The organism is Capnocytophaga granulosa ATCC 51502 (genome assembly GCF_000411115.1).
Classification (GTDB): Bacteria; Bacteroidota; Bacteroidia; order Flavobacteriales; family Flavobacteriaceae; genus Capnocytophaga; species Capnocytophaga granulosa.
This window is the reverse complement of the sequence record NZ_KE150253.1, coordinates 173015-287681: the sequence shown is the minus strand read 5'-3', so window position 1 is coordinate 287681 and position 114667 is coordinate 173015. Positions and strand designations below refer to the sequence as shown.

Annotated in this window: 117 protein-coding genes and 1 tRNA gene (2 of these 118 cut by a window edge); 50 read left to right on the top strand and 68 right to left on the bottom strand. The window is 41.2% G+C overall.

Going from position 1 to position 114667, the window contains the following annotated elements; all coding sequences use genetic code 11:
• Window positions 1–279: the 3' portion of a nuclear transport factor 2 family protein gene (locus HMPREF9331_RS06320; protein ID WP_016420170.1), read on the top strand. The gene continues 138 nt to the left of window position 1, outside the view; the window shows 279 of its 417 coding nt (coding positions 139–417); its start codon lies beyond the left edge, outside the window; the stop codon is at window positions 277–279.
• 41 nt (window positions 280–320) lie between these two features.
• Here HMPREF9331_RS06320 and HMPREF9331_RS06315 read toward each other — a convergent pair whose 3' ends face one another.
• The 6 genes from HMPREF9331_RS06315 to HMPREF9331_RS06290 all read right to left on the bottom strand — a co-directional run bounded on the left by HMPREF9331_RS06315 (window position 321) and on the right by HMPREF9331_RS06290 (window position 5496).
• On the bottom strand, window positions 321–1001 hold the full coding sequence (locus HMPREF9331_RS06315) for a hypothetical protein (protein ID WP_016420169.1): 681 nt from the start codon (window positions 999–1001) through the stop codon (window positions 321–323).
• The gene (locus HMPREF9331_RS06310) at window positions 1001–1957 is read right to left on the bottom strand and encodes a hypothetical protein (RefSeq protein WP_016420168.1); all 957 of its coding nucleotides are present in this window, start codon (window positions 1955–1957) and stop codon (window positions 1001–1003) included. Before HMPREF9331_RS06310 ends, HMPREF9331_RS06315 begins: the two co-directional genes overlap by 1 nt.
• Window positions 1899–3935 (bottom strand): HsdM family class I SAM-dependent methyltransferase, encoded by a 2037-nt coding sequence (locus HMPREF9331_RS06305; protein ID WP_155848677.1) that lies wholly within the window; start codon window positions 3933–3935, stop codon window positions 1899–1901. The genes HMPREF9331_RS06310 and HMPREF9331_RS06305 overlap by 59 nt, the downstream gene beginning before the upstream one ends.
• A 19-nt stretch (window positions 3936–3954) precedes the next feature.
• Window positions 3955–4839: a hypothetical protein gene (locus tag HMPREF9331_RS06300; RefSeq protein ID WP_016420166.1), complete on the bottom strand. Its 885-nt coding sequence runs from the start codon at window positions 4837–4839 to the stop codon at window positions 3955–3957.
• A gap of 3 nt (window positions 4840–4842) precedes the next feature.
• Window positions 4843–5193, bottom strand: coding sequence for a hypothetical protein (locus HMPREF9331_RS06295; protein ID WP_016420165.1), 351 nt, complete (start codon window positions 5191–5193; stop codon window positions 4843–4845).
• Between the two features lie 69 nt (window positions 5194–5262).
• On the bottom strand, window positions 5263–5496 hold the full coding sequence (locus HMPREF9331_RS06290) for a hypothetical protein (RefSeq protein ID WP_016420164.1): 234 nt from the start codon (window positions 5494–5496) through the stop codon (window positions 5263–5265).
• A 116-nt stretch (window positions 5497–5612) separates the two neighbouring features.
• Here HMPREF9331_RS06290 and HMPREF9331_RS06285 point away from each other — a divergent pair, with 116 nt between their 5' ends.
• Both HMPREF9331_RS06285 and HMPREF9331_RS06280 read left to right on the top strand, forming a co-directional pair.
• Complete coding sequence (locus HMPREF9331_RS06285; RefSeq protein ID WP_016420163.1) at window positions 5613–6587, top strand: hypothetical protein; 975 nt, start codon at window positions 5613–5615, stop codon at window positions 6585–6587.
• 149 nt (window positions 6588–6736) lie between these two features.
• Entirely contained in the window at window positions 6737–7234 is a 498-nt protein-coding gene (locus HMPREF9331_RS06280) for a 3'-5' exonuclease (protein WP_016420162.1), read from the top strand.
• A gap of 115 nt (window positions 7235–7349) precedes the next feature.
• Here the strand turns inward: HMPREF9331_RS06280 and HMPREF9331_RS06275 are convergent, their stop codons facing one another.
• The 5 genes from HMPREF9331_RS06275 to gldB all read right to left on the bottom strand — a co-directional run bounded on the left by HMPREF9331_RS06275 (window position 7350) and on the right by gldB (window position 11390).
• Window positions 7350–7931, bottom strand: coding sequence for a hypothetical protein (locus HMPREF9331_RS06275; RefSeq protein WP_016420161.1), 582 nt, complete (start codon window positions 7929–7931; stop codon window positions 7350–7352).
• On the bottom strand, window positions 7931–9025 hold the full coding sequence (locus HMPREF9331_RS06270) for a hypothetical protein (RefSeq protein WP_016420160.1): 1095 nt from the start codon (window positions 9023–9025) through the stop codon (window positions 7931–7933). The genes HMPREF9331_RS06275 and HMPREF9331_RS06270 overlap by 1 nt, the downstream gene beginning before the upstream one ends.
• A gap of 66 nt (window positions 9026–9091) precedes the next feature.
• On the bottom strand, window positions 9092–10087 hold the full coding sequence (locus tag HMPREF9331_RS06265; protein WP_016420159.1) for a Gfo/Idh/MocA family oxidoreductase: 996 nt from the start codon (window positions 10085–10087) through the stop codon (window positions 9092–9094).
• Between the two features lie 10 nt (window positions 10088–10097).
• The gene (gene gldC, locus HMPREF9331_RS06260; protein ID WP_009640835.1) at window positions 10098–10430 is read right to left on the bottom strand and encodes a gliding motility protein GldC; all 333 of its coding nucleotides are present in this window, start codon (window positions 10428–10430) and stop codon (window positions 10098–10100) included.
• Window positions 10431–10433: 3 nt separating this feature from the next.
• On the bottom strand, window positions 10434–11390 hold the full coding sequence (gene gldB, locus HMPREF9331_RS06255; protein ID WP_040357143.1) for a gliding motility lipoprotein GldB: 957 nt from the start codon (window positions 11388–11390) through the stop codon (window positions 10434–10436).
• A gap of 207 nt (window positions 11391–11597) precedes the next feature.
• Between gldB and menC the strand changes: the two genes are divergently transcribed.
• Window positions 11598–12611, top strand: a complete 1014-nt coding sequence (gene menC / locus HMPREF9331_RS06250) for an o-succinylbenzoate synthase (protein ID WP_016420157.1) — start codon at window positions 11598–11600, stop codon at window positions 12609–12611.
• Window positions 12612–12646: 35 nt separating this feature from the next.
• Window positions 12647–14908: an inorganic phosphate transporter gene (locus HMPREF9331_RS06245; protein ID WP_016420156.1), complete on the top strand. Its 2262-nt coding sequence runs from the start codon at window positions 12647–12649 to the stop codon at window positions 14906–14908.
• Window positions 14909–15186: 278 nt separating this feature from the next.
• On the opposite strand, the gene HMPREF9331_RS06240 is transcribed toward HMPREF9331_RS06245, so the two are convergent.
• The 8 genes from HMPREF9331_RS06240 to HMPREF9331_RS06205 all read right to left on the bottom strand — a co-directional run bounded on the left by HMPREF9331_RS06240 (window position 15187) and on the right by HMPREF9331_RS06205 (window position 26421).
• Window positions 15187–15720 (bottom strand): OmpH/Skp family outer membrane protein, encoded by a 534-nt coding sequence (locus HMPREF9331_RS06240; RefSeq protein WP_009640850.1) that lies wholly within the window; start codon window positions 15718–15720, stop codon window positions 15187–15189.
• Between the two features lie 157 nt (window positions 15721–15877).
• Window positions 15878–16567 carry an OmpH/Skp family outer membrane protein gene (locus tag HMPREF9331_RS06235; protein WP_009640888.1) on the bottom strand — a complete coding sequence of 230 codons (690 nt, stop codon included), beginning with the start codon at window positions 16565–16567 and terminating at the stop codon, window positions 15878–15880.
• A gap of 113 nt (window positions 16568–16680) precedes the next feature.
• Entirely contained in the window at window positions 16681–17274 is a 594-nt protein-coding gene (locus HMPREF9331_RS06230) for a M15 family metallopeptidase (protein WP_115596325.1), read from the bottom strand.
• A gap of 110 nt (window positions 17275–17384) precedes the next feature.
• The gene (locus HMPREF9331_RS06225; RefSeq protein ID WP_016420154.1) at window positions 17385–18641 is read right to left on the bottom strand and encodes an ABC transporter permease; all 1257 of its coding nucleotides are present in this window, start codon (window positions 18639–18641) and stop codon (window positions 17385–17387) included.
• Window positions 18642–18672: 31 nt separating this feature from the next.
• Window positions 18673–19869 carry a THUMP-like domain-containing protein gene (locus tag HMPREF9331_RS06220; protein ID WP_016420153.1) on the bottom strand — a complete coding sequence of 399 codons (1197 nt, stop codon included), beginning with the start codon at window positions 19867–19869 and terminating at the stop codon, window positions 18673–18675.
• Between the two features lie 207 nt (window positions 19870–20076).
• Window positions 20077–21153, bottom strand: coding sequence for an AI-2E family transporter (locus HMPREF9331_RS06215; RefSeq protein ID WP_009640798.1), 1077 nt, complete (start codon window positions 21151–21153; stop codon window positions 20077–20079).
• 40 nt (window positions 21154–21193) lie between these two features.
• Window positions 21194–22042 carry a peptide chain release factor N(5)-glutamine methyltransferase gene (prmC, locus tag HMPREF9331_RS06210; RefSeq protein WP_016420152.1) on the bottom strand — a complete coding sequence of 283 codons (849 nt, stop codon included), beginning with the start codon at window positions 22040–22042 and terminating at the stop codon, window positions 21194–21196.
• The gene (locus tag HMPREF9331_RS06205) at window positions 22039–26421 is read right to left on the bottom strand and encodes a translocation/assembly module TamB domain-containing protein (protein WP_169450069.1); all 4383 of its coding nucleotides are present in this window, start codon (window positions 26419–26421) and stop codon (window positions 22039–22041) included. Before HMPREF9331_RS06205 ends, prmC begins: the two co-directional genes overlap by 4 nt.
• Before the next feature lie 159 nt (window positions 26422–26580).
• Between HMPREF9331_RS06205 and HMPREF9331_RS06200 the strand changes: the two genes are divergently transcribed.
• The 12 genes from HMPREF9331_RS06200 (at window position 26581) to HMPREF9331_RS06145 (ending at window position 37762) form a co-directional block, all read left to right on the top strand.
• Window positions 26581–27129 (top strand): hypothetical protein, encoded by a 549-nt coding sequence (locus HMPREF9331_RS06200; protein WP_016420150.1) that lies wholly within the window; start codon window positions 26581–26583, stop codon window positions 27127–27129.
• Window positions 27130–27173: 44 nt separating this feature from the next.
• Window positions 27174–28199 (top strand): tRNA (adenosine(37)-N6)-threonylcarbamoyltransferase complex transferase subunit TsaD, encoded by a 1026-nt coding sequence (gene tsaD / locus HMPREF9331_RS06195; RefSeq protein ID WP_016420149.1) that lies wholly within the window; start codon window positions 27174–27176, stop codon window positions 28197–28199.
• Window positions 28200–28252: 53 nt separating this feature from the next.
• Entirely contained in the window at window positions 28253–29377 is a 1125-nt protein-coding gene (gene bshA, locus HMPREF9331_RS06190; protein WP_016420148.1) for an N-acetyl-alpha-D-glucosaminyl L-malate synthase BshA, read from the top strand.
• A 95-nt stretch (window positions 29378–29472) separates the two neighbouring features.
• Window positions 29473–29883 (top strand): hypothetical protein, encoded by a 411-nt coding sequence (locus tag HMPREF9331_RS06185; RefSeq protein WP_016420147.1) that lies wholly within the window; start codon window positions 29473–29475, stop codon window positions 29881–29883.
• A 185-nt stretch (window positions 29884–30068) separates the two neighbouring features.
• Window positions 30069–30593, top strand: a complete 525-nt coding sequence (locus tag HMPREF9331_RS06180; protein ID WP_016420146.1) for a c-type cytochrome — start codon at window positions 30069–30071, stop codon at window positions 30591–30593.
• Between the two features lie 84 nt (window positions 30594–30677).
• Window positions 30678–32648 carry a Sec-dependent nitrous-oxide reductase gene (gene nosZ / locus HMPREF9331_RS06175; protein ID WP_016420145.1) on the top strand — a complete coding sequence of 657 codons (1971 nt, stop codon included), beginning with the start codon at window positions 30678–30680 and terminating at the stop codon, window positions 32646–32648.
• A 59-nt stretch (window positions 32649–32707) separates the two neighbouring features.
• The gene (locus HMPREF9331_RS06170) at window positions 32708–33325 is read left to right on the top strand and encodes a hypothetical protein (RefSeq protein ID WP_016420144.1); all 618 of its coding nucleotides are present in this window, start codon (window positions 32708–32710) and stop codon (window positions 33323–33325) included.
• 113 nt (window positions 33326–33438) lie between these two features.
• Complete coding sequence (locus HMPREF9331_RS06165; protein WP_016420143.1) at window positions 33439–33906, top strand: nitrous oxide reductase accessory protein NosL; 468 nt, start codon at window positions 33439–33441, stop codon at window positions 33904–33906.
• Window positions 33907–33927: 21 nt separating this feature from the next.
• Window positions 33928–35172, top strand: a complete 1245-nt coding sequence (locus tag HMPREF9331_RS06160; RefSeq protein ID WP_234945857.1) for a nitrous oxide reductase family maturation protein NosD — start codon at window positions 33928–33930, stop codon at window positions 35170–35172.
• A gap of 29 nt (window positions 35173–35201) precedes the next feature.
• Complete coding sequence (locus HMPREF9331_RS06155; RefSeq protein WP_016420141.1) at window positions 35202–35912, top strand: ABC transporter ATP-binding protein; 711 nt, start codon at window positions 35202–35204, stop codon at window positions 35910–35912.
• Window positions 35905–36687: an ABC transporter permease gene (locus HMPREF9331_RS06150; protein WP_009640825.1), complete on the top strand. Its 783-nt coding sequence runs from the start codon at window positions 35905–35907 to the stop codon at window positions 36685–36687. Before HMPREF9331_RS06155 ends, HMPREF9331_RS06150 begins: the two co-directional genes overlap by 8 nt.
• Before the next feature lie 106 nt (window positions 36688–36793).
• Complete coding sequence (locus tag HMPREF9331_RS06145) at window positions 36794–37762, top strand: hydrogen peroxide-inducible genes activator (protein WP_016420140.1); 969 nt, start codon at window positions 36794–36796, stop codon at window positions 37760–37762.
• A gap of 35 nt (window positions 37763–37797) precedes the next feature.
• Here the strand turns inward: HMPREF9331_RS06145 and HMPREF9331_RS06140 are convergent, their stop codons facing one another.
• Window positions 37798–38685 (bottom strand): Ppx/GppA phosphatase family protein, encoded by an 888-nt coding sequence (locus tag HMPREF9331_RS06140; protein ID WP_009640774.1) that lies wholly within the window; start codon window positions 38683–38685, stop codon window positions 37798–37800.
• 136 nt (window positions 38686–38821) lie between these two features.
• Window positions 38822–39808, bottom strand: coding sequence for a porphobilinogen synthase (gene hemB, locus HMPREF9331_RS06135; protein ID WP_016420139.1), 987 nt, complete (start codon window positions 39806–39808; stop codon window positions 38822–38824).
• Window positions 39809–40032: 224 nt separating this feature from the next.
• Here hemB and HMPREF9331_RS06130 point away from each other — a divergent pair, with 224 nt between their 5' ends.
• The 6 genes from HMPREF9331_RS06130 (at window position 40033) to HMPREF9331_RS06105 (ending at window position 46152) form a co-directional block, all read left to right on the top strand.
• Window positions 40033–40728, top strand: coding sequence for a porin family protein (locus tag HMPREF9331_RS06130; protein WP_016420138.1), 696 nt, complete (start codon window positions 40033–40035; stop codon window positions 40726–40728).
• A 64-nt stretch (window positions 40729–40792) separates the two neighbouring features.
• The gene (gene mscL / locus HMPREF9331_RS06125) at window positions 40793–41167 is read left to right on the top strand and encodes a large conductance mechanosensitive channel protein MscL (RefSeq protein WP_009640844.1); all 375 of its coding nucleotides are present in this window, start codon (window positions 40793–40795) and stop codon (window positions 41165–41167) included.
• A 208-nt stretch (window positions 41168–41375) separates the two neighbouring features.
• On the top strand, window positions 41376–42386 hold the full coding sequence (gene hemH / locus HMPREF9331_RS06120; protein ID WP_040357141.1) for a ferrochelatase: 1011 nt from the start codon (window positions 41376–41378) through the stop codon (window positions 42384–42386).
• Between the two features lie 306 nt (window positions 42387–42692).
• On the top strand, window positions 42693–44822 hold the full coding sequence (locus HMPREF9331_RS06115; protein WP_016420135.1) for a leucine-rich repeat domain-containing protein: 2130 nt from the start codon (window positions 42693–42695) through the stop codon (window positions 44820–44822).
• Window positions 44823–45047: 225 nt separating this feature from the next.
• Complete coding sequence (locus HMPREF9331_RS06110; protein WP_016420134.1) at window positions 45048–45335, top strand: DUF493 family protein; 288 nt, start codon at window positions 45048–45050, stop codon at window positions 45333–45335.
• Window positions 45336–45387: 52 nt separating this feature from the next.
• The gene (locus HMPREF9331_RS06105; protein WP_016420133.1) at window positions 45388–46152 is read left to right on the top strand and encodes an SH3 domain-containing protein; all 765 of its coding nucleotides are present in this window, start codon (window positions 45388–45390) and stop codon (window positions 46150–46152) included.
• Window positions 46153–46243: 91 nt separating this feature from the next.
• Here HMPREF9331_RS06105 and lpdA read toward each other — a convergent pair whose 3' ends face one another.
• Entirely contained in the window at window positions 46244–47641 is a 1398-nt protein-coding gene (gene lpdA, locus HMPREF9331_RS06100) for a dihydrolipoyl dehydrogenase (RefSeq protein ID WP_016420132.1), read from the bottom strand.
• Window positions 47642–48051: 410 nt separating this feature from the next.
• On the opposite strand from lpdA, the gene HMPREF9331_RS06095 reads away from it, so the two are divergent.
• From HMPREF9331_RS06095 to HMPREF9331_RS06075, 5 genes are read left to right on the top strand one after another with little or no spacing between them, the layout of a single operon-like run.
• Window positions 48052–49404, top strand: a complete 1353-nt coding sequence (locus HMPREF9331_RS06095) for an AAA family ATPase (RefSeq protein WP_016420130.1) — start codon at window positions 48052–48054, stop codon at window positions 49402–49404.
• Window positions 49385–50026 (top strand): RloB family protein, encoded by a 642-nt coding sequence (locus HMPREF9331_RS06090; protein ID WP_016420129.1) that lies wholly within the window; start codon window positions 49385–49387, stop codon window positions 50024–50026. Before HMPREF9331_RS06095 ends, HMPREF9331_RS06090 begins: the two co-directional genes overlap by 20 nt.
• A complete protein-coding gene (locus HMPREF9331_RS06085; RefSeq protein WP_016420128.1) occupies window positions 50023–51015 on the top strand; it encodes a hypothetical protein in 993 nt (330 codons plus the stop codon). Before HMPREF9331_RS06090 ends, HMPREF9331_RS06085 begins: the two co-directional genes overlap by 4 nt.
• Window positions 50984–53188, top strand: coding sequence for a hypothetical protein (locus tag HMPREF9331_RS06080; protein ID WP_016420127.1), 2205 nt, complete (start codon window positions 50984–50986; stop codon window positions 53186–53188). Before HMPREF9331_RS06085 ends, HMPREF9331_RS06080 begins: the two co-directional genes overlap by 32 nt.
• Window positions 53189–53202: 14 nt before the next feature.
• A complete protein-coding gene (locus HMPREF9331_RS06075) occupies window positions 53203–53880 on the top strand; it encodes an SIR2 family NAD-dependent protein deacylase (RefSeq protein ID WP_016420126.1) in 678 nt (225 codons plus the stop codon).
• Here HMPREF9331_RS06075 and hemE read toward each other — a convergent pair.
• Window positions 53870–54895: a uroporphyrinogen decarboxylase gene (gene hemE / locus HMPREF9331_RS06070; protein ID WP_016420125.1), complete on the bottom strand. Its 1026-nt coding sequence runs from the start codon at window positions 54893–54895 to the stop codon at window positions 53870–53872. The two genes, HMPREF9331_RS06075 and hemE, sit on opposite strands and share 11 nt — an antisense overlap.
• A gap of 12 nt (window positions 54896–54907) precedes the next feature.
• Window positions 54908–55570: a uroporphyrinogen-III synthase gene (locus tag HMPREF9331_RS06065; protein ID WP_016420124.1), complete on the bottom strand. Its 663-nt coding sequence runs from the start codon at window positions 55568–55570 to the stop codon at window positions 54908–54910.
• A 259-nt stretch (window positions 55571–55829) separates the two neighbouring features.
• Here HMPREF9331_RS06065 and HMPREF9331_RS06060 point away from each other — a divergent pair, with 259 nt between their 5' ends.
• The 3 genes from HMPREF9331_RS06060 to HMPREF9331_RS06050 all read left to right on the top strand — a co-directional run bounded on the left by HMPREF9331_RS06060 (window position 55830) and on the right by HMPREF9331_RS06050 (window position 58504).
• Entirely contained in the window at window positions 55830–56465 is a 636-nt protein-coding gene (locus tag HMPREF9331_RS06060) for a C40 family peptidase (protein ID WP_009640854.1), read from the top strand.
• Between the two features lie 83 nt (window positions 56466–56548).
• Window positions 56549–57820: a serine--tRNA ligase gene (gene serS, locus HMPREF9331_RS06055; protein WP_016420123.1), complete on the top strand. Its 1272-nt coding sequence runs from the start codon at window positions 56549–56551 to the stop codon at window positions 57818–57820.
• Window positions 57821–57910: 90 nt separating this feature from the next.
• Complete coding sequence (locus tag HMPREF9331_RS06050; protein WP_016420122.1) at window positions 57911–58504, top strand: Uma2 family endonuclease; 594 nt, start codon at window positions 57911–57913, stop codon at window positions 58502–58504.
• 55 nt (window positions 58505–58559) lie between these two features.
• Here HMPREF9331_RS06050 and gpmA read toward each other — a convergent pair whose 3' ends face one another.
• The 4 genes from gpmA to ychF all read right to left on the bottom strand — a co-directional run bounded on the left by gpmA (window position 58560) and on the right by ychF (window position 62940).
• Window positions 58560–59306: a 2,3-diphosphoglycerate-dependent phosphoglycerate mutase gene (gpmA, locus tag HMPREF9331_RS06045; protein WP_009640793.1), complete on the bottom strand. Its 747-nt coding sequence runs from the start codon at window positions 59304–59306 to the stop codon at window positions 58560–58562.
• 72 nt (window positions 59307–59378) lie between these two features.
• Window positions 59379–60668, bottom strand: coding sequence for a 4Fe-4S dicluster domain-containing protein (locus tag HMPREF9331_RS06040; protein ID WP_016420121.1), 1290 nt, complete (start codon window positions 60666–60668; stop codon window positions 59379–59381).
• 88 nt (window positions 60669–60756) lie between these two features.
• Window positions 60757–61722 carry an MlaD family protein gene (locus HMPREF9331_RS06035; protein ID WP_040357138.1) on the bottom strand — a complete coding sequence of 322 codons (966 nt, stop codon included), beginning with the start codon at window positions 61720–61722 and terminating at the stop codon, window positions 60757–60759.
• Between the two features lie 126 nt (window positions 61723–61848).
• Window positions 61849–62940 carry a redox-regulated ATPase YchF gene (gene ychF, locus HMPREF9331_RS06030; RefSeq protein ID WP_009640855.1) on the bottom strand — a complete coding sequence of 364 codons (1092 nt, stop codon included), beginning with the start codon at window positions 62938–62940 and terminating at the stop codon, window positions 61849–61851.
• A 203-nt stretch (window positions 62941–63143) separates the two neighbouring features.
• On the opposite strand from ychF, the gene HMPREF9331_RS06025 reads away from it, so the two are divergent.
• From HMPREF9331_RS06025 to HMPREF9331_RS06000, 6 genes are all read left to right on the top strand, one after another.
• Window positions 63144–63219: transfer RNA gene (locus tag HMPREF9331_RS06025), tRNA-His, on the top strand.
• Between the two features lie 146 nt (window positions 63220–63365).
• On the top strand, window positions 63366–63557 hold the full coding sequence (locus HMPREF9331_RS06020; RefSeq protein WP_009640574.1) for a hypothetical protein: 192 nt from the start codon (window positions 63366–63368) through the stop codon (window positions 63555–63557).
• Window positions 63558–63641: 84 nt separating this feature from the next.
• The gene (locus HMPREF9331_RS06015; protein ID WP_016420119.1) at window positions 63642–64592 is read left to right on the top strand and encodes a YihY/virulence factor BrkB family protein; all 951 of its coding nucleotides are present in this window, start codon (window positions 63642–63644) and stop codon (window positions 64590–64592) included.
• Window positions 64593–64686: 94 nt separating this feature from the next.
• Complete coding sequence (locus tag HMPREF9331_RS06010) at window positions 64687–65961, top strand: AAA family ATPase (RefSeq protein ID WP_016420118.1); 1275 nt, start codon at window positions 64687–64689, stop codon at window positions 65959–65961.
• Between the two features lie 3 nt (window positions 65962–65964).
• Window positions 65965–66654, top strand: coding sequence for an RloB family protein (locus HMPREF9331_RS06005; RefSeq protein ID WP_016420117.1), 690 nt, complete (start codon window positions 65965–65967; stop codon window positions 66652–66654).
• Between the two features lie 289 nt (window positions 66655–66943).
• Complete coding sequence (locus tag HMPREF9331_RS06000; RefSeq protein ID WP_009640582.1) at window positions 66944–67195, top strand: GlsB/YeaQ/YmgE family stress response membrane protein; 252 nt, start codon at window positions 66944–66946, stop codon at window positions 67193–67195.
• A gap of 122 nt (window positions 67196–67317) precedes the next feature.
• Here the strand turns inward: HMPREF9331_RS06000 and HMPREF9331_RS05995 are convergent, their stop codons facing one another.
• The 12 genes from HMPREF9331_RS05995 to HMPREF9331_RS05940 all read right to left on the bottom strand — a co-directional run bounded on the left by HMPREF9331_RS05995 (window position 67318) and on the right by HMPREF9331_RS05940 (window position 75360).
• A complete protein-coding gene (locus HMPREF9331_RS05995) occupies window positions 67318–67704 on the bottom strand; it encodes a hypothetical protein (protein WP_016420116.1) in 387 nt (128 codons plus the stop codon).
• A 32-nt stretch (window positions 67705–67736) separates the two neighbouring features.
• Window positions 67737–68054, bottom strand: coding sequence for a YtxH domain-containing protein (locus tag HMPREF9331_RS05990; RefSeq protein WP_009640522.1), 318 nt, complete (start codon window positions 68052–68054; stop codon window positions 67737–67739).
• A 230-nt stretch (window positions 68055–68284) separates the two neighbouring features.
• Entirely contained in the window at window positions 68285–69274 is a 990-nt protein-coding gene (locus HMPREF9331_RS05985; protein WP_016420114.1) for an AAA family ATPase, read from the bottom strand.
• Window positions 69275–69365: 91 nt separating this feature from the next.
• Window positions 69366–70286, bottom strand: coding sequence for a DUF6263 family protein (locus tag HMPREF9331_RS05980; RefSeq protein WP_234945858.1), 921 nt, complete (start codon window positions 70284–70286; stop codon window positions 69366–69368).
• 131 nt (window positions 70287–70417) lie between these two features.
• Complete coding sequence (locus tag HMPREF9331_RS05975) at window positions 70418–70915, bottom strand: hypothetical protein (protein ID WP_016420112.1); 498 nt, start codon at window positions 70913–70915, stop codon at window positions 70418–70420.
• 10 nt (window positions 70916–70925) lie between these two features.
• A complete protein-coding gene (locus HMPREF9331_RS05970; protein ID WP_016420111.1) occupies window positions 70926–71414 on the bottom strand; it encodes a glycoside hydrolase family 73 protein in 489 nt (162 codons plus the stop codon).
• A gap of 41 nt (window positions 71415–71455) precedes the next feature.
• A complete protein-coding gene (locus tag HMPREF9331_RS05965; RefSeq protein ID WP_009640545.1) occupies window positions 71456–71887 on the bottom strand; it encodes a hypothetical protein in 432 nt (143 codons plus the stop codon).
• Window positions 71888–71915: 28 nt separating this feature from the next.
• Window positions 71916–72269 carry a hypothetical protein gene (locus HMPREF9331_RS05960; protein ID WP_009640585.1) on the bottom strand — a complete coding sequence of 118 codons (354 nt, stop codon included), beginning with the start codon at window positions 72267–72269 and terminating at the stop codon, window positions 71916–71918.
• Between the two features lies 1 nt (window position 72270).
• The gene (locus tag HMPREF9331_RS05955; protein ID WP_016420110.1) at window positions 72271–72591 is read right to left on the bottom strand and encodes a DUF6706 family protein; all 321 of its coding nucleotides are present in this window, start codon (window positions 72589–72591) and stop codon (window positions 72271–72273) included.
• 65 nt (window positions 72592–72656) lie between these two features.
• The gene (locus HMPREF9331_RS05950) at window positions 72657–73757 is read right to left on the bottom strand and encodes a major capsid protein (RefSeq protein WP_232211946.1); all 1101 of its coding nucleotides are present in this window, start codon (window positions 73755–73757) and stop codon (window positions 72657–72659) included.
• A gap of 57 nt (window positions 73758–73814) precedes the next feature.
• Window positions 73815–74372: a hypothetical protein gene (locus HMPREF9331_RS05945; RefSeq protein ID WP_016420109.1), complete on the bottom strand. Its 558-nt coding sequence runs from the start codon at window positions 74370–74372 to the stop codon at window positions 73815–73817.
• A gap of 367 nt (window positions 74373–74739) precedes the next feature.
• Window positions 74740–75360 (bottom strand): hypothetical protein, encoded by a 621-nt coding sequence (locus HMPREF9331_RS05940; protein ID WP_016420108.1) that lies wholly within the window; start codon window positions 75358–75360, stop codon window positions 74740–74742.
• Window positions 75361–75604: 244 nt separating this feature from the next.
• Between HMPREF9331_RS05940 and HMPREF9331_RS05935 the strand changes: the two genes are divergently transcribed.
• From HMPREF9331_RS05935 to HMPREF9331_RS05915, 5 genes are all read left to right on the top strand, one after another.
• The gene (locus tag HMPREF9331_RS05935) at window positions 75605–76003 is read left to right on the top strand and encodes a carboxypeptidase-like regulatory domain-containing protein (RefSeq protein WP_016420107.1); all 399 of its coding nucleotides are present in this window, start codon (window positions 75605–75607) and stop codon (window positions 76001–76003) included.
• A 64-nt stretch (window positions 76004–76067) separates the two neighbouring features.
• Window positions 76068–77396: an alginate export family protein gene (locus tag HMPREF9331_RS05930; RefSeq protein WP_016420106.1), complete on the top strand. Its 1329-nt coding sequence runs from the start codon at window positions 76068–76070 to the stop codon at window positions 77394–77396.
• 453 nt (window positions 77397–77849) lie between these two features.
• Window positions 77850–78260: a helix-turn-helix domain-containing protein gene (locus HMPREF9331_RS05925; RefSeq protein ID WP_016420105.1), complete on the top strand. Its 411-nt coding sequence runs from the start codon at window positions 77850–77852 to the stop codon at window positions 78258–78260.
• Window positions 78261–78442: 182 nt separating this feature from the next.
• Complete coding sequence (locus HMPREF9331_RS05920; RefSeq protein ID WP_016420104.1) at window positions 78443–79051, top strand: TetR/AcrR family transcriptional regulator; 609 nt, start codon at window positions 78443–78445, stop codon at window positions 79049–79051.
• A gap of 128 nt (window positions 79052–79179) precedes the next feature.
• Complete coding sequence (locus tag HMPREF9331_RS05915) at window positions 79180–80535, top strand: TolC family protein (protein ID WP_016420103.1); 1356 nt, start codon at window positions 79180–79182, stop codon at window positions 80533–80535.
• On the opposite strand, the gene HMPREF9331_RS05910 is transcribed toward HMPREF9331_RS05915, so the two are convergent.
• The 6 genes from HMPREF9331_RS05910 to HMPREF9331_RS05885 all read right to left on the bottom strand — a co-directional run bounded on the left by HMPREF9331_RS05910 (window position 80532) and on the right by HMPREF9331_RS05885 (window position 88607).
• Window positions 80532–81374: a phosphatase PAP2 family protein gene (locus HMPREF9331_RS05910; RefSeq protein ID WP_016420102.1), complete on the bottom strand. Its 843-nt coding sequence runs from the start codon at window positions 81372–81374 to the stop codon at window positions 80532–80534. The two genes, HMPREF9331_RS05915 and HMPREF9331_RS05910, sit on opposite strands and share 4 nt — an antisense overlap.
• 93 nt (window positions 81375–81467) lie before the next feature.
• Window positions 81468–85277: a DNA-directed RNA polymerase subunit beta gene (gene rpoB, locus HMPREF9331_RS05905; RefSeq protein WP_009640538.1), complete on the bottom strand. Its 3810-nt coding sequence runs from the start codon at window positions 85275–85277 to the stop codon at window positions 81468–81470.
• Between the two features lie 273 nt (window positions 85278–85550).
• The gene (locus HMPREF9331_RS05900) at window positions 85551–86147 is read right to left on the bottom strand and encodes a Uma2 family endonuclease (RefSeq protein WP_016420101.1); all 597 of its coding nucleotides are present in this window, start codon (window positions 86145–86147) and stop codon (window positions 85551–85553) included.
• A gap of 77 nt (window positions 86148–86224) precedes the next feature.
• On the bottom strand, window positions 86225–87064 hold the full coding sequence (locus HMPREF9331_RS05895) for a proline and serine-rich protein 1 family protein (RefSeq protein WP_016420100.1): 840 nt from the start codon (window positions 87062–87064) through the stop codon (window positions 86225–86227).
• The gene (locus tag HMPREF9331_RS05890) at window positions 87051–87767 is read right to left on the bottom strand and encodes a CDP-alcohol phosphatidyltransferase family protein (RefSeq protein WP_009640592.1); all 717 of its coding nucleotides are present in this window, start codon (window positions 87765–87767) and stop codon (window positions 87051–87053) included. The genes HMPREF9331_RS05895 and HMPREF9331_RS05890 overlap by 14 nt, the downstream gene beginning before the upstream one ends.
• 33 nt (window positions 87768–87800) lie before the next feature.
• Window positions 87801–88607 carry an FKBP-type peptidyl-prolyl cis-trans isomerase gene (locus HMPREF9331_RS05885; protein WP_040357133.1) on the bottom strand — a complete coding sequence of 269 codons (807 nt, stop codon included), beginning with the start codon at window positions 88605–88607 and terminating at the stop codon, window positions 87801–87803.
• A gap of 110 nt (window positions 88608–88717) precedes the next feature.
• Between HMPREF9331_RS05885 and HMPREF9331_RS05880 the strand changes: the two genes are divergently transcribed.
• The 3 genes from HMPREF9331_RS05880 to HMPREF9331_RS05870 are packed head-to-tail and all read left to right on the top strand — an operon-like array spanning window position 88718 to window position 90334.
• Window positions 88718–89104 (top strand): RNA-binding S4 domain-containing protein, encoded by a 387-nt coding sequence (locus HMPREF9331_RS05880; RefSeq protein WP_009640591.1) that lies wholly within the window; start codon window positions 88718–88720, stop codon window positions 89102–89104.
• 54 nt (window positions 89105–89158) lie between these two features.
• Window positions 89159–89647: a phosphoribosyltransferase family protein gene (locus HMPREF9331_RS05875; protein WP_016420098.1), complete on the top strand. Its 489-nt coding sequence runs from the start codon at window positions 89159–89161 to the stop codon at window positions 89645–89647.
• Window positions 89648–89650: 3 nt separating this feature from the next.
• Entirely contained in the window at window positions 89651–90334 is a 684-nt protein-coding gene (locus HMPREF9331_RS05870; protein ID WP_016420097.1) for a hypothetical protein, read from the top strand.
• A 75-nt stretch (window positions 90335–90409) separates the two neighbouring features.
• On the opposite strand, the gene HMPREF9331_RS05865 is transcribed toward HMPREF9331_RS05870, so the two are convergent.
• From HMPREF9331_RS05865 to HMPREF9331_RS05830, 8 genes are all read right to left on the bottom strand, one after another.
• Window positions 90410–91279, bottom strand: coding sequence for a geranylgeranylglycerol-phosphate geranylgeranyltransferase (locus HMPREF9331_RS05865; protein ID WP_009640635.1), 870 nt, complete (start codon window positions 91277–91279; stop codon window positions 90410–90412).
• A gap of 64 nt (window positions 91280–91343) precedes the next feature.
• Entirely contained in the window at window positions 91344–92015 is a 672-nt protein-coding gene (locus HMPREF9331_RS05860; protein ID WP_016420096.1) for a M48 family metallopeptidase, read from the bottom strand.
• Window positions 92015–95218, bottom strand: coding sequence for a type I restriction endonuclease subunit R (locus tag HMPREF9331_RS05855; protein ID WP_016420095.1), 3204 nt, complete (start codon window positions 95216–95218; stop codon window positions 92015–92017). Before HMPREF9331_RS05855 ends, HMPREF9331_RS05860 begins: the two co-directional genes overlap by 1 nt.
• Window positions 95219–95234: 16 nt before the next feature.
• A complete protein-coding gene (locus HMPREF9331_RS05850; protein ID WP_016420094.1) occupies window positions 95235–96752 on the bottom strand; it encodes a hypothetical protein in 1518 nt (505 codons plus the stop codon).
• 7 nt (window positions 96753–96759) lie between these two features.
• The gene (locus HMPREF9331_RS12605) at window positions 96760–97938 is read right to left on the bottom strand and encodes a restriction endonuclease subunit S (protein WP_016420093.1); all 1179 of its coding nucleotides are present in this window, start codon (window positions 97936–97938) and stop codon (window positions 96760–96762) included.
• Entirely contained in the window at window positions 97935–99311 is a 1377-nt protein-coding gene (locus HMPREF9331_RS05840; RefSeq protein WP_016420092.1) for a Fic family protein, read from the bottom strand. The genes HMPREF9331_RS12605 and HMPREF9331_RS05840 overlap by 4 nt, the downstream gene beginning before the upstream one ends.
• A gap of 2 nt (window positions 99312–99313) precedes the next feature.
• Window positions 99314–100846, bottom strand: a complete 1533-nt coding sequence (locus HMPREF9331_RS05835) for a type I restriction-modification system subunit M (protein ID WP_016420091.1) — start codon at window positions 100844–100846, stop codon at window positions 99314–99316.
• A 4-nt stretch (window positions 100847–100850) separates the two neighbouring features.
• Entirely contained in the window at window positions 100851–101405 is a 555-nt protein-coding gene (locus HMPREF9331_RS05830) for a restriction endonuclease subunit S (protein WP_016420090.1), read from the bottom strand.
• Window positions 101406–101658: 253 nt separating this feature from the next.
• Between HMPREF9331_RS05830 and HMPREF9331_RS05825 the strand changes: the two genes are divergently transcribed.
• From HMPREF9331_RS05825 to rlmN, 4 genes are all read left to right on the top strand, one after another.
• Entirely contained in the window at window positions 101659–102537 is an 879-nt protein-coding gene (locus HMPREF9331_RS05825; RefSeq protein WP_016420089.1) for a cell division protein FtsX, read from the top strand.
• Between the two features lie 75 nt (window positions 102538–102612).
• Window positions 102613–102834 (top strand): DUF3098 domain-containing protein, encoded by a 222-nt coding sequence (locus tag HMPREF9331_RS05820; protein ID WP_016420088.1) that lies wholly within the window; start codon window positions 102613–102615, stop codon window positions 102832–102834.
• Window positions 102834–103643, top strand: a complete 810-nt coding sequence (locus HMPREF9331_RS05815) for an undecaprenyl-diphosphate phosphatase (RefSeq protein ID WP_016420087.1) — start codon at window positions 102834–102836, stop codon at window positions 103641–103643. Before HMPREF9331_RS05820 ends, HMPREF9331_RS05815 begins: the two co-directional genes overlap by 1 nt.
• Before the next feature lie 34 nt (window positions 103644–103677).
• Window positions 103678–104709, top strand: a complete 1032-nt coding sequence (gene rlmN, locus HMPREF9331_RS05810; RefSeq protein WP_016420086.1) for a dual-specificity RNA methyltransferase RlmN — start codon at window positions 103678–103680, stop codon at window positions 104707–104709.
• A 68-nt stretch (window positions 104710–104777) separates the two neighbouring features.
• On the opposite strand, the gene HMPREF9331_RS05805 is transcribed toward rlmN, so the two are convergent.
• The 14 genes from HMPREF9331_RS05805 to HMPREF9331_RS05740 form a co-directional block, all read right to left on the bottom strand.
• Window positions 104778–105500, bottom strand: coding sequence for an ATPase (locus tag HMPREF9331_RS05805; protein ID WP_234945859.1), 723 nt, complete (start codon window positions 105498–105500; stop codon window positions 104778–104780).
• Complete coding sequence (locus HMPREF9331_RS05800; RefSeq protein WP_016420084.1) at window positions 105497–105742, bottom strand: hypothetical protein; 246 nt, start codon at window positions 105740–105742, stop codon at window positions 105497–105499. The genes HMPREF9331_RS05805 and HMPREF9331_RS05800 overlap by 4 nt, the downstream gene beginning before the upstream one ends.
• A 135-nt stretch (window positions 105743–105877) precedes the next feature.
• Window positions 105878–107428 carry a hypothetical protein gene (locus HMPREF9331_RS05795; RefSeq protein ID WP_016420083.1) on the bottom strand — a complete coding sequence of 517 codons (1551 nt, stop codon included), beginning with the start codon at window positions 107426–107428 and terminating at the stop codon, window positions 105878–105880.
• 98 nt (window positions 107429–107526) lie between these two features.
• The gene (locus tag HMPREF9331_RS05790; protein WP_016420082.1) at window positions 107527–108120 is read right to left on the bottom strand and encodes a nitroreductase family protein; all 594 of its coding nucleotides are present in this window, start codon (window positions 108118–108120) and stop codon (window positions 107527–107529) included.
• 14 nt (window positions 108121–108134) lie between these two features.
• A complete protein-coding gene (locus HMPREF9331_RS05785; RefSeq protein WP_016420081.1) occupies window positions 108135–108557 on the bottom strand; it encodes an organic hydroperoxide resistance protein in 423 nt (140 codons plus the stop codon).
• 20 nt (window positions 108558–108577) lie between these two features.
• Complete coding sequence (locus HMPREF9331_RS05780; protein WP_016420080.1) at window positions 108578–109006, bottom strand: MarR family winged helix-turn-helix transcriptional regulator; 429 nt, start codon at window positions 109004–109006, stop codon at window positions 108578–108580.
• A 154-nt stretch (window positions 109007–109160) separates the two neighbouring features.
• Complete coding sequence (locus HMPREF9331_RS05775) at window positions 109161–109475, bottom strand: hypothetical protein (RefSeq protein WP_009640616.1); 315 nt, start codon at window positions 109473–109475, stop codon at window positions 109161–109163.
• Between the two features lie 216 nt (window positions 109476–109691).
• The gene (locus tag HMPREF9331_RS05770) at window positions 109692–110156 is read right to left on the bottom strand and encodes a DUF302 domain-containing protein (protein ID WP_016420079.1); all 465 of its coding nucleotides are present in this window, start codon (window positions 110154–110156) and stop codon (window positions 109692–109694) included.
• Window positions 110157–110171: 15 nt separating this feature from the next.
• Window positions 110172–111338: an alpha/beta hydrolase gene (locus tag HMPREF9331_RS05765; protein ID WP_016420078.1), complete on the bottom strand. Its 1167-nt coding sequence runs from the start codon at window positions 111336–111338 to the stop codon at window positions 110172–110174.
• A 337-nt stretch (window positions 111339–111675) separates the two neighbouring features.
• Window positions 111676–112896: an RNA polymerase sigma factor gene (locus HMPREF9331_RS05760; protein ID WP_016420077.1), complete on the bottom strand. Its 1221-nt coding sequence runs from the start codon at window positions 112894–112896 to the stop codon at window positions 111676–111678.
• Between the two features lies 1 nt (window position 112897).
• The gene (locus HMPREF9331_RS05755; RefSeq protein WP_016420076.1) at window positions 112898–113242 is read right to left on the bottom strand and encodes a YciI family protein; all 345 of its coding nucleotides are present in this window, start codon (window positions 113240–113242) and stop codon (window positions 112898–112900) included.
• Between the two features lie 106 nt (window positions 113243–113348).
• Window positions 113349–113582, bottom strand: coding sequence for a hypothetical protein (locus HMPREF9331_RS13310; RefSeq protein WP_040357129.1), 234 nt, complete (start codon window positions 113580–113582; stop codon window positions 113349–113351).
• Window positions 113579–113794: a hypothetical protein gene (locus HMPREF9331_RS13305; RefSeq protein ID WP_016420075.1), complete on the bottom strand. Its 216-nt coding sequence runs from the start codon at window positions 113792–113794 to the stop codon at window positions 113579–113581. The genes HMPREF9331_RS13310 and HMPREF9331_RS13305 overlap by 4 nt, the downstream gene beginning before the upstream one ends.
• 3 nt (window positions 113795–113797) lie before the next feature.
• Entirely contained in the window at window positions 113798–114262 is a 465-nt protein-coding gene (locus HMPREF9331_RS05740; protein ID WP_016420074.1) for a hypothetical protein, read from the bottom strand.
• Between the two features lie 67 nt (window positions 114263–114329).
• On the opposite strand from HMPREF9331_RS05740, the gene HMPREF9331_RS05735 reads away from it, so the two are divergent.
• Window positions 114330–114667: the 5' portion of a DUF488 domain-containing protein gene (locus tag HMPREF9331_RS05735; RefSeq protein WP_016420073.1), read on the top strand. 202 nt of this gene lie beyond the right edge of the window; the window shows 338 of its 540 coding nt (coding positions 1–338); it begins with the start codon at window positions 114330–114332; the stop codon falls past the right edge of the window.

Here is a 114667-nt window from a genome sequence, read left to right as displayed (position 1 = left end):
AAAGAGGCTGTATTCTCTCATTTAGGAAGAATGTCTGAGCTCAGTGGAGGCACTTTTGCTATTGACCAAATTGATTATATCACCGAAAACAATCATTTGGTAGCTGCTGCTGTTGCTTTTGAGGTATTTGCTTTTGACAAAAGTATACGAATGAGAGGCATCGACCTCTATCGAGTAGAGAACGAAAAAATACAAGAGGTTTGGTTATTCTCTGAACACATAGACGAAGAAGACGCTTTCTGGACAGAAGCCCTTAGGTTATCTAACCAACAAAAATAATATTTCCCCGCTTGTAGAGAATACTATGAGCGGGGATTTTGTTAATTATTCTTATAAACAGTGATCCACAAATGAGTAAGATTTAGTTTATTATTAGTTCTATGTACCTTTGATTTCAGTAGATAGTAGTCATTATGTGGTTCAGTAATATGCAGTTTTTCATCTTTATACCAATTGTTATCAGTGTTTGATAGAGCTTCTATCCACTCATTAATTTGAGAATGCCAATGTTCAAAAGTTTCATCTTCTACAAAGCCTAACAAGCCACATTCATTCAATCCTTTACCGTGTTTTTCATTTTTAAAACGTTCTATACCTCCATTGTTATTATTGCCTACTACATATTCCTTTTTTCTCTCTTTTTTAGTATGAGTATTTAGCATTTTTGACTCCCAAACTATTATAGGTTCATTATAAAAACCTTCCTCTATCTTATGGAAATAAAAATCAGGCACTCCTTTTGTATTGTAAAATACATCTGAATATTGGTTTTTCACCCCTATATTTGGGTATTGTCTTAAAAATACGTCTACTTGCTCTACAAATATCTGAGTATATTTATTTTCGTTTAAAGGCTTCTTTAAATCATCTTGTTCTAATACTATTTTTCTAAAAGGCAATATAGCTTCATTCATTGCTTTGTATATAAGCTGAAGTGTTTTTCCTTTTTGTACAGATAAAGTAGGCGTTTGTGTAAGTGGTGAATATTCGTTCGCTATCATTAGTATCCTGCATTTATTAAATCAGAAAAACATTTATCAGCATCTCGATAGGCAGTGAGTGATAGCCAATATCTGTATTGATTAGGTTTTACAAAAACAATCATATCCTTTTCAGGGTATAATTTTATAATTCTGTTAGCGGATAGATGTGCTGAGAGTTTTTCATTACTGAGTTCTTCAATATTTATAGCGTTTTCGTTTACAAACTCAACAGGATTTGTTAAGTTGTCATATTTAAAAACAGTAGCAATGAATGAGTTTTTAAGCTGTACTACTTGTTCGAGTCTAAATTGTCGTTCTTCATTTCCATAAATAGCATTTAAAGCTCTTGAAAACTCCATACCATAATGCAATAGTACCGTTTTCAATTCTTTCTTCACAATAGGTTGTAAAGCTTTAGAGTTTTCGCCATTTCGAAGCATTAATTGAAAATAGTTATTAACATCTGAAATGACATTCTTATCAAAATCAGAAAAATAGTCTTGTACATTTTCATTAATATATCGTAACTGCATATAATCTTTTTTTAGTAGAAAAGTATTACGATGAATAAGCAAATAACCACTAACTACAAACATATAGAACCTATAAAAATCACTATAAAGATTTATATTTGTTACTATATCTTTCATCAACTTCTTATCAGCTGCTTTAATCCCTACTATTTGATCTCTAAAACTAAAGTCAGTTTCATTATAGAATATAGGCAATCTTTTTTTTCCTATATTTTTCCATAAAATAATATTAGGTGCTTTAAAAATCTTTTCTGTTGGTAATTTATTTACTTTTTTCCATTGAAATGTAGTGAGTTTATCATAGATTATACTATCTTCATTGATAGCATCAGCAGGCAGAAAAGGTATATTTTGTAAATGAGTAGCTGTTTTTTTATGAGAATTAGCTACAATGAGACCTTCTTCTGCATAACATTCTTTTTCTTTTAAAAAAATCTTCAAAAAGAGGTAATTCTTGTACTTTCTCAATAAGCAACTTTATACGCCCCCCTCCTAATAAATTATTTTTCCATATAAAAGGATTAGCAATAGCTGTTTGTCGGTTTATAAAATGTAAATCGTAATCATCTATTTCAAAAACAATACGTTCTATGGTAGCTTTTGTTCTTCTAAAAGTGAGATGTAAGATGTTCTTTCGTATATCAGGAGCTTCATTTTTAGCAAATATAGCTACAGCAGCGACATCAGCATTTTCCCAAAGTGAATTATTCCGAGCTAAAGATGTAAAATCAAATAACTGGACAACATTATAGTTTTCAAATAAAGTCTTTCTAAAATCATTTGAAGTGTTATTATATAAAAGACCAGATGAATTAGTAATTAAGCATAAAAGCCCCCCTTCCTTTAAGTAATTAAAGGATTGTGTAAGAAAACCAAGGGCTATTTGCCCTTGTGGAATTTTAATCTTTTTATCATTAATCTTCCATTTTTCCTGCTTTTTATCTAATTTCCCTCTTACAAAGGGGGGATTACCAATAATTAAGTCGAATTTTTTGTTTTCTATTTCTTTGCAAGCAAAAAAATTAGAATGTATGAGGTTACTTCCTATTAAGTTATCAAATCGCAATTCATTCAATATGGTAATAGGGTTAAGCTCATTGCACAAAGCTAAACTCAAACTAAATGATGTTAGATATATTGCTTGTTGTTCCTTATCTACTCCATAAATATTTTTTAATAACAGTTTTAAGTCTGTTATAGTAGGAGTCTCCATATTGTGTTGTAACTTCCAAATTTGTACAAGGCGTTTAAAAACTACTACCAAAAATATTCCTGAGCCACAAGCAGGATCGAGTATTTTATAATTAGCTATATCAAAATCTTCATAGTTTTTCAGTGGCAAACATTCATCTACTAATAATTTAGCTAAATGTGATGGTGTATAGAACAATCCTTTTTCTTTTTTCTGTTCTCCTAAAAACTCTTCATATAATCTACTTATAAGTTCTACAGGAATAAAACTAAATTCAAAGTATCGCCAATTAGTAAATCCAAATTCAAGCTGTTGTGAAGATAAATCTTTTTTATCAGTATTTAGAAGTTGAGCAACAATAGATAAATCTAATCTTCTAAGCTCTTCTTGCTCTTCGTCTTTCCATTTAAAAACATTTCCATTAAAATGCTTATCTAAATCAGAAAGCAAATCAGCAAATTTTCCCTTTTGACGTAAAACTTCGTTAAAAGAAGTCGATCCATAAGGTTGAAAATATTTATCAGATAACAACTTATTTCCGTTGTTATCCATACGTTCTTCCAAATATTTTATAAGAATAGCTTGTATAATGATTTTATTAGCCAATTGAGGAATTGTATCAACAAACTGTTCTTTCAGTTTGTTGATAACAAAGTGAATATTTTGTATCAAAGTATCATAGGCAGAATTTCCAAATTTAAATTTATTTTTTAATTCTTTTTCTTCCCAAAAGATACCACTCTTGATTTTGATAGCAAATTGATTATTATATAATTGATGTGCTTTAGCTGTTAATGCTAAATGTTCTATAAGATATTGAGGTTTGTAATCTTCGGTAAGATGACGAGAACAATCAACTATTTTTATTTCTGTTTTGTAGAAGAAACAAGCTAATGGAGCCTCACCACTACTCCAAATTTTAGTTTGTATTTCTGATATATTCAGTTCTTTTTCTTCTGTAAAGGGGATATGAGTAAAATCAAATAAATATACTTGAGGTTTATAGCTACCATTAAGTTGTTTTCGTAGATATACAGCAGAGGCTGCAAATTCTTTAGCTTTCTCAATATGAAATTGAATTTGTAGATCAGGTAGAATAGTATAATTTTCAGTGGTTAAATACAAACAATCATCATCTATGACAAAACCAAGTTTTGCCATACTCTTCTGAAAATCTGTGTTTTTATTAGTTATTCCCACTCCTAATAATTTAAATATTTTTGGCAAAGGTACAAAATAAAAACAATTAAAATAATAAAAACTTCTTATTTTTTACCTTCCCTATCGTTTTCGTATAAAACGTAGTAATATTAAGTCCGTATTGGGTATAATCACCTTTTTCTATAAACTTTTCGCCTGAGAAATAGATTTCTTGGGTATAAGTGGCGTTGTTTTTGGGAGTTTGTTCCTCTATTTCGAAAACGAGCTTATCAGCATCTATATATTTTCTTTTCTTGTCAAGTGAAAAAGGTAATTGGGGTTCGTTAGTATCTACTCTTCCTAACATCTGAAGACCTTTATCATCGTATGCTGCATATAAAGTACTATAAACAGTGGTATCAGCTTCGTTGATGACAGTGCCTCCATACATTTTCAGGTTCTTTTTGTATTTGTCCTTAGTGCTTATCATAAATACTTCTGTATCTATAAAATAATCCCCTAATTGGTCGTCTAAAAAATCTAATATAGTAGCGATATCCCTCTTTTTGAATATTTTTTTATTTAAGAAAAGAGCATATTTATCACTTAGTAAATACTTATCTTTATTTACATATATAATATTAGGTTTTTCAAAGTGAAATAAAAAAATATCCGTACGATTTTTATTACCTATAAGGAGTTGTAGCTTATCGGTAGCTATTTTTTTCGTAGTGAGGAAGTAGGAAAAGGCAGCTTTTTGCGCTATATCCTTTGGGGTATCTTTTTGATTGACAAATAAAGTATCTTTTCTACGGTTGAAGCGCAGAAAGGTATAGTATTCACGGCTTTCCTTTCCGTCGGGGAGTAGTGAATCGGTTTCGTTGTCTATGGCATAGCTTTCGTATTGTGCTCTAAGTAATATTGCTTTTTGCGCCCATAGTATATTTTGCCCCCAAAGGAGGACTAATAATAAAGGGAGTAGTCTTTTCATTTGCTAATTTGCTATTTCCTCTTTCTTTATTTTCTCAATACGTTTGTTGAGTTTTTTCAATTTCTTTTTGATTTGTTTTTCTTGGCGTTTGGCACCTCGTTCGAGAGTCTTAGCAAACTTTCTTTGCTTTTTGCTGATATGCCTATTAAAAGCAAACGCTACATCTGCGTATTTACCTGTTAAAGAATTTTTTGCATTTTCTTTGTCTTCGAGGACTTTAGCGAATTTGGCTTCCAATCTTTCTTTTTCGGCTTGTAGCTCGGCAAGGGTTGAGGGTTGCTCTTGAGATTGTGCTGTGGCAATACCTCCTAAAAATAGCATGAATAGGGCTGCTATCAAAAATCTTTTCTTCATCTTTTTGTATGATATTTTTTAAAGAGTGCAAAGATAGTGATAATTTCATAATTGATAATTACCGATATTCTACTCTTCAATTTCCTCAAAATACCTATCCAAATGGTATCCTATTTCCATATCTTTATCGGAAGTATTTCGCAAGACCATAAATCGACAATTTTTCTCGGCATTAACGAATTCAAAATTTTGTTCACCGAAGTAAATTTGGTATCCTTCTCTTACTAACGACCAAACTTCGCCCGCTTTAAAGTTGAAAACATCATTTTTTACCCGATAGCTTTTACCTACTTGCAATTCCATAATAATATGTTTTTTTAAGGCACAAAGATAATAATAATTAGTTAATTTGCTAATGAGCTAATTAGCAAATTATTTACTACCTTTGCCGAGTGAATAGATAGAAAAAAGAAAAGGATATGAGCGATTTTAAACTAACACTTTTGAGAAAATGGGAATTTGACAATGAATTCTCATTTGTTTATGCTTCAATTTTACTACCCAATGGAACGGCAGTAATCCTAACTTCCGATCATACCGATTGGCATAAATATTACGCCCTTGTCCTTTCAACCGAAGGCGTCAAAAAGATTCCTATTGAATACAACCCAACATCCAACAGAGATTATCCTATGCTTTTCAGATATAAAGAAGGGTTTGTCATCATCATCTCTGCAAAAGAAGTGCGGTATTACTCAGAGGTACATTCGTCACCAGCACTTATTCCGATAAAAAATAAATCATTACTAAGGTATAACATTGTACCTGAGAGGGCTGAACAGAGGTATTTTCAAAATATATCCGACAGTCAAACGATTCCTGTTTGCTTTGAAAATGAAGTTTATTACGCTAATGCAAGATGTTTTGCCCTTTTAGAATTTGATGAGGTAGCAAAAACTGCCAAATGGAAATCTTTTTCAAAAATAGATAAAAAAGCATTTACGCATTGTGACCATAGAACCACCGATACTCCAAAAATAGACAGTCTTAAAATATCAGATAAAAAAATCTACGCCTTCATTCCGGGTGAAAGCGCTTCATCGGTCAATAAATGGGGAATGGATTATTATGCGCTCGCACAAATCTCTGCCGACGGGAAGGTCATCGAGAAGATTATCGAATCGGACAATTTGCATACTGATCATAAAAAACGTGGGGTCAATGGGTGCTTTACGGAATCTGAATATGTGATACTAACACCTGTCTTTAAAACTGATGATTGGAAGGGTAACCAAAAAGTCTTTTCGCTCACCACTCGCGAATATAGCAATATCATCTTACCTAAAGGAATGACAAAACACAAACTCCAAAATATCACAGGTAACCTCTGCTTAACTTCTCTTTTCGACAAAGGTTTAAAAGAAATATCCCTGTGTAATTACAATAACGCTTAAAACCTTTGGTCATTACCTTTTATGTTCCAAAAAATTGGTTTTTATAACTTAAGAATCCAGTATAGCTAATTTGCTTATTAGCTAATTATTCTTACCTTTGTACTCGAAAAACACCTCTTTCAGCAATAGAGGCTTTAACACAATACACCATGACTTCTTTCGTAGCTATAGACTTTGAAACCGCTAACCAGCACCGCAGTAGTGTATGCAGTATAGGACTTGTCTTTGTTGAAAATTCTAAAATTACCGAAACCTTTTACGAATTGATAAAGCCTTGCCCTAATTATTATTCTCCCTTCTGTACCCAGATACATGGCCTTTCGCAAAGTGACACCGAAAATGCACGTCTTTTCCCTGAGATATGGGCAGAGCTATTGCCTAAGATAAAAGATCTACCCTTTGTAGCCCATAACAGTGCATTTGATGAGAGCTGTTTGCGGGCAGTATTGGCTCATTATGAATTGCCCCCACATACCAATCCCTTCTTTTGTACCTATCGGTTAGCTCGCAGACAGCTCCCTAAGCTCGTCAATCACAAGCTAGACACCGTTTCAGCTTATCTAGGCTTTGATCTAAAACAACATCATCATGCCTTAGCCGATGCCGAGGCATGCGCACACATCGCTCTAGAGCTAACTAATGAGTGAATACAGTACGGGCTGTCAATTGGAGAGAGGTAAGGCTGAAGTGATACGCTCACTCTAGCCAGGAGGGTATGGAAAATAATCTGTCAATTAGCAGATTAGCTCATTGACACATGGGTTAAAAGTGAAAATTAATCTGGAGATTACCTATTTTTGCAAATCGGCTTTCCCACCAATGCGTTTGAGCTTCAGGGTCAAAACTCTTATAATCCTTACGGAAATTGTATTTTATAAAGAATCCTGGTTCCGTGGAAATAGAAAAATTGGGGCTTAACTGGTATTGTATTCCCAAAAAAGGATTTAGGGCAATACTGGTAAAGTGTTGTTTTCTGTTTTCATAATATAGGTAACGCCCCCATAGGTCTACCCCATAATAGAATTTCCACCTCTTGTAATCCCTAAATAATTTATCACCCCCTACTTTCAGAGCAAACTCATAAGTACTATCCTTATTACTTTCTGCACGGTAATCTCCCCCTATACGATAGGCTAAGACAGCATCTTTTAGGTAACGATATTCCAGCAAAAAGGTATTCGTATCGGAGGGAAAAGCAGAATTGACAAATCGAGAAATCCCTATACCTATCTGATGACGATAAGCAGGAGGAGCGCTAAGGCTATCTGTATGATTAAAAGACACATTGCCCTCTTGAGCGAGAGCAATGTGTGTAAGAAGTAAGATAAAAATATATTTTCTCATTAATTATTTTTTCTTTCAAAGCGTTTGAATATCTTAGTTACTCTATCTTCAAAATCACTCACATACTTTTCTGCTTTCTCTCTTGAACCATCGGAAAAGATAAAATAGATCACCCCTTTATCATTTTCTTCTTCATATTTTACATCAGCAATTTTGGAATTTCCTTTGAAGAGTTCTGCTTTTGCATAAGTATTTATCTGTTCTACAGAAAGCTTTGTTTCTCCTTTTGTTTTTTCATTGATACTCTTTACATCTATATTACCTTTTATCTGTAGATCTCCTTGAGTTGCAGTAATAGCTATTTTATCAATAGCTTCATTAAGGTTGGTTATATTTCCATAATCAGAAGTTGTCAATTTGATATCAGCATGTAGGCCTGTGGTACAACCTTGTGGGGAAGAAAAGGCAAAATCAAAGACAAAGTTTTCTGGATTCTGTCTGTTCCACTGGATAGTTGTTGTAAAAGGATTCGTATATATACTTATGTGAGCCGATAGTGGCATAGTAAAGTTTGTTTTCTTCTCGAAAGTAACATTTTTAACTGTTACTTCAAACACCTTTGTATTATCTACTGAAGCATAAAGGTGAGCTGCTGTAGGAAGATACACTTTATCATCCCTATAAGTGGTTTCAGTATCCTCATATTGGTCTATTACGAGTCTACCATTGTTGGTAGTTGCTTCCTTGGTAGCAGGGAAAATAAAAGTAACATTGTCATTGTTAGCGGTCTTCTCCCAAAGTGCTGTATTTTTGTTCCAAGTATAGGTTCCTTTCATTCGGTGATAGTTAAAACGATCTCCTTCTGTAAGTCCCTCTGCAAAATTCTGTTTGTCAAACTTTTCTCCTAAGAAGTTCCCCCAAGATTGAGTTTCCCCATCCTGATCTCTGACTGCTTCTTTGAAGAGAAGTTCATGAAAGAAGTTAGCAAAACCGCCGTCATTGAGGTTTTGCAGACAATTATAAAAATTGTCCATAGTACTGCGAACCACGGCTTTGGATTCTTCCGCTGTGTATTCTTTCTCGTCATCCTTTTTGGAACATGTGGCAAAAAGGAGTGCCCCTAAAAAGGCAATGGCAATGTTCTTTAGTTTCATTTAATATGGTTTTTTAGTTGGGTGCAAAGATACATATTTTTTTTAATCAACCAATGAATTACTGTACTAATTAGCTAATTGGCTAAGGTGCTCATTGACTAACGAGTTTATTTCTCTGGCTACGCGTAGTGCTTCAGTTCCTTGTAGGAAGGTCACCACTGGAGTAGTGTTATGTTCTATAGCATCGGCGAAAGTCTCGAGTTCGTCCAAAATAGCATTGGATGGCTGTACTTCTGGGTATTCAAAGTAGATTTGCTTGTGTTCGCCCTCAGCATTTTGGAGAATCATATCGTATTCGTTGGGGTGCTCTGGAGCATCTTTCATGCGTACCACTTCTACCTTTTTCTCCAAAAAATCTACCGAGATATAAGCATCTCTCTGGAAGAAGCGGCTTTTGCGCATATTTTTCATGGAGATACGGCTGGCGGTAAGATTGGCCACGCAACCGTTTTCAAACTCTATACGGGCATTGGTAATATCGGGCGACTTGCTAATGACGGCTACGCCACTGGCTTCTATATGCTTTACAGGCGAATGCACCACACTGAGTAGGACATCTATATCGTGGATCATCAGGTCAAGCACTACGGAGACATCCGTACCACGTGGATTGAACTCGGCCAAGCGGTGTACTTCAATAAACATAGGATTCTCTATGGAGGCCTTTGCCGCTAAGAAAGCAGGATTAAAGCGCTCCACATGCCCTACTTGCCCCTTGAGGTGGTTAGCCTCCAAGAGGCGATAGATCTCCTCGGCTTCTTCTACAGTACTGGTGATTGGCTTTTCTATAAAGATATGTCGCTTAGCTGCAATAGCTTTCTTGGCACACTCATAGTGAGAGAGGGTTGGGGTTACGATATCCACCACCTCTACTGCCTCAATAAGCTTATCCATATTATCAAAATAGGTATAGCCAAATTCGGCCACTACCTTCTGTGCTTGTTCTTGGTTAGGATCATAAAAACCAACTAATTCGTATTTTTCGGACTGATTCAAAAGTCTTAGATGTATTTTTCCTAGGTGTCCTGCGCCTAATACGCCTACTTTTAGTTTATTTTTCATTTTGTACAGCTTATTTTTTAGTAATATTCATTTTTTCAGCGAAATATTCACAGAAATCACGCATGGTATCGGTCATTTTCTGATCTTGAGTAGCCTTATAAAACGTATCGGCCATGGTCTGGAATGTCTGATAGTAGAAAACATTCATCTCCTCCAGGGGCATATCCTTAGTCCATAGGTCTATACGAAGTGCCTCTTTGGTCTTGTGATCCCATACAGAGAGAAACATGGCCTTAGCCTCCTGGTGAGCGATACCTCCATCGGGAGCCTCCCATGTGATGCGTTCAGGAATACGATTTTCATCCAATTCTACTTGCAATTTTATTTCAGAAGTATGATTCATTTGTTATTTTTTAGGTTTATAATTTGCTTTTTTAAAGAGTTCATCGTTGGAGACAGTGAGCAAGTCCCGCAAAGGGGTATTTTCAGGGAGCTTTTCCATATACTGTTCTACAATATTAAGACCTATATAGCGCCCTATCCCCCCAGGTGACTCGCTATCCAGCTCCAAATAGAACTTAGAGAAAGGGGCTATGTCTATAAATCGGTTAAGTACTTTCTTATCAGTACTATAGAGCAGTTGGTTTTCTACAAAGTAGCGCCATATCTGCGCCTGATTGGCCTCTGCCCATTGGTATTTCTCTTGGCTATACTTGAGCAAATCCCTCTGAGGAGTAGTGGGAAGAAAGCGCTGGGCTAAGTAGAGCACCTTTCCCTCATAGAGCATGGTATCCAAGAAAGTAGCATTGCGCGGAGGAGGGATAATAGCCTGTGCAAAAGCAAGAGCTACATCCGTGGGGAGATACTTTAGGTCTAACTCCTGAGCAATATAGCCATCCAAATCCACATAGAAACGGTGCTTGGCTCCCAAATAGTTATCTACTCCTATAAGCAATAAGCTATCAGCATAGATCACTCGAGAGGGATAATCCACATCGGAGATCAAGGTAACGATCTTAGGAGGGGTAAACTGGGGAAAATAGTACTTGACATGATCACAAATATGCTCAATTTGTTCTTTCTGTTGGGAGAAATTGCCTATGGTTTTGGTCGTCTCGGTAAAGAGTTCTCGCTCTAGTGTATCATGCTGCTTTTCTATCCATTGCTTATCGGAGGTAGCCTCTGGAAAGAAAAGCGGATATTTAGCCTTCAAACTAGGAAAATTCTCTGATGGCGTATTGAAAAAAATAGAATCCATTCGCAATACTTCCACTTTTACTGAAGGAGGTACAACGGGATACTTAGTTCTATTACAGCCAAGTATCAGTAATATAAGTACTAAAGGTAAGTATTTCAATCTCATGTTATTGGATAGTGAACAATGATTAGTGAATAGTGTTTTTCACTTTTCACTATTCACTTTTCACTAATATAAGTGCAAAGGTAATAAAAAAATATCTTATCCTAGATAGATTATACAGACAAATTTGTATGGTAGAAAATATTCCTCTGAGCAAAGCCCTGTTTTTACAAGAAAATCACTACTTTTGTAGCTGATTATACAGCTATCATGAAAGCAACTTTTCAGAAATACACCTTACAGTTCAAGCGGCCTGCGGGTACCTCACGCGGGGTACTGACTGAGAAACCTACATGGCTTCTTACCATAGAGCACAACGGACGATATGGCGTAGGCGAATGTAGTCCGTTGCCTGGCCTAAGCATAGATGACTTGTCCGATTACGAGCGTAGCAAACTCCTATGGACTTGCACTCATATCTCCTTAGGCAAAGAAGCCCTTTGGGAGCAGCTCAAGGGCTACCCCTCTATCCAGTTCGGAGTGGAACAGGCTTTCCTTTCCTTAGAGGCCGCACAAGAAGGAGTACTTTTCCCCTCTGCCTTTACCGAAGGGAAAGAGGCAATCCCTATCAATGGCCTTATATGGATGGGCGATAAGGACTATATGCAACAGCAAATACGAGAAAAACTCGCCCAAGGGTTCCACTGTATCAAGATGAAAATTGGCGCCATAGACTTTGATACAGAATATCAGTTACTTAAAAACATTCTCCAAGAATACGCTCCGTCGGATATAGAACTTAGGGTGGATGCCAATGGTGCTTTCTCTCCTCTTGAGGCCTTGGAAAAGCTCAAGCGATTGGCTGACTTACAGATACATTCCATAGAACAACCCATTCGCGCAGGGCAATACGAGCAGATGGCACGCCTCTGTGAGGCCTCTCCCCTACCCATCGCCTTGGACGAGGAACTCATAGGTATCACCTGCGAAAAACGAAAAGAGGAGATGCTCAAGATTATAAAACCTGCCTATATCATTCTAAAACCCTCACTTATAGGAGGCTACAAGGGCAGTGAAGAATGGATTACCTTAGCTCAGGAGCAAGGTGTGGGCTGGTGGATTACCTCTGCCCTTGAGGGGAATATAGGCCTTTCAGCCATAGCCCAATGGACTTATACGCTGGGAAATCCTATGCCACAAGGTCTAGGCACTGGCAGTCTCTATACAAATAATTTTCCTAGCTCCTTGGAGGTAAAAAATGGAGGTTTATGGTGGATAAAATAAAAAAAATGTAATATATTTGCACCAAAATACAAAAGATGGAACAGGTTTATATTTTTACCCTCTCAGCGCTCTTTCTCTTAGCCACTTTTGACCTTGTGGTAGGAGTTAGTAACGATGCGGTAAACTTCCTCAACTCGGCCTTTAGCTCTAGAGCTGCACGCCTTCGTACCATTATGATCGTAGCGAGTATAGGTGTAGGAATAGGGGCTATCTTCTCCAATGGGATGATGGAAATTGCCAAAAAGGGGATCTTCAACCCTGAGATGTTTTACTTTGAGGAGCTGATGGTAATCTTTGCTGCGGTAATGCTGGCCGATATTGTCCTTCTGGACTTCTTCAACAATATAGGACTACCTACCTCCACTACTATATCTATCGTCTTTGAGCTTTTAGGAGCCTCCGTAGGGGTGGCTTTTGTCAAGGAACTCAAGGAAAAAGATCGTCTACTACATGTGATAGATGGGGTTACGGAGTATATCAATACGGGCAAGGTAGGACAGGTTATTTCGGCTATCTTCGTCTCAGTGTTTATTGCCTTTGTAGTGGGGTCTTTTGTACAATTTATCACCCGTATCATCTTTACTTTTAATTTTGAGCGCCGTATGCGCTACTTTAGCGGTATCGTAGGGGGAATTGCCCTTAGCGCTTTAAGTTACTTTTTGGTTATCAAGGGCTTGAGTGGCCTTTCCTTTATGCACAAGGAGCAGCTGGACTGGATAGACCAACATACAGGTGTGCTCTTAGGGATTTTCTTTGTCATCTTTTTCCTCTTAGGACAGCTTCTTTATTGGTGTAAGGTGAGTATATGGCGGGTGGTGATTCTATCAGGTACCTTTGCCTTGGCCATGGCCTTTGCAGGCAACGACTTGGTCAACTTTATTGGAGTACCGGTAGCCGCTTGGGATTCCTTCCAGCTATGGGAAGCGGCAGGAACTCCTGTACAGTCCATGACCATGGAAGGGCTTAGAGAGAATGTACAAACTCCACAGATCTTCCTTATTATTGCAGGGACACTGATGATATTGACCATTTGGTTCTCCAAGAAAGCGCTCAATGTGATGCAAACCGAAATGAAGCTCTCCCAGCAGGGGGGCGGCAAAGAACGGTTCGAGGCTACAGGACTCTCTAGAGGTATTGTGCGCTTTAGCGTATGGGTTACCTCAATGGTGGAAGCTCTTATCCCTAAGCGTACCTTGGCATATATTGATAGTCGTTTCAAGAAACCTGAAGAAGATCCTAACGCCATAGATAAGCCTGCTTACGATGTGGTTCGTGCCGCGATCAATCTGGTGGTCTCCAGTAGCCTTATTGCAGTGGGTACCTCCTTGAAACTACCACTCTCCACTACCTATGTGAGTTTCATGGTAGCCATGGGTACCTCTCTGGCCGATAGGGCTTGGGGAAGAGAATCGGCCGTATTCCGCGTGGCTGGGGTGTTCAATGTCATTGGCGGCTGGTTCGTGACCGCTGCGGCAGCCTTTGTTATGGGACTTATCACGGCAGTAATCCTCTTCTATGGGGAAATCTATGGGCTAATCACAATGATCTTCTTAGTGGGTTACTTAGTGGTGCGCAATGCTATGGCCTATCGCAAAAAACAACGCAAGGAGAGAGAAGCCCAAAAGAAACGTTTCAATAAGGAAGACCTTATCACCATCAGTGGTATTATGAAGCTCAGCTCTCAGAATATCGCAAAAGCAGTACAGACGATAGATGAGCTCTATCGTGAGGTTATAGACAACCTTGCCGTAGAGAACCACAAAGGACTCAAAGCCTGCAAGAAACGCGCCAAAGCTCTTACCTCCGACATAGAAGACCTTAAAAGTGATATTTACTACTTTATCCGCTCCATTGACGATAGTTCGGTAACCTCCAGTAAGTTCTATATCCTTATACTGGACTACCTACACAGCATGTCCAACTCTATCAGCTTTATTGCTGATACAAGTTATACTCATGTGGATAACAATCACAAGAAACTCAAATACAACCACATACGCAATCTCAAGACTATTTCCGAGAAGATGCAACAACAGTTCCAAAAGATTCTTGAGATCCTCAATGTATCGATGTATTCGAACTCTACCACTCAGCTGATCAAGGATGTGAGTGCTATCAAAGATGAGATTTCCGAGCTAATAGAGAAACAAATACGCGACATACGTACCTCCGAATCCAGTCCTAAGAACACCAAACTCTATTTTAGTTTGCTCTTGGAAACTCGCGTACTAATCCGCTCTATCATCAACCTAATGACTCTCTTTAAGAACTTTAAAGACCAGTACAAGGAAATCTGAGATAATGACTAGTGACAAGTGACTAATGACAAGTGACTAATGACAAGTGACTAGTGATTAATGACTAATGATTAATGATTAAAAAATATAGTCTAATTGTTAAGGCATAATTTATCATCTCTTAGAACGTTTGCAGATAGTATTTCAAGGGTACAATGCTCTATAGCTTCTGGAGAATAGAACACTCTCTTTATAAAAAGAAAGACTCACAGGCTAGATGCTATGAGTCTTTCTTTTCCTAATTATTATCAACGTTACCAATTAACCATTGACAATTATTAGAATCCTAATTCTTTCTTTACATCATTGAAAAGGTCCTTACCATCGGCTACGATAACACCTGCACCAGTGGCTGAATCCAATACATATTGGAAACCTTGTGCTTTGGCTACTTTTTCTACAGCCTTTTTAGCTTTCTCCATAATAGGCTCTATGAGGGCTTGGCTTTTCTTTTGGTACTCCTCAGCAGCTGTCTGTTGTGCTTGGCGGATGTTATTTTGCATGGTTTCCAAAGCACGTTGCTCTTTTTCAAGTTCTGCTTGTTTTTCTTTAAGTTGTGCTTCGGTAAGGGCATTTACCTTTTGCTGGAAAACCTCCAATTTCTTCTGGTATTCCTTAATAGAGGCCTGAATGTCATTGGTGTAGGATTGTTCTACTTTTTGCAACTCTGCTTGTGCCTTTTTCATCTCAGGCATTTCTTTGAGGAGCTTTTGAGAATCAATATGCGCTATCTTTGCTTGCGCCATAGCTACAGTAGTACCACCCAAGATAAAGGCTGCTGTAATTACCCAATTTCTAATTTTTCTTATCATTTTTATATATTTAAAATAGTTCTTAGTTCTTAGTTGTCAGTGGTCAGTGATTAGTGATTAGTTGTCAGTGGTTAGTGGTTAGTAAACATATAAGTAGTACTTTTGATTTTTCACTATTCTCTTTTCATTTTTCACTCTTCACTTTTCACTTAATTAATTATCTTGTTCTTTCATTTCTTACTTTTCGTGCTTCAGTCTTTTTCTCCGTCTTTGCTTTTTCTTCCTTTATTTTTTCCTGTTTTCGTTGTTTTTCGGTTTTGTAGTCTACACCAAGATTTTCCTTCAGTAGGGTGCTGATCTCCTTATTTCGGTCTTCGGCATTATCCTTACGCTTAAGTAGTCGGAGAACTACCTTAGTAATATCATTTTTCTCATCGGCATAGATAGCAGCAGCATCTTCGGAAGTGAGTATATAGTCGAACTTACGAGTCTTGGCAATCTCCTGAGTGATATTGAAGACCTGATCCTGTATAGGCTGCACCAAGCGCCAACGCTGGGTGATATAGTCGCCCGTTTCGGCACCGAAACGTTTTTGCTTATAGTCTTCAAGGTTTTGGGTGAGTACCTGTATTTCCTCTTCCTTATCCTTGATTGTTTCAGGAGTGAGCAGCGGTTTTTCTGCTTCGAGTTTCTCCCGACGGGTATTGATTTCAGCTTGCTTCTGTGCGATCTCTTGTTCCCATTGGGCTACTTTCTGTGCCAATTGCTCACTGGCCACCTTGTATTCGTCCATATTCGCCAAGATATAATTCATATCCACATAGGCAATTCGGGTCGCTTTCTGTGCCAAGAGTGGCTGCAAGAAAGAGAGGAAGAACAGAGAGATAGAGAAAACTTTTATATTCATGATTTGGATATATAAAATATCGTGCCAAAATTAGGAATTTTTTCCCGAATAAAGACGATTTAAGTATTATTTATGCTTTTTGTGATGTTTTTAAATCTTTTCACTACTCATTATTAAGGACATTCCCAAGGGAGATCCTCCACAGAAGAGGCCATCTCAGGTCGGTATTCGTAGTGCCACCACTCGGAATAAATGGATTTGAAATTGTATTTGTCCATCACCTCCTTCAGTAACTTACGATTGTCCAATACTTCTTTAGGTAGCTGGGTATAGGTATGGTGCGCGCGGGGTGAAAAAGTATCAAAAGGAGTACCCATATCCAGTTCCTTGCCAGTGGCCAGATCTACCAATGTCAGATCCACTGCTGCTCCCCTATTGTGTTTGGAGCCTTTGGCAGGGTTGGCCACATAGTGGGTACCTGGGAGGATCTTCCACATCTTTTTCTGTACCGAAAGCGGACGATAGCAGTCAAATAGCTTAAGGGAGTAACCGCGCTTTACAAACTCTTTTTGGGCGGCTACCAAGGCCTCGGCGGTCGCCTTTCTTAGGTAACACTGTGGACAATCATATACGACTTGTTTTAAGAAATTGTCAGCCGTGGCATATTTTATATCCAAGATAATATCGCTTGAGAGGGTTTGTATATTGACAAATTCTTTCCTAAAGGCACGGCGCTGGTTCCATGTATGTAGTTCCTTTTGGGTCATGTGAGCGGGAGGTTCTCCCTCGGTCATCTGTGCATTTACAGCTAAGCTTCCCCAGAGAAATATAAGCCCATAATATATCCGAAACATTCTTTTTCTTACTTTTCCCATAATTAGTTAGGCATTCTCAGCCATTTGATTAGTTCCTTGTACGAAGGTTTCTTCCCATAGGAGAGGATTCCTATGCGATAGATACGAGCAGAGACCCATATAGCTAAGAAGAAAAAGCCATAGAGTAGCGCCAAAGAAAGGATAATCTCTCCCCATGACACCCCGAAAGGAATGCGCATGAGCATCACCACTGAAGAGGTTAGTGGAATATAAGAGAAAATCACAGATACAACACCGTGAGGATCTTCAATTACAGTAAAAAACCCTATGTAAATGGCCAAGATCAGCGGAAGCAGTACAGGAAAGAGAAACTGTTGGGTATCGGTTTCACTATCCACAGCTGCTCCTATGGTTGCATAGAAAGCACTATAGGAGAGATATCCACCTATGAAAAATAGGAAAAAGGATATCAATAGTTTAGCCAAAGGCAGGCTGTTAATTTCGCTTATGATATGAGTCAAAAGATGAGGATCGGCTGTAGGAGCAACCTGAGTGGCCGTAGGCGAAGAGAGAAAGGAAAGGAGAAAGCCTGCAATCACCACCCAGATAACAAACTGGGTTAGTCCCACCAGTGAGGTGCCTATGATCTTACCCAAGAGTAGGATACTTGGCCTTACCGAGGAGACAATCACCTCTACAATACGATTGACTTTTTCTTCTATGACACTACGCATGACCATATTGCCATAGACTACAATAAACATCATCAGCAGATAACCCGCAGTACCTCCAAAGGCGAGCTTGAGCCAACCCATGGTCTGGGAACTTTCATCTCCAGAGAAGTTAGCCAACGCGATAGAGACCCGCTGCTGTGCCTCATCGATCTGAGAAGGGGTGATAGAGGCTGCCTCTAGGTTATGACGGAAGAGCCCTTTTTCGAGCTTTCCTTGTAGGCTCTCTACAAAGGTAACACTGGGGGTTTCTTCACTAAAAAACTGGAACTGAGCGGCCTGCTTATCTATATAGAGCAGTCCATAGGAATTTTCAGCGCGCGCGGTCTGCTTGAGCTGCTCCAAATCGCCCTGCTTGTGATAGCTTACCGAGAGGTTGGGACTCTTTTGGAAAATCTCTTGGAAATACCCACTTTCGTCTAAGACCTCTATATGTCGCTGAGTGCTATTGTTCAACTGGGTAAGGTAGCCTATCAGTAGGGACAAGGCTACCACTGCCAATGGACTGAGGAAGGTCATTAGCAGAAAAGACTTATTGCGTATCCTTGTGAGGTATTCGCGAATGATGATCAGGCGTAATTGTTTCATAACTCGTGCAAAGTTACAACTTTATCGGCAATTATACAAACGGTTTGCGACAAATAATCATGAGTTTATTTCCTATCCCTCCGAGGGTGAAGAACAAATAACGATTTCCCCCTTCAGCTATGGAAAAGTGCTCGCGTATCTCGGCTACTTTCATAGGGAAATTGCGCACAGTGATATTGGCCTGATCTATCTTGCCGCTCTTGAGGAGTTTTCGGTCATAGGGGAGAATTTCGTCAATGAGAAAGACCCTTCCTGGAAAGTCTGGAATATAGTCCTCTCCCAAAAGCAATTGGGAGTCCTTATTCAGATAAGCCAGCCCATAAGCGCGTGCTATAGGAAAAAGTCCCTTCCCCTTGAGCAAAGCAGCATTGGGTTCGTAAAGGTAGCGACAGAGATGGCCGCGAGTCATAGGGACACCCTCACTACCTATTTCAGAGGGAAAGAAACTGAAAATATCAGTACGGGTAAGCAACATATTAATCGTCTTGATCGGCACCTGACCTATAAGTGGTGTTTTCTTTAGCAGGAAAAGCAGTTCCTTGACCTCTCCCTCCATCGCTACGATATGTACCTCATGCGTTTGGGGTAGCTGGGTGAGCGCACGGCTAATATCCAACATAGGAGATGCCTTGAGCAAAATCGTATCCGTATATTGCCAAAGAAAGTCAAGACTATGGGGCACATCGGGGGTGCAGTCCTCCAAGAAATAGACCTTTTGCTTGTGGCTGTCGCGGCGGGCAGGGTCTAGGTAAATCGTATCATAGTGCTTTCCCTCGCGAGCTAAGTAGGCATAGGAGTCCTCTGCCACACAATGTATATCAGCTCCTAATACAGCAAAGTTATGTGCTACTATCTCCGAGAGTGATTCCTGTAATTCACAGTGAGTTACCTCTTGGCAACGCTGGGCAAAAAAATAATCATCAACCCCAAAACCACCAGTAGCATCCAATAGGGTACCCTCCCCTACTAGTGACGCCTTATAATGCGCGGTAGCCTCGGAAGAGGCTTGCTCCAAAGAAAGCTTTTCAGGAAAATAAATCCCCTCAGTCGCTTGCCATAAAGGCAATTTGTCCTTGGCCTTCTGCCTACCCAATAGCTGTTGGGCGAGTTCGCTGGAGGTTACTCCCTCAAAGGGTGATTTCTTCAGGGCAAATTGAGCGGGGTCATCTTGCTTATGTGCGTGCAAATAAGCCTGTATTTCAGGGTCTAACAATCGGTGATTTAGCATGTTATTTCTTTTCTAAAATTTCTCCCTCGGATTTCACGGATTTCACAGATTTTCTATGTTTGTGTAATTGTATTGCTGCGATTTTCACGGATTATTATAAGGCCTTCGGCCTTATAATAATCCGTGAAAATTACAGAGTTACGCTTAGTTCTTGTATCATTCTTTCCGTGAAAATCCGTGAAAATCCGTGGGAGCTAATAGAATTTCTTATATCTTGGCGGTGAGTAACTGAATGAGTTTGTTCTTAGGGAAAACAGCCTTGAGGATTACCTTAAGCACCGTATAGGCAGGAATGGCTATGACCATACCTACTATCCCGAAGAGGGTTCCGCTAATAAGAGTAACAATAAATATCTCCAACGGACTGGACTTCATAGAGTTAGAAAATATAATAGGCTGACTAAAGACATTATCTATGAATTGAGTAATGAAAAAGCCCAATAATACATAAATAGTCTTAGGCAGGATCACACTTTGCAGATCGGCATCCATAAAATTGGATATGGTCAACACTGAAATTACTACCGCCCCTATCATAGGCCCTACATAGGGAATTACATTGAGCAAGGCACAGAGAAAGGCTATGATCAAGGCATCCTTCACTCCAAAAATAAGCAATACAATAGTGAGCAGGATAAAGACAACACTCAGTTGTAGGAACAACCCTAAGAAATAACGAGAAAGCAGGCGCTTGATATCCTCTATGGTCTTTCTCACTTGTGGCAAGCGCTCACGCTTTACCAAACTCAGAAAGCTATTAATGATAGCTGTACCATCTTTCATAAAGAAAAAGGTAATAAAGAGCACTGAGAAAAGCCCCACCCCTATATTGCTAATAACGTCTATAAAACCATTGAGCATCGTCGAGACATCCTGCATATTGAGCAGTTCAGGGATATTGCCCACTTGAGACTCCATCCTACCCATACCCAAGGAATGGAGTAGGTCGTCCAAGAAACGATGAATGTTGTCGTTCAGTGCCTGAAAATCAATAGACGCCAAGTTCTTTCCTTGAGAGATGAGCATAGGTACAAAAAGGCTGATAAGGCCTGCAAATGCCCCCAAGATAACCACGATAACCGTAATAGTCGCCCAAGTATTCCTGAACTTAAGGCGTTTCTTTAGAAATTTTATCATAGGCCTACCTATAAGGGCTAATATGGCAGCTAAAACAATATATATGATAATGTTCTGTAGCTTATATAGGCCTAAAACCAGTAGGACAATACCTACTATAATCCCCACTGCCTTGAGGATTCCTTGTGCAATAGTGTTTGAATTCATTTTTTAAAAAATAAAAAGTAAAAAGTAATGACCAATAGGTTCATCTGTCTGCCAGTTGACTCATTATCATTCTGTCATTTCCGTTAAGATCCTTTCTTAGTTCTGTGTAAAATCCTTTCTGCTGGAGCATTTGGCACATCGGATCACCTAAATATTGGTTGATTTCAAAGAACAACCTCCCTTGTGGAGCAAGGTTGTGGGTAGCTATAGTTGCTATTTTGTCATAGAATAACAAGGGATTATCATCGGGTACAAAAAGCGCTAAAGCGGGTTCATGTTCCAGCACATTGGGGTGTATCTCTCGCTTCTCTTGCTCTCGCACATAAGGAGGGTTGGAGACGATGATATCAAAGTAAGCTGCTAAGTCCCCCACCTGTAGTATGTCCTGCTGTATAAGCTCTATGACGGCTTTGTTACGCTTGGCATTGGTACGGGCTACCTGTAGGGCTTCCCCGCTTATGTCCATAGCTGTTACCTTGGCACGGGGCAGATGCTTCTTCAGCGCAATAGCGATAGCCCCACTACCTGTACCTATATCCAAGATACGCAGATTTTCTTGTCTGGCATAAGTGGTAAGAATCCAATCCACCAGCTCCTCGGTCTCTTGGCGAGGAATCAACACGCGCTCATCTACATAGAGATCTAAACCGAAGAAAGAGGCTTTCTGATAGATATATTGTATAGGAATATTACACGCAAGCTGCTCACATACGGCCTTGAGTTCAAGGGTTTTCTCATGAGGAATCTCTTGATCATTGTGCATCATGGCCGTGATGGCACTCACCCCTAAGGTCTCTTCTAGTATGATACGTAATAACCCTTCCCGCTCGGGCAAATCATAGTTGGAAATCTCCCTGATGAAGGACGCCCTAAAGTTGCCTATAGTCATTTCTTGTTTTTTGCTTTAGCGAAAATATCACGGATAAGCTCTCTGAAGGTATCAAAATCCACCTTATAGGTCAGTCCAACCCCTTGGGAATAGTCTATTTTGTCCATAAGGTACTGCTGGAGTTCGTTCTCGCGGTTAAAGATCTTAGCACTCAATCGGCCGTCCTTGGTCAAGAGGAACTGGAGTTCGAAGTCTCCTGCCACAGCCGTTTGGGTAACCCCACCGACGGGAATCCCCAATTTACCATTGAAGAAGATCCTATCGGTTACTTGAGTGGATACGGTAATTCCCAGGCGGTCGGAGCTATTGTATGCCCTATTGGGGGTAGCTGTACCACTCTCATAGCTTACCCCTAAGTTCAGTTTGTCATCATCACTGGAGAGCAATTGGTTAAAGATTCCTGCGGCTGTCTCCAGTACGTTATAAGAAAGCATCTTTTCCCCTGCAGTAGCGTCGCTCAAAAAGCTACCCTGTGCCAGTAGGGAGAAGGCCTGGAGCTGTTTCTTATCATTATCCTCCAAGTGGTAGTTCAATTCGGAAACCAAGCTCGGACTACTATCGGGGAACTTGATATCAAAGACCGTCTGAGGGTGCGCCAAGTCTCCCTGTAGGTTGATAAGCACTTGGGTCTGTATCTTTCGGTTAAGGTTGGTCTCCAAGAGCGTAGAGGGATTCACATAGAGATTATAAGCTGCCCTAAGGTTCTGCAAGGTAGCCCCCATAGGATCACCATTCCAAGAGATAGAGCCGTTAGGCAACACCTTGAATCTCTTATCTATCAGTCCTTCATACTTAAAGTTGTATTCGCCAGAGGTAGTGATAAAGTCCCCCCACATATTGAATTTTCCTGTAGTGTTAATCTCCAACAATAAGGTACCTGCCCCACGTCCTATAAGGCTAGAGTTGTTCTTAGGATCCACAATGATCTCCACCTCGGCCGAAGGAAGCACATCCACCTCAAAGTTCATTTCAAGCCCCTGATAAGTCTTGGTTATCAACTGTTTTTTGCGTTGTTTTTCCTTAGAAATAAAGGTGATAAAGGAATCATCGCCCACGGTCTGGGTATCACTCAGCGGGATTTTAAACTTCGTTCCCTCTCCTGTTACAGCTTTGACCCCTATGGTAAGGTCATCTAATGATCCCTTGATACTAGCCTTTCCTATAATAAATCCCGTACCATAGAAGAGATCATTGTCCTTAGGCCCTGTATTGAGTGCTAAGAAGCGCTTGCCTTTGGTGTCAAAATGAAGATCTATGTACCAGTCCGACAGACTACGATAACCCGCTCCTCCACTGAGATAGACCTTTGTCTTATAGGCCGTATCGGTAAGAGGAGTTTCCTTGATGGTAAATCGGTTATCCTTCAATCCTATATGCAACACATCGTCGGCTTCCAGATCTATATTTAGGTAAGGTACACCCACACCTGCTTTGGACAGGACGAAATCACCTTCTATCTGGGGTTTGGTCAAAAGGCCTGTTACCTTGGCCTGTCCTGTCAGTGCCCCATGTAGGTTAGAGAGTATATCCTGAGTAAAAGGTGCAAAAGGTGCCAAGTTCAGTTCAGTGATATAGCTCTGTAAGTCTAAATATGTCTTGTTATCCTTGAGAAAGATTTTCCCATAGAGCTGAAGCCCCTCACCTAAGAGGTTGAAGAACTCCAAACTGGCCTTGAAGGAAGAAAGACTCTCATCACCTACGATACTGGCCTGTAAATCTCCTAAGTCGTATTTGTTCAATACCAATTGCTTAAGGCTCAAGTCGGCTGTAGGATAGTACTTTTCCTTCTGCTGCACTAGGGACAAATGGCCGTTGAGCTGTCCACCCACACTGAGGTTGTCCATAGTGGGAATAATCTTATCAATATCCACCTTGTCAAAGACCAAATGTAGGTCTTTGTAGTTGTTTTCCTTTGCTATTCTTCCATTGACAGAGATGGATTCCTCTCCATGACGGAGGGAAATAGGACGTATTTGCAACGAATCCATCTTGCGGTTAATCACCACTTTGTTCTCCCTATCCTTGTCTATCTTCCACTCATTACCCTTGAAGAGGATATATGAAGAAGGCTTAATACCCACTTCCGACTCACGCTTTGGGTTAATGGTATGGTAGAACCTAAGGTTATAATCGTCCTCGGAGTTACGCCCTCCCTTGAATTCTGTCTGGAAAAAGAGCGTATCATTCACGGAAGTATTGACCATATTGAACTCCTCTATCTTGTAATAAGGGTTCTGGAGGCTGGATATTTGCACCAGCGACCTATAAGTTGGGTTCTTCTTGTCATACTCCAGATTGACCCCACGCAGCGAATAGTCTGAGATATTGATATAGGGCGAACGGAAATTGAGCTTAAAATCATGTTCGTCCCCTACCAATTTCCCTCGAATAAAGGTATTTGGAGCAAAAGAGAGTTCTGGTAAGAATAGTTCGATAATCTTGTTGTAGATCTTAAAATCAAAAGTCAAGTACTGTCCTTGCATCACCTTGAAAGGCTTATAGTTTTCAAATCCATAAGCAAGGGTATTGACCAAGACCTGACCTATTTGGGCAAACTTGAACTCTCCTTGTATTTTACCCGAAATAATATCGGTAGACTCTAGAGTAATGGTACGCAGGCTGGTAGTGTCCTTCTGTATATTGATCGCAAAATCGGCAAAGTTGTAGGTCTGGTCATTCTTTTGGTAAGATGCATTCTTGAGCAGTACTCGCCCCACCATATTGTCTAAGCTATTGCCTGTGATATCTAGGTCTATATTCCCCTTCACCTTGGCAATAGAGTCTTTTTGTATAAATCCCAAAGCCTTGAGGTCTATATACTTCATCTCTCCTGAGAGCGTATAATTGGAGCGCTGAGAAGAAGTAATATCGGCCATGCCTTTGAAATCCATCTGGAGATTATCGTCGCCTATGGAAGCGGTTGCCCTAATTTTCTTTTGGAAATATTCTGCATCGAGCTTTATATCCTTGTATAGATAGTTGTTATAGAGTGCCGAATGTACCTGTCCATGCAAGGAGAGCTTATCCAACTTATTAAAATCCAACCCCTTACCCACAAATTGCAGACTTGCCGAAATATCCCCTAGGTCTGTAATTTTAAAGAGTTCTCCCACCTTCAGCTGGTAGGTATCCAGCTTGCCCTTGTAAGTTGCCTCCGCTAGGTCTTTCAGGTTATAGAATGAGCCACTGAGGATAAAGTCGCCCCGCTGGGTAAAGACATCGGCATCTATAAGCAAGTCGCGGGTAGTGTAGGTCAGTTCCGCCTGCCCTTCAAAGAGTCCAAAGTAGCGCAAATCCTCTGGGAGGCTCTCCCCTAATACCTTGGGCATGAGTGCAGCAATATCCCCATAGGAAGAAGAAAAGTGCGGGAAATTCCCCCAAAAGACAAAGTCTTTTTCAGGAGAAAAAGCATTCTTAAGTAATATTCCTTCTCCCTCTATAGCCGTACTCTCATGATACAGATGTATATCCTTGATAGAAAGATTATTAAGTGTTCCCGAAAGCTCTCCTTCGGCCTCTAGAGTTTTTTCCATGGCAAAACCATTATAGAATCCATTGAGGTCATTGGTACTAATAAGCGAGTTTCTCAGGGTCGCCTTGAGCGTTACTTTGTTCAAGAAATCGGCATAACTTCCCTCATAGGGAGCAAAACTTAGGTCGGCATCTATGGTAGAAAAAGGTGTCTTAAGCAGTGTTTTATCTATAGAGATCAGTGTATCGGCATAGTGGAAATTAGTAGAAAAATCATCTACTTTGAGATGCTTGCCATAGAGCAGTGAGCCGTGCTTCATCTGTAGCTTGACATCGGAATCCACAATCTCGAAATCGGAGATTTGCCCGGCAATCCCCTCTACCTCGACTAGTATAGGACTTTCGCCTGCGATAGTATTGAAATCACACACACGGAAGTAACCATTTTTGAGCCTTATAGTATTGGCTCTCATGATAAAAGGCTCTTTACTGGGCGGCTCTCCACTATCAAAACGAGAGACAAACACGTCCAAGTTGGACAAGGTATCCCCCTTATAGGTCTTCATATCCATCATAAGTCCATCGGCCTCTATATTGGAGAAGATAAGATTGCCGTTCATCACCGCCTTGAGATCCAGCAAAGGGGTACGTATCTCATGCGCTGCAATAAGGGTATCCTGGTGGTGATCACGGATAAGCACTCCGTCCAATCCCACCATACCCGTAAGGCTTATAGATACACGCTCCACCTGAATATCTACCTTGTAATCCTCATTGATACGCTGCATTACCCAAGTGGCCAACTTAGTCTGTACCGCAGGTAACATCAGTAGTAAAAGTGTGAATATCAGTATATAAATAAAAGTCTTGAGAACTATCTTGACTATACGAAAGATTTTGTATGCCACCTTTTGCTCTTTTTTTGTCTTCTTCCTCTCTGGCAAGAAGATAGTACGAAATTTGGCACAAAAGTACAACAAAAAATGATTCATTTGTCTTTCAAAAAGAAAAAAATAACAATTATTTTTATTATCTTTGCCCCCATCAAAAACATAAACAATTATTTTATGAAGAAAATTTTGTTCTCCACTTTGGCGTTATGCTTAGGCCATATTGGCTTTGCCCAAAGGGGCATCTACCATGAGGATCAGTTGTCTTTTGGGAGTAACTTTCTAAAAAATGAATGGGCTATGCGACAAATCAACTTAGACTTGGGCATAGGCTATCGCTTTTCTGAGAAATTCCGCTTAGGCTTTATTGTAGAGTTTGGTCATATTGCTTTCCATGATGAGCGCAACGAGAAAGCACGCTCCTTTAGCACAGGCTTTGGACTTAATGGTAATTTCAGGTTTTATACCAGCGAGAAAATAGCCTTACATTCCCAAACCCACCTACTTATAGGCGGCCCCGATAAGGACGCCCTTGCCGATTGGGGCTTCTTCAGAGCAGGCACAGAGGTACAGACTTATTTCCTTTCCTTAGCCAGCGAGCGTACCAAGCCTTATATTTCTTTAGGGGTTAATGCCATCTATGGAAACTATGAAAAAGACAGAGTAGAGATTGAACGTACCTCCTTCATGCCTCATATCGGGATCGGGATTGTGACACTGTTCTAATTCTTATTTTTTGTACCTTCGCCTTCTGAAAACAAGCCTCTTTTATGCAGACAGATATACCTTATATATTGGCTATAGAATCCTCTTGCGATGACACCTCGGCAGCGGTTATGCTGGGCGATAAAGTCCTCTCCAATGTCATTGCCAGCCAAAAGATACACGAGGAATATGGTGGAGTAGTGCCTGAGTTGGCCTCCCGTGCCCACCAGCAGAACATCATTCCCGTGGTGCATCAAGCCTTGCAGCGCGCAGGAGTGGCTAAGGAGCAACTCTCGGCCATTGGCTTTACCCGTGGGCCAGGGCTACAAGGCTCCCTACTGGTGGGCGTATCTTTCGCTAAGTCCTTGGCGCTCTCTTTGGGGATTCCTCTAGTGGAAGTCAATCACTTGCAGGGGCATATCCTCTCCCACTTTATTGACGAAGGCCAGAGCAAACCCTCCTTCCCCTTTTTGGCCATGACCATAAGCGGCGGACATACCCAAATCCTTCGTGTGAATGATTACTTTTCTATGGAAGTGCTAGGGGAAACCCAAGATGATGCCACAGGAGAGGCCTTTGACAAGACAGCCAAGCTATTAGGACTCCCCTACCCAGGAGGCCCACTCATTGACCAATATGCCCAGCAGGGTAATCCACATGCCTTCCCCTTCCCTATTCCAAAGGTAGAGGGGCTGAATTTCAGTTTCTCAGGACTGAAAACGGCGGTGCTCTATTTTATCCAAAAACAGGAAAAGGACGATCCCAATTTTGTCCCAACGCACATGGCCGACATCTGTGCCTCGGTACAATATACCATTATTGAAATCCTTATGCGCAAGCTCAAGAAGGCAGTAACTGAGACAGGTATCCGCCAAGTGGCCATAGGTGGTGGCGTCTGTGCCAACTCTGGTCTGAGGAAAACGCTCCAGCAATACGCTCAAAAATACCACTGGGAGGTCTTCCTCCCCCAGTTCCAATACTGTACCGACAATGCCGCTATGATCGGTATTGCCGCCTATTTCAAATATTTACAAAAAGACTTTGCCGATATGCACGTAACGGCACAAGCCAGATACAGCTTTAGTGACTAATGACAAGTGACTAATGACAAGTGACTAATGACTAATGACTAACAACTATAAAAATGAACATCGCTATTGTTTGTTATTCCACTTTTGGTGGAAGTGGGGTGGTTGCCACTGAGTTGGGGGTCGCCCTTGCCCAAAAAGGCTATCAGATACACTTTATTACCTACGGACAGCCTGTAAGGCTCTCTGCTTTCCATAAGAATATCCACTTACATCAGGTGTATGTGGAGGAATACCCTTTGTTCCGTTATCAGCCCTACGAACTGGCTCTCTCAAGCAAGATGGTGGAGGTAGTAAGGGAGTACAATATAGATATTATCCACGCCCACTACGCCATTCCTCATGCTTATACAGCCTACATGGCCAAGCAAATCCTAGAAAAAGAAGGCTTGGACGTGAAGATTATCACCACCCTGCACGGCACCGATATTACCCTGGTGGGTAACCACCCTTATTACAAGACGGCTGTCAATTTCAGTATCAATGCCTCCGATGCCGTAACTGCTGTCTCATATAGCCTAAGGGAGATGACCTACGAACTCTTTGATGTGCAGAAACATATCAATGTCATTCCCAATTTTATCAATATAGAAAAGAAAAAGCAGCACCCAAAGACCTGCCACCGAGCCATGCTGGCCAACCCCGACGAGGTAATCCTCACCCATGTGAGCAACTTCCGCAAGGTCAAAAGAGCCTGCGATGTGGTGCGCGTCTTCCACAAAGTACTCCAGCACAAGAAAGCACGACTGATCATGGTTGGCGATGGCCCTGATAGGGAAAACGCCCAAGCCCTCGCCCACGACTTGGAAATACAGAACTATGTCAATTTCCTAGGTAACTACTTAGATGTCAATGATATTCTCTGTTCTAGCGACCTATTCCTGCTCCCTTCGGAGTCCGAGAGCTTTGGCCTAGCTGCCCTTGAGGCCATGGCCGAGGGGGTACCCGTTATCTCCAGCAATGCAGGGGGTATTCCTGAGGTGAATAAGCAGGGCGTATCAGGCTTTCTCAGCCCTGTGGGCAATATAGAGGACATGGCTCGCAATGCCCTTGTGATTCTACACGATAAGGAAACCCTTGCCAAGTTTAAGGCACAAGCCTTTGCGGAGGCCTCCCTCTTTGATGAGGCGAAGATCATACCTATGTACGAGGCAGTCTATAAATTAGTAATGAGTGAATAATAAATAATAAAAGTTAAAACAATATTAAACAAAACCAATTCTACGTATTTTATTCTTATATTTGCATTTGAATAATATCAAAAAAACCAATTCTTATGACAGGTATCGAAATACAACAAGCTCTCAATGACCTTTGTGAAGATGTGAAAAACAAATTATCAGGTTTTCGTTTTTGTGGTATCCTCAAATCTTCTGATAGTACCATTATAGCAAGGAGTTATTCATTTGATTCACAGTTAGAAACAGCCAACAACGTAGCTCCTCTCTTTGGTACTATTGTAGATCAAGTAAAGCATGTGGTTGCCTTATGTGCTGCTGCTGGAGTTACCGAAACCCATAGTATTCTTATAGAGACGAACAAAGCTACTTTTGTTGTTGGAATTTCTAACAAGGGAAAGTTTTTTATTGTGATTGTCTTGGAAAGAGACAAAGCCAATATAGGTATTGCCAGATCGCTCATAGAAAGAAGCCGTCCACTTGCTACAATATTGGACGAACAACTTTGAAAATCTCACAGAAGCTTTAGAGCACAGATTCAGCATAGCCTAATCTGTGCTTTTTGTTCTTTTTACCTCGTTCACAACTACATTGTACTGAGTTTTGACTACCACTATAAAAAAAAGGATTTTATTATGTGGTTTTAAAAAAAAATTCGTATCTTTGTGCCATAAAATACTAAATATAAATTTTAATGAAATCGCTAAAACTAACACTCTCTGTATTGGCTGTTACAGCACTTGTAAGCTGTAATGGTGGCTCAGGAAATGGACAAAACAACGCTTCTGATAATGCCACAACTTCCAATACAACAACTGAAGCTCCTGCTGCACCTGCTGAAACACCCGCTGCCCCTGCAGGCGGTGCCAATGTAGATTTAAGCAATAAGGGTATAGGACCTGTAAAGACAGTAAACCCTCCTCTTGCAGCTACTCCTGATCAAGCACTTGCTGAAAAAGGTAAAGAACTCTTCAAGCTCAACTGTACTGCTTGCCACAAGCCTACTAAGAAATTCATAGGCCCTGCACCTAAAGGTATCTTGGAAAGACGTGCTCCTGAATGGGTATTGAACATGATTCTTAACCCAGAAGGTATGATTGCCAATGACCCTATCGCTAAGCAACTCTTAGCTGAGGCCAACGGAGCTCCTATGGCGAACCAACACCTCACTGAAGAACAAGCCAGAGCTATCCTAGAGTACTTCCGTACGATAGAATAAGACCTAAAGACTGCTTAAGCAAAGCCTTAGGCAGTCTTTGTAATCCCTCAAGGATATATATATATTTTTAAATAAATTGTTTTTATGAAGACAAGCAAATTGTTATCTTTGGCAGTTGCTGGTGCTTTTCTTGCCAGTTGTGGAAATGGCAACAATAGCAATAGCAATAAGTCTGGAGCTATGGGAGCTTCAGATGCTGCCTCAAGGGTGTATGTAGCACCAGGAGAGTACGATGAGTATTATGCTTTCCTTTCAGGTGGTTTCAGTGGTCAGCTTGCCACTTACGGACTTCCTTCAGGACGACTCCTTAAAGTAATCCCTGTGTTCTCACAAGACCCAGAAAAGGCGTATGGTTACAGTGAAGAAACCAAACCCCTTTTGCAAACTACCCACGGATTCATTCCTTGGGATGACACTCACCACCCCGACCTTTCTCAAACTAACGGAGAAGTGGACGGCCGCTGGATCTTTATCAATGCGAATAACACCCCTCGTGTAGCGCGTATCAGCCTTAAGACTTTCGAAACAGAAGAAATCTTAGAGCTTCCTAACGCAGCAGGTAACCACTCTTCTACCTTTGTTACCGAAAATACTGAGTATATCGTAGGGGGAACTCGTTTCTCTGTGCCTATTCCTCAAGAAGACGTTGCTATTAAGGATTACAAAGGCAAATTCAAAGGGGTAATCTCTTTCGTAAAAATCAATCCTGATTCAGGTGCTATGAACCTTGAGTTCCAAATCCTTATGCCAGGGTTCAACTACGACTTAGCACACTCTGGTAAAGGTAAATCTCACGGATGGGTATTCTTCACCACTTATAACACTGAGGAAGCTAACACCCTCTTGGAAGTAGAAGCTTCTCAGAACGATTATGACTACATCGCTGCCATCAACTGGAAAGTAGCTGAGGACTATATCAAACAAGGTAAATTTACCGAAATGAAAGCTCCTCACTACCACAATACCTACAGTGATGAAACACACACAGGTAAGAGTGAAGTAGTAGAAACTGTAAAAATCCTTGATGCTTCTCAGCTCCCAGGACTCGTTTACCTACTTCCTACTCCAAAATCTCCTCACGGAGTGGATGTTGACCCAACTGGGGAATACATCATCGGTAATGGAAAACTTTCTTCTGACCTTACTGTACACTCTTTCTCTAAGATGCTAAAAGCTATTGAAAATAAAGCTTTTGATGGTGAAAAATATGGTATCCCAACTATCAAAATGGATGATGTAGTAGCTGGTGTAGTAAAGAGTACAGGTCTTGGCCCATTGCACACCGAGTTTGACGACAAAGGTAATGCCTATACTACTTTCTTTATCTCTTCTGAAGTTATCAAATGGAAAGTGGGTACTTGGGAAGTATTGGACAGAAAGCCAACTTACTATGCTCCTGGACACCTTATGATTCCTGGTGGAGACTCTCGTAAGCCTTTCGGTAAATATCTCGTTGCGATGAACAAGATTACCAAAGACCGCTTCCTCCCTACCGGTCCTGAGCTTTGCCAATCTGCACAGTTGTTCGATATCTCTGGTGACAAGATGGAACTCCTTCTTGACTTCCCAACTATCGGAGAGCCTCACTATGCACAAGGTATTCCAGCTTCAAAAATCAAAGATCAACAAGTTAAGATCTACTCACTTAAGGATAACCACCACCCTTACGTAACTCGTACCGATGCTGACGCTAAGGTGGTAAGAGAAGGTAACAACGTACACGTATATATGACTTGTATCCGTAGCCACTTCTCTCCTGACAACATAGAAGGTATCAAAGTAGGTGACACCGTATACTTCCACGTAACCAACGTAGAGCAAGACTGGGATATTCCTCACGGATTTGCTGTATTGGGTGCTCAAAATTCAGAACTACTTATCATGCCTGGACAAACAAAAACCCTCGTTTGGAAACCTACCGAAGTAGGGGTATGGCCATTCTACTGTACTGACTTCTGTTCTGCCCTTCACCAAGAAATGCAAGGATACATTCGCGTATCTGCTGCTAACGCCAACACTCCGCTTAAGTGGAGCCTTGGTGGTGATGAAGAATAATCTACAACCAAAAAAAGGCTGGTACTCGTATCAGCCTTTTTTACAAAATTTTAATTGAAATGAAAGCACGAATCTTAATGGTAGTAGCTTCCCTTTTGCTACTTTTCCTATTCTTTTTCCCTATCTGGCACATCAAACTTGATGCGCCTCAATATCCAGAAGGTATCAATATGTATATCTGGATCAACGACATTAATGGAAAGAGCAGCTTCTCTGCCCCAGAGAACGAACTTTCTATACACACTATTGAGAATGTGAACCTTCTCAACCACTATATAGGAATGAAACATATCCATGCTGAAGATTTTTGGGAGTTCAAGTACTTCCCTTGGATCATCGGTGGTATGCTTGTTCTTGGCTTACTTTTTGCCTTTGCTGGCAAAAAAATCCTCTACTTCGTTTGGGCTGCCATTATGGGAGTAGCTGGCGTATTGGGTATGTATGACTTCTATAAGTGGGAATATGACTATGGACATAACCTAAGCGACACCGCTCAGATCAAAATCCCAGGCATGGCTTACCAACCTCCTTTCTTTGGAGGTAAGGAGCTTTTGAACTTCTATGCAGAGTCCTATCCTGCAGGAGGTACTTATGCTATGGTTTTGGCGGCTGTGCTTGCCTTGGTTGCTTTCTTTGTTGCTAAAAAATGTAACAAATGCAATAAGTGTGCAGCATAATCATTCTAAAGAAAAATCATCTTGGCTTCAGGGTTACTCCTCTAAGCTAAGATGATTTTTACTTTTATAATCCTTTGATTTACAATATATTAACCTTGATTAATTTATCAAACATGAAAAAAGTATTCCTTTTTTTGAGCCTTGCATTCCTTATGATTGCTTGTGCTCCCAAGGCCGAGCCTATTGATTATGGCAAGGAAGAGTGTTCTTTTTGCAAGATGACCATCGTAAGCCCTCAGTTCGCCTCAGAAGTGGTTACCCAAAAGTCCAAAGCCTTCAAGTACGATGCTATAGAGTGCATGCTCCAAGCCCCTCAAGAGGATAAGGTAGCCCTATACCTTGTATGTGACTACTTACATGAGAACACCTTGATTGATGCTACTAAGGCCACTTATCTCATCTCCAAAGAGATACAAAGCCCTATGGGTGCCCACTTGGCTGCCTTTGCCTCAAAGGAAGATGCCCAAAAAATCCAAGCTGAAAAAGGAGGCGACCTCTACGACTGGCAAGGCATACAAGCTAAGTTCCAAGCGCATCAGCACCCTGCACATGAGGATCATGGTAACATGCACGACCATTAATAGACTATCGCTATCAAACCTATGCTAAAAAAACTAATACCCCTTATTATTATGTGCTTTCCTCTCTTAGGGAAAGCACAATCCCTACAAGTATGCCCTCAGTGTCCTATAAGTACGATTGCCCAAGCTGTTGCTATTGCTAAGAAAGGTGATACTATTGAGGTACAAAAGGGTACATATCCGGAGAATAATATACTCCTTGACAAGCCCCTAACCCTTATTGGAAAAGGTATGCCCGTGATCAATGGCCAGTTCAAGGGAAGTATTCTCAAAATACAGGCCGATAGCGTTACCATTAAGGGCTTCCGCCTGGCCAACGTTCCTTTCAAAGCTACAGAAGAACAAGCTGCTATACTCCTAGACAAATCCAAGAAATTCCTTATAGAGGATAATATCATGGATCAGGTATGCTTCGGTGTGCTTCTGAGAAAAGGACGTGATGGCATCATAAGAAACAACAAGATTTCCTCCAACGCCAAGGAGCAATACAACTCAGGAAATGCCATACACCTATGGAGCTGCAAAAATATAGAAATCATTGGTAATGAAGCGGCCAACTGCCGTGATGGTATCTATATACAATTCTCGTCCAAATCCTATATCGAGGGTAATTACTGCCATGGAAACCTCCGCTATGGGCTACACTTCATGTTCTCCGACGACAACGAATACCACCGCAACAAATTTGCTAAAAATGGGGCTGGTGCTGCCGTCATGTTCTCCAAACGGGTGAAAATGGTAGAAAACACCTTCCAAGACAACTGGGGACCTTCCTCCTATGGGTTATTGCTCAAGGAACTCTATGATTCCGAACTGGTAGGTAATACCTTCTATCGCAATACTATAGGTATCAATGGGGAAAATTGTACTCGTATGAAGTATAACGAAAATAACTTCACCGAAAACGGATGGGGGATTCGCATCCGTGGAGGGTGTTACCAAAATGATTTTTGGGATAATAATTTTTTCAACAATACCTTTGATGTAGCTTATGATAACAATGTGAATGACAACAAGTTTCGCAGCAACTACTGGAGCGACTATACAGGTTATGACCTGAATAAGGATGGAGTAGGCGATGTCCCTTACCGCCCTGTAAAGCTCTTTTCCTATATCAGCAACCGAACCCCTGAGAGTATTGTGCTGCTACGTAGTTTGTTCATTGATATTATGAACTTCTCCGAGAAAGTAGCCCCTGTATTCACCCCCGAAAACCTTATCGATGAGACTCCTCGTATGGAGCCTTTCAAGAGAACAAAACAATAATATTTACCCCAACTAATACCTCTTCAATAATGATTGAATTTAAAGATGTCCATAAGAAATATGGCAAGTTAGAAGTGCTCAAAGGCGTGAGTTTCACCATCAAGGATGGAGGTATCTTCGCTATCTTAGGCCCTAATGGCTCTGGGAAAACTACCTCCATGAAGAGCTTCCTCGGTATGGTCATACCCACCAAAGGAGACATCTTCTTCAATGGCAAATCTATCAAAAACCAATGGGCTTATAGGGAACAAATCTCCTACTTGCCCCAAATAGCGAACTTCCCCAGCAACCTGAAAGTCAAGGAGCTTATCGCCATGATCAAGAACATCAAGAAGCTACCTTGCCATGAACAAGAGCTCATAGAACTCTTCGGGCTACAAAAGCACCTAAATAAGTCCTTGGGCAACCTCTCCGGAGGTACCAAACAGAAAGTGAATCTGGTACTAACCTTCATGGTAGATGTGCCTGTACTGGTCTTGGATGAGCCTACCTCTGGGCTTGACCCAATCGCCATCTTAGCCCTGAAGAAGCTCATCCTTCGCGAGAAGGAGAAAGGAAAAACCATCCTTATTACCTCCCATATTCTCAGCTTCATAGAGGAACTCTCCGACGAGATTCTCTTTATCTTAGAAGGAAATATCTACTTCAGGGGTACCCCTCAGCAACTGCTAGAGACCACCCAAAAGAACAATTTCCAAGAAGCTATTGCCGAACTATTAAAAAACGAAAAATATGATTAAGATTATACGATATACTTTCTTTGACCTTATCCGTAGTAGCTGGACGTATTTCTACTTGGGTTTTTACCTAATTCTAAGTAGTATACTGCTGTTTCTCAACCACGATATTTCCAAGTCAGTCATTACCCTGATGAATGTGATTATCATTCTTATCCCCTTGATTTCCACTATTTTTGGAGTGATGTATTACTACAATGCGCGGGAGTTCATAGAGCTACTATTGGCGCAACCTATCCCTAGAAAGCACATCTTCTTAGGGCAGTACTTAGGGATTTCCCTCTCCCTCTCTCTGAGCCTTATCATAGGGCTGGGGGTACCTTTCTTACTCTATGGGCTGTTCCTCTCCCCGGATATATTCAACTTTATCATGCTGATTGTAACTGGGGTATTCCTTAGTTTTATCTTTGTAGGCTTTTCCTATCTCATTGGGCTTTATCATGAGAACAAGATCAAGGGCTTTAGCTTGGCCATCTTTATTTGGCTCTTTATGGCAGTGATTTTTGATGGTATCTTCCTGATTTCCTTTATGGTATTTCGCCAATATCCGCTAGACACCTTCTCCCTTGTGATGATCTTGGCCAATCCGATAGACCTCTCTCGTATCCTTATCCTCTTGAAGTTGGACATCTCCGCACTTATGGGCTACACCAGTGCCTTCTTTAAGTCCTTTTTCGGCTCTACCACAGGTATCGCTGCCTCTTTAGGCTCGCTCTGCCTATGGGTTTGTGCCATTATCTTTATGATACAGAGAAAGATAAAAAGGAAAGACTTTTAGTAGTGACAAGTGACAAATGACAAGAGACTAAATATTTATTATTTGTCACTTGTCATTTGTCACTAAATATTGTATTTTTGCCCTCTAATTCCAAATCACTTATCTTATGACTATTGTTCAGTTCCAGTACATTTTGGCCGTTGCTCAATATAAGAATTTCAGTGTGGCTGCTGAGAAATGCTTTGTTACCCAACCTACTCTGAGTATGCAGGTACAGCGATTGGAGGAAGAGTTGGACGTACTGATCTTTGACCGTTCCAAAAAGCCTATACGTGTGACGGAGGTAGGAGAGAAAATCCTAAAACAAGCCGAGAGCATTGTCAACGAATCTGAGCGTATCAAGAGCATCATCGCCCAGCATAAGGGCTTTATCGGAGGGCGCTTCCGCTTAGGGATTATCCCTACAGTAGCCCCTACCTTGCTGCCTATGTTCTTGAACAATTTCACCAAGAAATACCCCAAGGTAGAACTACATGTGGAGGAGATGACCACTCGCGAGTGTGTCCGTGAACTTAGTGAAGGGAGCCTGGATGTAGCTATTGTGGCTACTCCCTTAGGGGAAAAGAACCTCGTAGAACGCCCGTTATACGATGAGCCTTTTGTGGCTTATATCCCCAATGACCGATACCAACTCAAGGAAAAACAGAAAATAAAAGTCTCCGACCTCAGCCCCAAGGATATGCTCATGCTACAGGATGGGCACTGTTTCCGCGATAGCGTGCTGAATATCTGCCAAGAACTCAACAATCATGACAGACACAAGCAATCTATCCCTGTAGAGATCAAGAGTGGTAGCTTCGAGACCCTAATCCGCCTTTCCAACGAGGGTATGGGTATGACACTACTCCCCTACCTACATACACTCAATCTAGCTGAGAGCGAACAGAAGAACCTACACTACTTTGAGGAACCATCTCCAGCACGCGAAATCAGCCTGCTGTATCACAGAAATGAGCTAAAAATCAACATTATAAACGCTCTCTATGACGTCATCGCAGGCGTAGTCCGCGGGGCTATCACCTTTGATGACCTTAAGATCATAGACCCTATACTTAAGAGGAAAAGCAAAAAATAGTGGTCAGTAGTCAGTGGTCAGAAACTGACTTCTGACTACTGACTACTTAAATAGAGTTGCCTTACGATCCCGTCGGCCAGTCCCACTTTAGGGACGAGGATATGGTTGATTTTTGCCCATTTCATTGCCTTGATATAGATAGGCAGCGCCAAAGGAAGGATATCGGCACGGTCGGGGTTGAGTTCCAGATCACGGATACGCTGCTCATAGCTCATTTGGCTGATTTGCTCTAAGTAATTCTCCAAGAAGTGTCGGGTAAGCGGTTCATTCTTGAGCTTGCCTATGGATTTGGATATCTTATTGATATTTCCTCCTGAGCCTATGGCCTCCATTCCTTTAAGGTCTTTGGTATAGAGTCGAATCCAATCCTTGACCTTGTCCCATAGCTGTTGGTCTGCCTTGCCCTTGAGCAAGCGGACTCCCCCTATAGGGAATGATTTGGCCGCACGTACTGCCCCTTGTGTATATACGGTAAATTCTGTACTTCCCCCCCCTACATCTATATAGAGGTAGTTCTTATCATGCTGCAAGAGGCTGTGAAGGTCGGTGTTAGCAATAATAGCCGCCTCCTCTGCCCCATCTATTATCTCTATAACTACCCCCGTTTTTCGGGCTACTTCTTGGACAATCTCCGCCCCGTTGGTAGCCTCACGCATAGCTGAAGTAGCACAAGCACGGTAAGCCTCCACTCCTTGTACCTTCATCAGTAAGCGATAGGCCTCCATGGCATCGGCAAGGCGTAAAGCATTCTCTGGGCTGATCTTCCCCTGCTCGAATACATCTGCCCCCAATCGAATAGGTACCCGCACTAAGCTACCCTTGGAAAAAATAGGCTCTTTGCCCTCTTCCTCTAATACATTGGCAATAAGTAAGCGTACCCCATTGGAGCCAATGTCTATACCTGCAAATTTACGTATATTCATATCTGTATCGGGTTAGTTTTACCCTGCAAAACTACAAAGATAATCTTACAAAAACAACTAAAAGCAGAAAAAAACCTTCTGTGGCTTTCACCACAGAAGGACATCTAAAAAAAATTAAGTAGAATGAAAAAGAAATTTATAGAAGTTTGACAACATCTTTAGCAAAATAAGAAGCAATCAAGTCCGCTCCCGCACGCTTAATAGCATAAATCTGCTCAAGCATAATGGCATCATGGTCTAACCAACCGCGCTGTGCAGCGGCCTTGATCATCGCATATTCGCCTGATACTTGATATACAGAAACGGGTACTTGTACCGCATTTTTCACCTCGCGTACTATGTCTAGATATACAATCCCTGGTTTTACCATCACCATATCAGCACCTTCAGCCACATCCATAACTGCTTCCTTGAGCGCTTCTATACGGTTGGCATAATCCATTTGGTAAGTCTTCTTGTCCTTAGGAATATCCTCCATATCCACAGGGGCACTGTCCAAGGCATCGCGGAAAGGCCCATAGAGAGCAGAGGCATACTTGGCTGAATAGGCCATAATACCTGCATGCTTGAAGTTGTATTTGTCAAGGAACAAGCGAATTTCCTCTATACGGCCGTCCATCATATCGCTAGGGGCTACCCAATCGGCTCCTGCTTTTACATGCGAAAGACTCATTTGGGCAAGTACCGATACAGTCGCATCGTTCTCTACCACACCATTTTTGATAATCCCGTCATGTCCATAGATAGAATAAGGGTCAAGGGCGACATCGGTCATTACTAGCATCTGGGGAGTTGCGTCCTTTACGGTCTTTATAGCACGCTGCATCAGTCCATCTGGATTGAGCGCCTCCGTTCCTTGGTTATCCTTGAGGTTATCAGGCACCTTTACAAAAAGTAGTACGGACTTGATTCCTAAGCTCCATAGTTCTTTCACCTCTTTGGCCAATATATCCAAGCTATAGCGGTAATAATCAGGCATGGAAGGTATTTCTTCCTTTACCCCCTTACCTTCCACCACGAATAGCGGCACGATAAAGTCGTTAGGGGTTACTGTTGTTTCTCTCACTAAGGCACGTATGGTCTCATTGACACGTAGCCTACGATTTCTTCTAAGTATATTCACCTTTTTAATTGTTAATTATTAATTGTCAATGGTTAATGGTTTTTGATTAGTGATTAGTGATTAGTGGTTAGTCTATTAATTAAAACACTTTTCACTCTTCTCTTTTCACTTTTCACTTTTCACTCCTCTCTCTTCACTTCTACAAGTGCAAAGATACGTTTTTTCTGTTAAAAAAGAAACCTTATCTATTAGAAATTTGTACTTTTGCCTATAAAAAATAGCACATGCGGTTTTATATGCTTTGGATTGGTTGCCTGCTCTCTGTGGCAACCTATGCGCAAACGGACTCTCTAGAGGTTGCCAATGAGGTAGATACTCACTACCTTGAAGACCAATTTTACTTAGGGATAACCTATAACTGGCTCATTTCCAAACCCGATGATATCAAGCAACATAGTTTCTCACGAGGTCTTTTTGGAGGCTACCAGCGAGATATTCCCTTAAATAAAGCGCGGAATATAGGTTTGGCTGCTGGAGTCGGCCTTTCCTATCAGCTTACTTATATCAACCTCAAAGCCCAAGAAGGGAGTAATGGCTTATTGTATGACATCGTATCCATTGAGGACGAACATATCCAAAAGAATTATTACGAACAGTATGCCGTGGATTTCCCTATAGAGTTTCGCTGGCGTACCTCCACCCCCTATACCCATAAGTTCTGGCGTATCTATGCGGGATTGAAGCCCTCCCTCATCTTCTCCTCTGGCTATAAGCTCAGCAGCGAATCCCAAAGCTATACACTCCACCCCGAAGTGCTCAAGGGCTTCCAGTGCAGCTTATATGCCGCCATAGGGCACAATACGTGGAATATATATGTACAGTACGGCCTACGCCCCCTCTTTAGGGATACCTATACCCAAAGTGGAACCTCTTTGCAGAGTTATCTACTCAATATTGGACTTATTTTCTATATTTTGTAAATTTTCTTTGTTATATCAAATAAATATTCTATTTTTGCCGCAGAATTTAAACAAATTGTTATTTATGGGATTTTTAAAAGAATTCAAAGAGTTTGCTGTAAAAGGCAATGTAGTTGATTTGGCTATAGGGGTAATCATTGGGGCTGCTTTTGGTGCCATTGTATCTTCCTTAGTAGCCGATGTGATCACGCCTCTACTACTTACCCCTGCGCTGAAAGCTGCTCAGGTGGATAAGCTCGACGCCCTTATCTGGAATGGCGTAGCCTATGGAAAATTTTTAGCGGCAGTAATTAACTTCTTATTTGTAGCCTTTGCACTATTTTTATTGGTTAAAGGCATCAATAGATTTAAGAAAAAAGAAGAGGAAGCGCCTGCTGCACCTGCTGGCCCTACTCAAGAGGAACTTCTCACTGAGATCAGAGATTTGTTAAAAAAATAGTTTTCCATTTTATTTATTGCTGAATATTGCCTCCTGTTCTCTAGGGGGCAATTTCTTTTTGCTTATCCCCTGGTAGGTTTTCTTTTCTAACTTAACATAGGAATTATTTACAAGGCCTAAGGTAATAATTTTCACTATAGAAAAAATAAATAGAAGAAATAGGAAAAAATATAAAAAAGTACGTATATTTGTGGCAAATTTCAAACGAATGTCAAAAGGTGTTCTTTTGGTCAATTTGGGCTCACCTAATTCCACGGCTGTCAAGGACGTACGTGCCTATTTGGATGAGTTCCTGATGGATCCACGGGTGATAGATTTGCCTTACTTAAGCCGTGCTTTGCTAGTCAAAGGCATTATCTTACGTACCCGTCCTAAAAAATCAGCTGCTGCTTACCAGAAAGTATGGACTAAAGAGGGTTCGCCCCTTATTATCCATACCCGCAACCTTACTCAAAAAGTACAAACACAACTTACAATCCCTGTTGAGATGGCCATGCGTTATGGAAAACCCTCGATTGCTGAAGCAATCAAGGCGCTTTCTCAAAAGGGCGTAACAGAAATCCTATTGGTGCCCCTTTACCCACAATACGCTATGTCCACTACCGAGACCATTTCTGTATTAGCGCATAAAATCATCAAGAAAAAATATCCTCACATCACCCTTTCAGAGCTACCTCCTTTCTATAATAAGCCTGAGTATATCGAGGTATTGGCTACCTCTATCAAGCAGTACTATAAGGAGGGCGAATACCTACTTTTTTCCTACCATGGGATTCCCGAAAGGCATATCTATAAGTCCGATGTAACCCGTGAGCATTGCCAGATCAACGATATTTGCTGCAATACACTCTCTCCTGCGCATCAGTACTGTTATAGGCATCAGTGCTATGCGCTAACTCAATCCATTGCCAATACCTTACAACTGCCCCAAGGTAGCTATGGTACTTCCTTTCAGTCCCGCTTAGGGCGTGATCCTTGGTTACAACCCTATACCGATGCTACCTTAGAACAACTCGCCCAAAAAGGGGTGAAGAAATTAGCCATTGTAACACCTGCCTTTGTGGCCGACTGCCTGGAAACCCTTGAGGAGATTGCCATGGAAGGCAAAGAGACCTTCTTAGAGCACGGAGGGGAAAGTTATAACTGCATCCCTTGCCTAAATGACCGTGATGATTGGTCAGCGACCCTTGCTGATTGGATTAAAAAATGGCAAAAATAATAGGGTTATTAACAAAGAATCACCAATTGTGCATAATTTCTCTTGAAAGGGGGCTTTACCCCCTATTTTCTTAATAAAAGTCCATATATGTACAGCATAATAAACACTTCTTGTTAAAGAAATCTTTATATATACTTTATAAGACAGTTAATAACTTAGTTGATAAACCCATTTTTTAAAAACTTTTATGCTGATAGAGAGAGACTATTTGGTAGGTTATAAAAAAATTCTTATATTTGCCCCATGTAAAAAAACTAATTAAGACAAAAAAATGATTATTGTAATGTTAAGCAAAACTAATTAATTATGAGAAAAAAATTACACACACTATTAGCATTATCGTTACTCTCGGCAGCAACCCTTTCCGTAAGTTGTAACAAGGACAAAGAGGATCCTAGTTCTAATGGAGGCTCAGGTACAGGAGCAACTACTAATATAATAAGCCCCAATGCGCCTAAGGATAATGACATTTTATATTATTATGATGAGAATGCAGGAACACTTTACAAGCGGGCAGGGAAAAGTAGTTGGACTGTTATAGGTTCCTTAGTAGGTTTTAAGAAAGGAAATACAGTCTATTCGGGTAAGCGAGCACCTGAACGAAGTGATAAAGGAGAAGAAAAAGATTATTTTATCAATTCTACCAATGATAAAGTCTATCAGAAGATAAATGGCAACTGGCAGGAGATAGACATAGAAGGTGAAATTGTCATCAAAGATCCTAACTTCAAGGCTGCTTTACTTACTACTGGTAACAATAGAGGAAGTGTAGATACCAACGGAAATGGAAAAATAAGCGCCTCAGAAGCCAAAGCTGTACAAGCCCTTAGAGTATCCAGCGCTGATATTTCTTCCTTGGACGGGATAGAACATTTTACCAATGTAACTGTATTGGAAGCTAAAGGAAACAAACTCAAAACTGTATATTTGGACAAACTAGTTGCTCTTAAGCAGTTAGACCTGACAGGTAACCAACTTGAGGGAACAGTGGATCTCTCCAAATTGCCCAATTTGCAGAATGGGAAAGTAAATATTGTAGGGGGCGGTAACAATCCTCAGGTGGAGAAAATCATAGTTTCCGATGTACACAAGGCTACCGCCCTGAACACCTCTGAGCACACTAACAAATATACTGCTACAGGAGAGGTAGATCAGTATATAGAGTTTGACCCAGTAGTAAAGACGGCCATTATAGGAATGGGAAATACAGGCCCTGATAAGAATAGTGATGGTGGAATCAGTATTTCTGAAGCATTGGCCTATACAGGACGTATTGATATAGAATTAGCAGGCGTACAGTCACTAAAAGGTTTAGAGAAATTTGAGAATATTTCTGCCTTGCGTATCTTCCCTGGAAAAGATAAAACGAATACACTTACTAATGGTAAACTCTCTTTGACAAACTTCCCTAATTTGGAAACATTGGATATAACCAATACCACTTTAGAAGAGTTAGAAGTAAAGAGTTCCCTTAAACTTACCCGTATAAGTATAGTCAATGGTAACTTAAAGAATATTACCATCACAGAAGCTACTGCTCTTAAGGAACTTTCCTTGGAAAGGAATAACCTTACAGCACTTCCAGCAACTTTCTTTGATGGACTTACCGAACTTACTGCTATTAACCTTATGGGGAATAATATCGTAGGAGAGCTAAATCTCACCTCTATTAAAGGACTTGAAACCAATGCAGGTAAAGTCCAGATTATGAGAGTATGTGGAACTTGTAACCCTAAAGATAGAACAAATAAGAGAGTAACTAAGATCTATGTGAAAGATGAAGCTGTAAATGCTCTTAACGATGCTGAAGGTACTTCTGTATATGTCTCTATTTCAGGAGGGAGACCCCAAGATAATACAGTGGTCAATGTGCCAAATGAAAATCTAAGAAGATTAATATTTAGAAAACTCAAAGCTATAGATGGTACTACCTATCTAAATCGCACCTATAAAGATCCCTTTACTCAGTCTGATGTAGATAAAATAACAGATCTCATAGGAGAAGATTATTCTATAAGTAATGATGTGACAGATCTTACAGGATTAGAACGCTTTACTAAGCTAAAGAAACTAGACCTTTTCCCTCAGGGGGCTACTACCCTGGATCTTACAGGTATGTCTGAGCTTGAGGAAATTACCTTAGGAGGTACTATGGCTACCATTACAGGAGAAGGAACAAGTCTTGAGAAGGTAACTATCAAGGAAAATTATAATGTAAAGAAATTAGACCTACGCGGCTTTGCCAACTTAAAGAGAATAATCATATCAGAAAACTCTCAAGCACCTAACCATATAGAGTGTATTGCCGTACCAGAAGATAAGGTAAAAATAATCAAGGCTGGTATTACTTTTTCTGCAGGTGGCGGTAATGCTGACTCAGCAGCACAAAAACAAGCTCTCTATAGAGACAAAGTACAATCAACTCCATGTAATTAGGTTTTGGACATTACATATCTTTTTGAAAAGTGCTCCCCAAAAGGGAGCCTTTTCTCTTTGAGTGAAAAGTAAAGCCAGCGAGTGTTCACAGCTGGGTGTGGCTCAAAAGTGACAAATTGGGTGTGAGATGCTTTTGGCATACTTTTTGCGGCAAAGCAAACTAATCACTAACAACTAACAACTAACCACTAATCACTAATCACTAACGACTAATACTTAACAAAAATGACAAATCAAGAAGTAGAAGAATTTTACACCAAACTAAAATCAGAATTAGAAAAAACCACTGTATTCCCTGCCGAATACCTATATAAGTTTATTCTCCCTTCAGGAGAAGAAAAAAGAGCTGCTATAAGAGCCGTATTTGCTGGCACTACCGCCTCTATAGAAGAAAAACCTTCTTCTACAGGGAAATATACCGCCTACTCCATACGCCTTAAAGTTCAAGACCCCGATGAGGTCATCGCCTACTATAAGGAAGCTGGAAAAATAGAAGGCATCATCTCCCTATAATAAAGTAAAAAGTAAACGGTAAAAAGTAAAAACTTTACCTTTTTTATAAATTATGAAGTACCTATTATATTTTTTACCCTTTATCCTTTACCTTTTTCCCTATGAAGGTAAGGCGCAACTTAGCAATGAAGAGCTTTTCGCACAGGCAGGAAGTGCCTACAATCGTGGAGACTATCAGGTGGCTATTGATAACTATCAGCGAATACTCTCCAAGGGTAAGGCTTCTGCCAGTTTGTACTACAACTTGGCCAATGCCTACTACAAGCAGGAGGAGGTAGCCCATAGTATCTACTACTATGAAAAAGCCTTGCAACTTGCCCCTGAAGATAAGGCCATACAAACCAATCTAAAATATGCCCAGCAAATGGCCTTGGACGAGATTGTTCCCCTGCCTCAGATGTGGTCACAGAAAGTCGTGGCCACTCTTAGCCGCTGGAACTCTCCCAATGGTTGGGGGGTATGGGCTGTGGGTAGCATGTGCCTTTTTGTTGGCTTTTTCTTCTGTTATTATTTCCTTGGGAAGATTATTTACAAGCGCCTTTTCTTTACCCTGATGCTAGTGGCTTTAGCTGTTTCGGTAGGTAGTTTCTTTTTAGGTAGAACAGTAAACAAATATACGGGAGCCAATCATTATGCGATACTTTTTGATAAGGAAGTACGCCTCTATGAGCAACCCAATACCTATAGTAAAGAAGTCTTTGCCCTACACGAAGGTACCAAAGTAGAAGTCTTAGACCAAGTCCAAGAATGGTACAAACTCAAATCAGCCGATGGCCGTACAGGCTGGGCAAAAAAACATGGGGTGAAAAAACTTTAAATTAATGACTAATGACAAGTGACTAGTGACTAATCCTAATATGGTATAATCACTAGTCACTTGTCATTTATCATTAGTCATTTGTCACTAACTACATGTGTATCGGCCTCTTACCAGTAGCGTCCAAGCAGGCTTCTTTTACAGCTTCGCTATAGGTAGGGTGTGCATGGCAGATACGAGCAATATCTTCGGCACTGGCACGAAATTCCATAGCTACAACCGACTGAGCTATAAGATCGGAAGCACGCGCTCCGAGGATATGTACGCCGAGAATCTCATCGGTAGTGGCGTCGGCTAAGACTTTTACAAATCCATCAGTCTCCAAGCTGGCACGGGCACGACCCAAGGCACGCATAGGGAATTGCCCTACTTTGTAAGCGCGTCCTTCGGCTTGTAATTGTTGCTCAGTCTTTCCTACCGCAGCCACTTCAGGTGTGGTATATACCGCCCCTGGGATAAGATCATAATTCACATGTGGTTTTTCTCCTGCCAAGAGTTCTGCTACATATACGCCCTCCTCTTCTGCCTTATGGGCGAGCATTGCCCCACGGATCACGTCACCAATAGCATAGATATGTGCTGCTGAGGTTTGTAGGTGTTCATTGACCTCTATTTGTCCACGTTGGTTGAGTTGTACCCCTGCTTTATCAAGACCTAAGCCTTCAGTATAAGGACGTCGCCCGGTAGCCACCAAGCAGTAATCCCCTTCCAGAACAATCTCGCCCTTAGGGCCATCGGCCTTTACAGTAACGGTATTGCCCGTGCGGGTAACTTCTTTTACTTTGCTATCGGTATAGATTTCAAATCCTTGTTTTTTAAGCACTTTACTAAGCTCCTTACCTATGGCTGCATCCATAGTAGGAAGAATACTTGGAGCGTATTCCACTACAGATACCTGAGCTCCTAAACGGAGATATACTTGACCAAGTTCCAAACCTATCACCCCTCCTCCTATGACAATTAGGTGTTTGGGTATCTCACGAAGGCTTAAGGCTTCAGTGGAGGTAATTACACGTTCTTTGTCAATAGTGATAAAGGGCAAAGCAGAAGGTTTAGAGCCAGTTGCGATGATAAAGTTTTTTGCCGAAAGCGTTTCATTATCCGCTCCTTGTACTTGTAGTTCAACAGGAGAGACAAATGAAGCTTTTCCATGGAATACATCTATGTTGTTCTTTTTCATAAGGAAGTTGATCCCTTGTGTATTCTGGTCTACTACGGCCTGCTTACGCTCTACCATTTTTGGAAAATCCACATTGATATTTCCCGAAATTTCTATTCCATGTATAGGTGCATGCTTATGAGTATCATCAAGCAAGTGAGTGGAGTCCAATAGTGCTTTGGAAGGGATACAGCCCACATTAAGGCAAGTCCCTCCTAGTGTATTGTATTTTTCCACAATAGCGGTTTTCTTTCCTAACTGAGCACAACGGATAGCAGCTACATAACCTCCAGGTCCTGCTCCTATGACAATTACATCGTAATTCTTCATTATAGTAAATTTAAATATTGTATTTCTCGCAGTGAGCTACAAAGGTAGTTATTTTTTTTGAAAGGAGCAAATAGTTTTTAATGATTAATGCCGATAGGGCTTATAAAAGTTTTCCCATTTTCTGTTTTATTTTTTACTTTTTATTTGTACTTTTGCAAGAAATACCCATGACTCTATACAGCGTTTTTATTTGACGGTCATTTGATAGAATCGGGCTTTTAAAATTTAACCAATTGATAATCAACATGTTTTTATTTGACGGTCATTTGATAGAATCAGCTTTCTAAAAAATAAAACATTGATAATCAACATGTTTTTATTTGATGGTTATTTGATAGATTTTATTCATTTTTTTTACTATCTTTGTTCCATTGGAGCTAAAGCCTTAACAGAGAACAAACAGCAAGAATATGCTTATACGATTTCAAGTAAAAAACCTATATTCATTTGAAGAAGAAACGGAATTCAACCTCCTTACCAATGATTCAGAACACTTGCCACACCATAAAAAACATTGTAATGGGGTAGATTTTCTGCGCTTAAGTGCTATCTATGGAGCTAATGCTTCGGGTAAATCTAACTTCGTAAGAGCTATTGGTTTGTTACAGAATATAGTAAAAAAAGGAAAAATCATAGATGAGGTAAGTGATTATAAGTTCAAGCTAAGTAAGGAAGCCCTTACAAAACCTATCTCATTAGCTATAGAGCTGCTCTCAAATAGTAAAATGTATTACTATACACTTACCTTTGACCAAAAGAAAATACTTAATGAAACACTTGTAGAAACTTTTAAGGACAAGGAAGATCGTATCGTTTTTGAACGTAGTTTAACTAACGAAAGACAAGAAATTCCTTTTATAGAGAGTCAAGTAAAAAATGAAAAAGAACGTATGTTTTTGGAATTGCTCAGTGATAAATTATTGAGCAAAGACGAGTTACTACTTACTTTTCTCACTCAAAAATACCCGAATGAGTATGCTGATATTGACAATGTTTTCGAATGGTTTTCTGATGTGCTCATTGTACTTAATTCTAATTTTAAGATTAGAGGAATAGCCCATAAGTTTGATACTGATGATAGTACGACCATGTTTGCCAATGCTTTTATTCCAACACTTGGCACAGGTATCCAAAAGATAGACATTCAAAAAAGAGAGATCGTAGGTCAAGGCAATGAGATGAATTATCTAAAAGACAATATAAAGAATGACCAGGAACAGCTCTTTACCAATACGAATCCAGATACAGGAGAGGAAATTACTTTTGTAATGGAAGAGAATGATAAGATTTTTGCAAAAAGAATCTTTACGGAACACTTAGACAAAGAAGGACATAAAGTTTTCTTCCCCTTTGGTTGGGAATCAGATGGTACAAAGCGACTATTAGAATATACGCCCCTGATAAATGGTGTTATCAATGCAGAGGTAGTTTTTGTAGTAGATGAAATAGAACGCAGCATTCACCCTATGATGATCAAAGAACTTATTAGAAAAATATCATCAGATACCTCAGCCCAAGGACAACTCATTTTTACTACCCACGAATCATGCCTATTAGACCAAGAAATATTGCGTACCGACGAGATCTGGTTCACCCAAAAGGACAAGGGGGGAGCTACCCATATGTACTCATTAAGTGATTTCAATATCAGTAATACCGCTAATATTGAAGACGGCTACCTCAATGGGCGTTATGGGGGCATACCTTTTTTATCAAACCTAAAAGAACTTAACTGGCATACTGATGAAAGCATATCTGACTAGAAATAAACTATACCAACGAAAAGCCCCTAGTCGCGAAGCTAAAAAGGTGTATATCTTTTGTGAGGGTGATAGAGAAGTTAGCTATTTCAACTACTTCTCTGGTATTTCGTCTAATATTGATATTATCCCTATCGGAAATGAGGAAGGCAAATCCGACCCTGTGAAGCTTAGAAATCAAGCCATAGATTATTTTCAGGAAATTGTTTTAAGCCCTGACTATCATGATGAGGTATGGTTTGTTATTGATACTGACCGCTGGAATGAGAATGAAAAAATAAGCCAGTTAAAGACCTTCTGTATGCAAAGGAAAACAGACGAAAATATATGGGAAGTAAGCCAAAGTAATCCTTCTTTTGAAGTTTGGCTATATTACCATTTTATAGAAGATAAACCAAAAGATGAAGAGGTAAAAACTTATACAACCTTTAAGGAATTTTTAAATCACAAAATAAAAGGAGGTTTTGATGCACGCAAGGCTCCTATACATATCAAAACAGCTATAGATAATAGTCTGAAACATTTTGAGAGAGATGATAAGGGACAACCCATTCGCTATACTACGGAAGTACATTGTTTAGCACAAAGTATATATCCCTTTTTAAAAGAAATGATGGCTTTATGAAAAAGGTACTATTATACTCATTAGTGTTCCTTTCTTTGGCATGTCATAAGCAGCCTGCCCCTGCTCAGCTGAGTGCCTATTACTGGAAAACACGCTTTTCCTTAAGTGCTCCTCAGCAAGAATTTCTCTCGGAGTATGATGTCCAAAAGCTCTATATCCGCTATTGTGATATCATTTTGCTGGAGGGGGAGGCTGTCCCCGATGCTCCTGTAGAGTTGGACGCAGCAGCACTTAAGGGCAAGGAGGTTATTCCTGTCATCTATATTAAGAATGAGGTTTTCCTAAGCGATAAAGTAGCTGCGGAGCAACTGGCAGAAAAGCTCAGTGGGTATATAGAGCAAATCAATCACTCCTACAACCTGACGGTCAAGCAGGTACAATTGGATTGTGATTGGTCGCTCAAAAGCAAAACACATTATTTTGATTTTATCAAGTATTTCAGAGCACAAAATTCTTATCAGCTTTCGGCTACCATCCGTCTGCATCAGGTCAAGTACCACGACCGTACGGGGATTCCTCCTGTGGATTATGGGGTGCTGATGTACTATAACATGGGCAAGATTACCGCCACAGGGGCCAACTCTATCTATGACCGCGCCACCGCCCAGAAGTACCTGCCCGCTCTGCGCTCCTATCCCCTACCGCTGAAGGTAGCCTTGCCTATATTCAGTTGGGGTGTGCACTCCATAGCTGGGGAGGTAACCGACCTTGTCGGAGGACTTACCTTTGCGGAGGCTGATACACTGAGCCAACTCAGTCGTATGGGCAACAGCGATTGTTACTTGGTTACTGAACCTATTGCCTACAAGGGACAACGTTGGCAAAAAGGCGATATTATCAAGATAGAAGAGATCAGCCAGACTGACCTTTTGACCATGAAGGCCGACCTTACTAAGCACCTAAAGTCCGCCCCCGAAGAGATTATTTTATACGACCTAAACACAAATATTGACACCTATGAAAAAGACTTTTTTAAAAAACTGCGCTAAGCTATGTCTGCTCATCGCTGCTGCCTATGGCACCTACCTCTATGCCTGTATTGATGGGTTCATGGGCTATGATTACAATTCGGCATTCTCACCAGAGGTTACCGTGTCTCAAAAATCCTATACCCCACTTTTCTATGATAGCGACTACCTTTTCTATGGAAACAACTATATAGATGAGCAGTCAAGGGATTTCTCCCAGACCGATATCCAAAGCTGGTCAGAGTACTTGGGCAAAGCGCTCACTAAAGAAAAAATCAAGTACTACCTCTATGACAAAGAGGCACTAAAGGAGATACACCAATCTGCTCCGTCCGATAAGAAAGTGCAGCGCTTCTTCTCCCTACTTGCTATAGCCAGAGACAATGAGGCTATTACCAATGTATCTTATAACCGCTGGGACTATGATAGCCGCAAGGTTGCCTATACCCAACAGGCGGAAATCAGCAAGGCAGAGACCCTGTACCAAGATGCCCTCAAGGACAAAGATGAGTTCTTCGCCCATAGAATGTGGTATCAGCTCATGCGTCTGAAGTTCTATTCAGCAGAGCGTGCCTCGGTAATTGACTATTTCATGCAAACAGAGACCACCCAACCACGTACTGACCTCTACTATCGCGGTATGCACTATGTAGCAGGCGCCTATATCGCTCAGAAGAACTATGCCAAGAGTACCCCCTTGCTAGCTCAGATATTCAACAGAGTACCCTCTTTGCGGCAGACGGTTACTTACGAGTATCGCCCGCTCTCCGCTGAACAACTTCATAAGCTCTCCGCTGGCCTTTCCACCCAAGAGCAATGCGCTCTATGGGCAATGGACGGCTATTACAATAGCGAGAAAGACGCTATAGAAAAAATCCTTGCTTTGGATAGCCAATCTCCTTATGTGGATTTTCTGCTCTCTCGTTATGTCAATCGCTTAGAAGCCAAGGTAAATATCTATGGTTCTTATGGAGAGCCTATCAGCTCCTACAAGGCTTACCACCAGCATACCCAAGCGGTAGCCACCCAAGACTACCCTACCGATTGGATCCTGACCACCGCCAAAGACAAAAAAGTAGCCAACCCTTATCTATGGCAGGTAGCCGCGGGCTATGTTAGTAGCTTCCGAAACGAGTTCAACGAGGCTCGTACTTTTCTCTCCAAGGCAGAAAAAATGGCTGACAATCCTGCCAAAAAGGCACAAGTACGCCTTATTGGCCTGCTCAATGAGGTTGCTGCCCTAGAGCGTATCACTCCACAGGCCGAGCAAAAACTCCTCAAGGACTTGCCTTGGCTTTGGGACTACAAAGCCCCTGAAGGACAAGAGGCTTTGCGAAGTGGCTATGCCCTTGTATTTATAGGAAAATATATATCTATGCTCTATAAGGCAGAGAATAATCCTATTATGGCCGAACTAACTTATTCTGTTAAGGGATATTACAGAAAAGAGGCGCAAACAGCCGCTATGGAACAGTTTTTGCAAAAGAAAGACAAGACCCCTTGGGAGACTTTTTGGGCTAAGAAATATCAGTATACACTCAATGATATCTACGAAAGTAAGGCTATCTATGCCTTCTATGAGGATCAAATCACTGAGGCTATTGCTCTTATGAAGAAAACACCACAGGAAAAAGCAATCCTCCCTGCCAATCCTTTCAATGGCAAGATAAGAGATTGTGCCGACTGCGAACATGCTCTACCTAAAAAGGTGAAATACACCAAACTATCTTTCCTTGAAAAGGTAAAAGAGATGGAAGATAAAATAGCTAAAGGAGATGACCCCTATAGCAATGCTCTTTTGGTAGGAAATGCGTTCTACAATGCCTCTTATTTTGGCAGTGTGCGCTTCTTCTATCTCAATCCTATCATAGACGAGTATGGCTATCGTGTCAGTGCAGAGCATTGGGACGTCTTACTGAATATGAAACAAGCTAAAAAGTATTATCTCTTAGCCAAAAAACACGCCTCCAATGATGAGCAAAGGGCAAAAATCACCTATCTGCTAGCCAAAGTAGAACGCAATGAGTATTATAACAGGAACTTTTTCTGCAAAGAAGAATACACCAGAGAGTCCTTAGATACAGGATTGCACTACCGATGGGATGCTTTCGAAGAACTCCGCCGATATGCCCATACAAAGTATTACCAAGAGGTCATAGCCGAATGTGGCTATTTTAGAAAATTTGTACATTAGACCCCTTATAAATTATGAAGAAATTAGTTGTACTCACCGGTGCGGGTATCAGTGCCGAAAGTGGCATTAGCACCTTCCGTGATGCAGGAGGCCTCTGGGAAGGCTACGATGTCAATGAAGTAGCCACCCCTGAGGGCTTCGCTGCTAATCCTGAGTTGGTGTTGGATTTCTATAACCAGCGCCGCCGTCAGCTCAAGGAAGTGGAACCCAACGAGGCACATCGCCTCTTGGCTCACTTAGAAAAGCGCTTCCATGTAGTGGTTATCACTCAGAATGTAGATGACCTGCATGAGCGTGCAGGTAGCCAACACATCATACACCTACACGGCGAACTGCTCAAAAGCCGTGGGGTAGATGATCCTTACACAACCTATCCCTGTACAGGAGATATTCATATAGGCGACAAAAGCCCTACGGGTGCCCAACTGCGCCCTCATATCGTGTGGTTTGGTGAGGAAGTTCCCATGCTGGATAAGGCCATAGAAGAAGTCTATACCGCCGATGTGCTCATGGTCATAGGTACTTCCCTACAAGTGTATCCTGCCGCTGGACTGATGGATTACCGAAGGGAAGGTATCCCTGTCTTTTACATAGACCCCAACCCCTCCTTGCATAGCAAGGGCGACCTTACTGTAATTGCTCAAAAAGCCTCCACAGGGGTCGCCAAGGCTATAGAACTGATTACTCCTTAAAGGTCTTCACAGCCTCCACGAAGGCCTGTGCATGTGCCACTGGCACATGAGGGAGTATGCCATGGCCTAAGTTGGCTATATAGTGTTCTTTGCCAAAGGAGCGAATCATTTGCCAAGTTTTTTCCTTGATAAGTTCAGGAGAAGAAAGCAGCCATGCAGGGTCTAGGTTTCCTTGGAGTACCTTCTTGCCTCCGGTGAGCTGGCGTGCCACAGCAGGGCTACAACTCCAGTCTATACCTAAGGCAGCGGCCTTACTCTGGCTCATCTCTTGCAGTGCATACCAACAGCCTTTGGCAAAGACAATCACTGGCACCTGCTCAGAGAGTGCCTCTACAATCTGTTGGGTATAGCGCCAAGAGTATAGGCGATAGTCCTCAGGAGAAAGCACACCTCCCCAGCTGTCAAAAAGTTGCAAGGCATCTACCCCTGCCTTTACCTTTTCTTTGAGGTAGGCAATGGTAGTATCGGTGATTTTCTGTAGCAAACTATGTGCCCATTCGGGGTGAGAAAAGGCAAAGGACTTGGCTACATCAAAGTTTTTGGAGCCTTTGCCCTCCACTGCATAACAAAAGATAGTCCATGGTGCACCAGCAAAACCAATAAGAGGAACGCTACCTGCCAAGCGCTCTTTCGTTAGGCGTATCCCATCCATCACATAGCCCAGTGCATGAGAAACATCGGGGATTTCTACCCGCTCTATATCCGCTTCAGAGCGAATTGGGTGCGGCAGAAAAGGCCCTACCTGCTCTTTCATTTCTATTTCTATTCCCATAGCTTGGGGTACGACCAAGATATCGCTAAAGAGTATAGCCGCATCCACCCCTACTATATCCACAGGCTGGGTAGTAATATCGGCTACCAGCTCTGGGGTACGGCAGCGTGTGAAAAAGTCATATTTGTCTCTTAAGGCACGAAACTCAGGCAGGTAACGCCCCGCCTGACGCATCATCCATACCGCAGGTCGCTCGGTAGTCTCACCCTTTAGGATTCTTAGAAAAAGATCATTCTTTATCATGAGTTAGTAAGTTTATCTGTTTTTAAATAGTTCTTTGCAACACGCCAAAACGCTCTCCACCGTAGGGCGTTCAGCTACATAGCTCTCCACTGCTTCAGGCAAAGCCGCTTGAGTGGTCGTTCCTATACATATAGCCTTCTCCCCCGATAGGGTATTTTCCCTTAGATAACTCTCTATAGCAGAAGGACTAAAGAAAAGCAGCCCCTCATAGCGCTTGGTAAGCTTCATTGGAGTTGGTTGTGTATGGTAAGTAAGACACTCTTGGAGTTGTATATGATTTGCTTTCAAAGTAGTAGGTAAGGTGTCCATTCGTTTTTCTCCACAGAAAAACACAAACGAACTCTTAGCATAATGCTTGACCAAATAGGGTGCTAACTGCTTGGCATAGTCAAACGATGCCACTACTTCCCAACCCTCCGCTTCGAGTAACTTTCGGGTTTTCTCTCCTACACAGAAAGCCTTTCGGTGAGGGAGTTGCTCATAACAAGGCATGGAGCGCAAGGCATACAAGGCATTTTGGCTGGTTAGCAAAAAATAATCCGCTTGAGGAACCCAGGTCAAAGCAGTGGCAGGTACCACCTTGATAAAATCGCTCATCTCCAGCGCAAAGCCTGCACAAACAAAGGCCTGCAACTGAGCTGGGGAAAGAAGTTTAGTGGAGAAGAGCTGTACCATATTTTTGGCGCAAATATAGTGAATATTCACCAGTTACACCTTAGGTTTCGCGCTTGTTTAACATTTGATATAAACAAAATAATGTTTTTATCAACAAAAACGAAAAAAAACATACAACTAATCAATTAATTCCGTAACTTTGCGGAGCGCTATTAGATGATTTCCAAGTAGTTCATTTTCATCTACTGATGTGTGCTTATAGCTCATGCCAAAGAAAACAACACTCATTTCGTAAAAGATATTTATCAAAAATAGATCTATGAAAAAAATATTTCCTACTCTTACTTTTGCTTTTTTAGCAGGTCTTTCCCTACAAGCGCAGAATCGCCCTGCTCGAGAATTGGTAGATAACCCTTCCTATATGGAAGGAGCCAATGATATGCTCATCGCTGCCACCGACTTTGGAAATATCTCCCGCTATGAGAGAGAGGTTATTGACGAATCGGCCATGCCCATCAGCCGAAGAGCGGAATTGCTTATCAAGCCTGATATGGCTGCTTTAGGCGCTGAAGAACGTATCGTTACCCTAATTGACTCGGCCTATTCTTATATAGGTACACCCTACAAGTGGGCAGGTACCAGTCGTAGTGGTATGGATTGCTCAGGATTTGTAAGTACTGCTTTCAGCGCTATCAATGTCCCCTTGAGCCGTTCCTCTATTGAGATGTCTACCCAAGGAAAAGATATTCCATTAAGCCAAGCTGAAGTCGGCGACCTGCTCTTCTTCAAAACCAACCGAAAGCGCAACCGCATCAGCCATGTAGGTATCGTAGTAGGAGTAGGCGATGAAGTCAAATTCATACACGCCTCCGTCTCCCAAGGCATTACCGTATCAAGCCTTTCAGAAAACTATTGGCAAAAAGCCTATGCCAAAACCAGTAGAGTACTTAAATAATGACAAGTGACGAGTGACTAATGGATTCTCCTCTATTCACTTTTCACTGTTCTCTTTTCACTTTTTACTTAAAATCAATTACTATGTTACAAATCAGCTACATTCGCGAGAACAAAGATCTCGTAATCAACGGATTAAAGAAGAGAAACTTCAAAGAATTAGAACTCGTAGAGGAGGCTATCGCCTTAGACGAACAGCGTCGCCTTATACAAACCAAATTGGACAATGCCCTTGCTGAAAGCAACAAACTCTCCAAAGAGATTGGTACGCTAATGAAGGAAGGCAAGAGACAAGAGGCTGAAGTTGCCAAAGCACAAACCGCTGACCTCAAAGAGCAAATCAAGCAGTACAGCACTACACTTGAACAAACCGTACTTTCTCTCAACGACATCCTATATCGTATTCCTAATATCCCCAATGCAATTGTTCCTGAAGGGAAGACCGCGGAGGACAACCTCACTGTATTCCAAGCAGGCGAAGTGCCTCACCTCTTTGAAGGAGCGCTCCCCCACTGGGAATTGGCTAAGAAATACAATATCATTGACTTTGAGTTAGGGGTAAAACTCACAGGAGCAGGCTTCCCTGTCTATAAAGACAAAGGAGCTAAGTTGCAAAGAGCGCTCATCTCCTATTTCTTGGACAAGAATACCGAGGCGGGTTATCTGGAATACCAAGTGCCTCATATGGTCAATCAGGATTCTGGCTATGGTACAGGACAGCTCCCCGATAAGGAAGGACAGATGTACCATGTACAGATAGATAACCTTTACCTAATTCCTACCGCCGAAGTGCCCGTAACGAACATCTTCCGCGATGTAATCTTGGCCGAGAGTGACCTGCCTATCCGCTGTACCGCCTACACTCCTTGTTTCCGTCGTGAAGCAGGTAGCTATGGCGCTCATGTGAGAGGGCTGAACCGCCTGCACCAGTTTGACAAAGTGGAAATCGTCCGTATAGAGCACCCCGACCGCTCTTATGAGGCACTTGACCAAATGGTAGAACACGTAAAGGGTATCCTCAACGAGCTGAAACTCCCTTATCGTATCCTACGCCTCTGCGGAGGAGACTTAGGCTTTACCTCTGCCATTACTTATGACTTTGAGGTATATTCCACCGCTCAAGAAAAGTGGTTGGAAATCAGTTCCGTGTCCAACTTTGAGACATTCCAGGCCAACCGCCTTAAGCTTCGTTTCCGCAATGCTGAAGGCAAGCCACAACTCGCCCATACACTCAATGGTAGCTCACTGGCCTTACCACGTGTCTTGGCGGGTATCTTGGAAAACTATCAAACCCCTGAAGGTATCGTCATCCCTGAAGTATTACGCAAATACACAGGATTTGACATTATTAATTAACAGGTAAAAGGTAAAAAGTAAAAACTCCCTATTGCTCACATTTGCCTATATAGTTTTACTTTTTACCTTTTATTTTTTACCTTTATAAAAATGACCATCACTCATCTCAGTCAGTTAGACCCCAATGGTATTTATACCTATGCTGATTACCTATTGTGGCAACTCAAAGAACGTGTGGAGCTGCTCAGTGGGCGTATCTTCTCTATGTCTCCTGCTCCCTCTCGTAGGCATCAGGAAGTCATTGGTGATTTGCACTGGCGTTTGGTGAATTTCTTTAAGCAATGTACGGACAAGTGCGATTGCAAGGTCTATTTAGCACCCTTTGACGTTCGTCTGCCACAAAAAGAAAGTGCTGACAACCAAATATATACAGTAGTACAGCCCGACTTATGTATCATTTGTGATCCGAACAAACTTGATGATCGTGGAGCCATAGGCGCCCCAGACTTAGTGATAGAAGTACTTTCCGCTCACAACTCCAAGAAAGACCTCAAAGACAAATACAAGATATATGAGGAGGCAGGCATACCCGAATACTGGATTGTATATCCTCAAGAGCAATCTATCTCTGTATATACCTTAGAACAAGGACACTATATAGGTCTTCCCCCTGTTGCCCAAGGAGAACCCGTCCGGTCTGTTCGTTTCCCTAATATGAATTTCATAATGAATTTTGAGTTTTGAGTTTTTAATTTTGAGTTACTACAACTCAAAACTAAGCACTCAAAACTCAAAACTTTTATTTGCTTTTTCCTTGGTTTGCTACGCTGTTAATAGCAGCGGCAATAGCCTCTTGGTCGCCTAAGTAGTAGTGCTTGATTGGCTTAAGGTCAGCATCCAATTCGTATACCAAAGGCACTCCTGTAGGAATATTGAGCTTTAGGATTTCTTCCTCGGAAAGGCTATCCAAATACTGTACTAACGAACGTAAGCTGTTACCATGGGCGGCAATAATCACGCTTTTGCCCTCCTTTATTGCAGGAGCTATATCGCTGAACCATAGGGGGAGCATACGATCGTAGCAGTCCTTAAGGCTCTCTCCTGCGGTCTTTTCTTCCTTGGTGAGGGCATTGTAACGACGATCATGAGAGGGGTGACGCTCATCGCTCTCTTCCAATAGAGGAGGCTGTACATCGTACGAACGTCTCCAAAGGAGTACTTGGTCTTCTCCGTATTTGGCAGCTGTTTCAGCCTTGTTAAGACCTTGCAAAGCCCCATAACTCTTTTCATTGAGGCGCCAACTCTTATAGGTAGGCACCCATAGTTCGCCCATAACTTCCAAGGCGTTATTAAGCGTCTTGATCGCTCTTTTGAGCACTGAAGTATAAGCCACATCAAAAAGGAAGCCCTCTTCCTTGAGCACACGACCTGCCTCACGTGCCTCTTGTACTCCCTGCTCAGTAAGATCTACATCTTGCCAACCTGTGAATAGGTTAAGTTTGTTCCATTCACTCTGTCCATGACGTAATAGTACTACTTTATACATATTATAGCTGATTAATAGGTTATTAATAAGGTTATATAGAGAGACAAAGTTACGAATAAAAAAACAAATTTCCTATTCTTTCCACATTTTTTCTCTTTCCGAAGGATTATAACCCCATGGGGAAGAGGTATTCTCCATTTGGGTCATCATTTTATTAAGTGCGGCAGGGGCTGCGGACTGCTCCATGACGATATAGCGACGCATATCCACAATGATAGACATGGGACTGATCTCCATAGGACATGCCTCCACACAGGCAGCACAGGTAGTACAAGCCCACAATTCTTCTGGGGTAATGTAATCGCCTAAGAGTTGCTTGTTGTCAGGGGAAAAAACACCCTTATTTTTCTGTATATTCTCACCCACCTCTTGCACTCTTCGGCGGGTATCCATCATGATTTTACGAGGGGAAAGTAGTTTGCCCGTTTGGTTGGCTGGGCACTCATCGGTACAGCGGCCACATTCGGTACAGCTATAGGCTGAGAGTAGTTGCACTCGACTCAGGTGCATTACATCTCCAGCTCCGAAAGTGGGCGTTTCTTCCTCCTGTTCCCCACTATCCTCTATAGTGCCGAGCATCAGTTGGACTTCTTTGGTCACTGTGGGCAGGTTATCCAAAGCTCCTTTGGGCTTTACTGGCGCATAATAGGTATAGGGGAACGCCAAGAGGATATGTAAGTGCTTGGAGTAATAGAGGTAATTGAGAAAGGCAAATATTCCTATAATATGCCCCCACCAAGCAGTACGTTCTATAGCGATGAGTACAGGAGTTGAAAAAGAGGAAAAGAGTGGGGTGAGCCACTGGCTTATAGGAAAAGCACCTACTTTGGCATAAGGGGCTACTTCTCTGATCTGCAAGAGACTATCGCAAGCATTCATCACCAAAAAAAGGCTCATCATCACCATTTCGGCATAGAGAATGATATTGGCATCACGCTTGGCCTTGCCTTGTAATTCCTTTTTGCGAAAGCGTGGAATCTTAAGCACATTTCTACGTATATAGAAGGTAACCACACCCACTATAACCAAGAGCGCCAAGCACTCAAAGGTTCCAATGAGGATATTGTAGAAAGTCCCCATAAAGCCAAAGACACGGTGAGTGGAAAAAATCCCATCTATAAGGATTTCCAAGACCTCTATATTGATCACTATAAAGCCCACATATACAAACAGGTGTAACAGTCCTGCCACAGGACGTACGCCCATTTTCCCTTGCCCTAAGGCCAAGCGAAGCATGCGCAAAAGCCGCTCTCGCTTATGGTCAGAGGTATCTACCACTGTCCCTAAGCGTATATTACGGCGAAGCCTACGCATATTGCGTACAAAAAGGGCTATGCCCACTATGACTAATAGTATAAACAAGGAGTTAGTTTTTAGTTGTTAGTAATCAGTGGTTAGTGATTAGTGGTTAGTTGTTAGCTCCTAACCACTAACGACTAACCACTAATCACTAATTCCTTTCAGAGATAGGTGTTTCTACTTTTTTAGGGGTCTCATACTCTTGGTTTCTCTTACCAAAAACAGAGATATGTACATAACGCTTAGGATTCAGACGTATATCCTCCATAAGCAAACCGAGTTCGGAAGTGGCTGTCTGTAAGTTATTGTATAGCTTAGGATCGGTAAGGAGTTTGCTTACGGTACCATTGCCTTTTTCTATCTTTTGTAACAGGTCATTTACTTGATTGAGCGTACCCTCCACCTGAGTCATAAGTTTGCCTACTTGTAGCTTAGAGAGCGAATCGCTGAGTTGTACAAAGTTGCCTGAGAGAGTCTCCACATTGGCCAATGATTTATGCAAAGGTGCCTGAGAGGAAGCCAAAAGGTTATTGAGGCTCACCGATGCCTTGTTCATGTTCTGCAAGGTCACATTTAGATTGGCCAAGCTCTCTTTGATATCCTGTTGTGCTTTGGCATTGAGTGTATTAGAAAAAGCTAGCATCAGTGAATCCACCGAAGTCAGTACCTTATTGAGGTTCTTAGCCGTTGGTTCTAAGTTCTCCCCTATGGCATCCATAAGGCTGGCTTGGATATGTGAGGACAAGGTATCACCCGCTTGAGCAAGTGGTGCCCCATCCAAGGCTGGTAAGAGCTGTAACCCTGTATTTCCTATAAGGCTGGTGTAGATCTCCGCTTTGGTACTCTTAGAAAACGTAAAGTCCTTTTTCACCGAGAAGGTCACAATAACCTTAGCGGTTTGCGGGTCTATCTTTACCTGCTTTACGGTACCTATATTTACCCCATTGGCAGTAACATTGGTTCCTGACTGCAAGCCTGCCGAATGAGAAAAGACTGCATAATAATCCTTATCCGTATTGAACAGAGACGATGATTTGACAAAGCTCACTCCAAAAATAAAGCTTGCTATACCTATGAGAACGATAATGGCTGTTTTAGCCTCCTTTGATATTTTCACGATGTTACTTATAAAATTTCGGGGCAAATGTACAAAATTAATGATTAATGACAAATGATTAACGATAAATAGTTTTAGTAATAAGGGTGTGGATTAGTCACTAGTCGTTAGTCATTAGTCACTACGCTACACGTTAAATCTAAAGTGCATAATATCTCCATCTTTAACAATGTATTCTTTTCCTTCTACACGCATTTTTCCTGCTTCCTTGACTTTGCTTTCGCTGCCATAGGTGATAAAATCCTCATAGGCAATCACTTCGGCACGAATAAAACCACGTTCAAAATCGGAGTGTATCACCCCAGCAGCCTGAGGAGCAGTAGCACCCACTGGAATTGTCCAGGCACGTACTTCCTTGACTCCAGCGGTAAAATAGGTTTGTAGATTCAGTAGCTTATAAGCGGCACGAATCAGCACCGATGCCCCTGGCTCGCTTAGTCCCATATCCTGCAAGAACATCTGGCGTTCTTCGTAGGTTTCCAATTCGGCTATGTCCGCCTCGGTAGCCACGGCAAGCACGATGATTTGGGCGTTTTCATCTTTGACAGCCTCCCTTACCTGATCCACATATTTGTTCCCATTAGCGGCAGCGGCCTCATCTACATTGCATACATAGAGAATAGGTTTGGCTGTAAGTAGCTGATAGCTTTGGCTGAGTTCTACCTCTTCCTCGCTGAGCGCTACAGCACGTGCTGAAATCCCCTGTAGGAGCGCCTCCTTATAGCGACCCAAGAGCGCCAATTCCTTTTGGGCTACCTTGTCGCCAGCCTTGGCAGCACGGGTTACCTTTTCGAGGCGTTTCTCTACGGTCTCTAAATCCTTGAGCTGTAGTTCTATATCTATAGTTTCCTTATCACGAATCGGATTCACAGAGCCATCCACATGGACAATGTTGTCATTGTCAAAGCAACGCAACACATGGATAATGGCGTGGCACTCACGTATGTTTCCCAAGAATTGGTTACCGAGTCCTTCGCCCTTGCTGGCACCCTTTACCAGTCCTGCTATATCCACAATTTCTACTGTAGCGGGCTGTACGCGCTCAGGGTTAACGAGCGCTTCGAGCTTTTCAAGGCGTGCATCGGGAACATTGACCACCCCTAAGTTAGGCTCTATGGTACAAAAAGGAAAGTTAGCACTCTGTGCCTTAGCGTTTGACAAACAATTAAATAGCGTTGATTTTCCCACATTGGGGAGACCTACAATTCCTGCTTTCATTATCTTATGACGTTTTAAGGGGCAAAGATACAACAATAATGACAAATGACCAATTTTTAGTGATGAGTAGTTAGTGATTAACAGTTCGTTTTTTTATCACTGAAATACAATGACTTATAAAAAAGGATTTGAAAAATACATTTTTCCATCAAAAAAATTTTTCTAATTAGAAAAAAAGTATTACCTTTGCACCCGAAATAAATGGTGGTTTTAGCTCAGTTGGTTAGAGCGTCGGATTGTGGTTCCGAAGGTCGTGGGTTCGAGCCCCATACTCCACCCAGAACTCCTTATAAGTTGTCGCTTATAAGGAGTTTTTTTGTAAAGTGAATACTTCATTGATTCTCTTCTAGGGATTAATAAATTGTCAAATTAATTTTTTTATCTCAAAAAAACATTGTAACTTTGCACAAGAAAAAAACAACAACATGCAAGTAGATTTTACTTTTCAAGAATATTTAGGCTTTTTGGCCTTTTTAGGTATTGCTACTATGGGATTTTGGCTTATGATTTTCTTGCTTTCCTATGTAGTACCTTATTGGGTATTTGGGGCTGCTATTGAGCGCTTTAAGGAAAGTCGTGCAGCTAAAAAACAGCAAAAACAAGAACAAGCTGCCTAAAATATCCCTATTGCAAAAGCCTACTCTTACAGGGGTCACTCCTCTGTAAGGGCTTTCGTGTATCTATACTAAACCATTTATAATATGATGAACTCCACTACAAAGAAGCTCATTGACCGTGTTCCCTTACTGAACAAGCTAGTGGCTTTGCTAAAGCGTATCCCACTGGGCAAGGGACAACAATTTTCCTTATATGACCTTTTGGAACTCTATACCATAGGGATTGTAAGGGGGGCGCTTACCTATAGAGCAAGTGCTATTTCCTACAGCTTCTTTGTAGCGATTTTCCCCTTCCTCTTGGTGGTCTTGAACCTAATTCCTTATATTCCTATCAATGACTTCCAACAGGATTTTTGGGTATTCTTGGACAACCTACTCCCCCCTGGTACTCATCGCTTCTTTGAGGATATTTTCATGGACATCGCAGGCAAGAAGCGTGCAGGCTTGCTCTCTACCGTTTTTATACTTTCTATCTTTCTCACTACCAACGGAATCAATGCCGTTTTTGGAGGCTTTGAGTACTCCTATCACGTGGTGAATACCCGTGGAGTAGTAAGGCAATACTTTATCTCCATGGGGGTGGCTATGCTACTGGTGGTACTGATACTTTTTTCGGTAATCTTTTGGCTTGCCTTTGAGTACATCAAGGGAATGCGTATCTTTGAGTTCTTTGAGGGCAATCCATATTTCTTCCCTTTGGTCAAGAAAATATTCTTTATTTTCATCACTTATCTCTCGGTTTCTATTCTCTTCCATTTTGGTTCGCCCCAGAAAGGTATGCGCTTTTTCTCTGCAGGTTCTTTCCTTACCTTAGTGCTTTTTATTCTTACGACCTATGGTTTTGGAATCTATATAGAAAACTTTGCTCAATACAACCAACTCTATGGTTCCATAGGGGCGCTGCTGATCTTCCTATTATATATATGGCTCAACGCTACCATTCTCCTTTTGGGCTTTGAACTAAATGCCTCCCTGATGAAACTCCAACTTTCATCAAAAAGTGAAGAACAAAAAGTGATTGATACCAACCACTAACCACTAATCACCATAGCGTTAAAGTCCCTTAAATATCTTTTTATATTCCTTTTTTTTTCTATCTTTGCGAAAAATCCACAATTTTTAAGATAAAATGATTATACAAGACTTTAGCTTTGGTAACTTCCGTTCTTTCAAGGAAATACAAACACTAAGCCTGACGAAGGCCAAACTAACCTCTAAAAAAGATAAGGCTTTAGAGGGCACAAATACTTTTGCTCACCTGAAAGAATCGTTTCTAAAATCAAAAGTACTCTATGGTGGTAATGCCAGCGGAAAGAGCAACTTGATAAAAGCCTTGTCTGTCTTTCTGAAAATCATCTCCCAATCGGTCAAGGATGAAAAGGTACTGGAGCGCATCAATAGCTTTAGGCTCAGCGCCGACACCATGGAACAGCCTTCCTTCTTCCAAATGATTTTTTGGATAGATGAGAACAAATATCGCTATGGCTTCCAAGCAAGCGACAAGGCTATACTCTCCGAATGGCTCTATGAGAGGAAGGGCAAAAAAGAAACTTGCTACTTTATTCGCGAACAGAAGGGGATAAGCTATCTGAATGAAAACTTCTTCAAGGAAGGTGACATATACATGGGGTTAGCACAACAGGAGGACGGCAGTAAGGAGTTTCTATTCCCTACAAGCCTTTTCCTTAAGATGTTGGCCTCCTTTCCTTTTGCCAAAATCTCAAAGAGTATCATAGAGGGCTTCAATCAGATCAAGATCCTCAGCGGTTTGGGCGATGCTACTATGGCCGCTTATGCGAGAGAGGCCTTACGTATCCCTCAGAAGAAGTCTTTTATGCTGGAGGTACTCAAGCGTGGCGATACTTCAGTGGAGAAATTGGGCTTTTTGGAACTCAACAACGAACCTTCTGAAAATATGGAAGCCCCTAAGAAGCGCTCCGTATTACTTTCGGCTAAGAAATTGCGCGGCGGGGTAGATGAAGACAAAATTCCGCTTTCTCTCTTCGCCTTTGAGGAATTCGAATCCGAAGGTACCCAACGACTTTTTGAGTACGCTGCCTATCTATATGATGCTTTCTATGAAAAGAAAATCCTCATCATAGACCAATTTGACGCTCTGCTACACCCTCTACTGGCTAAAAAACTCGTAGCCTTATTCAACAGCTCAGCCAATGAGCAAAGCCAATTTGTCTTGACTACCAATAATACCCAACTACTTTTGGACAACCTGCTAAGGCGCGACCAGATTTCTTTTGTAGAGAAAGACAAAGAAGGTAGTAGCCACTTATATGCCTTGGCTGAAATAGCTGGGGTTAAAGGCGATACCTATGAGCGTGATTACTTGCATGGCAAGTATGGAGCTACTCCTATAGTAGGTGATTTTAATGAACTTTTTGAAAATTAAACCATGGCTAAAAGAAGAAAAACAACCTCCAAACAAACCAAGGCTATCAAAGCCTCCCGATATACCCGACAAACCGTCTCCCCTGCTATTACCCCCGCATGGGAATTGGTGAAGGATACTTATGAATATACGGAGAAAAGAACCCTGCATAAAACTATTTTAGTGGTATGCCAAGAGCAGGCAGAAACCTACTATTTTAAGCATTTCCCCCTTACCTCTCTGGTGGTGGTAGGCCTAAGCGGTGAGCAGCGCACTCCTTTGCAAACGGTGCTCTATGCTCAGGAGGTAGCCAAGGAAATGCACTATGACTTTGATGAAGTCTGGTGTGTGTGTGATGCTGCCCCCTCCGAGGCAAATAATCTAGAAGCTGCTGCCAAAAAAGCAAATGCTCTGGGGTATAAGCTTGTCTATAGCAATGATAGTTTTGACTTATGGGTATGGCTGCACTATGGAGATCCTCAAGAGGATTATGCCTCTGCCCTGAATGAGACACTACAGATAGATCCAGAGGAAGGAAAGAAAGCGGATTTCTATAAGCTGCTCTACAACCGATTGGAAGAGGACGAACGAGCTATACGGGCAAAAGCCATCGCGCGCGCTAAGAAACTATACTCCCTACAAGAAAAACGCACCTATGCAGACCAAGACCCCCTTACCAATATATACCTACTCGTGGAGAGACTCTCTTCTTAATGACTCAATTTCGCAAGTTGATGCAGATAACCGCTTTTCATTTGTTGAGGTGACTATTTAGTTATATATCCATTAACTTTGGAAAACGGGAGGGTATTCAATATTTTTTCTGAAAGAGGACAAAGATGATCTCTGTATATACAAAGACCTTGCTATAACACTAATAAAACCAATCCAATACCCCACAAACACTAACCCTATAATGCTTGCGTTTTTTGTCTATTAAAAAATAAATGTTTATCTAAAAAATAAATCCTATCTTTGTACTCTAATTTAATATTAAAAATTTATGGGTATTATTGCAACACTTATTATTGGAGCCATCGCTGGATGGCTAGGAGGAACTATCTACAAAGGTAGTGGATTAGGTCTTATTGGGAATATCATTGTGGGTATTCTTGGAAGCGGCGTCGGGTCTTGGCTTTTAGGGAGTGTGTTTAACATCTCACTTGGAGAAGGTTGGATTGGTGCTATCTTGACAGGAGCTATTGGAGCTATTGTTATTCTATTCTTGATAAATTTGATATTTAAAAAGAAATAATAAGCAATGAAGAGCAGATATTTTAGTATCTGCTCTTTTATTTTTTAAAATTCTCCCATCTGATAAGTGAAAAGCCCCGAAATAAAATATTTCAGGGCTTTTCCGTAGACGTTTTCTTAGAATTACCTTTTTGCGTTAGCAGTCCAAGTCTTTCCATCTGTAGTATACAGAATGTACAATGAAGATGCCGTTATTCTAATTATTTTTAGACCATCTTGAAAATCAACGTTTACTAAATTGTTATCTCCTTCTTTTTTGAAGCTAACTCCTTTTAGGTCTTCAATTCCATCTGAAAAACGGAAATAGTAATCATTTCCTGCTTTAACAACTGTTACAGAACCATTATCGGCAGATTTTTTATCTTTATCAGCTAAATAAGATATTTTACCTTTGTATGTTCCTACAAAAAGGTCATTGTCTGCTGGGTCATCTTTCTTGCTACAAGAAATGGATGAAAAAGCTACTATTGATAAACAAATCAAAGTAACTAAAGTAAAAATTTTTTTCATGATTAAAAAATTTAAAAATGATTAATGTTAAGTTATTTTTTAGCCTCTTTTTTAATAGAAGCCAATTTTTCTTCTAATAGACTAATTAGGTCTTCAGATTTATAGTTCGATTCTGATAAAAGATTGTCTATCTTTTCTTCCAAAGATCCTTTTATCTCCAATGATTTTTGACGCAAATTCTTGGTAAGACTTTCTAGTTGTTCTTTCAATTCATCAACTTTATCGCTTACAGAATCTTTAATTTTTTTACGTGTGTTTTTTCCTTTGTCTGGGGCAAAAAGAATACCCAAACCTACTCCTACAGCTGATCCAGCTGCTAGTCCTAATAATGTGTTTGCTATCTTTGACATATTTTAAAAAATTTAATTTATATCTCTTTTTAAATTCTAATACAATGCAAAGTTACGAATTAAAAACGATAAAAACAAATTTTAAATCATTTTTGTCGCAAAAAGATACAAAAAATAAAATTTTAGACTCAGATATCTATAAATATCACCTTTTACTTTCCACACAGATAGCCAAGAGATCATAGCGCTTGGGTATAGCTTATTAGTTCTTATCTTTTACTTTTTATTTTCTAAGGAACTTCCACTGTATTGATTATCTTATTAATAATTTCTACAGAGGTGATGTTTTCAGCTTCCGCCTCATAGGTAATTCCGATACGGTGACGTAGTACATCAAAGATTACCGAACGTACATCCTCTGGAATCACATACCCACGATGGTGTATGAAAGCATGACACTTGGCTGCTACCGCCAAACTGATACTACCACGAGGCGAAGCGCCAAACTGTATCAGCGGACTAAGTTCAGCCAACTGGTATTTTTCAGGATAACGGGTAGCGAAGATAATATCAAGGATATACTTCTCTATCTTCTCGTCCATATATACCTCATAGGCCACCTGCTGGGCGTGTAGGATCTGCTCCAAGGTCACCACCTGATTCACAGAAGGTTGTGTACCCTTGAGGTTGTTGTGCATGATCTGCTGTTCTTCTTGTAGCTTAGGATAGTCTATGACCACCTTGAGCATAAACCTATCCACTTGAGCCTCAGGAAGAGGGTAAGTACCTTCCTGCTCCACAGGATTCTGAGTGGCCATCACAAGGAAAGGCTTGTCTAGAGAAAAAGTCGTATCTCCTATAGTTACTTGCTTCTCCTGCATGGCTTCGAGCAAGGCTGATTGCACTTTAGCAGGTGCACGGTTGATTTCGTCGGCCAAGACAAAATTGGCAAAAACAGGCCCCTTCTTGATAGCAAATTCGTTCTGTTTAATATTGTAGGTCATCGTACCGATCACATCGGCAGGAAGCAAATCGGGGGTGAATTGTATACGGCTGAAAGAACCATGTACCGCCTTGGCAAGGGTATTGATAGAGAGGGTTTTAGCCAACCCTGGTACTCCTTCCAAAAGAATATGCCCCTGACCTAAGAGACCAATGAGCAAGGCATCCACCATATGGCGTTGGCCTATGATGACCTTGGACATCTCTGCCGTAAGGGTTTCTACAAATACACTTTCGCGCTTTATTTTTTCATTGATTTGACTGATATCAACACTCATAATTTTGTAATTTTCTTACATATCGTTTCAAGACGCTAAATTATTATTTTTTTCTTGATTAGCGCGTTAAAAGAAAGTGAATTTCTCTTTCTCACTTTTCACTCTTCACTTCTATACTTGATTGGCTCTCAAAGGGAATTACCTTTCCTTTTTGGTGAGAGAGATCACCCTCTACTTCGGTTTCTCCAGAGAGGGTTTGCTTGGCAGTGGCTTTTTTGATCCATTTGGTAGCAGGGTCAAGCCATATCTCTATGTCGGTTTGACCATTCATGGTAAAGAACACATACTGCCCTTGCTGGAGGATTACCTTCTCGTGATTGGTAGCCATCACTGCTTTCCCTCGGATATAGATATGCTCAGGGGTTACCTCCTGTAAGGTATATTGGGTTTTTACATTTACATTCATCTCCTTGGAAAGGAAAGAGGTAATCTCCCACTGCTCCCCTACCGCTACCCTTTGGCGAGGCAAGACAGAGAGCACATTGGAGAGGTTGGACTGTAGTGTAGTCTCGGCAAAAGCCGCTTCCAATTGTGCTTGTACCTGTTGGCGCTCGAAGGGAGTCAAGGGGTTTTCCTTGGCATGCTTTTTCTCCAACTGCTTCATAGCACGTTCCATAAGCGGTTTTACAGGGTCTAATTTTATAAATTTCCCCTTTACGCTTAGCTCCCCTTTGAAAGGCTGATTGCAAAGTTCCTTAGCGGCCTCGTTGGTATATTCAGGAATTTTCTCCAAAGGCATGTTCTTGCCTTGTACTTGGGTTTCCATTTGCAAAGTAGCCTCTTCATAGCGCAAGGTTACAGGATAGATCTGCTTGTCTTCCTTGCCAGGGGTAAAGCTCAGGCGTGTGGTACTGACCGCCTTAGCTGCTACGTCCAAGTTGTCCACCCGCTGCTTGGACGATACCTCCGCAACTACCGTAAGCCTATAGGCTTGTTTAGGCTTCAAGTCAAGACTCAAATCCACCGCTTGAGACCAGCCTAAAAAGGGCACAAATAATAATAAATATTTCATATTCAATAAGATAGCAAAGCAACGAATAAGATTATCCAATGCTTATGGTTATAGGGGCAAAGATAGTGAAATAATGACAAATGACAACTCACTTTTTCATCCACATATCCAGCCCCAAGTATTCGCTGGCTTTACTTTTCACGCTTCGCTATTATTGTCGCCATCACTACTGCAAGTACCACCCAAAAGAGTTTCCACCAAAGCTGTTGGGGAGTCTCTTGTTCCTGCTGCTGAAAATGGTGCTGGTGTAGCTTTTGGCGTTGCTGCTGATGCATCTGCTGGATTTGCTGTTGGTCTTGGGCTTGCTGTTGGGTTACTCGCTTGATTTTTACAGAGAGATGCGGGGCGCGCATGACCACCTTGTGTGCTTTACCCTGCTTAACCTCCGTAAAGGTAGCAAGAGCGGGAAAGGGCGAGAGCGTATCGGTAGGGGGTGCTATGCTGCCTGTGTCCATTTCCCATTCCACCTCTTGCCATTGGTCAAGGGAAAGCGTTTGGGTTCGCCTCTCTTGACTATATTGGACAAGGCTATCGTGCTGCTGAACTTGTGTAGTGCTTTGGGTATCTGGGTGTGTGGTCTTGCAAGCTGCAAAGAGCAGAAGCAAGGTAAAAAAACATATATATCTCATAAACAAGGGGTTAAGAGAGTTGGTCAATGATTATTTTGAGTTTGTAGGCATACTTGGGATCAGTGGCATAGCCTGCGGCGGCAATCTCCTCAGCCAAGCGATATGGGTCGTTCTTGTAGCGCATTGCCTTTTGGTAGCGAGGGTGCTGACTTAGCAGGCGAGCATGGTCGGTAAAGGACTCTTCTGGGCTGTTATACTTGCGGAACCAATCGCGTACTTGGCAGTAGTACTGGCCATTGGCAGCTTTTCTCACACTTATAATTTCAGGGAAATCCTCTATCTGAGGCACTGCCGACAGTACCTCTTGGGTTCTTAAGAGTTGCCGCTTCTCAGCAGGTGTGGTAGCAGAGGCCTTTATGCCAAAAAACATATTGCCAGGAGCATACTTCCCCCAACCTGTTTCCAAGGCTGCTTGAGCGAGTATAAAAATTGCTGAAATTCCCGTCTTTCGCTCACTCTCCATGGCATACGGGAGATATTTTTCTTTGAAAGTATTCATTTTTTACTTTTTACTTTTTACCTTATTACTTTTTACCTTTTTTAAATTCCCACTACAATTGTCGCTACATGTTGGTGTATTTCGGGTAGTGGCGTAAGGCTTTGCTTGAGGATCATCAGGTGCGGCTTGGCGCCTTGCCAAGAGGCACGAATGGCTGTGATGACCTCCGAGGCGATAAACCGCAGGCGATACCGAGCCGAGATATACTGGGTGCCCTGTACACCCTTATACACGTATACATCGGGCACATAGACAAGGATTTGCGCCACACCCGTAGTGGCTCGCTCCTGTACGGTCGGTTCCCTATCTTTGGAAAACTGACACTCAAGGCATTGCAGGACAATATCTTCCTTATAGGAATCCTGTGGACGATCATTGCCTAAGTAGATATCTCCAGTAAGTCCCAAACGGTTTTTGATATCATATTGGGTAAGTAGCTGATACAAATGGGTTTCTACATCAAAGGTTAGCATATTCAGTTATGTATTAAGTCTTTGTTTATTACACCCACAATCGGGAATGGAATTGTCCGATGTCGCACTTTTGGACACTGCCCATAAGTCGCACCTCTTTGCCTTCGGGGTCATCGCTCACAAGTATTTGTGCACCCACGGGCAGACGCGCTACCCCTTGGGGAAAGTAGATAACCGAGGCAAATCGGTGAAACGAAGCATTGCCCTTTTGGACATGGTGATAGAGGCTATTGGCCAAGGGTACTTCCTGCCCCTTGCTATTGACCTCCTCTCTACAGCGACAAAGAAGCACAGGCACCATGGTCGTCTCCGTCCAAGTACCATCAGCACGCCGCTGCGAGGCTGTTGTGGTCATCACAAAAAGATAATGGGGATACTTCATGTTACCATATTTCTGCTCTACTTCTTAGTTTGGGCGCGTGGGAAGGGAAGAGCACATTTTTCTCTCCCAGTTCGTAGCATAGGGCAGTGTAGTAAGCCTCTATGGCCTGCAAGTCCCAGCTCTGTGAGAAAGCACCTTCGGTACGCTTATAAGAGGTAGAGGCAAGTATAAGCGAAAAATAACGATAGATCGCCCTATCACAGCGCACTATCTCCAAGTCCCCCGCGGGGGAGAGTTGCCCCTTCTTCAGGAGCAACTCTATGGTCTGTGGCTCTATCCCCATAGGAGATAGGCTCTGGGTCAAGTATTCTAGATTAGTCATTAGTTTAGTTGTTAGTTGTTAGTGATTAGTCGTTAGTCACTTGTCATTAGTCACTTGTCATTATATTAGTTTTTATTCCAAGTCGTATTATTTACCTGCATAAGCAGAGAGCGTGCAGCCAAGTTCCACGCTGGAAAGAGGTTAGCAACCCCTTCGGTGATTTCCTTCACGGGTGATTCTTGGGAATACTTTTTAATGAGGGTATGCCCATGAAGTGCCCTGAGCGCATTGGAGGAAGGCATCTTCATATCTATAGGCGTTTTCCAATAGGTGTTGCCCAAGACCTTACTCTCGGAGAAGAGAATTACATCATCTTCAAAAGGATTCTGGGTCTTGTGTTCTCCAGAGGCCGCCTGCAAAGTGATTTCTTGGTCTATCACGATGATCTGTAGCCCACGATAGGTTTCGGCATGCTTAGCCAAATAAGCATTGACTGTACTAAGGTCAGGTGCATCGGCAGGGGACGCCCCTACGGCATAGGGCAGACAGCGCTTGCCTACTTCCTCTTGGGAGGCCAATTTGAGGAAGGTATCCACATTCATAAAAGCATACTTATAGCTCACCCCATGCTTTTGTTGTCCCAAGCGTATCGCCCTAGGTAAGTCCTTGGTTAGGGGTTTACCTGCTGTACCGTTGTAAGAGGCCTCTACCCCTATCTTCTGTTCCTTAGGAATTTGGTAGTCCATCTCATATTGGCTGACAACAGAAAAGTTGTTTTCTTGATCCAAGGAAAATTTCCCCAAGGAGATTTGTCGCAAGGCAATCCATTCGGCACGGGCGGCGATTCCATGCCAGCAATATTTGGTATCATCTGCCCAGAACTGCACCAAGGAGAGCATATCGGGGTTTTGAGCCGACATGGCTACCATCAAGTCATATTCGGTAAGCTCGTCCTCGTTTTTCTCCCGTGCTATGGAGAGCTTAGGAATATCCCCTTGGAGCTTGGCCAAGTTCTTACGTACCTTGGCAGGCACCGATGCCCCACGTGCCACTATATCGGCCGCCACCCTAAGACCCGATTGTGCCTCCAGCATACGCCAAGAGAGCGTTGAGGTTTCCCTAAGAGGAAACAAAGTAGGATAATAATACTGTTCGAGGTTGTAACTATTTACAACAGCTTGCAAGTCGGCCTGATTAAGACCCACCATAAGAGAAGAATTTATCATATAAGTTTTGAGTTTTGAGTTTTGAGTCTCTTGTCATTAGTCACTTGTCACTAGTCACTAAATAAAGCTTATCAGCTTGAGTTGTTCTCTGAGTGTTTTGGCTATGGGTTGGGAACGCTCTTCCTTGACTACCCCTATGAGCCAAGCGGCGCAGTACAGATCGCCTTCGCGAGGGACAAGTGTCGTATGAGCAATCAAGGCCACGGGTGCTACCTTAGGGATTTTGTTATGACCTTCGCTGGCAAAAAGGGGCGTATCCTTAGGAATATCCACTGCAAAGGCCTGTTCCAAGGTCAGGGTATCATACTCGGCATGTTCCTTATTAACAGCAGCAATCCGCTGTCCATCAGCTATATCTGCCGCTATATAGTCTCCTGCCAAAAAGTGGTGCCCCTTGGCCACCTTCAACTCCTTGGACGCCGTAGGGGTTACATAGAGCGTATAGGCGATTTTCTCCACCTCATAACAGCCGTCGCTTCCCTTGCCTATGGGTGTCCCTGCATATAGGTAAGCCCCACCCAAGAAATTAGAAGCTATAGTTACGCCGCCTGTGAGGTCAGCCAATGTGTGCATAAAGAGTCCCGATGTCGGAACTGCTGGTGTGATATGAATCATTTTTTTAATTGTTAATTGTTAATTTTTAATGATTTAAGTTTCGCAAGTTGTTTTTAGGTTGCTATTGAAATTGCAAGTAACTGATAAACAATTATTTGTAAAAACCTCCCCCCAACCCCCCTCCAAAGGGGGAGCTTTAAGGGCGTTGAAATGGTCTAATTTGTTTATTAAATTAGAAAATTTCCCTTTTATAACTTATTGAACCTCTATCACTTACTAACTCCCCCCTTGAGGGGGGGTAGGGGGGATGTTTTGAGAATCTGTTGATTACAGAGCTTGCGAAACTTAAGTTAATGATTTGTCACTTGTCATTAGTCACTTGTCACTTGTCATTAGTCATTAGTCACTTGTCACTTGTCACTATCTGTTAGACTTCTTTTCCCTTAAAGGCTATACTTTCTCCTTGTTGTAATTGGATAAAGGTAGCCACGGAGGAGGACACGCCTGTTTGTTGGGGATCCTTAGCATAATGAGGAGGGTGTTGTAAATAAAGATTGCGATTGGCCAACAGCTGGTTGGTTTGTTGTACATCTTGTTGTTTTTGTTGTAAATACTGAGCAAAATCATCTGCCGAGGCAAACTGCATTCGCTTAAAGTCCCTAAGGCTCTGCTGGCGGAACCCCTGGTCTTCGCAGCCACTGAGCACCTCCTGTAGCTGACTGTAACGCTGCTGTTGGCGCTGCGTAGTTTCGAACTTGCTTAGGCGCTGCTCAAGGGTCTCTACCTCTCGCGCTACGCGCTCCTGTATGAGCTGTTCCAAAGAGGGTGTCAGTGCCGCTGATGCTAGATGAGCAAAGGCTTCTGTGTTGAGTGCTTCCTGAGGGACAAAGTCCTTAATCTGCTCCAATGTTAGCTTGGCTACCAGTGCCTGCCCCTGATGACTATCGGGGTTCTGTGCCGCTAAGGAAGTGGCCAAGGGAGTGAGATGTGCAGGGTTTACTTGGGGAAATTTTTCAGTAAGCAATCCGAGAATTTCTTCTTGATTCATGATGTTTGACATTATTTCTTTTTGTTTGTTTGACGTTGCAAAAGTACAACATTTTTGAACCCAAAGTCAAGCATTTCTCCTACGAGAAGTAATAATTTATACAATAAAAAACTGTGTTAAGTATTTATATTTTATTTATGTTTAAAGGTGTTAATTGTTAAACAAAACACAATTGGCATATTTCATCTCTATCTTTTCTAATTTTTTTTGTACTTTTGAGCGAAATAATAATAAATTACGTGTTATGAAAAATTCATCTATCAGCTATATAATAGCCTTGTTTTTATGCAGCCTTGCCTGCTATGCAGCCGCTGTGTTGCCCAACAAAACAACGCAGCCGCTACTAAGCGTATCCCAGCAACAGACCTATAAGGTGTCAGGCACTGTGATTGATGCCAAGACACATACAATTATCCCAGAGGCGATTATCTTGCTAAAGAATCTCACCACAGGTCAGGAAAACACCTACTCTTGTGACCAATATGGCACTTATATGGTCGTCCTAGACGTGAAACAGAGCTACCTACTACAGGCAACTGCTAAGGGGTATGTCTCCTCTGAGCAAATCGCCTTCAAGGAGAACAACAATGATCCAGAGCAAGCACCGCTTAAAATGCTTGATTTTACGCTCTCTAAAAAGTGATTTGCAACTAGTGACTAACAACTGAGCCCTGAACACTAACAACTGTTAATAATAAATAAAACACATGAAAAAAGTCATCTTATCTGCCTTATTCTTGGCAGCACTTCCCTCTGTAGTACAAGCTCAAGAGGAAGAAACTCCAGAGAACACCTTTACGCTCTCTGCCCAGCTCCGCCCTCGTTTCGAATACCGAAACGGAGCTTATGTTCCTCTACAAGAGGGAGAAAAACCTGCCATCTTGGTCAATAACCGTACGCGAATCAACTTTGACTATCGTCATGGTGACCAATTGCAGCTTTTCCTCTCTTTCCAGAATGTCAACATCTGGGGACAAGCGCCTCAAGTACAACTCAATGATCGTACTGGAGGACTCTCTATCTTTGAGGCCTACGCTGCCTTACCTATCTACAAGGATATCAATGCCAAGATAGGCCGACAGATGATTGTTCTTGACGAAGACCGTATCTTCGGTTCTCTTGATTGGCACCCTGCTGGACGTGCACACGACGCTATCAACATCAACTGGAAAAACGACAAACTCTCCCTTCGTTCTTTCTTTGCCTTTAACCAAAACTATTTTGATGGAAATGCTAAAGACAAGCTCAATGGAAACGTCAATAATCCTAAAGGACAGTTCTTCGCCCCAGGAGGTCAGCCTTACCAACACTTAGAAGCAGTGCATGCCCATTACAACATCACCCCTACCCAAGGCGTGTCTGTCCTAGTAGCCAACCTCGGACAGCGCAACGACCTTGTTGATGATAATGATTACAACATGCAAACTATCGGTTTCCACTACCGCGGTAAGTCCGATGCGCTACGCTATGGTGCTGAAGGATACCTACAAACTGGTAAAAATGCAGCAGGTAAGGACAAAGAAGCATTCCTATTGGCCGCTCTAGTAGGTTACCAATTTACTCCTGCCTTCTCCGCTACCCTCGGTCTTGACTACCTTAGTGGGAATGATACCAATAGCAGCTCTAACAAAGACAAGGCTTTCAATCCTTTCTCTGGTACCAACCATAAGTTCTATGGCTTCATGGATCACTTCTACGTAAGCTATAGCCCAAGTGTAGGTCTTTTGAACCCTTACTTGAACCTTAACCTCAAGACCTCCGATAAGGGAAGCCTCTCCGCTACTGGACACTATTTCCGCTCTGCGGGTAAAATACTCGGTAGCGAAGACAACAAAACTCGCCACTTAGGTGTAGAAGGCGATTTAGTTTATACCCATAAGATACAGCAATATGTATCTCTACAAGCAGGCTACTCACTATTTATCCCTTCAGATAGTTACAAATCGTTACGTAGTCTTAGAAACGTACGCAAACAACAGGATTGGCTATGGTGCAGCCTTAACATCAATCCTAAACTATTCTCCGCGAAATTTTAATAAGTTTTGAGTTTTTAGTTCTAAGTTACTTCCTCGTAACTAAAAGACTATCTTGAGAAAATTTTCTCAAGATAGTCTTTTTTTCTGCCTACCAACTTCTAACCACTAATCACTGTTATAGTCAATCATATTTAACGCGAGTTCGACGTAAGCAAAATTATATTTATCTCCCACAGATTCCACGGATTTTCACGGAGAGAATGATACAACAACTAAGTATAACTCCTTAATTTCCACGGATAAATAAGGCCTTTGGCCTTATAAAAATCTGTGTAAATCGCAACAGCACAATTACACAAACATAGAAAATCTGTGAAATCCGTGAAAATCTGTGGGAGCTTTCGTTATATCGAACTCACGTTAAATCTCTTGACTTTTCTGTTTTATTGTTGTAATTTTGCAACTCAAAAATAGTTGTTTACAATTAACAATTGATAATTAACAATTAAACAGATGTTTCTCATTTCTCTACCTGAAGAAGTCCTCCTTACGGGCGACAAGCTATTATTAGAAAATCTCTATGCCTCTATGTTGGCCTTAGGGGGTAGGCTCACCTACAATGCCCCTTATACCAAGAAGAAGCGGCTCCCCGATGCTGCTGCACTGACGCGTATACTCACGCAGGTACACAAGGCCACGGGACTCTCCCTTGAGGAGATTGTCCTTCAAAAGCGTGCTGCCAAGTGGGTCTATACCCGACTGCTTTTGGCGGCTTTGGCTAGCCAAGAGGGCTTCTCCGTAGAGCAAATCGCCAATGTATTACAACGCTCCGCCCCCTCCGTATATAGGCTCTTACAACAATACCGCAACGAAGTCAAGTACAACCCCGAATTCAAAAAACTGATTTCAGTGGTCGGGGGCTAGTGGTCACTCGTCATTTGTCATTTGTCATTTGTCACTATTTAAAAAACTTGGAAACTTTTTTTGTTTATTAAGTTTTTTTGTTTTACCTTTGCCCCCGAATTAAGTAAAAAAAGAAAAGTAAATAGTGATAGTGCATTTGCAAGTACTTTTCACTGTTCATTTCTCACTATTCACTTAAAAAGATGAAGCATTCTATCACTCAAAAAGCACTCACCTATTTCATGCAGTATGGCTTTAAGAGCTTTACTATGGACGACTTGGCCAATAGCCTTGGTATCTCCAAGAAAACCCTTTATGAGCAGTTCTCCTCCAAAAACGAACTGGTAGAGGCTGCTTTGGACTATGCCTTGGAAATGAGCTGCCACCAAGTAGATAAATTCGTCTCTGGTAAAGGGTCTGTTATTGAAAATGTATTTCGCAATCAGAAAGAAGTACAAAATCTGTTTAACCTCAGTAGTACCAAACCTATCTGGGAACTCAAGAAATATTTCCCTAAGACCTATGAGCGTATGGAGATAGAATTTACCAAGTCCGATGCTTGCTTCATTGACAAATTGCTTGAAAAAGGCTGGGAAGAAGGCCTTTTCAGAAAAGACATCAATGTTTCTTTTTTCAAGCTCTTTTACAGTAGTGTACAGCGCCTGCGTACTTTCAGTGATACTTTTGATGACAAAGAATTCCCTTTTTGGGATACCATATATACCCTTATGGAATATTTCTTTAGAATCATTGTCAATGAAAAAGGCCTCCAAGAACTCGAAAAAACACTCAAAAAAATAAAGAGTCACTGATCAGTAATTAGTGGTTAGTAATCAGTCATTAGTGGTCAGATAGCAGCAACTATCAAACTTAAAACCTTATAATCCTTAAACGTTGTAAGAATTAATAATTAACAATTGACAATTAACAATTAAAAAAAATGGTTCGTATTTTTATCTCAATACTCGCTCTTTGCGCCACTACTGCTCTTTGGGCACAGCAGAGCAGCGAACTCACCCTCGCTCAGGCTATTGATTATGCCCTCAAGAGCAAGGCTGATGCCCAAAAAGCACGCTTAGAAATCAAAAAAAGTGAATACAAAATCCAAGAGGCTCGTGCCAATGCCTTACCTCGTCTCGCTGCCTCTGCTGGTATGAGCTACAATCCTAAATTGCAGGCTACTTATATAGATGCTAGCACCTTCGCTCCCCCTGGTATGCCTGTGTCCGACGAGCCTATAAAAATGGAAATGGGTCAAAAATGGGGTTCCTCTGCGGAGCTTAAGCTCACCCAAGTAGTCTTCAATCAGGCAGTATTCATAGGACTTAGGGCTGCACGTACTACCCGAGAGTTCTACCTCATCAACGAACAACTCACCCAAAACGAAATCATTGAGAAAGTAGCTCAGGCTTATTGGAAAGTCTACCAAGCACAACAGGCCTTGCAAAATATACAGGAAAACCTTGCCCTAACTGAAAAAACAGCCCAAGTAGTAGAAGGTTCTTTCAAAGCAGGATTGGCCAAGAAAATAGACCTTGACCGCATTACAGTAGCACTTAACAACCTCAGATCCGCAGAGCAACAAGCCTCCAGCGGACTCACACTAGCTAAGCATGCGCTCAAATATCTCATGGGATTGCCTATCACTGAGCCTATTTCTCTGCCCAAAGATGCTTTCAAAGCAGATTATCGCTTGGCTTTTGAGAAAGGAGATGCTTCCAACCGTACGGAGATAAAAGCACTCGAAAAACAAAAGGAACTCCTCACACTAAGTGCCAAGGCTACCCGAAGTGGATTATATCCTTCCCTTGCCCTACAAGCCACTTATGGCTACCTCGGTATGGGACCTAAAACCCCCTTGATCTATGGAAAGAAAGACAAGGTATATTGGTCTAATTACTCAGCCATTAGCCTCGGGCTTAATATACCCATTTTCTCTGGATTTGGCACCAAAGCCAAAGTGCAACAGGCCTTGATAGAGATAGAGGCTATTGATGCTACCCTCAAGGATACACGCTTGGCTATGGACTTGGCTCAAGAAAACGCACAAACCCAATTGGCTAACAACTTGCTAACGATACAAACCCAAGAAGAAAACGTGAAGCTCGCCCAAGAAGTACTCTCCAATACTCAAAATAATTACCAGCAAGGGCTAGCTTCCCTTACCGACCTATTGGAGTCCGAACGTGCCCTTTCCGATGCTAAAAACAGCTATACCAATGCGCTACTTTCTTACAAATTAGCAGAGATTAGTCTGCTCAAAGCTCAAGGAAATTTGGACGCCTTAAAGAATTAAAAAGAAACGACTACCCCCATCCCTACACCTTGTGTTTTAGCATCGTAGGTAGGGAAAGCCAGCACATGCAGAGAGGAAGCCTCACCCGCTATCCTCTCTTTTTTACTTTGTAAGAGCTTGGAGGTATAGGGAAAAAGCAAATAGGAGAGTTTCGTGGAGAGAATGCCAATACCCGCACCCGCCACCACATCCGATGCCCAGTGCCGATTGTTATAGATGCGCAATAGCCCTACCCCTGTGGCCACCACATAGCCCGTAATCCCGACCCAAGGCTGGCTGTGCTTATACTCTTGGTAGAGCATCTCCACTCCTGTAAAGACTGTAGCGGTATGCCCCGAAGGAAATGAATTACGAGTGCTATTATCAGGCCTGAGTTGCCTTATGGTATATTTCATAGAATTGACAAAAACAGCTGTCATTGCATAAGCCGTCGCCCCAATGAGCACACGCTCCTTGAGGTTGTGTGCGGGCTCCATACCCAAATTGGGCAAAGCAAATACCCCCGCTATAGGCAAATATTGCAAGTGGTCATCTATCCGTAACTTCCCTTTTACATTATTGGTTACATAGTGCTGCAATTTGTGGTCAAAACGCGAATCTATAGACAAGGCACCTCTGGCAATAAGTGCCGCAGGAATGAGCAGTGACCAAGGGCGTATATAGGGGCGACGGATAGGGATAGGGATATGCCCCTGTGGCAATGTATCTCGCATCATCTCGCCACGGACTATGGTATCTTGGACTATTTCACTATGTATTATGGTATCTTGCACCACCTCTTGTGCTTGTATTTCATTGCCCAAAAAGCACAATACGACAAATATCCATATATATCTCATATTTTCTTATTTTTGGTTTAAAAGAAAATTCCAAACTATTGAATGCTCAGTAGTTTGGAATTTCTGTAGGGGCAAATGGCTATCTGCCCTATCTTAGTCTTCTAATCTTATATCCAAGCCCAATCCTTTAAGCTCGTGCATGAGCACATTGAAGGACTCTGGCAAGCCTGGTTCTGGCATGGTATCACCATGAACGATGGCCTCATAGGTGCGTGCACGACCGATTACGTCATCGGACTTCACAGTCAAGATTTCACGCAAGGTGCTAGAAGCTCCATAAGCCTCCAATGCCCATACCTCCATCTCTCCAAAACGCTGACCACCAAACTGTGCTTTACCACCCAATGGCTGTTGTGTGATAAGTGAGTATGGTCCTATGGAACGTGCGTGCATCTTATCATCGATCATGTGGCCGAGCTTAATCATATAGATCACCCCAACGGTCGCTTTCTGGTCAAAACGCTCTCCTGTACCTCCATCATATAGGTAAGTATGTCCAAAGGCAGGTACTCCTGCTTTCTCTGTATATTCGGTGATTTGTTCCAAAGAGGCCCCGTCAAAGATAGGAGTGGCAAACTTCAAGCCGAGTTTCTGCCCTGCCCAACCAAGTACGGTTTCATATATCTGCCCAATGTTCATACGCGAAGGCACCCCAAGTGGGTTAAGTACGATATCTACCGGTGTTCCGTCTTCCAAGAAAGGCATATCTTCATCACGTACGATACGAGCTACGATACCCTTATTTCCGTGACGTCCTGCCATCTTATCCCCTACCTTGAGCTTACGCTTCTTGGCGATGTATATCTTGGCCAATTTCATGATACCTGCTGGAAGTTCGTCCCCTACCGATAGGGTAAATTTCTCACGTCGGAGCATTCCTTGTAGGTCATTGAGCTTAATCTTATAGTTGTGGATAAGGTCATTGATCAGTTCATTGGTATGATCATCCGTTGTCCAACCTCCTGATACAAGGTGTGTATAGTCTTCTATCTCTTTGAGTCCCTTTTGGGTATGTTTTCTTCCCTTTGGTATGATTTCTTCCCCTAGGTCATTGAATACCCCTTGGGAAGTTTTACCATTGACCAAGTAGAAGAGTTTCTCTAGTAAGCGGTCTTTAAGCTCTTCTGCCTTAGCCACGAAAGCAGCATCAAGGGCAGCGGCTTCGTCCTTCTCCTTGCTGCGTTTTTGTTTGGTTTTCACCGCACGAGCAAAAAGTTTCTTGCCGATAACTACCCCTTCTAGTGATGGAGAGGCTTTTAAAGAGGCATCTTTTACGTCTCCTGCCTTATCCCCGAAGATCGCACGAAGTAGCTTTTCTTCTGGTGTAGGATCACTCTCTCCCTTAGGGGTTACCTTACCGATGAGGATATCCCCTGGCTTGATATTAGCCCCAATACGTACTATACCATTTTCATCAAGGTCTTTGGTAGCATCTTCTGATACGTTAGGAATATCATTGGTAAGCTCCTCAACCCCAAGCTTAGTATCACGTACATCAAGGGTATATTCGTCTATATGGATAGAAGTGAAAATATCTTCACGAATCACACGTTCGGAAATTACAATTGCATCCTCAAAGTTATATCCCTTCCATGGCATAAAGGCTACTTTCATATTGCGACCCAAGGCCAATTCTCCATTTTGGGTAGCATACCCCTCACAGAGTACCTGTCCCTTTTTCACCCTATCTCCCTTGCGAACAATCGGTTTTAGGTTGATACAAGTACCTTGGTTAGTACGGCGGAACTTGATTAGGTCATAAGTGGTCAGCTCACTATCAAAAGAAACCAAGATTTCGTCTTCGGTTCTATCGTAGCGGATAACGATCTTATTGGCATCTACATACTCTACTGTACCTTCTCTTTCAGCATTCATAAGCACACGGGAGTCGGTAGCCACACGTTGTTCCAAACCTGTACCTACGATAGGTGCTTCAGGGCGCAAAAGTGGTACTGCCTGGCGCATCATGTTGGAACCCATCAGCGCACGGTTCGCGTCATCGTGTTCCAAGAAAGGAATTAGCGAAGCCGAAATAGAGGCAATCTGGTTTGGAGCCACGTCTATATAATCTACTTCTTCGCGAGAGACAACAGGGAAATCCCCGTCTTCTTTTACAACCAAGCGCTCATCAAGGATATTTCCTTGATCATCTACATGGATATTGGCCTGAGGAATCTTAAGTCCTTCCTCTTCTTCTGCACTCATATAGATAAGCTCATTGAGCTTTATCTTTCCGTTTTCTACCTTGCGGTAAGGAGTTTCTATGAATCCCATAGAATTGACTTTCGCATATACGGCCAATGAGGAGATAAGCCCGATGTTTGGCCCTTCTGGAGTCTCAATAGGACAAAGACGACCATAGTGGGTATAGTGTACGTCACGTACCTCAAAGCCTGCACGCTCTCTCGATAGACCTCCAGGCCCAAGGGCTGATAACCTACGCTTGTGCGTGATTTCGGCTAGCGGATTGGTCTGGTCCATGAATTGGGACAGCTGGCTGGTTCCAAAGAAGGAGTTAATCACTGAAGAAAGTGTCTTTGCATTGATCAAATCCAGCGGAGTAAATACCTCATTATCACGTACATTCATACGCTCACGTATGGTACGTGCCATACGAGAAAGTCCCACGCCAAACTGTGCTGAAAGCTGCTCCCCTACTGTACGTACCCTACGATTGGACAAGTGGTCTATATCATCTACCTCCGCTTTAGAGTTAATCAGCTCTATAAGGTATTTTACAATTGTAATGATATCTTCCTTGGTAAGTACCTGTTTTTCCATAGGTATATCCAAGGACAATTTCTTGTTCATACGGTAACGCCCTACATCGCCCAAGTTGTAACGCTGGTCGGAGAAGAAAAGCTTATCTATGATATCGCGAGCGGTCTCCTCATCGGGTGGTTCCGCATTACGCAATTGGCGATAGATGTGTTCCACTGCTTCCTTTTCGGAGTTGGTAGGGTCCTTCTGCAAAGTGTTGTGGATGATATTGTAATCAGCTGTATGCTCATCTTCCTTGTGTAGGAGGATGGTCTTTACATTCGCTTCTACAATCTCATCTATATGTTCTTTTTCCAAAACCGTATCACGGTCAAGGATTATTTCGTTACGTTCTATGGATACCACTTCTCCTGTGTCCTCATCTACGAAGTCCTCATGCCAAGTGTTGAGCACACGAGCTGCCAAGCGGCGACCCAAATATTTCTTAAGTCCTGTCTTAGAGACTTTTACCTCTTCTGCCAAATCAAATATCTCCAAGATATCCTTATCGCGCTCAAAACCAATTGCACGGAAAAGGGTGGTTACAGGAAGTTTTTTCTTACGGTCTATATAGGCGTACATCACATTGTTGATGTCCGTGGTGAACTCTATCCATGAACCTTTGAAGGGGATAATACGCGCTGAATAGAGCTTAGTCCCGTTCGCATGGTAGGATTGCCCAAAGAATACCCCTGGAGAGCGGTGTAGTTGAGAAACGATCACACGCTCTGCTCCATTGATCACAAAGGTACCACTGGTGGTCATATAAGGAATAGTTCCCAAATATACATCCTGCACTATGGTCTCAAAGTCCTCATGTTCAGGATCTGTACAGAAAAGCTTTAGGCGTGCCTTTAGCGGTACGCTATAGGTAAGACCACGCTGTATACACTCCTCTACCGAATAGCGAGGCGGATCTATGAAGTAGTCAAGGAACTCAAGGACAAACTGATTCCGTGTGTCGGTAATAGGAAAATTCTCCTTGAAGGTACTGTACAGCCCTTCATTGCTTCGTGCATCCGACTTGGTCTCCATCTGGAAAAAGTCCTGAAACGACTTTATTTGGATATCCAAAAAGTCAGGATAGTCAGGCACATGCTTAGTGGAAGCAAAATTAATTCTGGCAGGTTGGTTCGTAAGCATCTATTATAATATAAATGGTTAATGGTAATGGCTTGCATTGCAGCCATTTAGGTAAATACACACTACATAACAAAGCCCAGCCCTCTAAAAGTTTCCCTCCAAGAGCTGGTTTTCAATAAGTTATTTCGTTATACAGTGCATACTTCTTTCAAGGGGGCAAATTTAAAAATTTTATTTGTTATTTACCCTTTACACCACGTTAATAGTTTGTTAAATACAATGAGTGATTAGTGGTTAGTGATTAGTGATTAGTGATTAGTCACTAGTCATTAGTCACTCTTTAAATATAAGTTTCGTATCTATTTTCATTTCGGGGAATTTCCTTGAACTAAAGACATCTCCCTCGGAGACAGGAGGCAACCCTATATAGGTATCCCCTTCCAAGACATAGCGATAGATAGCCTTATCATCTGCATCTACAATCCAGTATTCGGGTACGCCTGCCTCTTGGTAGATTTCGTATTTATCCTTGAGGTCTTTGCGAGAGTTGGAGGGTGAGAGAATCTCCACTACCAAGTCTGGTGCCCCTACACAGCCCCTTCCGTCTATCTTTTCCAAATCACAAACCACACATAAGTCGGGTTGTACTATGGTATATATTTGGTTGTCTGTCATTCCTTTTGCCCCTTTGGCAGGTATACGTACATCAAAAGGCGCAGGATACACCCTACAAGTCTTGTTTCTGAAAAAAGACATCAACTCAAAGTTGATTTCGTTAAGTACCCGCTGATGTATCTCTCTCGGAGCGGGAGACATCTTAAAGAGCTTACCACGTAACAACTCTACCTGCTCTTTGAATCGCCAAAGTAGGTAATCCGCATAGGTATAAGTCCCATTTACATCTAACTGATTTATATCGGTAATCACCATATTATTAGTTTTGAGTTCTGAATTTTAAATTTTGAGTTATTCTACTCTTCACTTTTCATTCTTCACTCTTAACTTTTTCACTTATTAGAGACATATTCCATTAGTTGTCTCTTATAGCTGTCAAAGGTAAAGATATCATATATAGTGAAGAAATTCCCTTTATCTGCACATAGGTCATAGAGGTATTTGCCCATATCTACTTTGTTGTTTTCAAAGTCAAGAGCTCGTAACAACTGCTTGATCTGCGCACAAGTATAGGCTGTATTGCGCTGTTGGTTGATAAAGGCAATACGCTCTTTGTCAAAGTTGAGTTTTCTATACGAATTATAAAAATTAGCAAATACCTCCTCTGGCATCACAGGCACATGTGGGGCAACAGATAGGTGACTGCCCGCTTGATAGGGATTGTTCCATATATCATTCCATTCGCCCCCATACCATTGTTTGTCAATAGGATAGAGTGCTAATTCATAGAGACCATATTGTACAAAGTAATCCAATACGGTACGACTATTCTGCTGGGCTGTTATAGTAGTACGATAGATTAAGAAGCCATTGAGATAGATGGACATAGGCACTGCCCCCGAACGTACATCGAAGAAGCGAAACTTACCTGTTGGCCCGCTAATCTGCTGGTCACCAAGTGTTACTGTGAAAAAACCACTATCCGCAATACGCAAAAACACCTCCGAATAGCCATAAGGGGCGGGATTCCATTGGTACTGCCCTGGTGCTGTCCTATATTGCTGCAAGTCAGGTCGTTTATTTCTGTTTCCATCTATATCTACCTCAATGCGCACTGAATTGATATCAGAGGCACTGGCCTCATTGCGCAAAAACTTCCCTGCTGTTCCTGCCCGCTGTGCAAAAGTCATTTGGACTAATAACAGACCTAATAATAAGCTAAATTGTTTCATTTTTATCTTTGTTTTTAAAAAGGTTACTCCCTATAGATAGCAAGATGTATGCCAAAATGATAAGAGCAAACGCATTTATTTGAAAACAAAGCAATAACACTAAGCTAAGTAGTAAGAAAATATACTTAATAGCATTCTTCTTGAGCGAAAAATCCTTGAACTTGAGCGAGAAAAGGGGCAGATTGCTATTGAGCAGATAACAACTCACCAGCGTAATAAGTAGTGCTACCCATAGCGGTAGCGCACTGATATACTGCGCCTTCTGTACCATATACCCTACCGTAAGAATAAAAAGCGCATTGGCAGGAGTAGGAAGCCCGATAAAGGAATCATGCTGACGTGTGTCTATGTTAAATCGTGCCAAGCGATAGGCCGAAGCCAAGGTTACCAAATAACCTGCAAAGGGTAGAAAAAGATGTACTGCATCTCCGTAAGGAGCTGTCCCAAAACTGATGAGCGAATACATCACCTGCCCTGGTACCAAGCCTGAAGTAACCATATCGGCCAAGGAATCCAACTGCAAGCCTAAGGGCGAGGTAACCTTCAGCCAGCGGGCTGCAAAGCCATCAAAGAAATCAAAGACAATCCCTAAGAAAAACCATAACAAGGCCATATCAAAGGCCTGATCCATGGCAAACCTTAAGGCTACTATCCCACAAGAGAGATTCAGCAGCGTGATGAGATTAGGGATAAATTTTTTCATTTTTTATTAGTCATTAGTCACATTAGTCATTAGTCACTGACAAGGGTTTGCATCCAAGTAATCCACTCTTCCATTTCCATTACAGTCAGGGAAGGTAATGGTACCATCCTGATGATGTTGTATCTCATTAATGGACGGAATACCATCACCATCGTGGTCGTAACGCTCTGTCTTTAAGAGATTTATTTCAAATATCAAGGGAGTATAGGCTGGAATATTGGAAGTACCTGTATAGTAGGTAATACCCGAAGGCATAAAGAACACCCCTACTCCTCCATCGGTAGGAGCCACCAGCTTACCATTGCTCTGCTCTGTTATTGCAGAAGTCGAAGCCTTTAACATCGCTACAGCCTCACGAAAGCCCATAACTGTACCTCCTCTGTAAGCACTCGCTTCTCTTCCAAGCAAGTCCATCCAATTGTCATAGGTAAAGAGGGTTCCATCGTCATACACCTTTCCATCAAGCGATTCAGCCTTATAGAGCACAAAAGAGTGATCAGCTACTGTAGCCTGCTGTCCATTGCCCTCGCGCAATATCACATAATACATAGTGTTGGTAATATAGTTGTTGTGCTGGTCTAGCACCCTTAGTTCTTTGCGCTTAAGGTCTGCTCTATCCCAAATAGAAGTCTTGCCTGTGCTCCCCACAGCCCCTAGAACGATGTTCCCATCACTGTCTAGTTCGCAATAATGGCTCTTAAGGTAGGCCTGTATAGCCTGATCATTTTCTGGAATTACCTCGGTCATCTCACGAATCTTCTCTCCATTATCCTCACTTTTCTTACATGAATACAAGCCTAATAAGGCAAACGACATCAATAGAATACTCTTTTTTATCATTAGAAAAATAAATACTTTAATTTGGGTGCAAGTTACAAAAAAATCTCGTATTTTTGCATGAAATTTTTACTTTAATTTTCTCTGTTCTCTATTCACTATTCACTTAAGTTATGCGAATCGACAAATACCTTTGGTGCGTACGCTATTACAAAACGCGCAACATCGCCACTGAAGCCTGTAAGAAAGGTCATATACGTATCAACGGGGAGGTAGCCAAAGCCTCCAAGGAGGTCTTCCCTCAGGATAAGGTACAGATCAAAAAAGACCAAATCACCTATGAGATCCAGGTTAATGACCTTCCTGAATCCCGTGTAGGTGCTAAGCTCGTCGGTCTCTATTGTACTGATAACACCCCCGAAGAAGCCTTTGAGCAGGCCAAAGCCCAACAACAAGCCCAAGAATATTACCGACAAAAAGGCGAAGGCCGACCCACCAAAAAAGACCGCCGCGAACTTGAAGAATTTCTCATTGGGGGAATCTCTACACAAGTAGAATAGGTAAGGCTATTTGCCTCTATTAATAATTAACAATTAACCATTAATAATTAACAATTGACTACCATTCTTACCTCCGAGCAAATCGCTCACAAGATCCGTCGTATAGCCTACCAAATCTATGAGGCTAATATACACCAAGAAAAGATCATCCTTGCGGGCATAGAACGCAACGGATACATCTTTGCCGAAAAGCTACATGAGGAGCTAAGCCGTATCTGCCCTATCCCTGTGATATTGTGCAGCGTTAAGGTCAACAAAACCAATGTCTTAGCCCCTGTAACCACCTCCCTACCCGTGGAGGAATACACCAACCAGTCCGTCGTCTTGGTAGATGACGTCCTTAGCAGTGGAGCCACCCTTATCTATGGGGTTAAGCACTTCCTTGAGGTGCCCCTCAAGCAACTCAAAACCGCTGTGCTAGTGAACCGTAACCATAAGAAATTCCCTATCAAGGCCGATTTCAAAGGACTTTCCCTCTCCACCTCTCTACAAGAACATATTGAGGTGAGTTTTGAGGGCGAACCCCATGCCTATTTACAATAAGTTATGCTGATTTCTTTACTGATTATCTTCATCTTTTTTAGCACCCTCCTCAAGCTCAGCTTCTGGAGGTTGTGGCAGATAGCCCTATGGGCAGGCGTACTAGTGGCCTTCCTTTGGGGTAGTTACGACTTTGCCTCCGAACAATCCCAAACGACCCTCAGCCAGTGGCTCGCCTCCCCTAAGATACTAAGCGACATGGCTGTACTAATTACCATAGAATCAGCCATAGGACTGCTCTTTGCCTTTGTCGCTCTAAGGGATTACTACCAAAACCGCCGTAGCAAGGCACAACATATCCTTTTGGCTTTCCCAGGCCTACTACTCTTCCCCTGCCTTATCTATGTGCTGGCACAGGCCTTCTTCTTCTTCTCAGGAGCCGACTTCGCCAAGACAACTCTCTATGCTTGTCTTTCCCTATTCGCTTTTATGCTACTGGGTACCAAGGGCATCGCTGCGCTACTACCAGAGAAAGATCTGCGTTTGGAAGTACTCCTTATGGTCAACATTCTTATTATCCTCTTAGGCCTTACTGCCACTGCAAGTGCCCAAATCATCTATGCCCCTAAGAGTGAACCCATCGATTTTGTCCTCTTAGGTAAGGTATTCCTTTTCTTCCTCTCTCTCTTTGCCTTAGGCTTCGCCGCCAGCAAAGGTTATTGGTACCTCAAAGGAAAAAGAAATCATTAGTAGTTAGTGATTAGTGGTTAGTGATTAGTCTAAGTTCGTACTTTTCACTCTTCTCTATTCACTTTTCACTCTTCTCTATCTCCTTACTAGCACAATACAGAATACACCGACCACGATAATCACCTTGAGCAGGTTATGGAGGAAGGCATAATGTATCTCTGTTTTGCTCCGCCATAGGATAGGGGTAAAGACCGCCAGTAGTACGATGGCAGCCAAGATAAAATAGTACTTCATTGCCCCTGTATCAGGAAAAGAGGTCAAGAAATACACACACAGAAGCGTTAGCCCTACCAGCAAACTAATCAGTTGCTTAGAGCTTCGCTCCCCATAATCAGTAGCTATGGTGTGGTAACCCAAGGCAAAATCTCCCTTGATATTCTGTAAGTCCTTCACAAAGTCCTTAGCCAAGAGCAAGTAGTAAAGAAAAGCCGCATGGACAAATATAACTTTCTGAAAATTATGATAATACACAAATATAGCAAAGAAAGGAATAATGGAGAGTATCCCTGAGATGATATTGCCCACCAGCACCATTTTCTTCAAGCGATGCGAGTAGAACCACATCATAAAGATATAGATAGAGAAGAACAGCACCGCTGCAAAAGACACATAGCTGGCCACAATCACCGAAAGGAAATTTAGCACGAAGTAGAGGGTAAGTTTCGTATTTTGTCCCACCAAGCGTTCTATCATCGCCCGTGTAGGCTTATTGATCATATCCTTTTCCTTGTCATAGAACGCATTGATAATATAGCCTCCTGCCACTGCCAAAGCTCCAGAGAGCACTATAGCAAAGAGCCGTCCATCAAGCAACACCCTTTTTATAGGTGCCCTTGAGAGAATAAAGATAGCTGTTAGGTATTGAGCCACACACAGCATCAGGATATTATACCCCCGCACCACTGAGAAAAGCCCTAATATTTTTTTCTTTTCCACCTGCCACATAGCATAGGTCGTTTTATTTCCTGCAAAAGTAAGTAATTTTATTTATAAAAGCAAATACTCCAAACTAACTCATTGTTTCCAAAAGTTGCTTCCATCTCCGCCAATCTGGCATAAAGGATTCCAATAAACTATAAAATGCTCCACTATGATTATGATGTACCAAATGACAGAGTTCATGTAATATTACATAGGTAATACAAGATATAGGAGCTTTGATAAGCTCCACATTTAGAAGAATTTTCCCCCCAGTGGTACAACTTCCCCAACGCTTTTCCATAGGTTTTATAACTAAGGTAGGTTTTTCTAGCTGAAATCTATTGAATAAAACAAACTGTTGCGAGAAAAGTTGGCTCAAAACAATCTTTGCTCTTGTGCGATACCATGTTTGCAATAGCGCTTTTACTTGTTCTGAAGAGGGATTAAGAGTTTTTACTACCAATCGTCCTTGATAGAATATCACCACTTCTTCTTCGGATTCCTCTATTTTCAGCATATATTGCCTGCCTAAATACAAAAAAGTCTCCCCTCCTACATATTGGCGAGGAGGGAGCTTGGGCAGATAGGTCTCAAAGATCGCTTGCTGTTTTTTGATCCATCTGCTTTTAGCTTCCACATGAAGTGCTATCACCTCTAGAGGGGTATCTATAGGGGCAAATACTTTTACCGAGGTATCTGGATAGACCTTTATACCTAAGGTTTTTCTATCAGTATAAAAAAGTTCATAGTGGGTACTCATCATCCTATTTGTTTACTTACTTTTACGATTTCTTCTATAATAACATCTACTATATCAAAAGGAATTTCTACGCCTTGATATTTCAGCTGATAGAAAAAATCGTCTATAGTTTTTTCTATTTCTTTTACCAACAAACTATTTTGTTGCCAATCTACAATAGGAGTGCCCTCTTCATAGATAATGTGATTGATAAGCAAATCTAACTGCAAAGCCCATTCTACTTTTTGGGTAGTATTAGGCAAGGAGTCAAGGGTTTTGAGATGTTCGCCTAAGAGATTGTAGAAAGCAGTAGCTTTTTTATTTCCTATTAAAGCCTCTGGCAAATCGGATTGTGCTCCTTCAAAAAACTGGTTTTCATAATCTCTTACCCTATTGAAATACTCCAATTCATCTATACGTTTTTGCCTATATGCCTCAATGGTTTGCCTGATGAGAGTAGAGAGTTTTTGATAAAAAACAGGGTCTTCATCCATCTTTATACTGATAGCCTTCTCGGTGCGCGAAGCAATATGGTCGGCTTTGGAGGCATGCCCTTTAATTTCTTCTAAAGCTTTGTCTCTCGCTTCTTTGTCAAACAAATCTATCTTTTCAGTGATTTGTAAAAATTCCCCATCGGTAATGATGTGTTTATCAATCAGTTTTTTTATTTGCTTTTCGTATTCAGTGTAATCAATCGTGTCAAAATAACGACGTGCTACATCGGTACGCAAGGCGAGAAAGAACTTCAAATCTTCTTGATACCTTCCTATAGTAGGTGCATTCTCAGGCGTATCAAACCCCACTAACGAAAGGGCTAACTTCAGCATACGTGCAAAAAGGGAAAACCGTTCATAAAATGTTTCTCTTTTTTCTTTGTCTGATAATAGTTCAGCGTATGCTTCGGTGTCGTATTTATTTTTTACGGTTTTGAAAATATCCCACAATTGCGAATGTAACTGTGGCAGCTTTTCAATTTCTTTAGCAGCATTGGTAACAGTTCCCTTGAGATCGTCCGCCTCAAAGTCTTCCCAAGAACCGTACATTTCAATGGCTTTGTCAAGATTTTCCAAGTTACCGTAATAATCTACTATAAGTCCATAATCCTTACCCTCTTTCACACGGTTTACACGTGCAATCGCTTGCAAAAGGGTATGCTCTTTGAGACCACGGGTCAGATACATAACCTTTACGATAGGAGCATCAAAACCTGTGAGGAGTTTATCTACCACAATCAATAATTCAGGCTCTTCTCGATCTCTAAATCCATTGATAAGGCTATCTTCATATTTTTGCGGAGAGCCATAGATGTCCATCATAGCTTTGTAAAAAGAGCCTACTTTATAGTCATCTTCTTCTAAGAGATCGTCATTGTTTTCTCTCATATCAGGGGCAGAAATCAGCACCTCACAATTAAGTTTGCATTCTTTCTCCAGATAGTATTGGTATCTTATGGCTGCGGTTTTACTGAGGGTTACTAGCATTGCTTTAAAACCTTCATTTTGTACATTGTTTTTAAAGTGTTCTGCTATATCCCAAGCACGCGCCTGAATAATCTGGTCGGCATTATTGAGCTGGGCAATACTGTTTACCTTGCGTTTTAAGCGTGCTTTGCCATAATCATTAAGAGGATCTGAGACACGATTAAAATAGTTGTCTAAGGGTTTTTCATTCAGATCATATTGGTTGTGTCTACCTTCATAGAGGATCGGTACTATTGCTCCATCGGCTACCGCATCGGTAATCGTATAGGGGGTACCAATAATACCTCCGAACTTAGCCGCTGTGTTTTTCTCTTTTTTCATCAAGGGGGTACCTGTGAAAGCAATAAAGCAAGCCTTAGGGAATACTTGTTGCATTTTTACTCCTAACCTACCATATTGGGTACGATGAGCTTCGTCTATCAGTACAAATATCTCCGATGAGGTAAGCACTTTTTTTAATTGATTTACTACAGTTTCAAACTTGTGAATAGTCGTAGTAATCACTCTATCTGTACGTTCTCTTAGCAGTTCTGTAAGGTTAGTACCTGTAGAGGCTTTCACCACAGGTAGGTTACATTTTTTGAAGGTCTCACTTATTTGTTTATCAAGATCCGTGCGATCCGTTACCAATAACAACTTAGGGTGCTTAATGTTCTTATCCACAGCCAAAAGTTGTGCCAGCATAACCATAGTTAGTGATTTACCACTCCCCTGAGTATGCCAGATAACCCCTCCTGTACGCTTACCATTCTCTATATGCTTTACCCTTGCTAAGGTGTCCTCCACGGCAAAAAACTGTTGATAACGAGCTATCTTCTTGATATGATTATCAAAAATAGTATAGTACTGCATAAGGCGCAACAAACGGTCTTTGCGACAAAGGTAATAAAGCAAAAGGTCTTGCTCGACAAGTAGCACCTCCTCCTGTGCTCTTTGATGAAAAAAATCTTGAGTTTCCTTGTTGTGTTTTGCAAAAAGAGCCTCCTGTTCCTCTCTAGGCAGAGGCTTATTTTTAAGCTCCTTCAGTTGATCTATTACTTGTGCTTGCGCTTCTTGGCTACCAAAGAGTTCTCGCCATACTTGCCAGTATTTTAGTGGGGTTGCTGTAGTAGCATAACGGGCTTCATTCACTGACAAGGCCAACAGTAGCTGTGAATATTGGTATAGCTCACGTATGCCATCGTCTTTCTGGTTGCGCAAGTGCTGCGAAATAGCCTCTGTGATAGGATTTTTTATCACATTGCTTTTACACTCTATGACTACTATAGGAATACCATTGATAAAGAGCACAATATCAGGTCGGTAATAATCATTACGGGCAGTACGTGTTACCTGAAATTCTTCACTTACATGAAAGACATTGTTCTCTGGGACTTCCCAATCTATATACCGAAAAGAATAACTTTTCTTGCTACCTCCAATAGTTTGCTCAAAGGATTTACCAAGGGTAAGCAGATCATACACTTGTTGGCTTACCGCCATAAAGCCCTCCTGAGTGGGGAGTTCTTTAAGAGCTGCCACTGCCGCATGGATATTCTCCGCTGAAAAATCATAGTCTTTCCCTCGGTAGTGAATACGGTTTATCTTGGCGAGTTGCGCCTTGAGGATAGGTTCCAGCAGTACATTACTATACTTATTACCGCGCATAGCCAAAGCTTCTTCAGACGATAAGTATTGATACCCCATATTTATTAGGAGTTGCAAAGCAGGTATCTTTGATATGATTTCTTCTTTATAATTCATAGATGTTGGTTTTTAATTACTTAATTAAATCCGCTACTAATTCATACCAGAATTTGCCATTGCTCTTTCTTGTATCTCTGTCAATAGAAATAACAATAATGTTACCTCCATTGGTTCCAACTCTTAATTTTTTCTTGATTTCTTTTTGTGTTTTGCTTTCGTCTGCTGAAACGTCAATAACGATCAGTTTTTTATTATATACTTCTATGAGCTCTCTGAATAAGCCATTAATATGTCCATCATCTTGATTAAAACCAAAGCCTATAGAAATGATAGCATCAGAATTTTTAAATCTATCAAACAAATCTACATATCTCCGTGACATTTCAACAGATGTAAGAGGTTTTATTCCACTTTGTGTAAGTAGGAAAGGAACGAGAATCTGTTTTTCTTGAGATGTTGAATTAGTTCCAATTTTTTCGATACTATTTTTATATGGATTATACAAGTCTTTTACACTTCCATTTAAATGTATGATATTTTGCTCTTTAGCTATTTCGGGTGAAACAATTTCAATGATGTTATTATAATTTGAAGTACCTATACTAGTAATTTTTAAATTATTAATACTTAATAAGTCGTTGTAATAACCTTCCTGATTGGCTTTGATATTATCTAAATTTTGAGAAATATAGTCTTTAGCTATTTCTAAAAATACTACCATTTTAGTGAACTTAGCCCATTCTTTTTTGGGGCAATAGAGATAACGATAATGGTTATCAATAAGTTTTTGATAATCCAAGATATCAATAAAAATATTTTCTAAAACTTCCTGACTAATAGCAGATAAGAGTTCTGCTAATCTTGCGTCTTCATCTATGTTAAACACTCTTTTCTCTCTTAACAATAATTCAAGAGCTGTAGCTCCTGCCTTATGAAATTCTAAACTAAACATCCCAAAGATATCATCAAAGATAGGTAAGTCATCAGGAGTTTGAGTAAATAACTCTTCGTTAAGTTTTTTTACCAAGTTGTATCCATGTGCTCCAACAATTAATTGTAGAAACGAAATAGAATATCTTTGGAGGTCATCCTTGTTTTCCTGTGTTCTAATTGTTTCTAACATTGCAGAATAATAAGAAGAGCTAAAGAGTTTTACATCATTTGTAATCAATGGGTTTATTTTTATTTTTTGGCTGTAGATTACACTACCTATTTCTCCACCTGATATTTCTTCAAATTTTTTATTCAAAAAGTTTTTATCTATATTTAACTTTGCGATAGCTCTTTCACATAAAGAGTCAAAATCATTAAACTTTTCTATAATTTTATCTTGTCTATATTCAATAGATGATTGTATAATACTTATAAAATCTTTCTCTCCAAAAGCATAAATGGGCTTATTCAAATAAGAATCAGGCAACCAATATGTCGCATATCTAGAAGTATTATTTATTTCGCTTAAGACTACTCTGAATTTTTTCTTGTATTTTGTAGGGTCTTGCCTGAATAAATCTATAGCAAATTCACCTCCACTTGGCAATCCGTATCCCATCTCGGCTCCTGCCCCGAAAAATAATCCTATTTTTTTCATTATTAAACTATTTTTTAATGGTTAATATCTCTCCAGTAAGCAACTTTTGCATGAGTGTTTTCTTTTGAGTTTGCAAGAGTTGTAGTTTTTGTTCGTATAGTTTGAGCTCTTGATGGACAGTGTCAAGAATTTGAGCAATAGCATTTTGTTCTTTAAATGAAGGCACTTTTATAATGTGGTTTTTAATTTCACTTGTTATTTGAGGTTGTCCAGAGCCTGTTATTAGATAGTTTAGGTTATCATTTTTAAGGTATTCATAAACAAATAGTTTAGAATAATTAGGATTTCCATCTAAATTAATAACCATTGCATTTCCTGTTATCCAAGACTTAGCTTCTGTAAAATTAACAAGTCCACAAGTACTTCCTCTACAAACTACTGCTATCTGTTCTTTTTCATGATTATATCTTGAGTAATATCCTATCACTCCATTTGCACCATATACTTTAAAACCTTCTTCTGTTAAAAGATTTTGGCTTATAGTCTCAGGTTGATATACTTCTCCTATTTCTCCCAGTTTCACCTCTTTCCATACACTATTCTCAAAACCTTTTATTCTTTTCTCTCCCGTTAGCAACTGTTGGGCAAGCCCTTGGTTGCGCTGTTTTAACTGGGTGATAATTTGAGTGGTAAGGCGAATGGCTTTATCACAAGTAAGTAGTATCTTGGTTATTCTTTCTTGTTCTTTTAATGGGGGAATGGGAAGCTGTATTAACTTTAAACTTTCTTTTGAAAGACTATAAACTTTTGTTCCAGTTGCTGCTATATACAATTGTTTTTTTACATAATCACTCATTGTAATATACCCTTTATATCCTAAATAGAAGTATTCACCTTTATCTCTTAGTAAAAAAGTGTGTAAGCCTGCTATTGTATTATATCTTGATAAAGCTATTATCTCTGTAGACTTTCCTACTCCTTGATAATCTTCTGAAGCATCAACCATCACTAAATCTCCTAACTGTATCGTCTCATATTTTTCACCTTTACTTTTAGATATTTTAGGTAAGGTATCATCTGTTATTTCTAAGAGACTATCAAATTTTGTGTGTATATCTCCGTAATGAATATATTGCACTTCTCCTTCATCTGATAATTCAGATCGAGAGTAACTGGCAGTAGGGAATATTTCTAATACATCTCCTAACTTCTTTATTTTCCAATGTTTAGGCATCTTTGCTATCATACTCCTTTCACTTTTGCTAATAGTTTTTTGCCTAATTGTTGGGGTAAAACACTTATGCTCTCATCATCTGGAAAAGTGCTATAAGGATAGCTTTTTTTGAGGAGATAATTGTTCATTACCTCTATTGCTATAATATACGAGTCGTTTTTAAATAAAATGTCAATACTACAATTCACAACAGAGCTATCCCTTGCATAAGCACTACCATATAAATAGTACAGGTGAGTAATATTGTTAATTTCAGTAATATAAGGATCTATGTCATAAATTCTTTGTGCTTTTAACTTAGCTTCTTCGTTCATTTGCTGAATACTCTTCATAGGAGTTCTAAGTCTTTCTAATAAATCTTTTAACGTACTCTCTTCTTCTATCTCTTTATCATTCACTTTTCTAACCCTTTTCTTCTCCTGAAATAGCTTGTCAAACTTTTGCAATACAGCTTCACAAGGGGCAATGAGTTTCTGCTGTGCCCAATGAAAAACGTTTAGCACTTGTTGAGGGGTTTTGTAAGTCTCTTGGTGTTGTAGCTGTCGGGCAAGGAGTGCGATTTCTTTATCTAAATCATCAGGCTCTTCTATACTTTCGCCTTTGGCTGCTTTGATAGCCATTTCCAAACTACTTACTACTTGTTCTGCTATATAGCGTATAAAGGCTTCGTATTGCCCTATATCCGCTAAGTGGAGTGCGTGCAAATAGTTTTGTTTGTCGCTCGATTTAATAACCACTGGGGGCAACTTATGTGCTAAAAGTACGTAATTCATTAGCAAACGCGATACACGCCCGTTACCATCGTCAAAAGGGTGAATACATACGAATTTGTAATGAAACATAGCCGCAAGGGTTACAGGGTGCAAAGCGGTTTGCTCATCGCGATACCACTCCATAAGCGCTTGCATTTGTATGGGTACTTCCTGCGGAGCGGTGTATTCAAACAGCTCTCCATTGGGCAAGCGTACCGAATTGGGCTGGGTTTTGTAGTTCCCCACTGTTATTTGCCGGCGAGTGGGTTGCCCATCAGGGGTAATAGCATCTTTCCAAAAAGGTTGTACTAAGATAATTTGATTAAGCTCTCTAATATCCTTCTCCGTAAGAGGCATATCAGTATCAGCAGCCCATTCTTTTATTTTTTGGAAGGCTACATCGTGGGCTTTCATCTCTTCGTAGTCTCTCATTGGGCGACTGCCGTGAGTTTCATCAAAGAGTAATAACAATTCAGTTTCACCATAAGTGAGCGTATTTCCCTCTATATGGTTAGAATTATAATTGAACTCCAAACGTACTTTTTTATCCCATCGGCGTTGATTCTCAGGACTCATAGGGAGTAGGTTATGGTAGGTAGCCGAAAGTTGGTCTATATAATCAAAAATATCCATTATCACACAAGGTTTAGTTCTTTTAAGTATTGTTCTATTTGTTGTTCTACTTGGCTAAGTTCTTGTTTTAGTTGCCCCAGCTCATTATGTACGGTAGCAATATCTACCAAAGCCTCTGGCTCGAAAGTATCTACATAGCGCGGAATATTTAGGTTGTAGTCATTGGCTTGTATTTCTGCAAAAGTGGCTCGATAGGCAAAACGTTCTTCTATCACACTGCCTTTTTCACCACTAATGGCTTTAGCTTTTTTGTAGTTCTGATATACCGAAACAATATGGCTAATATCCTCATCGCGCAAATGGTTTTGGTTTTTGCCACTTTCATAAGCCTTGCTCGCATCTATAAAAAGCACATCAGTATTAGCTCCTTTAGCACGGCTGAAAATCAGGATAGCCGCAGGAATACTGGTACCATAGAAGAGGTTGGCAGGCAAACCTATTACCGCTTCTAACAGGTTCTCCTCAATGAGTTGTTGCCTAATGATTTTCTCCGAGCTACCGCGAAAGAGTACCCCGTGAGGCACAATCACCCCCACTCGTCCGTTAGTCTCGTGGGTGCTCTCAATCATATGGCTAATAAAGGCATAATCTCCTTTAGTTTTAGGAGGGATGCCTCGATGGAAACGTTGGTAAGGGTCAGCAGAAGCATTTTCAGCCCCCCATTTATCTAAAGAAAAAGGCGGATTGGCTACCACTACATCAAACTTCATCAGCGCATCATTTTCTATAAGTTGGGGATGGTTCAGAGTATCGCCCCAAGTAATGGTAGCAGCATCTTGCTCATGCAGAAACATATTCATCAGGCAGAGTGCCCAAGTACTACCGTTGTTTTCCTGCCCATAAAGCGAATAGTTTTTGCCTTTTACTTCTTTAGCAACTTTTATCAGGAGAGAGCCTGAACCACAAGCAGGGTCAGCAATGCGGTCGCCTGCTTTAGGAGCTACCAATTTAGCCAAAAGGGTACTCACTTCGGAAGGGGTGTAAAACTCGCCAGCCTTTTTACCTGCTTCACCCGCAAAGTGAGCAATAAGGTATTCGTAACTATCACCTATAACATCATTCCCCTCTAAGTGAGATGGTTTTAAGTCCAGATTAGAGAAATCAGTCAAAAGTTGTTTAAGAATCATATTGCGCTGTTTGGTAAGCCCAAAAACAGCTTCAGAATTAAAAGAAATACTGCGGAACACATTGGTTAGTTTGCTACGATTGGCTTCTTCTAAAGCTGTAAGTCCAATGTCTATAATTTCGCCTAAATTGGACTCATTGCGGTGATCATACAAATAATCAAAGGTACTTTTTTCAGGAATGACAAAACGGTCTTTTTGTAACTGTCGATTCACCATAGTCTCATTGTCATTGTAACTTTTACGATAACTTTCGATTTTCTCTTTTCTTACATCCGAAAGATATTTTACAAATAAGAGCGTGAGAATATAGTCTTTATATTGCCCACTACCCATTACAGGACGCAGGGTATCACAGGCTTTCCATACAATACCGTTAATAATATCCCTCGTTATCTTGTTATTTTCCATCGTATTATGATATTAATTTATGAATAATAGATTGATATAATTGCCGTTCTTTTTGTATCATCTGTTGTCTTAAAATATTTTTTTGCTGAAACAACAGATTTAAATCACTTATTTGTTGTTGTATTTTAAGAGGAGGTATGGGTATTTGTAAGTCCTCTAACTCCTTTTTCCTTAGTGAAAAAATATTACTACCTCCTCCCATTTGCCATAATTGTTGTTGGTACTGTGGTAAATTGAGAATAGTAGCCAAATAAGCAGGCAATACAATTGCACTGTCGACTCTCAATACATAAAAAATAGAGGAAGCCACAGCTTTACCCCATTGCGCTCGAAACAAAGTAGCAAAAATTCGGGTACCTTTAGATGGTAATAAAATATCGTTCTCCAAAAGAAGATTTTTGTTATACTTCTCATCTTCCTCTACAAAAGCATCCACATTTGCCAAAAATTGATTATTCTCGTCAAAATTTTTGAGTTGTAGGTACAAAATTTCTCCTTTGGAGAGCGCACTATCATAACAGCCAAAGTCTATTCTACTTAATTCTTTTAAAGGTTTCATGGTGTTTTTTGAAAATCTCTACAATCATATTTTTTTCAGAGCGCAAAGTAACAAAAAATTATTTGATTGCGCAAATTTTTTTTGTAGATTTATTCAAAAAAAGAAACCTCCACCTTCTTGTCCCTTCAACCCTGTGTTTCCACACTCTTAAAAAAAACTAACAACCGTTAAACTTTTGTATATCTCTCACAAACCAATTTCTATATAATAGATTTTTACTACTTTTACGCTCATTTTCTAACTTGCCTAAAAAGTGCATACCCGAACCGAACGATACAACCGTAGGAAGCTCATCTCTTCCTATTTTTCTGTTACACTGAGTATTACACTCGTGCTATTCCTTCTGGGGCTATTGGGGTTTCTGCTGATTAATGCCAAAAACTTCACCGATAGTTACAAGGAAAACCTCATTATGTCCGTTTTCCTCAAGGATACCGCCAAAGAGGCCGATATACAGCAGCTCCAAAAAACACTCTCCCTTGCCGACTATATCAAAAAAGTTCAGTTTATCTCCAAGGAGCAAGCTGCACAGTCCTTCATTGAGGAACTGGGAGAGGACTTTATATCCACCATCGGAGACAACCCTTTGAAAAACTCCTTTGACCTTACCCTCAAGGCCGACTATGTCGCCCCTGAAAAAATGGAGGAAATCAAAGAATCTATACTGCAAAATGCCTCTGTCAAGGAAGTTGTCTATGACCGTGCTTCGGTAGAGAAAGTGCATTCCAACCTCCAGCAAATCTCTATCGTTATCCTCTCTATTTCAGCTATTTTTACCTTCGTAGCCATGCTGCTAATCAACTCGTCCATACGTCTGTCCGTTTACTCCAAGCGATTTATTATCAAGACCATGCAGCTAGTAGGCGCTACCAAAGCCTTTATTCGCAGACCGTTTATCGTCACCAATATAGCCTTAGGTATCCTCAGCGCATTGCTGGCCTGTTTAGCACTGAGCCTTTGCTTGTTTTATTTGGATAAGTCTTGGCCTGAATGGGGGCTGCTTAGCAACTCCAGCGCCTTTATATCGGTTTTTGCCGCCCTATTTGCTATTGGAATTTTCATCAGCTGGATCAGCACCTATTTCGCCGCCCAGCGCTTTTTAAACCTCCATACCGACGAACTCTATTATTAGTGACTAGTGACCAATGACTAGTGACTAACCACTAACCACTGACAACTGACAATTAACAATTAACAATTAAAAAAGATGGTTTTCAAACGAAAAAACTTCCTCTTGATGCTCCTTGGTTTGGGGCTTATCTCTTTGGGCTTCCTCACCATGAGTGGAGGGGGCAGTGATGACCCTAAGGTCTTCAATCCCGCTATCTTCAACTTCCAGCGTATCAGTCTGGCGCCTGCCTTGGTGCTACTGGGATTCGCTACCGAGGTAGTGGCTATATTGTATAACGACAAACAAAAAGAAAACTAATGGACTTACTACAGGCTATCATCATTGCCATTGTGGAAGGACTTACCGAGTACCTACCCATCTCCTCCACCGCTCACATGATCTTTACCCGCGAACTGATGGGACTCCCCGAAGATGATTTCTTCAAGATCTTCGCCCTCTGCATACAGTTCGGGGCTATTTTAGCTGTGGTAACCCTCTATTGGCGCAAGTTCTTGGACTTCTCTCGCTGGCAGTTCTTTGTAAAACTTGGCTTTGCCGTACTCCCTGCCCTTGTCTTGGGTAAGCTCTTGGACGACTATATTGATTCTGTCATGGGCGCTCCCGTATATATTGCGATCATGCTCATCGTGGGCGGTTTTGTACTGCTCTTTATTGACCGATTTTTCCAGCACCCTGCAATATTTCACGAGAAAGATATCTCTATCGAAAAGGCCGTTATTATAGGCTTTTGGCAATGCTTGGCCATGATGCCTGGCACCAGCCGTTCCGCTGCTTCTATCATTGGAGGTATGCAACAGAAGCTCTCCCGCGAACTCGCCGCCGAGTTCTCTTTCTTCTTGGCAGTACCTACTATGCTTGCCGTAACTGTGTATTCCTTATTCCTAAAGCACTACACAGGAAGTGGTACCAACCTCAAGGGCTATGAACTCTTAGCCAGCAACTCCGACAAACTCTCCATGTTCCTCATCGGTAATCTCGTAGCTTATATAGTAGCCATCCTCGCTATCAAGGGCTTTGTTGGCCTGATCAAGAAATATGGTTTCTCCCTCTGGGGCTACTATCGTATCATTGTAGGATCTCTATTATTATGGTTCTTTATTAAGTGAAAAGCTTTTCATTTTTCACTCTTCACTTTTCACTATGAAAGATATTCGTGCTTTAAAAAAAGAAGAACTCCAAGATTTTTTCCTCTCCCACGGGGAAAAGGCTTTCCGTGCCAATCAAGTATATGAATGGCTCTGGACAAAGGGTGCCCATTCTTTTGACCAGATGACCAACCTCTCCAAGGAAACCCGCCAGCTACTGGCAGAGCATTTCGTCATCAACCATATCAAGGTAGATACCATGCAGCGTAGCGAGGACGGTACTATCAAGAATGCTGTGCGCCTGCACGATGGGCTTTATGTGGAATCTGTGCTTATACCTACCGATACCCGTATCACCGCCTGTGTATCTAGCCAAGTAGGGTGCAGTCTCAACTGCTCCTTCTGTGCCACCGCCCGCCTCAAGCGTATGCGCAACCTCTCCCCCGATGAGATCTTTGACCAAGTGCTTACCATTGATCAGCAGAGCAGACTCTACTATGGTCGTCCCTTGCGCAATATCGTCTTTATGGGTATGGGCGAACCCCTGATGAACTACCCCAATGTGATAAAAGCCATTGAGCGTATCACCTCTGAAAAGGAAGGCCTTGGCTTCTCCCCCAAGCGTATCACTGTATCTACTTCAGGGGTCTCCAAGCTCATCCGCAAAATGGCTGATGATAAGGTCAAGTTCAAGCTTGCCGTATCCCTACACTCCGCCATTGAGGAGACACGCAACAAGATTATGCCTTGGACAGTCAATTTCCCCCTTGCCGAACTACGCCAAGCCTTACAATATTGGTATCAACAGACCAAAAGTCGTATCACCTATGAGTATGTAGTGTGGAAAGGTATCAATGATGCACCCAAGGACGTCGATGCCTTAGTCGCTTTCTGTCGTTTTGCGCCCTGCAAGGTCAATCTCATTGAGTACAACCCCATTGACGATGGCCTCTTTGAGCAAGCTGACGAAAAAGCCCTCCTGCTCTACAAGCGAAAACTAGAAGAAGCAGGTATCACCACCACCATCCGCTACTCTCGCGGTAAGGATATTGATGCCGCCTGCGGACAATTAGCCAATAAGCAGTAAAATATACTAACTATCAATTGAGAAACCTCTCTGTGAGATACTACACAAAGAGGTTTTCAGTACTTATATCAATAGTTGATTTTATCCAAAAGATAAATTTTTACCCATTCAGGAACATTTTCTTGTAAAAAGTAGAGTTTGTTTTCCTTTTTTTCAATTAACAATGAACGGTCATCTTCAGAAGAGTTATCAAATATAAAGGCAGTATCCGCTATCACAAAAGCATTATAAAGCAGATCCATAGTCCTGTAGTATCTCTCTATTATCTTTTCTTCCGAAACATTATGTCCGCCTTTGCTAACTCTGAATCCTATACGTTTTATGTTAATAGTAGGGTCTTGTGTAGTGATAAAGTAGAAATAGGTTTTAAAACCATTATTTTTAGCCTTCTTTAAAAAATCTACTTTAGAGGGGTGAGACATTACTGTTTCAAAAGAAAAAGTACTTTGCTGTTTTAGCAGCATCTCTCTAAAGAAATTAGCCACCGAAGCCGCTATATAGCTATCTATAGTTCCTATACAGACCAAAATATTGTCAACAATATGTATTTGTTGTAGCTTATTCAGATCAATCCTCTTGTTTTCAGCATACTGCAAAAAATCATTCCAGTTATCTTGACTAATTTCAGTAGGCAAATAGTCATCACAATGGATAAACCCCTTAGTTTTTAGTGCTAATTCTATAACATCAGCATTTATAAAATACCCCACATTATAGTACTTCTTTACATCTTCTATAAGAGTAGACTTTCCCGATCCGTTAGGACCTGCAAACATGCGAAATCTTTTCATTTTTCATCTATCGTATAAACTCCTTTTTTCACTTTTATAAGATTTCCATATTGTGCTTTTTTACCCAGATAAACAATCGTTCCATCTGGTTTTTCTTCTACAAGCTCTCCTTCTTTTACACTGATATTACTAAGCCCTAAAGCTCTATTTTCACGACGAGCTCTCTCGGTAGCTTCTATAAAGATTCTATTTAACTCTTCAGTAGGAATTTCTTCTTCTATATTTTGTAAGGTTTTCATCATCTGACTATTTAATTTAAGTTTTACAGACTTTGTAAGAGTTTGATTTAATGTAGAAAAAACACAAACACAAAGCCCGCTCTTTAATATATTATGGGACAAAGGTACGAAAAATTTATCAGAACTAAAAAACTTTAATTAGTAATACTCCCTCATTGTCCTTATATCCAGATACCCCGCTCTACCGTTTTTGATGATCTTATAGAACGAATGTGTCTGGGGGGTAATTTTTTCATATACCGCCTTTTTCTGTTGGGGGTAGATCCCTATCTTATGATCTTTGTAAAAGTAGATAAGCCCGTCCTTCTGTTGCTCTATATTGTCATAGACAATAGGAAGTAGCTCTTCTCCTATCAGATATGCCTTGGGATATATACGCAACATGCGCTTATAAAAAGGACTTCCTTCTAGCTCTATCTCTGTATAGTCTTTGACATTATCTAATTTCTCTTGGTAGCTATAGCCAAAAAGCCCATACTTATTGCCTTGTTGTACTCGTATAAGCTCAGGGTGGGGATAGATAGTGCCTGTAAAAGAGTCATTCTCGTCCCATACAATACGATGTTTACCATTGACAAACGAAAGGGTCTCTTCCGCACTCCTGTCCGAGAGGTAATGCTCCTTCTCTGCCTCGTACTCCGAGGCAAAACCTCCATAACCGTAAAGCATATAGTAAGGGTATTCTTTTTTATGCTCATCTTTCTTTAGGGTATAACGCCTCTCATACACTGTCCCACAGAGGGAATAAACGATTTTAGGAAACACCTCTATTCGCTCTCCACTTATCTGGTAATAGTCTGCTCCCTCTTTGTTAAGCATCTCTATCCCATCTCGGTAGAAATAGACACTTCTCATCCCCTTGAAGTCTTTCTTTTGTAAATAACTGTCATAGAGAACAAACTTACGCCCTCTTTTGCCTATTATGCCAAATTCGTTATAATAGATCGTATCATATCTACCTGGAAGCACTTTTTGCTTATAGATATCAATAAGTTCATAGCGCTTGCCTTTAGGACGAAGTAACATATATTCTTTTGGCTTATAATCTATGAAATCATCTTTATAAGATGAAGGATATTGAGTTACCATAAGTTTTGTCGTCTCTCTGTCGTTCAAGAATAGGGTTTTATCCTTCAAAGGCACTATAAACCCTTCTATATAACTATTATCACTCAAGAGATATATATTCCTACCCTTTCCCAAGTTGATAGCACGTAGCGAATAATAGTCCCTTTCTTGATAAGGGTCTTTTTCTTCTATATCTATATCACATAGCAAGGCCAATTGTGGGTTAAGTATCTTGAGAATGGTTTGGGTATTCTTGTCATAGATAGGCGGAAGTGTCTTAAAGGTTTTCCCTACAATATCCTTGAGAGTAGTGCGCTGAATATCCTTGAGAGAGACGATTTTCCTATCCTCCTCTTTTATCTCCTTCAGCGTCTCCCAATTCTCATCATTATAATGAACTATCTTAAAGTCATAGAGATCTTGTCTATAATCTGCCTTTTCATCTTCCTTATAATCAAGCTCTAGCTCTAAGAACTTATCTTTCCCTTTTTGCCAATAAAAATAGAGCTCTCCCTCAGTATTATAGGCAAGTATATCTATATGGCGAAGGGTTGTTTCCGTCTGTGCTTGCCCCCATAAGGAAAGCAACAAAGCCACGATAAAGGTCAATTGCTTCAACATAATATTCCATTTTATCCCACAAAAATACAAATAATTAGCCAATAAGTCAATAGTTTCATTGACTCATTGGCTAATTATCTCATTGGCAAATCAACAAATTATCTAATTGTTACCACTTCTTCAAGCGGAAGTCTCTTTTTAGGGGTCTTACTTGGGTGATTGCCGTCGGCTTCACTGTGGTAGCCTATAGCTACCACGAGCACAGGTTTAAAGCCTTTTACCTGCAACTTTTGATCGTAGTAAGCTGGGTCAAAACCTTCCATAGGAGTCGCATCAATCCCTTCTGCACCACAAGCTGCTAACAGAAAGCCAGTTGCCAGATACACTTGTTTTTGAAACCAAACTTTAGCACGCTCTTCACCATCTGCTTTTAGACTTTGATAATAATCAACCACTGGTTGTGGCTGATTTGCCTTGAAATAGGTTTCAAAAGCAGCAATATCATCGTAGGCAAAGAGTACTACCAAGTGGCTGGCATCTTTTATCTTCTGCTCGTTAAAGAACGAATGGGCTGCCAAATCGGCCTTAAGTGCCTCATCGCCTACAATAACAAATTTCCAAGGTTGACTATTAACTGACGAAGGTGCCAGGCGGAGTATCTCTGCCAATTCCTTGATTTTAGCCTCACTTATCTTCTCATTGCGATACGCTTTAGTAGCATATCTCTTCTGTGCAATTTCTAAAAAACTCATATAAAACTAATTTGTTAATTATTACTTACTTCAAAGGTTACTTCTATATTCCCACGAGTAGAATTAGAGTATGGGCACACTTGGTCTGCTTTGGCTACAAGCGCCTTGGCTTCTTCTATCGATACATTAGGTATATTTACCTGTAAGGTTACAGCGAAAATAAAACCGCCATTATCTAGCTTTCCGATAGAAACATGAGATGTTACAGAGGTCACCCCTGTAGTTGCTTTCGTCTGCTTGATAACCAAGTTCAGTGCGGTGTCAAAGCAAGCCGCATAGCCCGCTGCAAAAATCTGCTCAGGGTTCGTATAATCGTCATTAGCGCCTCCTAAGGCTTTAGGAGAACGTAATTCAAGACTTAATACGCCATTGTCGGAAGTTACTTTTCTATTAGGGGCACCTGTAGCGGTAGCCACTGCTGTGTACAATGCTGTCATAATATTTCTTTTTTACTTTGTTATTTGTCCTTATTAAGAATTCTATACGTCAGAGCCTTAAGAGTCTCAAATTCTTGGGTGCTTAGTGGTATTGTTCCTTTCAATTGCAAAGGAATTTCCTTAGCTTTTTCTTCTAGCTGTTTGCCTTTTTCAGTAAGTGTTATCCACATGACGCGCTCGTCCTCCTTACAACGGATACGGGTAAGCAACTCTTTAGTTTCCATTCGCTTGAGTAGTGGGGTAAGAGTGCCACTATCCAGATACAGCCGCTCCCCTATCGCATTTACCATAAGAGTACCTTCTTCCCAGAGAACCAAAAGTACCAAATACTGTGGATAGGTAAGGTCTAAGGGCGTAAGATACTTAGCGTACTGCTGTGTAATCTTACGCGAGGCCGCATAAAGCGGAAAACATACCTGAGCACTTAACTGTAAGACTTCTTTTGCCATGACTTCTTGATTTCGGGAGCAAAGATATAACAAATATTTTAAACAATAAAATTTTTTACAAATAAATTTTGTGCAATATAATTTTATCATAGATAAAACTTCCCATATGGCACATGTAACATACGGGAAGTTTTATAATTAACAAATGAGCTAATTATTTCCTAAGAAAACGGAAACGTTCTATGATATCCAGAAGCATATCAGCTTCAAAAAACTCATCATTTAGCAAGTCGTCAAATTCTTCATCACTCTCTTCATAAATGTTATTAATATAAGATAGATGTTCCTCTGCCTGAGGAAAATCACCTTTCATTATATAGTATTCAGCAAATATAAGATGTGCTTTGATAAGGCTTATTTGATCATCTCCCCCTGTTTCAAGCACTTTATTCAGGCTTTCTATACTCTTTTCCTCCAATCCTTTAGCCAATTGTAGAACAGCTTTTTTTAAGTATAATTCTGCATTCATTTGTTTGTATTAGTACCATAAAATTCTGTAGCAAATATAAGGATAATTTGTTAATTTGCCAATCAGTATGATGTGTTTTTTTCTGCCTTTACAATTATGGCAAATTCGCCATATTTAAAAGTCAAGCAATACGTCCCACAAACCGACCATTTGCTCGAAGTGGTTACTGGCTGCACGACTCGCACCACTGGATTTTATAGCTTGTCGTACTATGAGTTAATTCCCTATAGTCGATTTTATCAGCTGTTGCATGGCAGCATCTATCCTTTCCGCTGTGCTGAAGTTTTGCTTGATATGGTATTTTTCAGCGATGGCGGCGACTTTCTCGTAACGTATGTTTACCGTTTTCCCCTCCTCGTAGATGAGGATTTTCAAAGGGAGTTCAATGGCCAAGAGGGGATTTTCCTGCATCAGGGCGGTTCCTACTTTGGGATTGCCTACTATAAGCACCGTAGCAGGCGACATACTTTCACCTACTGCCTCCGCTGCCTTATGGTGTTCGATAGTAGCAAAAACGGTAATACCTTTGCTGTTCAGTGTTTTTTGAAGTGCCACGACAGTCTCTTCAAAAGCTAATGGACTTTGGAAGTCTTCATAAGGTTTTATAACCTCCTTACAACTGATCTTCGGTTGTGCAGCTGCTAAGAATGGGAATAATAAAAAAGTAAAAAGAAGTTTCATATAATGTGCTAATAATTATTGCAAGTATTCTTCAAAGAATTTAAGGGTGAGGCTATTCAGCTTATCATGTGTTTCTTCAATAGGGGTGCTACCACTCAATCCTAATGGCTGAGCAAAAGGTACCCACAAGGGTACATCCGTAAAATCTACATGGAACATATCAGGAAGTTGTACGAATTCACTCTCTGCTGTATTCTCAAACAAAGCCCTCATTGTACTGAGATGCTGCTCTATATCACTTTCTGTCCATCCTCCCGATTTCTTGCGTTCAGTACGCATAGCTTCTGCTGGGCGGGTAATAACCATGATAGGAACAGGCAAACCTGTTTGTGCTATCTTCTTAGGAATAGGTGATTCCATAATCAAGCTTGCCTTAATACGTCTATCCTTGCACGAGGCTTCCGATACGATAATCCCTCCGAGAGAGACCCCAAAAGCTCCCAGTTTGTCCATATTGAGCCTATTGGTAAGAAGGTGGTGAGGGTCATCTGTATGGAGTGTGGTGAGGAAATCTATTACGCACGATACATCTTTGGCAAAGTAGGCTATCAGTCCCCCTTCAAAGGTCTTTCCGTTATAACTCAAAAGAGGGTTTTCTTCTGTTAAGCTATCATTAAGCATGGGATCAATTACACTTCGCGGCTGGCTCTGGAGTGTGCTGCCATCAGAGAACGTTGCCAAGGCTACCGCCATAGGACAATCAATACCTACCACTATATACCCTTGAGAGACTAACTCTTGTATCTGAAAAGTGCTTATACATCGGTGACCGTAAAGACCTGTAAGATACAAGAGAACAGGATATTGCGCTTTCTCATCGCTTATAGGAACTTTTTCTAAGGCATTAGAATGCTTGAATTGCAACGAATAAAGCAAAGCCTTCGGAATATGCAAAAGTTCCGAAATAGCCTCGCTCACCTTGGTAGCTTCAGGGATATAAGGAGCGTAATCACTCTGAGAGGTGTTTTCGGCAGGATACCACACTTGTATGGGTATTTGTCTGGCTTGGTGCTTATCTGTAATAAAGATCTCTTCCCTATTAGGATCAGTTACCCAGTAGCTCACCGTACCAATAGCATACTTGCCCGTAGGCTTTGCAAAAAGCGTTGGGTGAAATATATAATAAGCCCCTCTCACAAGCAAGAATAACACTAAGGCTATAAGGATATGCATTTTTTTCATTTGCTAATTATATTGAGGTAGTGGCAAAAATACACTACGAGTTTTCTCCAATACGCTCTCTAAGGGGCTGTAAGGCTTTCCACTGCTGATATAGATGAGCTATTTTATTCATAATATACTCTTTTTTACGTTTAAAGGTAGCTTGTGGCTACCTTTAAACGATATAACATGCAAAAGTACATATTATTTTTCACTTAACCCACTAATTTGTAGTTTTTGTATCAGCGCCCATTCCTCCATCAGCGGCTTTTAATTTTAACTGGTGACAATTTGATACCGTTTCATTTTCTTTTTTTTGAGTAATCCTAAATAGTGTGCATTTTGAGTTCTTCAAATTTTATTTCACTAATTGTTCTATCTGTTTCTGCAGTGTTGCACGCTCATTAGGCGATTTAGAAAGAGTAACCGCCTTTTGATAGTGAGCAATTGCTTTTTGGTTATCGATATCAGTATACAAATATCCTAACAACTCGTGATAGTAATGATTGTCTTCCAATCCCAATTTTTCAGCCTCTACAATGGCTTTTTCTTTTCCATATACCTTGCCATAAGCAAAAGTTCTATTTAAGGCTATTACGGAAGAATACTCAATGATAATCAATTGGTTATATAAGCGAAGAATATACTCCCACTTGTTTTCATCGGTAGGAGTAGTATGCCAATAGGCAATACCTGCTTCCAAGTGATATTTAGAGACTTGTGAACCTTCGCAGGCTTTTACTAAGTAATAGTTGCCTCTGTCTATAAGGTCTTTATCCCATTTGCTTTTATCTTGTTGCTCGTAAAGGGTATTCTCACCAGTGGCACTAGTACGAGCTTCTAGTCTCGAACTTTGGAAACACATTAGTGATAAAAGAGCATTCACTTGTGGCGTATCAGTTTGAGGGTGTTCCGCAAGTAAGAGCGTAAGACGCAAGGCTTCCTTACAAAACTCCTTCCGTATAAATTGACTGTTGGTTTCTGAAAAATAGCCTTCGTTAAAGAATAAGTACAAACAGCGCAATACCGTTTCTAATCGTGCTTGTATATCCGCTGAGCTTACAGTTTTAATTTGAAAATGATGCTCTCTGAGCTTGCTTTTAGCCCTAAAAAGTCGTTTTTTTATAGTTTCAACAGGCGTCAGCAGGGCATTGGCAATCTCTTCTACTGTAAAACCACAGAGTATTTGCAAAGCCAAACTTATTTGTGATACTACCGAAATAGAAGGATCACAGATATTGAAGAGCATTTCCAACTGACTGTCATTTATTTCAGAAGTTTCAAAGGTAAGTTCCTCACTTATTTCAGTAGGTGTAAGTGTCTTTTTTACTTTATTTTGGAATATAGCTACGTGTTTTTCATAGTCTTTAGCTTTGTTTTTGGCGACGGTGTAAAGCCACGCAGTAGGGTTAGTAGGCAAGGGCTGTGTTTCCCACAATTCATAGGCTTTTAAGAATGTATCACTTACAATATCTTCCGCAATCTCCAAATGAGAAAAGCCAAAATGGCGACATAGTACTGCCACCATTTTAGCATATTCTTTCCGAAACAAATCGGATAAAAGTTGTGAGTGAGGCATTTTAATCTCTTTTTAGCACTTCACGTACTTCAATACTACCACCTACTTGTTCAAAAATAGGATTGGCTTTTGCCATCTCTACTGCTTCGTCTATGTTTTCAGCTTTCACTACCACATAACCACTGATAAACTCTTTAATTTCGGTAAAAGGACCATCGGTTACAACCTTATCGGCTTTGATAGTTTTAGCACTGCCAACAATAGGCAAAAGGGTATTGCCTTTGTCAGCTAATTTGTTTTGTGAAGCGATACCCGCAAGCCAGTTCATACGTTCCTGCATTTGCTCAGCAGTAGGCTTGAAATCAGCGATGTTGTTCAAACGAAAAATCAATACAAAATCTTTCATGTGTTTCTAAAAATTTAATGTTATACCCCTATAACGATCGAATTCCCTTTATGGGGACAAATGTGAAATAAAAAATAATCTGCTACTTCGCTAATTGACAAATTGCCTAATTTCTAAACACTACCGACCTTCGAGCAAGAAACACACTTACCACCAAAGTAAGTACTTCCGAAAGCACAAGAGTAAGCCAGATACCTCGTTCACCCAAAAAAGTAGGTAAGATAAGCATTCCAATACCAATGAATACCACTCCTCGCAAAACAGCAATCACAATAGAGCCTAAGGCATTGCCGATAGAGGTAAAAAAGCTGGTAACTAAGATATTAAATCCGTTTATCAAAAAAGCATAGGAGAAAATATGTAGCCCCTACTGAAAAGTGGCATGATGATATTCACCCCTCCCAAAGCTTTTTCGCTTACGTAATTGCCTACCACATAACCATCTACCAAGTTCTGTAAGCCAAAGAAACACATGGTAATAATACTCGGCAAGGCATATTTTAAAAACACCGTAGCAATAGGGGCTTTTTCTAAAAGTTCATGTCTGTTCATCGGCTATTTACTTTCTTTTAAAAATCCTGACCATTCATCATCGGCATCATCATAACCTATAATTTTTTCCTTGTACTTACTACCAAAGATATATTCCCTTACAAAAGTATCAAAATCAACATCAATCTCTTCAATACCTTCATAGCTATCGGCAGGAAAAAGTACGTGTTGGGTATCTTTATCTAGGAAAAGAGGCGCATACAGCAGCTGCCCAATCTCACACCACGAAGGTTGGTCAGAAGGAACACGATATTGGTTATCCAACAGCTCCTCCACGCTCCAGAGAATGATATCTCCAAAAGACCCTCCATTACAAAGTCTTAGAAAAGCACTATAAGCAGGAACTCTCCAATTCGATACTTCTTGTGGAATACTTTCAGCTCCTTCGGGTATTTCTCCTATGAGTATGGCATCGGGTGATGAGTTCAAGCAATTTCTGTAATGGGTAATAAGGGCTTGTAAGTCCATAGGTAACTATTCTTTTTCTCGTGGCAAAGATAAGGATAATTGATGGATTTTCCCTAACTTTGTACCTATGAAGAAAATATACACCATAGGACATTCTACCCATACCTTGGAAGAGTTTACAGAAATGTTGCAATCCTTTAAGATACAGCATTTAGTAGACGTCAGGGGCCTGCCTGGTTCTAACAGATATCCACAATTCAACAAAGAAAATTTGGAGGTTGCCCTGCCTGAAGTTGGTATTGCTTATACCCATCTTCCCTTATTAGGAGGCAGGCGTAAGGTACATAAGGACTCCAAGAATACGCGTTGGCATAATGAATCTTTCCGTGCTTATGCCGATTATATGGAGACTGATGATTTTAAAGAAGGCATAACCCAACTCATTGCTATTGCAGAGAAAGAAAA

Bases quoted from the DNA above. Each gene is read 5' to 3' on its own strand.
- HMPREF9331_RS06085 (WP_016420128.1), top strand. From the start codon at position 50,023: ATGAAAAAGGTACTATTATACTCATTAGTGTTCCTTTCTTTGGCATGT.
- HMPREF9331_RS05900 (WP_016420101.1), bottom strand. From the start codon at position 86,147: ATGGTGATTACCGATATAAATCAGTTAGATGTAAATGGGACTTATACC.
- HMPREF9331_RS06280 (WP_016420162.1), top strand. From the start codon at position 6,737: ATGACTTCTTTCGTAGCTATAGACTTTGAAACCGCTAACCAGCACCGC.
- HMPREF9331_RS05890 (WP_009640592.1), bottom strand. From the start codon at position 87,767: ATGAAAAAATTTATCCCTAATCTCATCACGCTGCTGAATCTCTCTTGT.
- HMPREF9331_RS06090 (WP_016420129.1), top strand. From the start codon at position 49,385: ATGAAAGCATATCTGACTAGAAATAAACTATACCAACGAAAAGCCCCT.
- HMPREF9331_RS06300 (WP_016420166.1), bottom strand. From the start codon at position 4,839: ATGAAAAGACTACTCCCTTTATTATTAGTCCTCCTTTGGGGGCAAAAT.
- HMPREF9331_RS06000 (WP_009640582.1), top strand. From the start codon at position 66,944: ATGGGTATTATTGCAACACTTATTATTGGAGCCATCGCTGGATGGCTA.
- HMPREF9331_RS06165 (WP_016420143.1), top strand. From the start codon at position 33,439: ATGAAAAAAGTATTCCTTTTTTTGAGCCTTGCATTCCTTATGATTGCT.
- HMPREF9331_RS05985 (WP_016420114.1), bottom strand. From the start codon at position 69,274: ATGAGTGTTGATATCAGTCAAATCAATGAAAAAATAAAGCGCGAAAGT.
- HMPREF9331_RS06050 (WP_016420122.1), top strand. From the start codon at position 57,911: ATGACCATCACTCATCTCAGTCAGTTAGACCCCAATGGTATTTATACC.
- HMPREF9331_RS05945 (WP_016420109.1), bottom strand. From the start codon at position 74,372: ATGATTCATATCACACCAGCAGTTCCGACATCGGGACTCTTTATGCAC.
- HMPREF9331_RS06170 (WP_016420144.1), top strand. From the start codon at position 32,708: ATGAAAGCACGAATCTTAATGGTAGTAGCTTCCCTTTTGCTACTTTTC.
- HMPREF9331_RS05830 (WP_016420090.1), bottom strand. From the start codon at position 101,405: ATGAAACCTTTAAAAGAATTAAGTAGAATAGACTTTGGCTGTTATGAT.
- hemE (WP_016420125.1), bottom strand. From the start codon at position 54,895: ATGATAAAGAATGATCTTTTTCTAAGAATCCTAAAGGGTGAGACTACC.
- HMPREF9331_RS06105 (WP_016420133.1), top strand. From the start codon at position 45,388: ATGAAGTACCTATTATATTTTTTACCCTTTATCCTTTACCTTTTTCCC.
- lpdA (WP_016420132.1), bottom strand. From the start codon at position 47,641: ATGAAGAATTACGATGTAATTGTCATAGGAGCAGGACCTGGAGGTTAT.
- HMPREF9331_RS05975 (WP_016420112.1), bottom strand. From the start codon at position 70,915: ATGAGATATATATGTTTTTTTACCTTGCTTCTGCTCTTTGCAGCTTGC.
- HMPREF9331_RS06240 (WP_009640850.1), bottom strand. From the start codon at position 15,720: ATGATAAGAAAAATTAGAAATTGGGTAATTACAGCAGCCTTTATCTTG.
- HMPREF9331_RS06270 (WP_016420160.1), bottom strand. From the start codon at position 9,025: ATGAAACTAAAGAACATTGCCATTGCCTTTTTAGGGGCACTCCTTTTT.
- HMPREF9331_RS05970 (WP_016420111.1), bottom strand. From the start codon at position 71,414: ATGAATACTTTCAAAGAAAAATATCTCCCGTATGCCATGGAGAGTGAG.
- HMPREF9331_RS05925 (WP_016420105.1), top strand. From the start codon at position 77,850: ATGTTTCTCATTTCTCTACCTGAAGAAGTCCTCCTTACGGGCGACAAG.
- HMPREF9331_RS05895 (WP_016420100.1), bottom strand. From the start codon at position 87,064: ATGAAACAATTTAGCTTATTATTAGGTCTGTTATTAGTCCAAATGACT.
- HMPREF9331_RS06225 (WP_016420154.1), bottom strand. From the start codon at position 18,641: ATGAAACAATTACGCCTGATCATCATTCGCGAATACCTCACAAGGATA.
- HMPREF9331_RS05930 (WP_016420106.1), top strand. From the start codon at position 76,068: ATGAAAAAAGTCATCTTATCTGCCTTATTCTTGGCAGCACTTCCCTCT.
- HMPREF9331_RS06290 (WP_016420164.1), bottom strand. From the start codon at position 5,496: ATGGAATTGCAAGTAGGTAAAAGCTATCGGGTAAAAAATGATGTTTTC.
- tsaD (WP_016420149.1), top strand. From the start codon at position 27,174: ATGCAGACAGATATACCTTATATATTGGCTATAGAATCCTCTTGCGAT.
- HMPREF9331_RS06230 (WP_115596325.1), bottom strand. From the start codon at position 17,274: ATGACCCAAAAGGAACTACATACATGGAACCAGCGCCGTGCCTTTAGG.
- serS (WP_016420123.1), top strand. From the start codon at position 56,549: ATGTTACAAATCAGCTACATTCGCGAGAACAAAGATCTCGTAATCAAC.
- mscL (WP_009640844.1), top strand. From the start codon at position 40,793: ATGGGATTTTTAAAAGAATTCAAAGAGTTTGCTGTAAAAGGCAATGTA.
- HMPREF9331_RS06160 (WP_234945857.1), top strand. From the start codon at position 33,928: ATGCTAAAAAAACTAATACCCCTTATTATTATGTGCTTTCCTCTCTTA.
- HMPREF9331_RS05795 (WP_016420083.1), bottom strand. From the start codon at position 107,428: ATGTTGAAGCAATTGACCTTTATCGTGGCTTTGTTGCTTTCCTTATGG.
- HMPREF9331_RS06200 (WP_016420150.1), top strand. From the start codon at position 26,581: ATGAAGAAAATTTTGTTCTCCACTTTGGCGTTATGCTTAGGCCATATT.
- HMPREF9331_RS05850 (WP_016420094.1), bottom strand. From the start codon at position 96,752: ATGAAAAAAATAGGATTATTTTTCGGGGCAGGAGCCGAGATGGGATAC.
- HMPREF9331_RS06010 (WP_016420118.1), top strand. From the start codon at position 64,687: ATGATTATACAAGACTTTAGCTTTGGTAACTTCCGTTCTTTCAAGGAA.
- HMPREF9331_RS05860 (WP_016420096.1), bottom strand. From the start codon at position 92,015: ATGAGTACCCACTATGAACTTTTTTATACTGATAGAAAAACCTTAGGT.
- HMPREF9331_RS06145 (WP_016420140.1), top strand. From the start codon at position 36,794: ATGACTATTGTTCAGTTCCAGTACATTTTGGCCGTTGCTCAATATAAG.
- gpmA (WP_009640793.1), bottom strand. From the start codon at position 59,306: ATGTATAAAGTAGTACTATTACGTCATGGACAGAGTGAATGGAACAAA.
- gldC (WP_009640835.1), bottom strand. From the start codon at position 10,430: ATGAATCATACTTCTGAAATAAAATTGCAAGTAGAATTGGATGAAAAT.
- HMPREF9331_RS05990 (WP_009640522.1), bottom strand. From the start codon at position 68,054: ATGTCAAAGATAGCAAACACATTATTAGGACTAGCAGCTGGATCAGCT.
- HMPREF9331_RS05765 (WP_016420078.1), bottom strand. From the start codon at position 111,338: ATGAAAAAAATGCATATCCTTATAGCCTTAGTGTTATTCTTGCTTGTG.
- menC (WP_016420157.1), top strand. From the start codon at position 11,598: ATGAAAGCAACTTTTCAGAAATACACCTTACAGTTCAAGCGGCCTGCG.
- HMPREF9331_RS06155 (WP_016420141.1), top strand. From the start codon at position 35,202: ATGATTGAATTTAAAGATGTCCATAAGAAATATGGCAAGTTAGAAGTG.
- HMPREF9331_RS05805 (WP_234945859.1), bottom strand. From the start codon at position 105,500: ATGAAAAGATTTCGCATGTTTGCAGGTCCTAACGGATCGGGAAAGTCT.
- rlmN (WP_016420086.1), top strand. From the start codon at position 103,678: ATGAAAGATATTCGTGCTTTAAAAAAAGAAGAACTCCAAGATTTTTTC.
- HMPREF9331_RS06185 (WP_016420147.1), top strand. From the start codon at position 29,473: ATGACAGGTATCGAAATACAACAAGCTCTCAATGACCTTTGTGAAGAT.
- HMPREF9331_RS05740 (WP_016420074.1), bottom strand. From the start codon at position 114,262: ATGGACTTACAAGCCCTTATTACCCATTACAGAAATTGCTTGAACTCA.
- HMPREF9331_RS12605 (WP_016420093.1), bottom strand. From the start codon at position 97,938: ATGATAGCAAAGATGCCTAAACATTGGAAAATAAAGAAGTTAGGAGAT.
- HMPREF9331_RS06180 (WP_016420146.1), top strand. From the start codon at position 30,069: ATGAAATCGCTAAAACTAACACTCTCTGTATTGGCTGTTACAGCACTT.
- HMPREF9331_RS06315 (WP_016420169.1), bottom strand. From the start codon at position 1,001: ATGATAGCGAACGAATATTCACCACTTACACAAACGCCTACTTTATCT.
- HMPREF9331_RS05885 (WP_040357133.1), bottom strand. From the start codon at position 88,607: ATGATAAAAAAGAGTATTCTATTGATGTCGTTTGCCTTATTAGGCTTG.
- HMPREF9331_RS05835 (WP_016420091.1), bottom strand. From the start codon at position 100,846: ATGGAAAATAACAAGATAACGAGGGATATTATTAACGGTATTGTATGG.
- HMPREF9331_RS06150 (WP_009640825.1), top strand. From the start codon at position 35,905: ATGATTAAGATTATACGATATACTTTCTTTGACCTTATCCGTAGTAGC.
- rpoB (WP_009640538.1), bottom strand. From the start codon at position 85,277: ATGCTTACGAACCAACCTGCCAGAATTAATTTTGCTTCCACTAAGCAT.
- nosZ (WP_016420145.1), top strand. From the start codon at position 30,678: ATGAAGACAAGCAAATTGTTATCTTTGGCAGTTGCTGGTGCTTTTCTT.
- HMPREF9331_RS06065 (WP_016420124.1), bottom strand. From the start codon at position 55,570: ATGGTACAGCTCTTCTCCACTAAACTTCTTTCCCCAGCTCAGTTGCAG.
- HMPREF9331_RS05935 (WP_016420107.1), top strand. From the start codon at position 75,605: ATGAAAAATTCATCTATCAGCTATATAATAGCCTTGTTTTTATGCAGC.
- HMPREF9331_RS05950 (WP_232211946.1), bottom strand. From the start codon at position 73,757: ATGATAAATTCTTCTCTTATGGTGGGTCTTAATCAGGCCGACTTGCAA.
- HMPREF9331_RS05960 (WP_009640585.1), bottom strand. From the start codon at position 72,269: ATGAAGTATCCCCATTATCTTTTTGTGATGACCACAACAGCCTCGCAG.
- gldB (WP_040357143.1), bottom strand. From the start codon at position 11,390: ATGAGATTGAAATACTTACCTTTAGTACTTATATTACTGATACTTGGC.
- HMPREF9331_RS05840 (WP_016420092.1), bottom strand. From the start codon at position 99,311: ATGGATATTTTTGATTATATAGACCAACTTTCGGCTACCTACCATAAC.
- HMPREF9331_RS06060 (WP_009640854.1), top strand. From the start codon at position 55,830: ATGAAAAAAATATTTCCTACTCTTACTTTTGCTTTTTTAGCAGGTCTT.
- HMPREF9331_RS05915 (WP_016420103.1), top strand. From the start codon at position 79,180: ATGGTTCGTATTTTTATCTCAATACTCGCTCTTTGCGCCACTACTGCT.
- HMPREF9331_RS05880 (WP_009640591.1), top strand. From the start codon at position 88,718: ATGCGAATCGACAAATACCTTTGGTGCGTACGCTATTACAAAACGCGC.
- HMPREF9331_RS06115 (WP_016420135.1), top strand. From the start codon at position 42,693: ATGAGAAAAAAATTACACACACTATTAGCATTATCGTTACTCTCGGCA.
- HMPREF9331_RS05780 (WP_016420080.1), bottom strand. From the start codon at position 109,006: ATGGCAAAAGAAGTCTTACAGTTAAGTGCTCAGGTATGTTTTCCGCTT.
- HMPREF9331_RS06080 (WP_016420127.1), top strand. From the start codon at position 50,984: ATGAAAAAGACTTTTTTAAAAAACTGCGCTAAGCTATGTCTGCTCATC.
- HMPREF9331_RS05760 (WP_016420077.1), bottom strand. From the start codon at position 112,896: ATGCCTCACTCACAACTTTTATCCGATTTGTTTCGGAAAGAATATGCT.
- ychF (WP_009640855.1), bottom strand. From the start codon at position 62,940: ATGAAAGCAGGAATTGTAGGTCTCCCCAATGTGGGAAAATCAACGCTA.
- HMPREF9331_RS05955 (WP_016420110.1), bottom strand. From the start codon at position 72,591: ATGACTAATCTAGAATACTTGACCCAGAGCCTATCTCCTATGGGGATA.
- HMPREF9331_RS05870 (WP_016420097.1), top strand. From the start codon at position 89,651: ATGCTGATTTCTTTACTGATTATCTTCATCTTTTTTAGCACCCTCCTC.
- HMPREF9331_RS06140 (WP_009640774.1), bottom strand. From the start codon at position 38,685: ATGAATATACGTAAATTTGCAGGTATAGACATTGGCTCCAATGGGGTA.
- HMPREF9331_RS06265 (WP_016420159.1), bottom strand. From the start codon at position 10,087: ATGAAAAATAAACTAAAAGTAGGCGTATTAGGCGCAGGACACCTAGGA.
- HMPREF9331_RS05800 (WP_016420084.1), bottom strand. From the start codon at position 105,742: ATGATGAAAACCTTACAAAATATAGAAGAAGAAATTCCTACTGAAGAG.
- HMPREF9331_RS05755 (WP_016420076.1), bottom strand. From the start codon at position 113,242: ATGAAAGATTTTGTATTGATTTTTCGTTTGAACAACATCGCTGATTTC.
- HMPREF9331_RS05775 (WP_009640616.1), bottom strand. From the start codon at position 109,475: ATGAATGCAGAATTATACTTAAAAAAAGCTGTTCTACAATTGGCTAAA.
- HMPREF9331_RS05980 (WP_234945858.1), bottom strand. From the start codon at position 70,286: ATGAAATATTTATTATTATTTGTGCCCTTTTTAGGCTGGTCTCAAGCG.
- HMPREF9331_RS06075 (WP_016420126.1), top strand. From the start codon at position 53,203: ATGAAGAAATTAGTTGTACTCACCGGTGCGGGTATCAGTGCCGAAAGT.
- HMPREF9331_RS05865 (WP_009640635.1), bottom strand. From the start codon at position 91,279: ATGTGGCAGGTGGAAAAGAAAAAAATATTAGGGCTTTTCTCAGTGGTG.
- HMPREF9331_RS05995 (WP_016420116.1), bottom strand. From the start codon at position 67,704: ATGAAAAAAATTTTTACTTTAGTTACTTTGATTTGTTTATCAATAGTA.
- HMPREF9331_RS05940 (WP_016420108.1), bottom strand. From the start codon at position 75,360: ATGAATCAAGAAGAAATTCTCGGATTGCTTACTGAAAAATTTCCCCAA.
- HMPREF9331_RS06220 (WP_016420153.1), bottom strand. From the start codon at position 19,869: ATGCTAAATCACCGATTGTTAGACCCTGAAATACAGGCTTATTTGCAC.
- HMPREF9331_RS05785 (WP_016420081.1), bottom strand. From the start codon at position 108,557: ATGACAGCATTGTACACAGCAGTGGCTACCGCTACAGGTGCCCCTAAT.
- prmC (WP_016420152.1), bottom strand. From the start codon at position 22,042: ATGACTATAGGCAACTTTAGGGCGTCCTTCATCAGGGAGATTTCCAAC.
- HMPREF9331_RS06245 (WP_016420156.1), top strand. From the start codon at position 12,647: ATGGAACAGGTTTATATTTTTACCCTCTCAGCGCTCTTTCTCTTAGCC.
- HMPREF9331_RS05815 (WP_016420087.1), top strand. From the start codon at position 102,834: ATGGACTTACTACAGGCTATCATCATTGCCATTGTGGAAGGACTTACC.
- HMPREF9331_RS06215 (WP_009640798.1), bottom strand. From the start codon at position 21,153: ATGAATTCAAACACTATTGCACAAGGAATCCTCAAGGCAGTGGGGATT.
- HMPREF9331_RS06110 (WP_016420134.1), top strand. From the start codon at position 45,048: ATGACAAATCAAGAAGTAGAAGAATTTTACACCAAACTAAAATCAGAA.
- HMPREF9331_RS05965 (WP_009640545.1), bottom strand. From the start codon at position 71,887: ATGCTAACCTTTGATGTAGAAACCCATTTGTATCAGCTACTTACCCAA.
- HMPREF9331_RS05855 (WP_016420095.1), bottom strand. From the start codon at position 95,218: ATGAATTATAAAGAAGAAATCATATCAAAGATACCTGCTTTGCAACTC.
- HMPREF9331_RS06015 (WP_016420119.1), top strand. From the start codon at position 63,642: ATGATGAACTCCACTACAAAGAAGCTCATTGACCGTGTTCCCTTACTG.
- HMPREF9331_RS06130 (WP_016420138.1), top strand. From the start codon at position 40,033: ATGCGGTTTTATATGCTTTGGATTGGTTGCCTGCTCTCTGTGGCAACC.
- hemH (WP_040357141.1), top strand. From the start codon at position 41,376: ATGTCAAAAGGTGTTCTTTTGGTCAATTTGGGCTCACCTAATTCCACG.
- HMPREF9331_RS06235 (WP_009640888.1), bottom strand. From the start codon at position 16,567: ATGAATATAAAAGTTTTCTCTATCTCTCTGTTCTTCCTCTCTTTCTTG.
- HMPREF9331_RS06285 (WP_016420163.1), top strand. From the start codon at position 5,613: ATGAGCGATTTTAAACTAACACTTTTGAGAAAATGGGAATTTGACAAT.
- HMPREF9331_RS05920 (WP_016420104.1), top strand. From the start codon at position 78,443: ATGAAGCATTCTATCACTCAAAAAGCACTCACCTATTTCATGCAGTAT.
- HMPREF9331_RS06020 (WP_009640574.1), top strand. From the start codon at position 63,366: ATGCAAGTAGATTTTACTTTTCAAGAATATTTAGGCTTTTTGGCCTTT.
- HMPREF9331_RS13305 (WP_016420075.1), bottom strand. From the start codon at position 113,794: ATGAACAGACATGAACTTTTAGAAAAAGCCCCTATTGCTACGGTGTTT.
- HMPREF9331_RS06295 (WP_016420165.1), bottom strand. From the start codon at position 5,193: ATGAAGAAAAGATTTTTGATAGCAGCCCTATTCATGCTATTTTTAGGA.
- HMPREF9331_RS06005 (WP_016420117.1), top strand. From the start codon at position 65,965: ATGGCTAAAAGAAGAAAAACAACCTCCAAACAAACCAAGGCTATCAAA.
- HMPREF9331_RS06095 (WP_016420130.1), top strand. From the start codon at position 48,052: ATGCTTATACGATTTCAAGTAAAAAACCTATATTCATTTGAAGAAGAA.
- HMPREF9331_RS05790 (WP_016420082.1), bottom strand. From the start codon at position 108,120: ATGAGTTTTTTAGAAATTGCACAGAAGAGATATGCTACTAAAGCGTAT.
- bshA (WP_016420148.1), top strand. From the start codon at position 28,253: ATGAACATCGCTATTGTTTGTTATTCCACTTTTGGTGGAAGTGGGGTG.
- HMPREF9331_RS05770 (WP_016420079.1), bottom strand. From the start codon at position 110,156: ATGAAACTTCTTTTTACTTTTTTATTATTCCCATTCTTAGCAGCTGCA.
- HMPREF9331_RS05910 (WP_016420102.1), bottom strand. From the start codon at position 81,374: ATGAGATATATATGGATATTTGTCGTATTGTGCTTTTTGGGCAATGAA.
- HMPREF9331_RS06275 (WP_016420161.1), bottom strand. From the start codon at position 7,931: ATGAGAAAATATATTTTTATCTTACTTCTTACACACATTGCTCTCGCT.
- HMPREF9331_RS05820 (WP_016420088.1), top strand. From the start codon at position 102,613: ATGGTTTTCAAACGAAAAAACTTCCTCTTGATGCTCCTTGGTTTGGGG.